Raw genomic sequence first — 114628 nt, forward strand, 5'->3', positions numbered from 1 at the left:
AGACGGTGGCGCAGGGCGCGAGCACGAAGCAGGAGCCTTCCACCGCATAGACGCGCGAAGCCGCGTTGTTGACCTCGGCCCCTAATGCCGGCGCGAAGGGATCGTAGAGCGAGAAGCTCGGCCAGGCCGCGACATGGACCTGCTCGTTCTGAGCGTACATCGCGTATTTCGACAGCGGCTGCAGGTGCTCCCAGCAGCACAGCGCGCCGAGCCGGCCGATGTCGGGCCGCGCATGCACGGCAAGGTCGCTGCCGTCGCCTTCGCCATAGACCGTGCGCTCGGCATGGGTCGGCCGCAGCTTGCGGCGCTTTGCGATGGTCTCGCCATCGGGACCGATCAGCCATTGCGCGAGGTAAAGGCTGCCGCCATCGCGCTCGGACAGGCCGATCACGGCGGTGAGCTTTGCCTTGCGCACGGCCTCGCGCAGGCGCTCGGCCTGTGGGCTGTCATAGGACAGCGAGTTGTCGAAATAGCGCTGCACGAAGCCCCGCCCGATCGCCCAGGCCGGGGAATCCAGCCAGATGTGCCAAGGGTAGCCGGGGATGAAAGCTTCCGGAAAGGCGATCAGCTTGGCGCCCTTTTCCGCGGCCTCCCCGATCAGCGCAATCGACTTGTCGATCGAAGCGTCGAGATCGAGCCAGGCCGGAGCCGCCTGCACCACCGCAACCTTGTATTTCGGATGTTCGATGCCCATTGCCGCCTCCATTGCCGGTTGATCGCAAGCCACGTCCGATGCAGTCTATTTGGCCAAGCCGGGCGGCCAGGCGCTCGACCACGGCGGAACAAAAACTCGACTGGAAGGGATCGCCCGGTACGGAATTTGCCTCCGGTCAGGCTCGATCTGCGCCAACATGCGGTTTTGCAGGATGTGAAAGGGAGGCTGTCCTGATGCCAATCCAGTTCACGACAGACGGCAGTCCCGGCTACCGGCGGCTCGCGCTCTGGCAGGACATCGTCTGCGACGTCTTCGTCGGGCTCGACTGCAAGTCCGACCTCGGCAGCGCCTTTCATGGCTCGGTCACGCAGGCCTCGCTCGGCAAGGCCGTGTGCTCCGAGGTCTGCTCGGACCGCCAGCACGTCTTCCGCACACCGTCGCGCATCGCGCGCTCGGATCAGGACTTCGTCCTCGTCGCGCTCGGCAACCGCGGCAACGGTGGCGTTGCGCAGGACGGCCGCGAGACCGTGATCCACCCTGGCGAGTTCGCGATCTACGACACAACGCGCCCGTACGAGCTGAAGTTCAACGACAGTTTTACGCAGACCATCTTCAAGGTCCCACGCGAGATGCTGCAGCGGCGGCTCGGCGGCACCGAGACGCTGACCGCAATGTCATTTGGCGTCGACGCACCGCTCGAGCGGCTCGCCTATGATTTCATTGTCCGGCTCTGCCAGAATGCGGATAGCTTGGCTCCGGATACGGCCACGGCGCTGTCGGAGCAGGCAGTTGATCTGCTCGCGATGGCGTTGAGCGAGCGGCTCGGCAAGTCACCGCTGCCGTCCTCGACCCACCGCTCGGCCCTGCTCTACCGAGTGAAGGCGCACATCCGCGCGCACCTCGCCGATCCCGATCTCTCGGTCGCTGAGACCGCAGCCGCGCTCGGCATCTCCCCGCGCTATGTCAACGATCTTCTCGCAGACGAGGACACCTCCTTCCAGCGTCATGTCCTTGCCGAACGCCTCGCCCGATGTCGGAGGGATCTCGCCTCGCCTCTGCTCGCCCATCGCCACATCAGCGAAATCGCCTTCGCCTGGGGCTTCAACGACCTCTCGCATTTCGGCCGCGTCTTCCGCGATCATTTCGGGATGTCGCCGCGCGACTTCAGGCAGAGCCAGTTGCGGCATTGACGCTCCTACGGCGCGAGCGTTTCGCTCGGTGAGGCGACGCGGGCCTTCATCGCCTCGCTCATGGGAAGCCGGAGGTTCTGTCCCTTCGGCGGAATCGGCGCCTCGAACCATTTGGCATAGAGCTTGTCGAACGCGCCGGAGGCCATGTTCTCCTTGATCGCGGTGTCGACCAAGGCCTTGAACTCGGGATCTTCCCGACGGGTCATCAATCCGTAGTAGGACGGCGCATAGGTCGCGCCCAGCATCCGGAAGGCCTTCGGATCGGACGCGTTCGCGACGAGCCCGGCGATCAGGATGTCGTCCTCGAACCACGCCGCGGCGCGGCCCGTTCCCAGCATCAGCAGGGACTCGGCGTGATCCTTGGCCTGGATGATCGTCACGTTCAGTTTCTGCTCGCCGAGAACCTGCTTTGCGACCGCAACGTTCAACGAGCCCTGCGTGATGACGACCGTCTGCCCGTCGAGGCCCTTCGGCTCCATCACCCGCGACGCCGCAGACACCAGCCAGCGCGGTGATGCCACATAGGTCGCAACGGAGAACGAAACCTGCTTCTGACGTTCGGCAGTGTTGGTCGTGCTGCCGCACTCGACGTCGATGGTGCCGTTCTGGAGCAGCGGGATGCGATTGGACGCATTCACCGGGACATAGTCGATCCCCAGCTCCGGCCGCTGCAGCACGATCCTGATCTTGTCGGCCACCGCGGAGCAGAGATCGAGCGAGAGCCCGATCGGCTTCTGGTCCGATCCGAGATAGGCGAATGGGATGGAAGCCTCCCGATAGCCGAGGCTGATCTTGCCGACCTCTCTGATCTTGTCGAGGGTTGGGCTGGCCGCTTGCGCCGTCGGAACGTCCAACAGCGCAAGCGAAAGTACGGCCAGGGCAAGCGTCGGCGCGTGTCTGCGGATCATGTCGGCCTCCGGACTGTTGATCATGCGGCGGAATTTCGCGACAACTCGTCGAGGCTTTCCCTCAAGGATCGATCCAGGATCTCGACGGCGCGGTCGATCTCCTCGGTCGAGACGGTCAGCGGCGGGGCGATGCGCCACACCGATCCGCGCTCGGGCCGGCGGCGGATGTTCATGCTCAGCCCATGTTCAAAGCACTTCTTCGTCGTCAGGCCGCCGAGCTGGTGGGCCGCGCGCCGACTGTTGCGGTCGGTGACCAGCTCGACGCCGAGCAGAAGCCCCATGCCCCTGATGTCGCCGATCTGCTCGTATTTCTGCTGAAGACCCTCGAAGTGGTCGCGCAGATAGGCGCCCATGACGTTGGCACGCTCGACCAGCTTCTCCTCCGCGATCACACGCAGCACCGCGAGCCCGACCTCGGCCAGCAGCGGATCGGAGACGTGGCTGGTGTAATAGGTAAAGTGATCCTCGTGCAGCTTGCTCTCGATCGCCTCGGTGGTCGATACAGCCGCGAGCGGCAGCCCGCCGCCGAGCGTTTTCGACATCGTTATGATGTCAGGCACGACACCGAAATGTTCCGATCCCGTCTTCCGGCCGATGCGTCCGAACGCCGTCTGGGCCTCGTCGAAGATCAGCAGCATTCCGCGGTCGTCGGCGGCTCTACGTAGCGCCTCCATGAAGGCCTTTGGCGGCACCAGCACGCCGCCGGCGCTGATCACGGGCTCGGCGATGATCGCCGCGCCCCGCCCGCTCGACTGCATGTCGAACATTTTCAGCGCCAGCTCGAGATTGGCGAGCGCGGATGCTTCCTCACTCCCCTTGTCGATGTAGGGACGATAGGCATTCGGCTCGGGGATGACGAACACGCCGGGCGGCGGCACACCATAGCCCTTGCGGTCGCTCGCCATCGAGACCGAGGCGGCGCCGCCGGTGATGCCGTGCCAGGAGCCGCCGAGGACAAGGACCTCATAGCCGCCGGTGTACATCTTGGCCATCCGGAGCGCGACTTCAGTCGCCTCCGAGCCGGTGTTGATGAAGATCGAGCGCTTGAGATCGCCGGGCAGCCAATCCGTCGCCAGCACCTGGGCGAGCTCGGCCACCACTTCGGGAATCATCCCGCTGAACATATGGAACGCCTTCTTCCCGGCCCGCTCCACCGCCGCGACAATAGCAGCGTGGTTGTGGCCGATCGTCGCGCACATCTGCCCCGAGGTGAAATCGAGATAGTCGCGCCCGTCGCTGTCGGTGACGATGGTCCCCTTCGCGGTCGTAAAAAGGTTCGGGAACACGTCTCCGCCGTACCGCACCAGGAATTCGTCGGCGGCTTGTTTCAGCGCTGAAGTCATGGCGTCTCCTTAAGCAAGCGGCATCTGCCGCGCGCGGGGCACGGGCGGCGATGCGGAGCCTGCTCGCCGGTCTCGGGTCAGGTTGTGGGCACGCAGCTGTTGCGTCGGGGCGTTCGCGGTACGAAACTTGCCAGTGCAATGGAGAAATTCGTAACCGGGCAGACATGATGGGCGCCAGTTCAAAAAACTCAGCAGCCGATGAAGCAAGCTCAACGGGGCGGCCGCGCATGCCGCCGCTGAAAGCGCTGTCGGCGTTCGAAGCTGCTTCCCGCCACGGCAGCTTCAGCCGCGCTGCCGAGGAGCTCGGGGTCACGCCTTCCGCGATCAGCCATCACATCCAGAACCTCGAAGATTTTCTCGGCGTGCGCGTGTTCTCGCGGCAGGCCGGCCGTGCCGTACTTACCAACGCCGGCCGCCTCTATGCCGGCGAGATCGAGCGCGCGTTCGGCACGATCATGGGTGCGACGCGGCTGGTGGCGCCGCAATCGCAGCGTGATCATTTGTTCATCGCCAGCGGACCGAGCTTTGCCGCCAAATGGCTACAACCGCGGATCGGAGATTTCATCGGCCAGCATCCGGAGATCGGGATCAGACTGTCGACCATCGCCGATCTGCGCGATCTCGAAACCATCCGCTTCGACCTCGCGATCGCCTATGGGCGCCCACCAGTCGTGAACGACAGGCAGATTGAGCCGCTCCTCGCCGAGCGCCTGCGCCCGCTCTGCAGCCCGCGGCTGATCGAGCAGCTCGACCTGCGCGAGCCCGGCGATCTCGCGCGCGCCACGCTGATCCATTCCTCGAACGCGCTGACCTGGACCGATTATCTGCGCAAGGTCACAGGCGCGATCATCAAGGCGCGTCACGAATTGTGGTTCGACCGCTCCACCATGGCGATCGATGCAGCCGTCGAGGGGCTTGGCGTGGTGCTGGAGAGCGAGATCCTTGCCGCCGAGGAGCTGGACAAGGGCACGCTCATCGTACCGTTCCGCGAACCCAAATTCGAAGTGGAGACGATCTCCTACTATCTGGTGCGCTCGGCTGAGGCGAAAGGGCGTAGCCATGTCAGCGCGTTCGAGGCTTGGCTGCGCGCGAAGATCTCGGCTGCAAACTTGCAGACCACGAGCGTAGCCTAACAAATACGGACTACCAAGCAGAGCCGCCATGTGAGCGCGTGATAGGACAAGGCACCCGCTTGCGCTAAACTCGGCACCAAGGCCGTACCGATCAACGAGCGGCCAGCCGAGGAGCAGATCGATGGAATACCGACGCTTGGGCCGGTCCGGCCTCATGGTGCCTGCCTTGAGCCTGGGAACGGGCACGTTCGGCGGCGTCGGCCGCCTTGCGGCATGGGGCACGACGGACGCGACCGAGGCGCGGCGTCTTCTGGACATCTGCCTCGAGGCCGGCGTGTCGATGTTCGACACCGCGAATGTCTACTCGCTCGGCGAGTCCGAGCGGGTGCTCGGTGAGGCCATCAAGGGTCGCCGCGACAAGGTCCTGATCTCGACCAAGGCGACCTTCCGCTTTGGCGACGGTCCCAACGATATCGGCTCGTCGCGTGAGCACCTGCTCAAAGCCATCGACGGTTCGCTGAGCCGGCTCGGCACCGATTACATCGATCTGTTCCAGCTCCACGGTTTCGATGCCTTCACGCCGCCCGAAGAGGTGCTCTCGACTCTCGACGTGCTCGTGCGCGCCGGCAAGATCCGCTATGTCGGCGTCTCGAATTTCTCGGGCTGGCACCTGATGAAGTCGCTCGCTGTCGCCGACAAGCACGGTTTTCCGCGTTACGTCGCCAACCAGACCTACTACTCCCTGATCGGGCGCGACTACGAATGGGAGTTGATGCCGCTCGGCCTCGACCAGGGGTTGGGCGCCGTGGTCTGGTCGCCGCTCGGCTGGGGGCGCCTCACCGGAAAGATCCGCCGCGGTCAGCCGAAACCGGAAGTCAGCCGCCTGCCCAAGACGGCCGAATTCGGACCGCCCGTCTCGGACGAGCACGTCTACCGTGTCGTCGATGCGATCGACGAGATCGCAAAGGAGACCGGCAAGAGCGTATCGCAGATCGCGCTGAACTGGCTGCTGCAGCGCCCGACGGTCTCGACGCTGATCATCGGCGCACGCAACGAGACCCAGCTGCGCGAAAATCTCGGCGCGGTCGGCTGGTCCTTGACCAAGGACCAGGTCGCAAAGCTCGATGCCGCGAGCACGGTGACGCTGCCCTATCCCTACTGGCACCAGCGCGTGACCTTCAGCGACCGCAATCCACCGGCGGTGTAGGACAGCTGCATCAAGCGCGCTTGGGTAAGCCGGCGCGCTGGCAGCGCGGTTCCGGAACTATCGCGACCCTGCCCTGTTGGCGCAATACTCGGCATGTGGCCGAGTTCGATTCGCCAACGATACGCCGCTCACGATGTCGACAGTCACCATCGAGCATGCCGACGGCCTGCCGCAGCCGCAACGCAATCAGGCGGTGCTGACCATTGCGTTCGGCATCGTCATGGCGGTGGTCGACAGCACCATCGTCAATGTGGCGCTGCCGACGATCGCGGCCGATCTCGATGCGACCCCGGCCTTGTCGATCTGGATCGTCAGCGGCTACCAGCTCGCGATCACGATCTCGCTGCTGCCGCTGGCTTCGCTCGGCGAGATCGTCGGCTATCGACGCGTCTATCTGGTCGGGCTGGCGCTGTTCACGCTGTCATCGGCCTTCTGTGCGCTGGCCCACACGCTGCCGACGCTGACGATCGCGCGCATCCTCCAGGGCTTTGGCGCGGCCGGCATCATGAGTGTCAACGCGGCGCTGGTGCGTTTCACCTATCCGCGTAGCCTGCTCGGCCGCGGCATCGGGCTCAACGCGCTCGTCGTCGCCTTCTCGGCCGCGATCGGCCCGACGCTCGCCGCCGGCATCCTCGCAGTCGGAAGCTGGCCCTGGCTGTTCGCGATCAACGTGCCGCTCGGCGTGGTGACGCTGGTGCTGGGCCTGCGCAGCCTGCCGCACACCAAGCCCGCGAGCCGCTCCTTCGACTGGCAGAGTGCGGGGCTGTCGGCGATCACGTTCGGCGTCGGCATCGCGGCGGTCGACAGCGTCGGTCATGGCGAGGCCGCGATCACCTGTCTCGTGCAATTCGCCATCGCGATCGCCGCGGGTGCGCTGCTGATCTATCGCGAGACTCACATGACCTCGCCGCTCTTGCCGGTCGACCTGCTGCGTATCCCCGTTTTCGCGCTGTCGATTGCGACCTCGATCGCGTCGTTCTGCGGGCAGATGCTCGCCTTCGTCGCTATCCCCTTCTATCTCCAGAGCCGCTTCGGCTATTCGGCCGTGCATATGGGCCTGTTGATCACGCCATGGCCGATTGCATTGGCGTTTGCGGCCCCCCTCGCCGGCCGCCTGGTCGAGCATTATCCGGCCGGCCTGCTCGGCGGTATTGGGCTCACGCTATTCGCCTGCGGCCTTGGCGCGCTGGCCTTCTTGCCGGCGACGCCAACGCCGCTCGACGTGATCTGGCGGATGGCGCTCGCCGGCGCCGGCTTCGGTCTGTTCCAGACCCCCAATAACCGTACCATGATCGCAGCCGCCCCGCGCGAGCGCGCCGGCGGCGCCAGCGGCATGCTGGGAACGGCGCGCCTGCTCGGCCAGACCACCGGAGCGGCGCTGGTGGCGCTGTTGCTCGGACGGTATCCGGTTGAGGGGACCAGGCTGGCGCTCCTTGTCGGCGTTGGATTTGCGCTCTGCGGCGCGATGCTGAGCATGCTGCGGCTTTCCACAGCCGGCGCGCGCGGTGCCGAGCACGTCCGCGTGCAGGACGATCAGCGCCTCCGGGGCGACTGAAACCGGTTCACTGTACGGATAGCCAACAAAAAAAGGCCGGCTCTCAGCCGGCCTTTTTCGATTTGTCACCTGTGCCGATCAAACCTTGACCAGCGGCCCCTTGGAGGTCGGCCCCTTCGAGCCGCCGGGGCCACCCGGCTTGGATTTGCCCGGCGGGCGCTTGCGGGTGCCGGGCAGCTTCTCCTGCTTCGGCGTGACCGGGCCCTCGACGAATTCGAAGCCGATCTTCTCCTTGGTCTCGTCGGCCTCGTCCTTGACGAGCACGACGCGAACGTGGCCGCCGCCCTTCAGCTTGCCGAACAGCACCTCGTCCGCCAGCGGCTTCTTGATGTGCTCCTGGATCACGCGCGCCATGGGACGTGCGCCCATCTGCTCGTCGTAGCCGTGCTGGACCAGCCAAGCCTTCGCCGGCTCGGACAGCTCGATAGTCACGTCGCGGTCGCCGAGCTGCGCCTCGAGCTGAAGCACGAACTTCTCGACCACGGTGCCGATCACCTCGACGCTGAGATGGCCGAACGAGACGATGGCATCGAGACGGTTGCGGAATTCCGGCGCGAACTGCCGGTTGATCGCCTCGTGGTCGTCGCCTTCCCGCTTCGACCGGGTGAAGCCGAACGCCTGCTTGGCGAGATCCGCCGCACCGGCATTCGTGGTCATGATCAGGATCACGTTGCGGAAGTTGACCTGCTTGCCGTTGTGGTCGGTGAGCCGGCCGTGGTCCATGATCTGGAGGAGCACGTTGTAGAGGTCGGGATGCGCCTTCTCGATTTCGTCGAGCAGCACCACGCAATGCGGATGCTGGTCGACGCCGTCGGTGAGCAGGCCACCTTGGTCGAAGCCGACATAGCCGGGAGGCGCGCCGATCAGGCGCGACACGGTGTGCCGCTCCATGTACTCGGACATGTCGAAGCGCAGCAGCTCGACGCCGAGCGTCGCCGCGAGTTGTTTTGCCACTTCCGTCTTGCCGACGCCGGTGGGGCCCGAGAACAGGTAGCAGCCGATCGGCTTCTCCGGCTCGCGCAGGCCGGCACGCGCCAGCTTGATCGAGGCGGCGAGTGATTCGATCGCCTTGTCCTGCCCGAACACGGTGCGCTTCAAGGTCTGCTCGAGATGCTTGAGCACCTCGGCGTCGTCCTTCGACACGCTCTTCGGCGGGATCCGCGCCATCGAGGCGATCGTGGTCTCGATCTCCTTGATGCCGATGGTCTTCTTGCGCTTGTTCTCGGCGACCAGCATCTGCGCCGCGCCGGACTCGTCGATCACGTCGATCGCCTTGTCGGGCAGCTTGCGGTCGTGGATGTAGCGCGAGGAGAGCTGCACCGCCGCCTCGATCGCCTCATTGGTGTACTTCAGCCGGTGATAGTCCTCGAAGTACGGCTTGAGGCCCTTGAGGATCGCGATGGCGTCCTCGACCGTGGGCTCGTTGATGTCGATCTTCTGGAAGCGCCGCACCAGCGCGCGGTCCTTCTCGAAGTGCTGGCGATATTCCTTGTAGGTGGTCGAGCCCATGCAGCGGATCGTGCCCGAGGCGAGCGCGGGCTTGAGCAGGTTCGAGGCGTCCATCGCCCCGCCCGACGTCGCGCCCGCACCGATCACGGTGTGGATCTCGTCGATGAACAGGATGGCGTTGGGATGCGCCTCGAGCTCCTTGAGCACCTGCTTCAGGCGCTCCTCGAAGTCGCCCCGATAGCGGGTGCCGGCAAGCAGCGTGCCCATGTCCAGCGAGAACACGGTGGCCGCCGCCAGCACCTCCGGCACTTCGCTGTCGACGATGCGCTTGGCGAGCCCTTCTGCGATCGCGGTCTTGCCGACGCCGGCTTCACCGACGAACAGCGGGTTGTTCTTCTGCCGGCGGCACAGCACCTGGATCGCGCGATTGATTTCGGAATTGCGTCCAATCACCGGATCGATCTTGCCGTCGCGCGCCTTCTTGTTGAGGTTGACGCAATAGGTCTCGAGCGCCTCGCCCTTCTTCTTGGCGTCCTCGTTACCCTTGGTCTCGGTCTCCTCGTCGACGCCGCGCACCGGCCGCGCCTCGGAGACGCCCGGCCGCTTGGCAATGCCGTGGCTGATGTAGTTGACAGCGTCGTAACGCGTCATGTCCTGCTCCTGCAGGAAATACGCGGCATGGCTCTCGCGTTCGGCAAAGATCGCGATCAACACGTTGGCGCCGGTCACCTCTTCGCGACCGGACGACTGCACATGGATCACCGCGCGCTGGATCACGCGCTGGAAACCGGCGGTCGGCTTAGCGTCGTCGGCGCCATCCGTCACCAGGTTCTCGAATTCGGTCTCAAGGTAGTTGACGAGGCTCGTACGGAGCTTGTCGAGATCGACGCTACAGGCGCGCATGACCGCGGCTGCATCGGAGTCGTCGATCAAGGAGAGCAAGAGATGCTCGAGCGTCGCGTATTGGTGATGACGCTCATTTGCGATCGCCAGCGCACGATGCAGGGATTGTTCAAGGCTTTGGGAAAAAGTCGGCATTCGCGTCCTCTATGGCCCCCACCATCATGATCGTCATCGCCCGGTCAGGCAACAACAACCTTTGTCACATATAGTTATACAAGACCGCGGCGAAAGACCGGTTCCGCCACTCGGCGGCGACACACTTGCGGCATTTTTCGATGCAAAACCCGTTCCGGTTTGGGCGGGATCGGCGCCGGCGCAGAATTCCGTAGTTTTGCCGGCTGCAGCCCACCGCGCGCAGCCGCTACGCGACAATCACACTGCGGCTTGTACAGGAGCGGGCTTCAAACGCGCCGCAAGCCGTCTTACTTCTTTTCCATCACGCATTGCAGCGGGTGCTGGTGCTTGCGGGCGAAATCCATCACCTGCGTCACCTTGGTCTCCGCGATCTCGTAGGTGAACACGCCGCACTCGCCGATCCCGTGATGATGGACGTGCAGCATGATCTTGGTCGCGGCTTCGATGTCCTTGTTGAAGAACTTCTCCAGCACGTGAACGACGAACTCCATCGGCGTGTAGTCGTCGTTCAGGATCAGCACGCGATACAGGTTCGGCCGCTTGGTCTTGGGCTTGACCTTGGTGATGACCGACGTGCTCGGACCCGAGGGAGTACCCGAACGGTTGTCGTCATTGCTCATGCGAGGCGCGTCGGCAGCGGCTGGCGCGGACAGATCGAGGCTGGAAGTCAATTGCAGCATGGCACAGGCGTTCAAATTCCCCACGGAAGCGAATGGCGGTCACCGCGCGACCCCGCCCTTCGGAGCCTGGCGCAGGCGCGCCGCCTTGGATCGCCGCTCCCGGCAAATGCGGTCGAGGCCGGATCGCTCGCCAGCAATATGGCCCTGCCCCCGGCCCGCCGCAAGCTCGCGGGGGTTCAGCCCAGGCGGTCGCAGCAGTCCCGATTCCCGGTCCGGGCGATCCTGATTAGGTTAATCAATCCGGAGCGATTTGACAAAAACTTCCGCCGGGCACGTTTAGAACGTATTGACCAGGAACCCGGCCGTTAACCCGGCTGCGACGGTTTTCCGCAAAACGCTCCGGTTTTCTACGGTCCAATTTACCTGCCATTCAATGGCATGGCGCGAAATCGGGCAAAATACAGATTTCGGGGATCGTCATGTCTGGTCTGCCCCTCGTCAGCCGCCTTGGTCGACAACTCGCCCGTTTCGCAGCGGCCGAGCAAGGCAACATCGCAGTGATCTTCGCCATTGCGCTCGTTCCAGTGCTGAGCTTCGTCGGCGCGGCGATCGACTATAGCCGTGCGGCCCAGGCGCGTACCGCAATGCAGTCGGCCCTCGATTCCACCGCGCTGATGCTGTCACGGGACCTGTCCGCCGGCACCATCTCGACGTCTCAGATCGCCACCAAGGCCCAATCCTATTTCAACGCCTTGTTCACGGACACCAAGACCCTGCCCTCGGTCAGCGTCGGCGCCACCTACAACGCGAGCACCAGTATCGGCTCGACGATCCAGCTGACCGGAACCGGCACCTACACGACCAGCTTCATGAAGATCGCCGGCTTCCCGACCCTCGACGTCGGCACCTCATCCACCAGCGCCTGGGGCCTGACGCGCATGCGCGTGGCCTTGGTGCTCGACGTTACGGGATCGATGGCGTCCGACGGCAAGATGCCGGCGATGCAGACGGCCGCGAAGAACCTGGTCGACCAGCTCAGCGCGCTCGCGAAGACCAACGGCGACGTCTATATCTCGATCGTGCCGTTCGCCAAGGACGTCAACGTCGGCAGCAGCAACTACACGAAGAGCTGGATCGACTGGTCCGACTGGGAGGCTGTGAACGGGACCTGTAGCAACTCTTCCTACACGAGACAGTGGACCTGCGTTAACAACGGCAAGACTTGGACACCGAGGAACCACAACACGTGGAACGGGTGTGTCACCGATCGTGACCAGGACTATGACACCAAGAACACGACTCCAGTGAGCAGCAATTCGGCTACGCTTTTCCCGGCCGAGCAATATTCCTACTGCAACTCCAGCAATTCGGCCTACATCCAGCCGGTCATGCCGCTCAGCTACGATTGGACCTCGCTCAAATCTCTGATCGACAAGCTGGTTCCGACCGGCAACACCAACCAGGGCATCGGCCTTGCCTGGGGCTGGATGACGCTGTCGGCGGGCGAGCCCATGAATGCCCCGGCCAAGGACACGAACTACACCTACAAGGACGCAATCGTCCTGCTCTCCGACGGTCTCAACACGCAGAACCGCTGGTATAGCGGCGCTTCGCAGATCGACGCCCGGCAGAAGATCCTCTGCGACAACGCCAAGGCCCAGCCCAACAACATCACGATCTATACGGTGCAGGTGAACACCGGCGGCGATCCGACCTCGAGCGTGCTGCAATATTGTGCTAGCGGCAGCGACAAGTTCTATCTGGTCACTTCGGCGAGCCAGACGGTCTCGGTGTTCAAGGATATCGGCACTTCGCTGTCGAAGCTGCGCGTCGCACGCTGACGGTCGCATCGCTCACAACAAAAAGCCCGGCTGGTTCAGCCGGGCTTTTCGATTCCAGGATGTCTCGAGACGTTACTGAGCGGCCGGGGTGAACTTCGACACGATGGTCTCGACCGGCTTGAACGCCTGCTTGGCGAGGTCGCTGTAGAGGCCGGCAATCTTCTGCGATTCCGCGACGAAGGTTTCGTAGGCGGAACGGGCAAAATCGGTCTGCGCTTCCATCGCCTTGTCCAGCGACTTCACGCCGGAAAGCTTCTCGACGAAGGACTTGGTGTCTTCGAACGACTTCTTCGTGTAGTCGCCATAGGCGCTGGCGATCGCCTGGAGGCCGTGCTGCACCGAGGTCGCGGAGGCAACGCACTGCTCGAACTGCTCTTTCCCGTAGCTCTGGAAGTCTTCAACCTTGAACATTTCGGAATCCTTTTCCCTGGCTCGCGTCGGGAAGCCCCGGCTCCCTGACTCCGCCCAAAATTAGTGCAACGCACAAAAAAAGTCAAGAATCTTGTGCGTCGCACAAATCCGGCGCAAATCGCAGAGATTCCCGGGGTTTCCCGCAAGGGTTCCTTAAGCTTTTGGAAACCGGGCCACCCTACCTTGATTCCCTGGACGTGGTCACTTCCGCGAGCGGCCAAAAGCCGTTTGAGAACATCACCTTAGCCAGAACAGCGGCTCGGGTCCAACTTCCCCCGCGGCCAACACCAGCGGAGGGACAGCCTGAGCAGGTAATGATCCCGGGTCGGTCGGGCACAATTTCGCCTCACGAGCCGGTGATCAAGTCAGAAACGGGGACGGGGTTCCATGCTTCGTAAAAACTTGTCTGCCTCGCGCTGGGCGCGGGTTGGCGTTTTCGGGCTTCTTACGGTCACCACCGCAGTCATCTTCACCATCGACGCAGCCGAGGCGCGGCGCCATCGTCGACATTATGCGCACCACCGGGTGCAGCACGACGTGTCCGAGAGCTCCAGCTCGAAATTCGCGTCCATCATCATCGACGGCAATTCCGGCGCAGTGCTCCAGGCGACGAGCCCTGACGCGATCCGCCACCCGGCCTCGCTGACCAAGATCATGACGCTCTATCTGCTGTTCGAGCGCCTCGAATCCGGCAAGATGAAGCTCGACACCGAGATGCCGGTGTCCAAGCACGCCGCCGACCAGGATCCGACCAAGCTGAATCTGCGTGCCGGCCAGACCATCCGCGTCGAGGACGCGATCAAGGGCCTCGTCACCCGTTCGGCCAACGACGCAGCTGTGGTAATCGCGGAAGCGATCGCCGGTGACGAGGACGACTTCGCCCGGATGATGACGCGCAAGGCGCGCTCGCTCGGCATGTCCAGGACGGTTTACCGCAATGCCAACGGCCTGCCCAACGACGAGCAGGTCACGACCGCGCGCGACCAGGCCACGCTGGGTCGCGCCATTCAGGAGCGCTTCCCCCGCTACTATCGCTATTTCGCGACCTCGACGTTCAATTGGCGCGGACAGTCGATCCGCAACCACAATCGCCTGCTCGGCAGTGTCGAAGGCGTGGACGGCATCAAGACGGGCTACACCCGCGCCTCCGGCTTCAACCTCGTCAGCTCGATCCGCCGCGGCAATCGGCACCTGATCGGCGTGGTGCTCGGCGGCCGCAGCGGTGGCTCGCGCGACGCCATCATGCGCAACCTGCTCGCGGAGAACCTCGACAAGGGTGCGACCGTCCGCACCGTCGCCGCGGTCACGGAGCGCAACGGCACTGAAGCCAACACCGATGTCGCCGATGCCTCGGATATGCCGGCACGGCCCGCCCTGCCGGTCCAGGCCGCGGCGGCCCCTGCTCCCGAAGCCGCCCCGTCGCGCCTCGCCGCGCGTCTGTCGACGCTGGCCGCAGCGACTGCGGCGATGCCGCCCGCTCACTCCAAACCCGAAGCTCGGCCGACGGAGTCCAAGGTGGAGCCGGCGCCGCTCACCAATGGCGTGATCTCGAGCCAGCCGCTCTCCATCATCCCCGGCTCGTCCGAGCCGATGAAGCCGGTTCGGGTCAAGACCGTTCAGGTCAAGGCCGGCGCCGTGAAGGTCGCCTCCGCGGCTCCGGCCCAGGGTGGTGTCCAGGTCGTTGCGCCACCGGTCACCAGCACCGTCCCGCACCGCTCCGACGTCGCGGAAACCTCCGGCGCCGTCGTCGCCAGGGCAGATCTCATCAACAAGCCGGAGGCGGTGAGCCAGCCCGAAGCGCCGAAGGCCGAGATGGCCCGCACCGAACTGCCGCGGCAGCCGGCGGGCTTCGGTACCGGCAACGGCATTCTCGGCGTGCTGCCGGCGGCAACCGCCGCCACACCGGCTCCCGCCGCACCCAAGCTCGCCTCGGCCGACCCGACGCCGCAGCCGATCCAGATGAGCGCCACCGCCAAGCCCGCCGTCACCCACAGCGGCTGGATCGTCCAGGTCGGTGCGCTCGAGAGCGAGAACGAAGCTCAGCAGCGCATCGACGCGGCCCGCAACTCGGCCCGCGGCCTGCTCAGCAAGGCGGACCCGTTCACCGAGCCCGTCGTCGCCAAGGACAATCGCAAGCTTTACCGCGCCCGCTTCGCCGGGCTCGAGCGCGATCAGGCCGAAGCCGTCTGCCGCACCTTGAAGCGTGCCGAGATCTCCTGCATCACCGTTCGCAACTGATTTCCTTCTCCGCTCCAGACCAAATGCCCGCGCCTTGCGCGGGCATTTTCGTTTTGGTGCGGCGGTGATGCGCAGGCTGTTCCGGACAAGGCTGTTCCACGACAACCTCTCGTCAAGGATTTACGGTTAAAACTTTGCTCAAGGGGATCGACCACGCCGACAAGGGCGGGCAACGGCAGACAGAGCAAACGGAGCTCACGCGGTACGGGCGTTTGTAGCGTTGGTGCCGGAGTTAGCCGTTATGCGTGCGAAGCAGAGTATCCTTGGCCTCGTTTACCCGGGCAGCGAGATACGTCGAGCCCCCCTGGTCGGGATGGAGTTTCTTCATCAGGGACTTGTGGGCCCGGCTGATGTCGTCGCGCCCCGCTCCCGGCTGCAAGCCAAGGATCTGATAGGCTTCCTCCGCCGTCATTTTGCTGCTCGCCGCCGTGCGGCGCTGCCGCCCTGCCGTATCGCCCTGCGCGTTCTGACGCCAAGCGGGAAACCGGCGGTCCAGATAGCTTTCAAGTAAGGCCACGCTCTCTGCGTCGAACGTCGAGACCATCGCGAGCAAGCCGGCGAGATCGAATTCGTCGAGATTGCGCCCGGCATGAGGCCCCGCAACGATCTGGCCGGAAAGCTGGCCGGAATCGTGGTCGAGCCGCATGTCCAGGAATTGCGAGCGCACCCGCGAGGCCTGCCCGGACGGGCGCGTCGCACCGCCGCCGAACACCCCGCCGACATTGCCGAAGCCGGCTTTCGCGAGTGGTGTCCAGCCGAGCAGGCCCGCGCCGAAAATTCCGAGCGGGATCGCAACCGCCAGCTCGCCGCGCAAGCCGGTGAAGGCCGCAACCACCAGCGCCAGCACGCCGCCGCCGAACTTGAGGGTGCGCGCCAGCACCGCTGGATTGGCGGAGCGGAACATCTGGAGCAGCAGGTACAGCGTGATAACGGCGACAGCGCCGGCGATCAGGGTCATGGCCGGAATATAGTCGTGCTGTTGTCAAAAAGCATGGCGTCCAGCGCCGCAAGCCGCACCGGCCGGGCCGCTATTTCATCTGGCTGATCAGCTTCGCCGCGCCACTCACGCTTCCGGCCAGCTTCAACAGCGCCTCACGTCCACCCGCGGCATAGGCCGCAGCTGCCCGCAACAGCTCGCGCAGCTGCGCCGCCGCACCGGGATCGAACCGGCACCAGGCACCGCCAGTCAGCCGCGTGATCTCGCGGAACGCCTGTTCGGCGACCGCGTCATGGCCTTCCTGAAAGACGAATACGGGCACCTTGAGCATGCCGAGCTCGCCGGCCTTGGCGCAGAGCTCGTCGATGTCTTCCTCCATGGCATCGCCGACGAAGACCACGGCCCGCACGCCGGATGCGACTGCCTCGCGCCTGGCCTCGCTCAGGACCTTGCCGATCTGGGTATCGCCGCCGCGGCAATCGATCTTGCTCATCAGCGTCGCCAGCCTGGCGCTGTCTGAAATCCAAGCCGTGGCGCGGCACTCGTTGAGGCCGCGATAATAGACCAGCCGGATGTCGAGACTGCCGAGCGCTGCGGTCTCGCGAAACATGTCAGCCTGGAGCGCGCAGGCCATGTCCCAGGTCGGCTGCCGGCTCATGGTCGCATCCAGCGCGAAGATCAGCCGCCCCCTCGCGCCCGGGGCATGCGGCGAGAGGGTCCGCGCCTTGGCAACGAACGCGGCGATGTCTTCCGAGGTCGAGGTTTGCGCTTGCGGCAGCACGCTGTCTGCTCGCGCAGTGACGGCATCGCGGCCGCGCGGTTTGATGGGTTCGCCCGACATCGCTGCTACACCTTGCGTCAGCAGCTAATGTGGTCAGCACATGCGGCCCGGTCAATGCGCAAAGCCTCCGCAGGCGGGTACCGGCGGAGGCTTCGAGGATTGGTGCAGTCGAGCGGCGACGTCAGCTCGGCAAGCTCTTGGAAGTTAGCTCTTGGAGGTCAGCGCTTGGAAGTCAGATCTTGGAAGTCAGCTCTTGGCAGGAGCCATCAAGGCAACCGGGCCCGGCTCGAGGATCTTGGGCGGGGCGGACTGCGTGTCGACCGGCGCGATCTCGCTGTCGGTCGCGCTCAGGAACTTGTCGAGCATGCTCTGGATCGAGCTTTTCGCCACATCCGGACCGGTATCACGCATGTCGTTGTGCTGGAACTCGGTCTTCACGACCTGAATGCCCGCCTTCTCGCATTCCTCGTCGGTCGGAATCACGCCGGCATCGGCCTTGAACTGCGGATCCTGGGAGCGGAACGACAGGATCTTGAACTTGCCGGCGGTGACGAAGGGCACGCGCAGATTGTCGAGGGTGACGACCTTCTTGACCTCATCCGGATACTGCTTGGCGAAGTACATGGTGATGTCGCCGCCCATGGAATGGCCGACCATCGTCACCTTGTCGTAGTCGGCGTTGGGCTGAACCTTCTTCATCTCCTGCACGGCGAGATGGATGTTGGCGACACCGCGAAGTATCTGCGGCAGCCGGCCGACATAGAGCTCGCCGGGCTTGGTGACCATCGGAGGATCAGTCGGCAGATCGTGCTGCGGGCTCATGACCATGTAGCCGCGCGCAGCGAAGATGTTGGCGAGGAAGCCATACTCGGTGTTCTTGACGGTGTTGCCGTGATTGATCACTGCGACGGGCAACTTGATCATGCCGGCATTGGCCTGCATTTCCTTGTCGCGGCGCACCGCGATGGACACGGGCACCGGACGGTTGTCGCGCGAGGCATCGTAGAACGTGATGGTCTCGTGCCTGATCGCCCACTTGCTCGCCGTGAAATAGGCGATGCCGCAGAGGGCACTGACCGAAACCAGAACGGCAATTCCACGCTTCATTTTCGTCCTCAGCCTCAGGCCTAAGCGGCCTGAATCCCTGTTGAAAATCGTGTTCTCCGGGGCTCTTCGTCCCCTTGTCGCCTATTCCCTAATATATGTCACAGCAGCGTGACAGGAAGGCTAAATGTTGTGAACCGGCAGCCCTTTCATTGTGCGTTGCACTCGTTCGGTGAGCACCCCATTCTCATACCGCTACGTGAGGGTGCAGGTCCCTATTCGACGCAACCGGTCTTGATCGGGTTCGACTCGCGGTAAACGCAGGGTGAAAACGCACGCGGCGCAGTCCCGGTTCCCGCGCCAGCCGAAGGCCCGGATCGGCCGGGAGTAGCCTTATACCGCGAGGTCAGGCGCCAAGGATATCGTGGACCTCGAGCGGCTTGTCGACCTGGCTGAACCACTCGGCCCGGTTGGCCGCGCGGCGGCGGCCGCGCTCGTCGAGCGGGAGCTTGAGCTGGCGGAGCAGGCTCGTCACCTCCTCCCGCGCGGTGAGATGGCCGAGATTGGGCCGCATGCCCAGCGTGGCCTCGTCGATATCGTCCAGGGCGGTCAGACCCCGCGGGAAGAATTCGCGGTACACGACGCGCTCGGCGAAGCCATCGACGTAGCGGAAGCCGAGCCGCAGCGACAGATCCTTCAGGCCCTCGGCGACGAGCTGCTTGTTGCGCGAGCCGAGCATCGACAGGCGGTTGCGCACGACGATCCAGTCGGTGGTCGCGCCGTCGAGCTGGCGTCGCTTGCGCCTGACATCACGCACCATCTCGGCGTAGTGGCTCTCGCCCGTCACTGCGTAAGTCGCGGGATCGACGGTGCCGAGCACGTCGAAATCGAGGAAGCTGTCGTTGATCGGCGTGACCAGGGTGTCGGCCATCGAATGCGCGAGCCGCATCAGATAGCTGTCGGTGCCGGGCGTATCGATAACGATGAAGTCGAAGCTGCTCTCGACCGCGGAGACGGCTTCCATGAACTGCTGGAACTCGGAATTCTCGTTCTCGGCAATCTGCATGGTCTCGCCGAGCTTGATGCAGCGATGCACCGGAAGCTCGAGGTCGAGCTTGGTACGTTGCGCCCAGGCGGACCGGTTGCCGATGTAGCGCGTGAAGCTCTGCTGGCGGCAGTCGAGGTCGATGGTGGCAACGCGCTGGCCGGCTTTCAGAAGCGCAACGGCGATGTGCAAGGCCGTGGTCGATTTGCCGGAGCCGCCCTTCTCGTTGCCCAGCACGATCACGTGCGCCGAGCCGGATTGGCCTTGGCTAGCCTGCACAAGCATGGCGATCCTCAACACCCCTTGCGAATATCTTCGAGTTGACCGCGTCACCGGTCAAGTGAAATGCGTGACAGGAAATGCAAATTGCAATGCGCCGTTCTTCACGATGTATCGCGGCGCCGTCTTTCGTCTGTGAACCAGTCCACAACGTCGCGACGTTCTACGCCGCCTTGCGCGGGATGCTGTGCCGCATCCGGATGCATGGCGTCCACGATCTCCGCTTGTTAAGGTTAGCCGGCCGGGGGCGACGCCCGCACCTGCGCCCCTTCCCAATCGTCGAGTCCCGATGTCAGCAAGCCCATTGATCGCCCGCACGGTCCCTGCCCTGCGACGCGCCGTCGACAATCTCCGCAAGCGAAAGGCCACGATCGCGCTGGTCCCGACCATGGGGGCGCTCCATGACGGGCATGTGTCGCTGGTTCGCCTCGCCAAGCGGCGCGCCAGCCGCGTCGTGGTGTCGATCTTCGTCAACCCGACCCAGTTCGCTCCGACCGAGGATTTCGGCGCCTATCCGCGCACCTGGAAGGCAGACATCGCCAAGCTCGCGGCCGAGGACGTCGATATCGTCTGGCACCCGGGCGTCGCGGCCATGTATCCGGAGGGGTTTGCCACCCGCATCGTGCCGGAGGGGCCGGCGCTCGCCGGCCTCGAGGACCGCTTCCGCCCGCACTTCTTCGGCGGTGTCGCCACTGTCGTCGGCAAGCTGTTCACGCAAGTCCGGCCGGATGTCGCGATCTTCGGCGAAAAGGATTTCCAGCAATTGCGCGTGGTGACGCAGATGGCGCGCGACCTCGACCTCGGCGTCAAGGTGATCGGCTCCCGCACCGTGCGCGAGCGCGACGGACTCGCGATGTCCTCGCGCAACGTCTACCTCTCGCCCGAGGAGCGCCAGACCGCCATTGTCCTCTACCGCGCCATGAGAGAGAGCGCCGGGCGCATCCGTGCCGGCGATTCGATCGCGCCGGCGATGGCCGGCGGTGCGGAGATGATCAAGGCGGCCGGCTTGGTGCTCGACTATTACGAGGTCCGCCATGCCGAGACGCTGGCACCGGTCACCTCGCGCAAGGACGGCCCCTTGCGGATCCTGGTCGCGGCCAAGCTCGGCACCACCCGGCTGATCGACAATATGGCTGTTTAGAGCAGTCCGAGGTCACGCAGCTCGCGCCGCATCGGCTCCGGCATCGCCGCAATCGAGCCGGCCGCGGACTTGCCGAGATCGGCCGGCACGGAATCGTCGGTCAGATAGCGCCAGCCCTGGAACGGGCGCATCGGCCGCGGCGAGACCGAGATCACTTTCGGCTGCATCACGATCCGGCAGCGCCCGATGCCGTCCTTGTCGCGGAACGGCTCGATGCCGATGATCTTTTCGCGCGCGGCAATCTCGCCCTTGATCACCCAGTAGAGCGAGCCGCCGGCGAGGATCTCGGCGTCGCGCTTGGGCACCATGCGGGTGATGTGGATGTGATGTTGCGGCAGACCCTTCTTCTTGGCGGTCTGCATCCGTTCGGCCACCCACTCCTTCAATTCCTTGACGGAGTCGCAGCCGACGGCGAGCTTGATCAGATGGAGTGGCATGCCCAAGCATTAGCCGGGCAACCCAGCATTTGGAATGCCGATCTACTCGTTATCCGCAGGCGCGGGGGCGGCGGTCGAGGCCGGCGGCGGCGCGAGCGGAACCGGCGCCGCAGGCGCACGCGCAGCCTTTTGGGGCGGCGGCTTCTTCGCAGCCGGCGGGCTCGATGCCGGAGGCGCTGCGGCCTGTGCGGAGGCCGCGGCCGGCGCACGCGGTGCTGCCGCCGCATTTGCGGCCGGCGCGGCCTGGCGGGTCGCCGCCGTGGGCTCCGGATTCATGATGCTCACCGGCGGCGTCGAGGACGCGCTCGGGAACTCGGCATTGGTCGGCCTGCCCGTCGGCATTGACGGCGGCAGTCCGGCGAGCGCGGCGTTGGCGGGCATCGCCGCTGAGGCTGCTGCGGGCGCGTTCCAGGTCGGCGCATAGCGCGCGACCAGGGTCTCGTAGAGATGGGAGTCCATGTTGGCGGCAACCTGCTGCTGGTCGGTCAGCGAGCGGAACGCAGCGCAATCGAACTGCGTGCAGCCGTCGCGCGCCACCAGCACATGTGCAACGAGACCGTAACGATCCCGCTCGAGCGACTTGCGCAGCACCTTCATGTCGAGGGTCAGGCTCTTCTCCGCCGTGGCGACATCGCCGAGCGCGGTCAGGCGGTCGATCCTGGCGGCGGTGTAGGAGACCGCCGCGGCCGCAGCGTCAGGCGCGCCGAACAGCGCCTTCTCGCAGCCGGCGCCAACGGCATCGCCGGCGAGATCGTCGAGACAGGACAGCGCAGGCAGGCTCGCGCTCACCACAGCTTGCGCGCGCGCCTCGGCAGGAGCGGACGGCGCGTCCGGTCCATAGAGACGCACCGTGGCTGCGCCGGCGATCGCGATGGATAGCAGGGTAATGACGGTCAGCGCGCCATTCGCGACCGATCTGTCGGCGCGCAACAGCGTGATCAGCAGAATCAATCCGAAGAATCCGGCAGCCGCCAGGGTCATCCAAATCGGGAAGGCCGGCGAGAGCCAGATTTGGTCGAGCGAAGTGGCCCATGCCCAGTTCATGCGCGACGTCCCCTCACGCGAGCAAAGAGCGGATGGTCAAGCGAGCACCGCGAGTCGGCAACTGCCCCGCCCACCCTTGTGAAGGTGAAGCGGGCCTTTTGACGGCGGCAGAGTACAATTCCCGGAAGGCGCCTATGCACTGACGGCGTCGGCCTTCAGGAGAGCGCGAGCTGGCTTTCCTTGGCGACGCGCTCGAAGGCTTCGGTCGAGCTCTTGATCCGATACTGGCAGTCGTCGCCTTCGGTCGGGAGCAGACGGATGACCTCATACGCGCCGCTCGCAGCCGGACGCGCGACATTGCTGGCCGTGAACAGGACGCGCGTTCCCACGGGGAATTTGTGCTTCAACACCCTCTCCATTACTCAAACAGCGCCCGCCTCGCCCAGTGTCCCACTGCGAGGGCCGGCCGGAAACCCGGGCGGGTGTATAGCACGCGTCCGATGCTTTTGGCCAGCGCCATGCCGGCATGGCCCGCGCACAATTTTTCCAGTTATTTCAGGATGATAACGGGGCAGCCGGTGGGGCGATGATACCGGCGGAGCTGCTTATTCCGCCGACATGTCGCAGGCCTGTCGCACCCTCCTCCCGATCGGCTGGCGTCCCCGCCTCCGGCCGGCGCCGGTCGGACTGCCGCTCAGGCGTCCTCGAACTTGGCTATGACGAGCGTTTCGGCCAGTGCATCCCGGGTCCATTCCTGGAACGCCGGCAGCGCCATCATGGTCTCCATGTAGGCCCTGGTGTCCGGCGCCACCTCGATCGCGTAGGTGCGAAAGCGGTGCACGACGGGGGCATACATGGCGTCCGCCGCACCGAAACGGCCGAACAGGAACGGTCCCTGTGCGCCATAGCGGGTGCGGCACTCGCGCCAGATCTCCTCGATGCGCGCGATGTTCGCTTTGGCATCCGCCGACAGCGCCACGGCGCGGATCGGCCGATGCAGGTTCATGCCGCATTCGTTGCGCAGCGCCACAAAGCCGGAATGCATTTCGGCGCATACCGACCTGGCATGCGCGCGCGCGGCGACGTCGTCAGGCCAGAGCTTCGCTTCCGGATAGCGCTCGGCGACGTACTCGATGATGGCAAGCGAATCCCACACGGTGACGTCGCCGTCGACCAGCACGGGCACCTTGCCGGCGCGGCTGAAGGACAGGATCTGCGCCTTGTCGGCGGGATCGTCGGTGTAGAGCGGGATCAACGTCTCCACGAACGGGATGTCGTTGGCGCGGAGCGCGAGCCAGGGCCGCATCGACCATGACGAATAGTTCTTGTTGCCGATCGCGAGTTTCAGCGCAGCCATGTCACTGGTCCTTCGTTGAGTCCTGCAGTTGCAGCCGCTTTTAGCGCCATCGCCTGCCGCCAATCAATCGTTGCTGCGTCCTCTCCTGCGTGGCAATCGTTGCGATCCTTGCCAAGAGACAGACATGAGACAGACATGAGCAGGCATTGGGTCGACATTACCGCCGTCGGCTTCTTCATCATCGAATGGCTGGCCTATGCCTTGACGCTAGAGCACTCGGCCTATGGCCGCGACAGCCTGTCGGCGCGCATGAACCGTTATCGCGAGGTCTGGGTACGCCGGCTGCTCGAGCGCGAGACGCGGATGGTCGACATGCAGATCATGGCCTCGCTGCAGAGCGGCACCGCCTTCTTCGCCTCCACCAGCCTGTTCGCGCTCGGCGGCGCGCTGGCGCTGCTGCACGCCACCAACGACGCGATCACGATTTTGAGCAAACTGCCGATCGACCTCAGCACCTCGCCCGCTTTGTGGGAGCTGAAATGCGTCGGCCTCGTGCTGATCTGCGTCTACGCCTTCTTCAAATTCGCCTGGGCCTATCGCCTGTTCAACTATGTCGCCATCCTGTTCGGCGGTATGCCGCCGGCCTCGCAGCGCGACACCCCCGAGGCCGAAGCCCACGTCATCCGCACCTCGCGCCTGTTCGAATCCGCCGGCCGCCACTTCAACCGCGGCCAGCGCGCCTTCTTCTTTGCGCTCGGCTATCTCGGCTGGTTCGTCAGCCCCTGGGTGCTGTTCGTGACCACGGCAGCGGTCGTGGTCGTGACCTGGCGCCGGCAGTTCGCGTCCAGCGCCTGGGCCGCGATGGCACCGGAGGCGGTGAATGGTGATGAGGGTATGAAGCGCGATCATTGAGGCACGTGTCCCGGACGCGATGCAGCGCGAAGCGCTGCTTCGCCGAGCCGGGACCCAGCGCCACACGGATTGCTCGGAGACATGGGCCCCGGCTCTGCAGCGCACCGTCGAAGTGACGCTGCGCTGCGTCCGGGGCACGAGAGAGTGTAGCGCTCGCACTCTCCTCCTCGTCGTTGCGAGGAGCCCTTGCGACGAAGCAATCCAGAATCCCGCCGCGGAAAGATTCTGGATTGCTTCGCTGCGCTCGCAATGACGGAGTGTGAGGCGACGCTGCGTTCTCCAAGTAGCACTTGTCATCCCCGCGGAGGCGGGCGATGACAGCGAGGGGCTACAGACGTGCGTACTCGGCCTCGCGGCGCATTTTGCCCGAGCTTTGCTTGGTCACTCCACCCTCTTGTCAGGAGGGCGCAGGGAAGGCCGGGTGCCGGCAGCACCCGCGGTCCGCTGCGCGAAAAGCACACGCAGGAAGAACCGCACAGCAGCATACAGGTGAAGCCCAACACACGGCCTTCCCTGCGCGATGGTCGGACGGCTTATGCCGCGCTCTCCCGGGAGCCGAGTTCCCTCTGGCCTCCCTCGCTCTCGCAAAAGTCGCCGGCACCGCGCCGGTTGACGCCAATGCCGCATTCGCCAGAGCTTGACCGTAGCAACGACGGCCAGGACCACACGGTTTTGCCGTACGCGCGGTTCGTTGGCGCCGCAGGGTTCGAAGGCGTTGTGCACGTTGCCATCGAAATGCCGGCGCGACGAACCTGACAGCGCCGCTCGTCCGTACGAAGCCTCGGGCTCACGGAGAGCAATCCGCCCCGCCCTCAACTCTCGTACACGACGCTGCCGCGTCCACCGCAAGCCCGGCTCGCGACAATGACGACCTCATGATCGCCCCTCGAGATTGAGCCGGGATGGGCGACACATACGTCATTTCCGAATTTCGGTAAAGCGGAATATTTTCGCGTGAATGGATTGACAGAGGACCGAAACAGGCACGATGTCGTTGCCCGGATCGAGCGCGAGCGTAATTCGGGACGGTGCGAGACGCCGGGCGAGCGGCCCCGGATTACGCTTCGCTCCATCCAGGCTACGGCAGCGCTATCCGCCGAAATCCTTCGGGCTGAACGGCAGATCCAGCACCTTCCATTCCCCGTACAGATTGGCCGGCAACATCTTGTAGGGTTGGCAGTTCTGCAGCGCGCTCGTTGCGGACTTGACGATGGCCACGCCCTTGGCGGACGGCGGCGCCTCGATCAGGATGGGCTCGCGCGCCAGCGTGCCGTCGGTGGCGAACACGGTGCGCAGCTTGACATGGACGTTGTCGGTCGGTGCGACGCCGGGCGGCAGCTTGGCGCAGCCGCGCAAGTGACGGCGAAGCTCCGCGATGACCTCGGGCGGAAGCTTCGCAGCGATTGAATCGTTGGCATCCCCGCCGTCGTCCTTGGCGCCTTTCGGCTCGACCGGCAATTCGGGCGGCAGGCCCAGCATGACCCCGTACTTGATGGTGACGTCCGGTTGCGGCGTCTGGTAGGCCGGCGGCGGCGCGGCCTGCGGCATGGGCTGTGGCTGGGCTTGCGCGTTGGCCTCACGCTGCTTCGAGGCCTGCGAAGGTTGCGGCTGCTTCTGCTGCGGCTCGGGCGAGGCCTGCTGTGATGGCGATGGTGCTGCCGCCTGCGGCCTTGCCGCGGGCTTCGATGCCCCCGCCTGGTCGATGATATCCGGCTTCGGCAGCTTCAGATCGGGCAGCGGCTCCGGCGGCATCGCCTCTTCCTTCTTCTCCTCGGCCTTGGTTTCCTCCTGCTTCACCTGCTCCGGCGTGACGATGTCGACCGCGACGGTTTCGGGCGGCTGGCTATGAAACGGACGGACCTCGCTGATCACGATGATCAGCGCCACCAGCGTCAGATGGGCGATTGCCGAGGCGGCAATGTCCGTCCGTATGATCTTCCCCAGTTCCATCGACCGATCTTGGGTTGCCGCCGCGGTCCTAGCATACCCCGGGTCCCTCTCAATCCCATTTCGGGGCGAAGCCAAAGTCGGTCAGGCGTCCCTTCGGATTGGCGAGCGCGGCGATCCGGTCCATCTCGTCTTCCGACAGCTCGAAATCGAAGATCTCGATGTTCTCCGACAGGCGCTCGATGCGCGAGGTGCGCGGGATCGCACCGACATTCTGCTGCACCAGCCAGCGCAGGCAGACCTGCGCCGGTGTCTTGCGGTGGACGCGACCGATCTCGGCCAGCGTCTGGTCGGACTTGATGCGGCCCTTGGCGATCGGGCTGTAGGCGACGAGGGCAAGGCCATGCTGGTCGCAGGCTGCCCTCACCTTCGCCTGATCGAGATAGGGGTGATACTCGACCTGATTGCAGACCAGCGGCTCCGCCGACAGCGCGACCGCCTGCTCGATCAGTGCCACGGTGAAATTGGAGACGCCGATGTGGCGGGTCAGGCCCATCCTCTTCGCATGCGACAGCGCGCCCAGCGTCTCCGCGAGCGGCACATGAGGATTGGGCCAGTGCAGCAACAACAGATCGACCGAGGGAAGCCGCAGACGAGCGAGGCTCTCCTTCACCGAGCGTTCGAGATCATGGGGTGCGAAATGGTTGGTCCAAACCTTGGTGGTGAGGAATACGTCGTCGCGGCGCACGCCGGAGCCGCGCAAGCCGTCGCCGACCTCGCGCTCATTGTCGTAGACCTGCGCGGTGTCGATATGGCGATAGCCGAGCCGTAGCGCCTGCTCGACCACGCGCGCGGCCGGCCTTCCGCTCAGCTCCCAGGTCCCGAGACCGATCGCCGGAATCCTTGCGCCATTGGCCTCGACGAACAGCATGAGGAATCCTCTTCCGTTGCGACAGCCCCGGACGTCATTATGGACCCGGTCGATGATGCTGCCAACGGAAGCCGCGGCAGCCAGGCGGGATATTCGATGCAGGCCTAACGGGAGGTTGTGCGTCAGGCTTTGGCGTCAGGCCTTGGCGTCAGGCCTTGGCGAGCGCCTGGAACACCGTGTCGGGGGCATGCGCGATCACCGTGAGCAGTGCGCGGGCCGGGCCGCGCGGGGCGCGTTTGCCCTGCTCCCAGTTGCGGATGGTCTCGACGGGAACGCCGAGCCTGGCGGCGAACTCCATCTGGGTCAAGCAGGCGCGCCGGCGCAGATCGCGCACCGCGAGCGGGCCGCTGTCAGCCGGCGCCGCATTGGCCGTCGGCTGAACCGCAAGCGGCTGGACCGGAAATTCCTGCCCATCCCGCAATTCGACGATCCGTCCATCCGCCTTCAGCCGCAACCGCATGCCCATTCCCCCAAGCAAAGGCGATGATGCGGCAGGTCGCTTAAAGTCGGATTAAAGATGACGGTCTCATGCCCCGGACGCAGCGCAGTGCGCCGCCTTTGCGGCGTGGTGCGCTGCTGAGCCGGGGCCCATCTTGCCGCAGCCGACCCTGACGCTTTCTGGGTCCCGGTTCTGCGCAGCAGCGCTACGCGCCGCAGCGCGCCCGGGACCCGAGAGCGAGGCAACCCTACTTCAACCCGAACCAGAGCGTCGCAATCCCGAGGAAGGAGAAGAAGCCGACGACGTCGGTCACGGTGGTCACGAACGTGCCCGACGCCACCGCCGGGTCGGCCCGCACGCGATCCAGCGCCATCGGGATCAGGATGCCGCCGAGCGCGCCGGCCACGAGGTTGCAGACGATGGCGAGCCCGATGACGATGCCGAGGCCCGGGATCTTGAACCAGGCCACCGCGGCGATGCCGGTGATCACGGCGAAGGCGAGGCCGTTGACGAGGCCCACCAGGGCCTCGCGCATCACCACGCGCCAGGCGTTGGAGGAACCGAGCTCGCGCGTCGCCAGCGCCCGCACCGCCACCGTCATGGTCTGGGTCGCGGCATTGCCGCCCTGGCTCGCCACGATCGGCGCCAGCACCGCGAGCGCGACCATCTTCTCCAGCTGGCCCTCGAACAGGCCGAGCACGGAGGACGCCAGGAACGCGGTGGCGAGGTTCACCAGCAGCCAGTTGAAGCGGCCGCGGGCGATGGTGAGGAACGTGTCCGATAGCTCTTCGTCGCTGGTGACACCGCCGAGCGCCTTGAGGTCCTCGTCCGCCTCCTCCTCGATGACGTCGACGACGTCGTCGACGGTGATGACGCCGACGAGGCGGTCCTGGGTGTCGAGCACGGGTGCGGCGACGAGATTGTATTTGCCGAACATGCGCGCCACCTCTTCCTGGTCCTCCAGGACGGAGACGCGGCGGCGATCCTCGTCGGTGAGCTCGGTCAGCGCCACCGGCCGGCGCGTGCGCAGGAGCACGTCGAGCGGCACCGCGCCCTGCCAGTGCTGCTCCTTGTCGACGACGTAGATCTCGTAGAAGCGGTCGGGCAGATCCGGCGTCTCGCGCATGTAGTCGATCGCCTGGCCGACCGTGAAATCCTGGGGCACGGCAATGAACTCGGTCTGCATGCGGCGGCCGGCGGAGTTCTCCGGGTATAGCAGGCTGCGCTCGAGTGCGACGCGCTCCTTGAGCGGCAGCTTCTCCAGGATCTCTTCCTGCTCCTCGGCACCGAGGGTTTCCAAGAGCTCGACCGCATCGTCGGATTCGAGCTCACGGACGCCCTCGGCGACCGTCTCCGGCGGCAGCTCCTCGAGGATCTCCTCGCGCACGGTCTCGTCGACTTCGTTCAGCGCCGAGAAGTCGAAATCGCGGCCGGTGAGCTCGACCAGGCGGACGCGGTCGTCGGGCTCGAGGGCGCCGATCAGATCGCCGAGATCGGCCTCGTGCAGCTCCGCGACGCAGGCACGCAGCGCCGCGCTGTCGCCGGCCTCGATCGCACGGGCGACTTCCTCGACGAATTCGTGCCTGATATCGCCGTCTTCATTGCGCATCGGCACGTGGTCGAGTACCGAATCCGCAGCGGGTGTGGCAACGTCCAGATGTTCATCCATGGCGCGCCTCGCCGTTTGACAGGTTGGAACCGGTGGTGTGAGCTGAGGCTTCAGGCAATACCCACAAGGCAAAGCCGAGCGCAATGGCAAAGATGCTGCGACTGAGGTGGACCTCGACCATGGCGGGCGCGCTCGCGGCGACCATCGGCGGCACTGCCGCAACCGTCATCGGCGCCGCCGAGACGAAGGCCGCCGAGTGCCCGCGCAAGGATGCGCTCGGCACCTCGCGCGTCCTCAGCGTCGATCCCAAGACCTATCCGCGCGTGGGCCTGAAGAGCTTTCCGCAGACGCTGCCGCTGGCCGATCGCGAGGTCGTGCTGACCTTCGACGACGGGCCTAACCCGCCGACGACGTCGAAGGTGCTGGCGGCGCTGGCACAGGAATGCGTGCGCGCGACCTTTTTCCTGATCGGCCAGCACGCCTCCGAGCATCCCGACATGGTCAAGCGCATCGCCCGCGAGGGCCACACCGTCGGCCATCACTCCTACTCGCATCCGTTCATGGGGCGTATTCCGTTCGAGAAGGCCATGGCCGACATCGACCGGGGCATTGCCGCAGACGAGATGGCGCTGCGCGGGGCCCCGACGACGACACCCTCGACGCCGTTCTTCCGCTTTCCCTATTTCGAGTCGACCCAAGCGCAGCTCGACCTGCTCCAGTCGCGCGGCATCATTGTGTTCGGGGCCGATTTATGGGCCAGCGACTGGGAGGAGATGACGCCCGAGCAGCAATTGAAGCTCGTCACCGAGCGCCTCGCCGCGAGCGGCAAGGGCATCATCCTCTTCCACGACAACAAGGCGCGCACGGCCGCAATGATGCCGGCGTTTCTCCGGTATCTGAGGGAGAACGACTATCGGGTGGTCCACATCGTCCCGGCGGGCACTTCACAGAAGAGCGCCGATACGCGCTGATGCCGGAATGTCACGCCCGGGCAAAATGGGGTGATTTGGGGCCAATTAACACTCTGTTCATGCTACCCCGTGAAGATGAGAGCGGCTGCGGCTGAACCGTTTTGAGCCATCTCCGACCTATCTAGGGCGCCAAATTGCATGGGGGCAGACGAGGTTCATGATCGGAAGTAGCGTTGTTTTGCGGACGCGATCGTGGATCGTCCTCTGTCTGGGAATGCTCATCGCCGGTTCGCCGGCCGCGCTCGCGGCGGAGTGTCCCGGCCACCCCGACGCCCTCGGCACCTCCCGCACCCTCGTTGTCGATCCGCGCGAACATCCGCTGATCGGCACCATGCAGTACCGCGAGACGCTGCCGCTGAAGGACCATGAGGTCGTCCTGACCTTCGACGACGGTCCGATCCCGAAATATTCCAACCAGGTGCTCAAGATCCTGGCCGACGAATGCATCAAGGCGACCTTCTTCATCGTCGGCAACCAGGCCAAGGCCAATCCGGAAGGCGTGCGCAAGCTGGTCGCGGCGGGCCATACCGTCGGCACGCACAGCATGGACCATCCGCTGACCTTCGACCGGATGCCGATCGAGAAGGCCGAGGCGGAGATCAATGGCGGCATCGAATGGACCGCAGCCGCGATGACCGATCCGTCGCAGCTCGCCCCGTTCTTCCGCATTCCCGGGCTGATGCGCGCCGAGGGCATCGAGAACCATCTGATTGCGCGCGGCCTCCAGGTCTGGAGCGCCGACTTCCCGGCCGACGATTGGCGGCACGTGTCGTCCGACCGCGTCTACCAGCTCGCGATCCAGCGGCTGGAGGCCAAGGGCAAGGGCATCCTGCTGCTGCACGACATTCAGGCTCGCACGGTGGCGGCGCTGCCCAAGATCATCCGCGACCTCAAGGCACGCGGCTATCGCATTGTGCATGTGGTGCCCGCCAGTCCCGAGCGGCCGGCGACGCCGACCACGCCGGTCGAATGGCTGATGCATCCGCCATCCGAGACGACGCCGATCGCGCGCTGGCCGCGCGTGCCGCATTTCGTGTTCACGCAGACCAGGACGCTGCCGGCGCCTGCGCTCGCGAACCTCAATGTGCAGGGCGAGCATCAGTCGCTGCTGCCGCGCCGGAGCAAGGGCCAGATCGACCTCGCATCCACCCTGCCCGTCCCGGGTCGCGATCTGTTCGCGATTCCGGAAGGCTCGGTCGAGGTGCTGATGTCGACGACCTCATCGCGGCGCGCCGCGACCCGGCTCGCCATGGGGGCCGAGAGGCCGCATCCGGCCAAGGACAAGGCAGCACAGGGCAGAGGCGCGAAGGGCAAGACGGCCAAGCTGCATGGGCGGCGTACCGCCCAGGCGGCGCCGGCTGCAGCGGATCATGCCGCGCAGCCCGTCGACATCGTACCCAAGAGTACCGCAGCGAAGAGCGCCGCGGCAAATGGCGCGGCCTCCAAGGGCGTGCCGCCCCGTCCGACCCGCGTCGCCAGCCTGAAAAAGCGCGCCTGAGCTGCTATTGCCGCATGATGGCGGCGACGCAGAGCAGCACGATCAGCGCCAGGAAGAACAGGTCCATGTAGGACTTGAGCTCGCCGTCCCGCCGCAGCCGCGCGACGTCGGTGATCACCTGCTTGCGCGCAGTGGTGCTGCCCGAACCGTCGTTGAGCGGAGCCTGAAGGCGCTTGGTCTCGGCCTCCAGCTTCTCGATCTTCTGGAAGAAGTAGAACGCCCGCAGCGTCGAGGCCGCGCGCATGGCGGCATAGACCAGCACCAGGATCGCCAGGATCGCGCGGTTCGGATACTTTTCCATGAAGTTCAAGCTGAAATAGACCACCGCCATGAAGGCGAAATTGGTGAGGAAGCGGTAGACGAAACTGAGAAAAACCATGCTGGCTCGAAGCTTGAGGGGGTCGCAACCCTATGGTGTTGCGACGCGCGGGATCGGGACCAGACCGGAACGGCGAGCCTGGATACGGCCCGTCTACGCCAAGTTTGTTTCAACAAAGATACTGCCGCCCCCGCAACTAGCTGCCTTTTAGCCTGACGCGGCCATAAGGCAAGCCGGAGCATGGCCCCCTGGCCTCGCGCGCGCGAACGGCCCGCAACGGCTCAATGGCGATTTGGCCGAAGGCGCGGTAAACTGTGACCGCCACCAGATGTGGGGTTCTTCCGATGTCGAAGAAGGGAATCACGGGCCACGACGACTGGGTTCTGACCGAGGCACTCGCGACCGCCCTGGTCGCGCTGGAGCAGCTCGAACCGAAGCACCAGCCGAACGCGCATATGGAGGACATCCGCAAGCTGCTCGCGAACGGCAAGGAGCCGGCTGCGGTGAGCCTGCATCTTGCGCAGGCCAAATGCCGTCTGTTTCCCGAGCTTGACCCGCTGCAGATCTACCGGGAATACGGCATCGGCGAGGAGTATGGCTGAGGCCGCCGGTCGACGATCGAGCTCAAGGCCCGCCGGCGACCGATCCTGCGATCACCATGACAAGCGCGCCGAGGTCGATCTTGCCGTTGACGGTCAGCTCCTCCGAGGCCGCTGCGTCTCCCGCGCCCTGCACCTTCAGCGATTGCGGCCGGTCGGCGGCCTGACGCTGCAATTCGCCGACGATCGCTTCCTTGAGTTTCTCTTCCAGCATGGGCTCTTCCTTCGGATCCGATCAGTCAAGACGGCAGCCCACGCTTCGTTCCCATCACGCAAATCGCGGCGGCAGGCTGTTGTGGATCGTGCAGGCCGCGATGGCCGCGTGGCCGAACGCGACCGAGATCTGGTGCAGGTCGGTGACGACGTCGCCGATGCCGTAGAGCCCGGCGATCGACGTGCGCTGGTGATCGTCGACCTTCAAATGACCGTCCGCAGTGTGGTCGGCGCCCAGCGCCGTCGCGAGCTGGGAGCGAACCTCCGCGCCCATCGCAGGATAGACGATGTCGAATTGCGCGGTACGTCCGTCGGCGAAATCCGCTTCAACGCCGCCGTCTCGCCGCGCCAGGCGCAGCTCGGGCGCGAACACGATTCCGACGCCCGCCTCGGACAGCTCCGACGTTGCGGCCTTCGCGTCGTCCGCGCCGGTCGCAAGCAGCGTCACGTCGCGCGCATAGCCACGCAGGAAGAGCGCCTTTGCGGCGGCACGATCCAGCGGCCCGACGACGCCGATGCGGCGGCCGGTCGCCTCGAAGGCGTCGCAGACCGGGCAATAGCGCAGCAGGCCATCCGCGACGGCGGCGCGCCAATCGTCGAACGGCGGATGGGTATCGACGATCCCGCAGGCGAGAATGACGGTGGCGGCCGCATGCATGCCGCCATTCCAGCTCGCTTCGAAACCGTGTTCGTGACGCTGCAACGCCGTGACCTCGGCCTCCACGCGTGTGACGGCGAGCTCGTTCAGCTGGGCCGACATCCGCTCGATCAGCTCCGCGCCGGACAGGCCGTGGACGAAGCCGGGGACATTGTGGCTGCGCGGGATCAGGGCCGCCCGGCTCGCGCCGGCGTCCACGACGCAGACGCGGCGGCGGAAGCGCGCCAGATAGATCGCGGCCATCAGTCCTGCCGGCCCGCCTCCTACGATCAGGCATTCAAGGGGTGGCGCGCCGGTCATTTGGGGTTCGGGTCCGCAAGACCGGCGCCGGGCTCATCGAGGCGCCCGCTTCGCGCGAGCCGGACGGCATTGCCGAGCGCGCGCGCCGCATTCTGCACTTCCTGCTGGAATTCGCGGTCCTCATCGAGCTCGCGATGGGATGTGGCGTATGGCTCGTCGTAGCCGACATAACCGTCGAGCTCGGCGTAGCGGCCTGCCGAGATCAGCTGCATGTCGGTCAGCCAGTCGGACAAGGCCCGGCGCACGCCCTCGGCGCCGACCGCATCGCCGTGAACGACAAGGCCGAAATGGCGGCCGGCGAGATGGCGCGGATAGGGCCAGCCCTTCATCTCGATGGCCTTCGCCTCCGCGGCGTTCTTGCCGTGGGTCGAGGTCGGATCGGGATTGCCGCCGTCGGCGCAAACCATCCGGTCCATCATCGCCTTGAGCCCGGCGGGCACGTGATACCAGTTCACGGGTGCCACGATCAGAATGCCGTGGGCCGCAACCCAGAGCGGATAGATCTCGTTCATCCAGTCGTGGGTCTGGCCCAGCGAGTAGTTCGGATAGCAGCTGCACGGCCAGTGGCACAGCGGCATGGCGGTGCCGACGCAGGACTTGCAGGGATGAATGGTCTTGCCGAATTCCGAGGCGAGGCGCGACAGATCGAGGATGTCGACAATAAATCCCATCTCGATGAAGACGGGCTCGGCCAGCTTGACCAGTCGCCAGGTCTTGGACATCTCGCCGGGACAGGTGTGCTCGCTGCGGGCCGAGCCGTTGATGATCAGGATGCGCGGCGTCTCGTCGGCATCGTCGTGGCGACGCTGCGCCTCCAGGATTTTTGCGCGCGCATCGAGCCAGTCGACGGCGAGATCGTAGTCCGGGTCGGAAAAGCCTGCGCCGGCCTTCCGCGTCAACGGTGCCTTGCGCGAATGGCTGTAGGCATCCCAGGCCGCCGCAGTGATGGCGTCGAGCTCACGCCCGAGCGGAGCAAAGGCGGGATCGACGAACTGGCGCTTGTAGCGCTGCGCGAACTCTTCGCGCGACAGCTTGACGGGCGGCATCCCCTTGCGAATGTCGGCATCCGTCATGCTGGCTCCTGGCGAGGTCGGTGTCCTCCGACCAACCCAGCGCCGAGCGCACGGTTCCCAAGCTTTACTGGCGAGCAAGCTCCTGCGGTGCATCGAACTTGGCGATCCTTTGATCGAGCCGCCACAGCTCGATACGATGCACGAGCACGAGCGCGGCGGCTTCGCGCTTGGCCTGTTCGTCATTGTCGCAGACGAGGTTGATGCATCCGAACACATGTCCGTCCGGATCGATCTGGAACGCGCGGTAGTGCTTGAAGCTTCCCGTCATGACGGTCCTCGTCGCGGCAACACGGGTGTGCTCAGCCAGTCTGTAAGGTTCGAGGTCATTTCGTTCTGCTTGGCGCGCTGCAGCAGCATCTCGCGCTCCCTACCGGGCGGCAGGCTGCTTGCGCGCTCGCGGGCCTTCTCGGCGAAGGCAGCAAGCCGCTCCTGGAGCGACTGAGTCTGTTTCCTGCGGTTACGTTTGGCGGTCATGGGACTCACGCATGATGCGGGGGAAATTGGCCCCGGCGGGGGATCAGGCGCCGGGGCCCAAGTTCTCTAGTGTCTCAAGTCACTTGCCGGTCGGGGCGGCCCAGCCCGGCAATGCTGGTAGCTTCCGCCGCAATTCGCGGTTCCAGCATTTCAATAAGTTAACGCTGCGCGATTTTGCGCAAAGCACAACCGCAGCGTCCGATCGATCCGGGCTGCGCCGGAACCGAAATGCTGATTCGTATGTTCAAGAACGACTTGAAGGAGATCATCATGGCAAAAGCAGCATGGAAGCGGCCGGGCTCGCCGATTGGCCGCAAAGGACCACGCAAGGCAAATCCCGCTTACAAGCGCCGCGCACGCGAGCCGTGGACGCCTGCGGATGTGAGCAAGTTGAAGCAGCTTGCGAAAGGCAACACGCCAACCGGCGTGATGAGCATCAAGCTTCAGCGCCCTGTCGCGGCCATTCGCAGCAAGGCGCAGCGCGAAGGAATTTCGCTGCGGCCCGCCAATCGCTCGCCCTACAACCGGCGAACCAAAGCCGCGAAGCGGCGTTGATTCCCCGCACCGCCGGGTGACAACCGGACGCAACGGGGAACGATGGACGTGGCGCTCATTTTTCCGGTTTCTGCCCACGATATCAGCGCATCGGTACGCGCCGACATCTAACCCGTTCCCGGCGCGTGCAGCCCTGCCAGGCTGCAGGCGCTGCGCCCGTCAATTCGGCGGCTGCAGGCCCGGTGAGCGCAGCCATTCGCTCATTTGAGACCCCGTTTCCGCCTGTCGCGCCTTGCGCAACATTTCATCGCGCGCCGCGCCGGGCGGCAGCAATTTGGCCTCTTCGCGCAACCGCTCCGCTTCGGCTGCCAGCCGGGTCTCCAAGGTATCCTCGTGTTTGATCCGACGCCGCATCATCGTCATGGGCGTATCCCTGTAGTCAGCGGAACGCGCCACTGCGTTCATATGGTGATAATGCCAGGCAAAGTCGCGCTGACCTGCATCTAACGTTCTGGAACCGAAACGGTTGCCCGCGCTGCCCAAAAAATCTGCTTGGAGCCTTAAGTGACTGAGGAAACATCATTCCTCGGAGACGCCAACTGCGCCAAACGCGGGTTAATTGTCCTCATTCTCGCGGCAAGCCTTGATTTCCGTACGAAGCATGGCGCTCTCAAACACGGCCAGGCGCATCTCGGCCACGATTCGATCGCGATGCTCCATGAGCAGCCGACGCTCCTCCCGCAGAGCGTGGTTGGCATCGATCGCGCAAGAGGCGCGAAGAAAGAGGGCGTCGCGCATGGTCGCATGGTCGCATGGTCGCATGGTCGCATGGTAGCCACGTGTCCAAGCCGCGCATTTACCTAGGTTACTCAAAATGAGTAATTGCGCAGATGTGCACACTTTCATTAGGTCGAAAGTTGCGCGACCTCATGGATCGAAGATGGGTGCACGACCGCTCGCTGGGTCGTGCCTCGCCAAGGACTCGGCAAGCTGCTGTTCCATTTCATAGCGGGCCCACCGGAGCTGCCGCCTGACTTCGGCATTGATAGCCCGCAGGCGAATGCTCTCTTCGATGGCTCGATCGGCACGTGCCAGGAGTTGCCGAGTTTCCAGACCAAGATGATCACCATCCATGGCCGCGCTCCTCATCATGCAGGCGGGAGCGCGCGATCTCTCAGCCACCGGCGCCTACGGACAGGGCCTTGGCCGGTGATACCGGTAGACTAGCTCAGGTAAGTCGCTGTTCCTAGTGTGCAGACGGCCGACGGCGGCTTTTCATCCGCGCTTTCGACCACCGCGATAGACTTGCAGATAACCCGGCGAGAACAGAGCCACATCTTTGAGCGCGTCGAGATTCTTGATGACCAGGGTACGGTCGCGCAGCACGATCAGTCCTGATGCGCGCAGTTCCTGAAGTGTGCGATTGAGATGGACCACCGAGAGGCCGGTGGCGTCGGCAAGATCCGTCTGCGTCACGGGCATTGCGCAGCTGTTGCCGTCGACCATGCCGACGGGACGCAACCGCTCGAAGATCTCGCAGAACAGATGCGCCACGCGCTCGAGCGCGACGCGACGGCCGAGATTGACGGCCCATTCGCGCTGAACCGCGTTGTTGACGAGCGTCTCGCAAAGGAATGCTTCGGCAAGCGAACGGTCGGCCGCCAGCAGGCTATCGAAGCGCGCGCGCTTGACCTCGGCGTAAACGACCGGGGTCAACGTACCGATGGTGTGATCCATGGTCGAGAGCAGGAATACATGAGCGTCGCAGCTTTCGCCGGGAAAGATGAAGTTAACGATCTGGCGCCGGCCATCCTCGAGCATCTTATAGCGGCAGAGCCAGCCCGACAGCACGATGCGGACACTGTCGACGGTGTCTCCCTCGGAGATCAGGTCCTCGTTTGCTCCAGCGTGCTGCACCCCTTCGAGCATCGCATATTCAAGTGACGCGCGAGCCTCCGACGAAAGCGGCCTCAGCGCATTCAACCGGCGAATGGCCGGGTCCAAAACGCTGCGGTCGGCGATCGACAAGGACATCACTCAGCCACAGGGGGAGTGTGGAAGGAGCCCTTGGTCACTGGGATCATGATCGTGCATTGCAGCCCCCCCGAATGGAAGGTCAGCGTGGTCTGGCCCTTCAGCTCGAACGCCAGTGTACGCTCGAGAAGCTCGGTTCCGAAACCTTTCCGCAGCGGCGGCGGCACCTGCGGCCCCCCACGCTCCCGCCATTCGACCGTCAATTGTGCGGGTTCCGTGCTTTCGTCGATGCGCCAGGACACGTCTATGCGGCCTGACGGCTGACTCAGCGCTCCGTATTTCAGCGCGTTGGTCGCGAGTTCGTGAATGGCTAGAGCGAACGTTTCGGCGGCCTTGGGCTGGAAGCGGACCTTCGGGCCCGAAACGCGCATCTGCTCGCCTTCGCGGGCATTGTAGGCGAGCAGTTCCTCCACCACCAGGTATTCGAGATCGACACCGCCCTCGGGATCCCGCGTCACCAGTCCCTGGGTCCGGGCGAAGGCGTTGAGCCGTCCGTCCAGATGGGAGGCGTATTCCTCCACGGTGGTGCTCGTCTCCGCCGAACGGCGGGCGATCGAACGCACGACACCAAGCGTATTGCGGACGCGATGCTGCAATTCGGCCAGTAGCAGGCGCTGCCGCTCCTCGGCGCGGGTAATCTCCGTAACATCGATGAACGTGATGACGACGCCTGCGATGAAATTGTCGACGCTGCGGTACGGCAAGACGCGCGCGATATATCTCTTGCGGTCATCCGGCGAGGTCAGCTCGCGCTCGGCGCTGGCCAGGGTGCGCAGCACGCGGCGGACATCGTCGTAGAGCGCCTCGATCGGAATGCGCGCCTTGATGTGAGATATCGGGCGGCCAGCATCGGTTTCCACCAGGTGCAAGACTTGCGTGATAGCCGGGGTGAAAGTCATCACCCGTAAATCGTTGTCGAGAAACACGGTCGCGATCTGCGTGCTTTCGAGGAAATTCTTCAGATCGCTGGTGGCGCGCGTCAATTCCTGGACGCGGTGCGCCAACTCGCCATTGACCGTCGTCAGCTCTTCGTTGACCGACTGCAACTCTTCGCGTGAAGTCTCGAGCTCCTCGTTGGCGGACTGAAGCTCTTCGTTGAGCGATTGGTATTCCTCGTTGGAGGATTTCAGCTCTTCATTGGTACTTTCGAGCTCCTCGATGGTGGCCTGGAGGCGCTCACGTGTCGCGCGCAGCTCGCTCTCGAGGCGCTCGACATGCTCGGTGCGAATGAGGGCGTTGGACTTGCCCTGGTCGTCCCTGATCGGTTGGGCCGGTCCGTCCTTGAACAAAACGACGAAGTTCCGGTGACCGCCGGCGTCGTCCTGAATGGGCTCCACCGTGATGCTCACAAGGATGCGGTGCCCGTTCACGCCGAGGTGCACCTGCTCGGCATTGACAGGCTCGTTGGTTTCCGCCGCGCGGCCGAGCGCGGTCCGCAGCTCGAGGCGGAGATCGCGATGCACGAGCTGAAGCAGATCGAGGCTAGCGGCGCCGGCGGTTGGCTCGATGTACCGACCGGTACGTCCCGAAAAGTGCAAGATCTGGAAATTCTCGTCGGTGATGACGTAAGCCGGGGCATATCGGTCCGCGATCCGTTGCGCGCGCCGCTCCAGGCCGACGTCAGGGCTGAGCGAGCGCACCGGCGGCACGTCGACCGGCGCCCTGCTCGCAGCGGTCGTGATCGGAAACTCGGGAGGCAGCCGCGTTCCGGTATCGAGTTTCCTGAAGATGCGTGCACGGCGGTCGATTGGCACGAACAGCTTTGGATGCCGCGTCACATTCTCCGAATTTCCGAGGAATAGATAGCGGTCGGGCAACAGCGCAAAGTGAAACAGCGGTATGACGCGGTTCTGAAGCTCCGCGTTGAGATAGATCAGCAGATTGCGGCACGAAACCAGGTCCAGCCTGGAGAACGGCGCGTCCTTGATGACGTTGTGCTGGGAGAAGATGCACATCTCGCGCAGCTCCTTGACCACGCAATAGGTGTCCCCCTCCCGCACGAACCAGCGCGCCAGGCGTTCGCTGGTCATGTCGCCCTCGATCGAGGTGCGATAACGGCCGACCCGCGCGGTGGCCAGCGCCCGTCCGTCGATGTCGGTGGCGAAGATCTGCACCTGCGGCAAGGAGTCCATCCGCGCCATGTGTTCGCGCAGCAGGATGGCGATCGAATAGGCCTCCTCGCCAGTGGCGCAACCGAGCACCCAGACGCGAACCTGCTGAGCGGCCCCCTTGCCCTCGAATATCTTTGGAATGATCTGGGTCTCCAGAACCTCGAATTCGCGCTTGTCGCGGAAGAATTCGGTGACGCCGATCAGGAGATCATTGAAAAGGTGTTGCGCCTCATCCTTGTCGTTGCGCAGGAAATCCACGTAGGCGGGGATGTCCTCGATCTGGACGACCTGCATGCGCCTTTGCACCCGGCGCAGGAAGGTATTTTGCTTGTAGCCGTGAAAATCGTTGCCGGTCTTGTTACGCAGGATGTCGGCTATCCGCGAGAGCGAGGTCGCAGCGGCGGCGAGCACCTCGTCGAACCCCTGCTTTTCCTCCAGACGACGCAGATGGCGAGCATAGACATGGATGTGCTCGGGAATCTCCTCGGCCGGCAACACATAGTCGGCGATCGCCGCCGCCGTGTTGGCATCCTTGAGAGGAGCCGATTTTTCGCTGGCGACCCTTTCAGCGATGGCAAGACCGCCGTGATCTTTCAGCGTCGCAGTACCCAGCGTGCCGTCGCCGCCGGTCCCGCACAAAATCACACCGATGGATTTCTCGGCGTGCTCCTCCGCCAGTGATACCAGGAAGCTGTCAATCGTGGCTCGCTCGCCCGGTGCCTGCTCGGCCTTGCGGATCGCGAAACGGCCGCCCTGGATCGTCGTAATCATCGCCGGCGGGCACAGATAGATGTTCCCGCCTTCGATCGGTTGGCCGTGACGGGGGTCGGACAACCTGCAGCCGTTCGAGCCTTGCACGATCTGACGCAGCTGAGCCTCGTCGAACGCCTCGTGGTGCTGAAGCGCCAGCACGATCGCCTGGTCGTCGCTCAAGGTCATCTTGGCAAAGAAACGCCCGATGCTGTCCAGAGCGGCCGGTGAGGCGCCGACGCCGATCACGAGCGGGGACTTGGTCTGGCGCTCTCCTTCCGCCGCTTGCTCGCCGACTTCAGTCATGGACCTGGTAGCTCTCTCTCACTGGCCGGCACCAACGGGCGCCCGATCCTTGCAGATAGCAGAAATTAGCTCGATCCCAACAGTTGAAAGACAATGATGTCACAGAGCTTCCTTCGATCTCTCGCGAGTCTCGGCCCAGGGGGCTGCGCAGCATCTCGGCCAGCTAGGCGACGAGCGGCGTTGAACGCTGGGATCATCAACCAGCTTCCGGCTGTTCTGCAGCCAACTGCCGTTGCAGATACGTGATGCGCTGCGCGATCAGAACGCGGTGGCGCTCCCACTCGGCAAGGTTCTGCTTGAACACGTCGACCAGCCGTTCCGCCTCGCGGGTATCATGACCGCCGGCGCGAAGTTCGCGCACACGATCCTCCTGCTTGCGGATGCGCTGCGAGCCCTCTTCGATGTCCCGGTCGGCCTTGACCAAAAGGCGCTGCTCGACACCGAGCTGCTGGGCTTGTTCGGAGATGGCCATGGCAGTCCCTTCACGTCTCCCGCTTGCGGCCGGGAGCATCGAGCGATTGTAGCACCACCCGCCGGATCATATCGGCATATTCGCGATATTCGACCGCCCTCGCCTGGTACATCTCGGCGACCGCGGACCGGCCGCTGCGCCGGCCGTCGGCAGCCATGCGCTGGACCAGCTCTGCCCGTTCCTCGATGATGCGCAAGGCGACACGCAAGGCCTCGTCGACGCGTCCCTCCTGCTCCTTGGCGAGCGTATCGACCGAGAATCCATGGCCAACCTGGCAACGGAAGCGCATCGGACGCGACTCCTTCACCTCGGACAGAACGCCGCCGCAGGCCGGACAGGTCAGCGCGACGGGATCGGCGAATGCGAGCAGCTTGTCGCTGCCAATCCGGTCTCCGGCCGCGATCTCGACCTCCAGCCTGATCTCCGGCGGGATCGGCAGCGCCGCGCCGGCCTGCTCCCGGGTGAGCTCGGACAGGACGTCACCCATACTGGCGCCGGGAACGCAGAGGTCGACCGTGGTCTCCTCCATCGCGCGCCGCGGCATCTCGTCGGAGATGGCATCCGTGGGGTCCTGGACCACCGCCATCCCGCCGCAGCGTTTGATGGCGTTGAGACCCGCCGCGCCGTCGGACAACAAGCCGCTCAGGAGCACGCCAATCACCCGCGGCCCGTAAGCGATGGCTGCGGAACGAAACAGGGCGTCGATGGCCGGCCGGACCAGGTTCTCGCGCGGACCGCGCCCGAGCAACACCCGATCCCTGGACAGCAGCAAATGGTGGTCCGGGGCGGCTAAATAGATCTGCCCCGGCTCGATCTCCATGCCGTTTTCGGCCTGGCGGACCGGAAGCGGCCCGGCACTCCTGGCGACCGTTGACAGAATGCCGATGCCCTGCGCGGGAATGTGCAGAACGATGAAGACGGCTGCGGGCAAATCCGGCGGCAAGCGGCTCAGGATCTGCTTCAGTGGCTGGGTCGCTCCTGCCGAGCCACCGATCACGATGATGTCGCGGTTGCTCATGGAACCTGTTTTCGATTTGATCGTTTCGGATCAAGGCGGGGCCCCGTTTTATGTTCCTACGGGGCCGAAGCGAAGGCTGAGGCATCATAACGATGTTGCGCACAACATCCGGTCAGCCTGCGCCTTTCACCGGGCGCAGGGTTTTCGTGGTCGAGGACGAGTATTTCCTCGCCGACGACATCAGCGAGGCATTCCGGGCGCTGGGTGCCGAGGTGGCAGGTCCTGCCGGGCACATCGAGGATGCATTCAAGATCCTGCGTGACGGCAGCACGCTGGATGCGGCGGTCCTGGACGTGAACATTCACAGCGAGAGGATCTTTCCGGTCGCTCGCGAACTAAGGGCGCGCAACGTGCCGTTCGTGTTCACCACGGGGTACGATAGGGTCACCGTCGGACCGGAATTTCAGGATGTACCGCTTTTTGAAAAACCGATCGATCTTGCCAAGATGGCGCGTCAGCTCGCGGCGCTGCTCGTTGAGCCTGGAAGCTGACGACGATCGACTACGATCAGAACAGATGCGCGAATGCGAGCCAGGCGGTCACCGCCAGGCAAAGGATGACTGCCGCATAGGGCAGAGCGATCCGCAAGACTGCCTCCTGCCCCATCAGCTCAGCATCATCCAGACGATCGCGGCCATCATCACCAGGAAACCTGTAATAGCGGTCGCCACAAAGGCTATTTCAACGCGGTCCATCGCCATTACAGCCCCGTCCTGACGAATGCAGTCTGGCCTGGCGGCGAACCCAGCGCATTAGGCTATGTGAATCAGCCGCCGCGCCTTGTCCAGCATTTCGTTGGGCGGCTGTTGGTCGCGGGGCTTGCGGCGAACTTCAGCTCACGACCTTGCCGTACCCGGCTCGGCCAACTTGCGATGCCGCTTGGCCAGCATCTCGTTCGGCGTGACATTGGCGACCGTGGTCTGGATCTTGTTCTTCAGCCCGGTGACGATGTCGGCCTCCCCGCGCAGCATGGCGTCGAAGCCGGCCTTGGCGACGTCGTAGGCGCCATCCTTCTTCTCGGTGCCGACCTTGGTGTCCATCATGTCGGCGCGGCGGAAGAACTCGGTGTCGGTCGCACCCGGCATCAGGCATGTCACCGTGACGCCGCTGTCGCGCAATTCCTCGCGCAGCGCAAACGAGAATGAATCGAGGAACGCCTTGCTGGCGTTGTAGGCGGCCTGGAAACTGCCGGGCATGAAGCCGGCGATCGAGCCGGTGATCAGGATGCGGCCGGCCTTGCGGCGGAGCATCTCGTTGCCGACGCGGTGGATCAGATACAGCGTGCCGGTGATGTTGGTGTCGATGAGGTGTTTCACTCTGGCAAAGTCCTGGTCCAGGAACGCCTTGCCGAGGCCGATTCCGGCATTGGCCAGCAGCGCATCCACCGGCCGGTCACTGATGGCGTCGCAGAGCTTGTCGACGCCCTCGGTGGTGGCGAGATCGGTCTCGACCGGCTCCACGCTGCCGCCATGCCGGCGCAGATCGACGGCCACCCGCTCGATCTGCGGCTCGTCCGCCGCGATGACGAGGTTGAACCCGGCCTGCGCGCAGCACCTTGCGAGTTCCAGGCCGATGCCGGTGGAGGCGCCTGTGACGACGGCGAGTTGATTGGCGGGCATGGCATAGGTCCTTGAGAGGAGGATGATGACGCCCAATCGCGCCGCCGCCATCTCGTTCCTATCGGGTGCGCTTGCGAAGAAATGCACGTCGATTAGCAACCATCGTTCATTCCTGGACTTAAGTGCCAACTGGTTCAGCCGAGAGGACGGAAGATGAAGGCGCTGGTTTGGCACGGCAAGGAAGATATTCGCTGCGACACGGTCACCGACCCCGAGATCCAGGACCCGCGCGACGCCATCATCAAGGTCACGAGCTGCGCCATCTGCGGTTCCGACCTCCATCTCTTCCACAATTTCATTCCGGGCATGCTGCCCGGCGACATCATGGGCCACGAGACCATGGGCGAAGTGGTCGAGGTCGGCTCCGGCGTCGACGGCAAGCTGAAGAAGGGCGACCGGATCGTGGTGCCCTTCACGATCATTTGCGGTGAATGCGACCAGTGCAAGCGCGGCAATTTCTCGGTGTGCGAGACCACCAACCGCAAGCGCCACCTGGCCGACAAGGTGTTCGGACACACCACCGCCGGCCTGTTTGGCTACACGCATCTGACCGGCGGCTATCCGGGCGGCCAGGCCGAATATCTCCGCGTGCCCTTTGCCGATGCCACGCACATCAAGGTGCCTCCGGGCATTCCCGACGAGCAATTGCTGTTCCTCAGCGACATCTTCCCGACCGGCTGGCAGGCGGCCGTGCAATGCGACATCGAGCCGACCGACACTGTCGCGATCTGGGGCTGCGGCCCGGTCGGGCAGATGGCGATCCGCAGCGCCATCCTGCTCGGCGCCAACCAGGTGATCGCGATCGATTGCCTGCCGGAGCGGCTCAGCATGGCCGAGGCCGGCGGCGCCACCACGATCAACTTCGAGACCGAGAGCGTGGTGGAGCGGCTCCAGGAGCTGACCGACGGCAAGGGTCCGGAAAAATGCATCGATTGCGTCGGCATGGAATCGCATGTGATGCCATCGCTGCCTGACACCCTGCTCGACCGCGCCAAGCAGATGGTGATGGCCGAGAGCGACCGGCCCCACGTGCTGCGCGAGATGATCTATGTCTGCCGTCCCGGCGGCATCATCTCGGTCGCAGGCGTGTACAGCGGCCTGTCCGACATGCTCCCGATGGGCGCCTTCATGAACAAGGGCCTGACGATGCGGACCGGCCAGACCCACGTCAACCGCTGGACCGACGACCTGCTCCGCCGCATCGAAGAGGGCGAGATCGATCCGTCCTTCGTCATCACCCATACCGTCCCGCTCGCCCAGGGGCCGGAGATGTACCAGGTGTTTCGCGACAAGCGCGATTCCTGCGTCAAGGTCGTGCTGAAGCCCTGAAGGAGCCAGCTATGTTTCACTTCTCCAACATCGTCCGCACCAAGGGCGACCCCAAGATCGTCGAGGGCGGACCGAGCCTGAAGCAGCCGGCGGACCAGCTCGCGCGCGCACTCGGCTGGTTCAGCATCGGCCTCGGCGTCGTCGAGTTGTTCGCGCCGAGGCGCGTCACGCGCACGCTGGGTATGGAAGGCCATGAGACGCTGGTCCGCGCCTTCGGCGTGCGCGAGATCCTCGCCGGGATCATGTCACTCTCCGTCGACAAGAACGCCGGCCTGTGGGCCCGCGTCGGCGGCGACGGCCTCGATGCCGCCGCGCTGCTGTCCGGACTGACGTCGGACAATCCCAAGAAGGGCAATATCGCGCTGGCGCTGCTGATGGTCGGCGGCATCGCCGTGCTCGACTACCGTGCGGCCCAGGACACCAAGCCGCGCCGTCCGCCGCGCGATGCGCGGCGCAAGCTCTATCCGAACCGCAGCGGCTTTCCCAAGGGCATCGAGAGCGCCCGGACTGCGGCAAGGCAGATCGCGGCCCATGCCAAGACACATGCCGAGACAAACGAGGTGAAGCAAGGTGATGAGCGTCGAGTCCCGTGACGAAGCTGTGTGGTGGGAATCCGCCGTCATCTACGAGATCGCGCTGATCTCATTTCAGGACTCGAACGGCGACGGCAAGGGCGACCTTGCCGGATTGATGTCACGCATCGACTATTTGAAATGGCTCGGCGTCGACGCGGTGTGGCTGACGCCGATCTACAAAAGCCCCTTCCGCGACCTCGGTTACGACATCTCCGACTATTGTTCGATCGATCCCGCCTTCGGCAGCCTCGAGGAGTTCGATCGCGTGCTCGAAGCGCTGCACGCTGCGGGCATCCGGCTTATCCTCGACCTCGTCCCCAATCACACCGCGAACGATCATGCATGGTTCGTCGAGAGCGCAAGCTCGCGCAACAGCGCGAAAGCCGATTGGTACGTCTGGGCTGATCCGGCCGAGAACGGCGGGCCGCCCAACAACTGGCTGAGCCGGTTCGGCGGCAGCGGCTGGGAATGGTGCGAGGCGCGCCGGCAATATTACTATCATTCCTTTCTGGTGGAGCAGCCCGACCTCAACTGGCGCAACCCGCAAGTGCGCGCCGCGGTCGCCGATTCCATGCGGTTCTGGCTCGACCGCGGGGTCGACGGCTTTCGCGTCGACGCCAGTGCGGTCCTGATCAAGGACCGGCTCTTGCGCGACAATCCGTCGAACCCCAACGCAGAGGGCAAGCCGCCGCCGCAGCGGCACACACCCGTGTTCACCGATGACCGGCCCGAGACGATGGATTGCATCGAGTTCATCCGTGAGGTGATCGACGCCTATCCTGGAAGGATGTTGTGCGGCGAGGTCCAGGGTGAGACCGATCGCATCGGCCACTTCTACGGCAATGACCGGCCGCGCCTGCATCTGCCGCTCAACTTCGCCCTGCTCGATTCCAAATGGGACGCCCTCTCGCTGCAGGCCACGATCGACGCCTATTTCAACGCCATCCCCGACGATGGCTGGCCAGTTTGGGTCATCGGCGGCCATGATAAGCAACGGATCGCGAGCAAGATCGGCGAGGCGCAGATGCGCGTGCTGGCGATGCTGCTGATGACGCTGCGGGGAACGCCGTTCTTCTTCATGGGCGACGAGATCGGCCGCAAGCGTGTGCCGATCCCGCCTGGCCGCGTCCGCGATCCCTTCGAGAAGCTCGTGCCCGGCTACGGCCTGTGCCGCGATCCCGAACGCGCACCGATGCGGTGGGATGACAGCCCCGACGGCGGCTTCACGGCGGGCCACCCATGGCTGCCGCTCGAGCCGCCCGATGGTGCGGCCAATGTCGCCGCACAGCAGCGCGGCGAACGCTCGATCCTCGCTCTGTTTCGTGCGCTGATGACGCTGCGGCGCGAGCATGCCGGCCTGCAACGGGGCGGCTACGAACCGTTGCGGTCGCAGAACGATGTCCTGGCGTACAAGCGGAAGGATGGCCGTAACGAAATCCTGGTCGCGCTCAATCTCGCGGCCGAACCGCGGAAATTCCATTGGCAAGGTCGCGGCCGTCTTTTGATGTCGACGCATTTGGATCGGCCTCCCGAGCCGGTGCCGGATGCGTCCATCCTGCTCCGGGGCAACGAAGGCGTGATCATCGCGCTCGAGCCTCGGTGACGTCAGGAGGAACCATCCGCGTCGCGAAGAGTCTGAACAACGCTTCCGGCGTCTCCCCCCGCCGCCGGAAGCAATTTGCAAGACCGCAGCCCCGGCGCCCACGCCCCTTCAGGCGCCGGGGTAGCGGCGTGAGCCACGGCAGGACATATCGGAGGCAGCTCATGGGCAAGACCAAAGGTCTGCAGCAGCGGATCGCCGGCAAGACCAAGCAGGCCGTCGGCGAGATCATCGGCGACCAGGATCTGCACGATGACGGCAAGGCGCAGGCCGAGCGCGGGCGCGACGAACAGGACAAGCCGAGCGAACTCAATCCGCTGAAGAAGCTCAAGCAGCTGACGTGAACGCGGAGCCGCGACCAGCACTCACGAGTGAGGCGCGGCGCACCACTGGCGAGCGGCGGCGTTCGCGCTGGATTGCCGCGGCCGCACTCGGCCTGATCAGCAGCACTTTTTCGACCATCGTCAGCCAGCTCTTCGCTGCCCGCATCGGCCGCGATGCGGCGGTCGACTGGATGACCGTCGCCGCAATTCCTGCGCGCGACTGGGCGATCAGCTCCGAGCCATCCTGGAGCGCGATCCTGGCCGGGATCGCCTTTCACCAATGGGCCGATTTTTCCTGGGCGTTGGTTTTCTTCGGCGTGCTCGGACGCTGGACGGCCGACTTGCGGCCGATGACGATCCTGCTGCTGGCGCTGCCTTGGGCCGTGTTCTCCTCGGGCATGGAATGGTTCGTGCTGGTGCCGCTGTTTCCATTCTGGCAACCGCTGTTCACGCTGCAACAACCCTACTGGATCGGGCTGCTGGTCCACGGCTCCTCGGCCGTGATGTATCCCCTGTTCGCGCGCCTGCGCTGGCGACGCGGGCTTGCGCCGGCGCGCGACGTGCGCTTCACCAACATGTGGACGACCGGCGCGTTGGCCGTGATTGCGCTACTTGGGGCGGTCGCATTGTTCGGCGGTCATGGCTACGAGCTGCCGTGGATGGGCCGCGACAGGGATCAAGACCAGGCCTACATCCGGCACATGACAACGCATCATGCCCAGGGCATCGAGCTGGCGCGGACGGCTGCCGAGCGCGCGCAGGATCCGCATCTGCGCAAGCTCGCAATGCTGATGGTCGCGAGCCAGACCGGAGAGAACCGGATCTTCGAGAATTGGTGGCTGAGCTGGTTCGACACGGAGATGCCCGATTGCAGCACCGAGGAGCGGGCGGCGATGCCGGGCTTCCTGACGCCGGCCGAGATGCGCCAGGTCAAGACCGCGCCACCGGACCAGTTCGACATGCTGTTCGTCGAGGCGATGAGTCGGCATCACCGCGGTGCGGTCAGGATGGCCGACCAGATGTGGCACAGCCGCGGCGACCCTCGGCTGCGCATCATGGCGCACGCCATCCGCCACGAGCAGCAGGGCGAGATCGCGCTGATGCACGGCACGCGCGGCCTCGCCGCCGTGACCACAGGCGTCCGCAACATGCTCGGCGACAACGTCAATTGAACGTGAGGATCTTGTATCGGCAAGCGGCCTGCTGCCTCGCCGATACTCCAGACGAACCTATCAAACGTTAATGCTTTCCGCCGTCGTTATAGGCCACACTTGGAGCCGATGGGGGCCGTCGGAGATCAAATGCAGGCAGGATTTGCTTTCTCGAGGCTGGCCGACCGCCTGACGAGCCTCGTCGAACTGACCCCGGAACATCTCGATCTGCTGGCGGACATGCCGAGCAGCATCGCGCATTTCGGCGGGCATCAGACCATCCTGCGGCACGGCGATGAGGCAACGCAATGCTGCCTGGTGCTCCAGGGATATCTGTCCTGGCAGAATGACGAAAGCGCAGATGGCCAGATCACCGCGATCTGCGTGCCCGGCGACATCGCCAACCTGCAAAGCCTGTATCGCCCACGCATCGAGGGCAATCTGACCGCGCTCGGCTCCGCAATCGTCGCGCTCGTACCGCACCGCTTCTTTCGCGAGCTCGCGGCGCGTTCTCCGGCGATGTCGCACGCCCTGCTGTTGATGCTGCTTGCCGATCACGCCATTCAGCGCAACTGGACGGTCAATCTCGGCAGCCGGGACGCGTTGACGCGCGTGGCGCATCTGCTCTGCGAGATCACGGTGCGGCTGCAAACCGTCGGGCTTGCCCGGGATTTCAGGTTGTCCTCGCCCTTCACCCAGTCCGACCTCGCCGCAGCCTGCAGCATCTCCCCGGTCCATGCCAACCGCACCATCCAGGAGCTGCGCCGCTGCCATCTGCTGCAATGGCAGGGCAAGACCTTGACCATCGCGGACTGGCCGGGGCTGGTCCGGCTCGCCGGCTTCGACCCAACCTACCTGAGCATGCGGTCCGGCGCGGACGATGCTCGGCCGCCGCATGCGAGACCGGTGGCGGCAGACGTCGCGGTTGCTTGATCCGCCTCGTGGGACGCGAGGACCTTGCGCGGCTCAATGACGTCGGGAGCCTACTCCCGCCAGACCTCGGCCAGCTCTTCTGCTGTCACCAGGTCGACCTGGCCGTGGAAGCGGGTGCGGTACATCGTCATGAGCGCATCGTGGCCGACGTCGGACGAGCTGCACAGCGCGTCCTCGATGATGACGATCCTGAAGCCGAGATCGACGGCGCTCAGGACCGTCGAGAGCACGCAGACGTCCGTCTCCGCGCCCGATATCACGACGGTGCCGACGTTCTTCTCGACCAGCAGACTCGCAAGACCGGGATTGCTGAACGCGGAATAGGCCGGCTTGTCGATCATTGCCGCCGGCGGAACGAAACGTGCCAAGGCCGGCACGAGCTCCAGAGCCGATGACGGCAGATGCCTGCGCGTCGCCTGGCGCCAGCGGCGGAAATAACTCTGCCACTGCCCCGGGCGATCCTCGGGATTCTGCGGGGTGATGAAGCGTGTGAAGATCGTTCTCTCCGCATGGCGCGCAACGACCGAGACGATCGTCGGCAGCACCCGCTCCATCCAGGGCGTCGCCCAAAGGCCATCGGGGGCGAAAATGTTCTGCATGTCGATGCACAAGTGAACGGCGCCGCGGATCTCGGCAACATCGGCCATAGCGTCCCTCATCGTCCTCCACCTTCAAGCGCATTCGGCGACCAGTTGCGAATGCGGCGCGAGGGCTTTGGTTCCGAATCGCGGCGTGCAGCGCGAACCCCGCCCAGAAAAGCTACAAAATGAAGGTGGTGCGCTCGGAGGGCGGTCGCATTTTCTGTGATTTCAATGAGTTATCGAGGACTATCAATGCATAAGGGGCATTTCAAGTCTAAGAATATCTTTCAGGAAGGCCACCCAAGGCGCGTCTTGTCGGGTGGCGCTTTTCGAGAGATCGCGCTGTCCCACGGCACGGTTTGGTCCCACGGCCGGCCACTCAAGGATCCAGGCCGCATATCAACCGACCAGTATACGGAGCAAGCTGTTCAACATCGGCCCTGCGTCCTGCTCGCGAGACAATGCAACATTTCAAATCAGCAGGTCATGATGCGCAGCTACAGGGGCGTGATGGGGACCGTTATTGCCATGGTTGGCCGCGGGATCATCCAGTCCGTTGGGCAGGATTTTGACGAGGATATCGAGGTTGGCCGCCTGACCGGGCTTGGCGCGTGGATCGAGCGGAATGTGGACCTCTCTAGGTTCAATCGTGACGATGGGAGTGAAAGGAGTTGCGTCGCTGTCGAAGCGGAACACCCGCTCTCGATCGGCGCCGCCGGCCTCGAACGCAGCTTTAGCCGGCTGTGCGGCCTCCGATGCGATTCCAGCAGGTTGCGCAGCGTGCTGCGAGTTTCCGTTCCCTGCACTATCGCCTTTTGTGGCGCTCGATTCGGCAATCTCGGCTGCTGCTGATGCCTTTGCGGAGGTCGAGTGTGACGAATGTGAATTGTATCCTGAATTACTGTGCTGCAGGTCAGCCAATTTTGCCGTGGCCACTGCTGCCGACGCGCTTGCGTTCGATGCACGATGATTGCCGCCATCGCCGACACTCATCTCGGACATGACAGTTTCAGCCAACTCGGTGGTTGTCGCCTTTACATGCTCCGGCTCCGCGACGTTTTGCGTACTACCGCGATCCGCGCGACCGGCCGTTGCAACACTTTCGTCAGCCTTCGGCCCGTGAGCAGAGGTCGAGTGCCACCATTTGTTGCTGTGCTCCATGCCGCTGGGCTCTGCCATTTTCGCTGGCCCAGGCGCATCGGCCGGAGTCCAGGAATGATGCTCATTGTCATTGCCGACGCCGTTGCCCGGTATGGCCTTAGCTTCGGCCGTCTCGGTGGCCGCCATTGCCGCCCCTCGCTCCGACGCGTGCGAGTTGCTGTGGCCCAGGCCGCCTGGTTCGGCCGTTCTCGCTAACCCCGACGAATCGTCCGAAGCCAGTGGATCATGCGCGTTGTGCTTGTCGGCGCGATTGTCCGGTACGAACTTCGCTTCGGCCGTCTCCGTGGCCGCCTTTGCCGACCCTCGCTCCGACGCGTGCGAGTTGCTGTGGTCCAGGCCGCCTGGTTCGGCCGTTTTTGCTGGCCCTGACCAATCGTCCGAAGCCAGTGGATCATGCGCGTTGTGCTTGTCGGCGCGATTGTCCGGTACGAACTTCGCTTCGGCCGTCTCCGTGGCCGCCTTTGCCGACCCTCGCTCCGACGCGTGCGAGTTGCTGTGGTCCAGGCCGCCTGGTTCGGCCGTTTTTGCTGGCCCTGACCAATCGTCCGAAGCCAGTGGATCATGCGCGTTGTGCTTGTCGGCGCGATTGTCCGGTACGAACTTCGCTTCGGCCGTCTCCGTGGCCGCCTTTGCCGACCCTCGCTCCGACGCGTGCGAGTTGCTGTGGTCCAGGCCGCCTGGTTCGGCCGTTTTTGCTGGCCCTGACCAATCGTCCGATGCCAGTGAATCATGCGCGTTGTCCTTGCCGGCGCGATTGCCCGGTACGGACTTCGCTTCGGCCGTCTCCGTGGCCGCCTTTGCCGACCCTCGCTCCGACGCGTGCGAGTTGCTGTCGTCCAGGCCGCCTGGTTCGGCCGTTTTTGCTGGCCCTGACCAATCGTCCGATGCCAGTGAATCATGCTCGTTGTTCTTGCCGGCGCGATTGCCCGGCATGGACTTCGCTTCGGCCGTCTCCGTGGCCGCCTTTGCCGACCCTCGCTCCGACGCGTGCGAGTTGCTGTCGTCCAGGCCGCCTGGTTCGGCCGTTTTTGCTGGCCCTGACCAATCGTCCGATGCCAGTGAATCATGCTCGTTGTTCTTGCCGGCGCGATTGCCCGGCATGGACTTCGCTTCGGCCGTCTCCGTGGTCGCCTTTGCCGACCCTCGCTCCGACGCGTGCGAGTTGCTGTCGCCCAGGCCGCCCGGTTCGACCGTTTTCGCTAACCCCGACGAATCGTCCGAAGCCAGTGGATCATGCGCGTTGTCCTTGCCGGCGCGATTGCCCGGCATGGACTTCGCTTCGGCCGTCTCCGTGGCCGCCTTTGCCGACCCTCGCTCCGACGCGTGCGAGTTGCTGTCGTCGAGGCCGCCCGGTTCGACCGTTTTCGCTGACCCTGACGAACGGTCCGAAGCCGGTGAATCATGCGCGTTGTCCTTGCCGGCGCGATTGCCCGGTATGGACTTCACGTCGGCCGCATCTCTGGCGGCGGCCATTGCAGACATTTGCTCGGGAGCGTGCCGCGTCCCTTCGCGGTCGTCCCTGTGCGCTGTCGCGAGGCTCGATTCACCAAAATCGGCTGCTTCCGGTGCGCTTTTAGAGGTTGAATGCACCGGCTTGCCATGTTCCGCGCTGCCTGTTTCTGACTTTCCCGAAGGGTCCGAAGCCGGGGATTGATGCTCGTTCTCATCACCGACATCACTCCCAGGTATGAAGCCACCGTCCGTCTGCTCCGCACCTGTTTCCTTTGCAGGCCATGGCTCCAGAACATGCTGTGAGTTACTGCCGCCCGCGCTACCGGCCGCTGCGATGCTGGGGCCGGTGCCTGCATCGTTCCGCTGACTCTTCAATGTAAGACTTTCAACTTCCGTTACCGCTGCAGCATGAGCAAGCACGATCGGTGATATGCGAGCCGACCCCTCGGTCCCATCGACGCTCTCTTCCGTTGTGCGGGCCGGCGCGAATTCAGTCCTCAAGCCGGCATCAGCCAGACTGTCCCAAACTCCAGCGGTCCCGAATGTGCTCTCTCTCGTCCCGATACTTGCATGGGCACTGTCGGTACTCAGAATAGCTTCGATTGCAATTACGGATGTCAGCGCTTCTTCGAGCTGCTCCAAGGTGAGAGCGGCCGCCGCGGCTGTCGGCTGGCCGACGACATCCGATTCTGCGATGGATACAATCCCCTGCAGATGGATTTCCAACAGGTCGCGGTCTCCGATCTCCAGAACACGATCGGTCGCATTCACATAGACGATCGTTTCATTGGTTGTGGAGTTGAAGATCCAAGCGACGGTGTGTGGCGGTATGGACTTGCTTGCTGCTGTCATATGAAGCCTTGCAAGGGCTCCGAAAGCCGCAAGATTGATCCTGCTCGGCCCAGACGCGAAGTTGAAGACAGAGTCGGAAGAGGTAGAACTGGAATCGGTCGGGTCGCGATGAACAACGTTTTCAGCGACGTTGCCGCCCATCAGCTGATCGTGGCTATATCCGCTACTGCCGGCATCGTGACTGAAGTGCACGAGGCCGGCAAGTTTTTGGAGAGTCTCCCCTACGATACCATCACTCGAGTGGCCCCGAGTGCCTTCTCCGGCGGCGCTTTCGTTTTCAGCGGCCACAAACGCCGAAGGCAGGCGAGAAGCCTGCGCAACGAAACCCGGGACTGAATCGTCTACATGATGATCGTCGGCATTGGTGATCGCAGCCAGTTTGGTGGCCGCATTGTATCCGGTAACGTCCACGAAGCTGTCGAGCGGCGCTTTGGCCGGGTCATGCGACAGCGATGCCAAATGGGGATCGCTGAGTGTGTAGATCAACGCACCGGTGAGAGTGGCGAAAGTACCATACCCTCCGTGAATCAACGTCGGATTGGATGTCAGCCGCGAGAATAGATGTTCCGCGGTGGAGTCACCTCCAATCTTCGCGTCGTTCACTCCTCGCAGGGAAGGTGTGGCCAAACCGGGCGTGCTTGATCCAACAGAACTGTAGTCCTTCCACGATTTCGAGCCTGCGGATTGCTCAGCGGTGCGAGGCGCTTCCATTGCCGATGCCGCGGTCGAGATTTGGCTCGCCCCGACAAAAACGCCTCTCTGAGTGAGCGACGGCTTTTCGTCGGAATCCGCGACGATGGCGTGACGGAGGATAGCTCGCTTCCAGAGCTCATATTCGGCATACTCCACCGCGGGGCCGGTGCTGTCGTCATGCGGAAGCATGTCGTTTGCCTCCGACGCCTTGAGTTCGTCCGCAATGGCGACCGCCAGGAGTGCAAGCGAGAACATTCCGAACCCGGACGGGCGTTGCAGCAATGCGAGGGTGGCGAGCACCGTCCTGTTGGTTATTTCAAGCTTCTGAAATATGTTGTGCAGGTGTACTTTAACGGTTCCATCGGAAACGTTTAGCTGGTGCGCGATCTCCTTGTTCGACATTCCTTCTGAAACAAGTCGTACAACTTGACGTTCGCGCGGCGTCAATAGCTCCAGTAGGTTCTCGATTTTGCTGCTGTCGGTTTTCTCGACGGTTGGCGAGAGATCGGACTGCTCCAAAAAGCTACGCTTCGTCATCAGTCGCAGCGATCGGAGCACAGCGTCCGGTGCGACATACTTCGCGATTGCATCACACGCGCCAGCAGCGATGGCTAAGGTTAGATCGTGGTCCGTGTCGGAATCTGTAAAGAACACCAGGCGCGTGGGCAGCCGATCAGCTTTCGCAATGGCGAGGATCTCGGATGCCGTCAGATCTGGCAGGGTGTCAGCAAGAAGTGCAACGTCGGGTGTCAAATTCCGCATCGCTTGGATGCAGCTTGTCCCGTCGCTGCACGACGCGATGACGTCGAAGTCCGGCTGTGCCCCGAGTACCGACTCAAGCCCCCGTAGAACGATCGGCTGTCGATCTACGATCACAAGCCGGACGGGCTTGAGTACCCGCTCTTTCGCAGACGTGTCTAACATGGACTCTGCCTCGACCCGGCCGTCTATGTCCTTCGGCATATAGCCGAGGCCGAGTGAGGTCATTAAAATACAACGAATAGAATAAAGAAAGAGATTTAATCAGATTTAACCATATCTAAAATCGCAAATTTGACGGCAAATGTGCCCATTTGCCGTAAGTTCTAGCCTTTTGCCGAATAGTACGGCGACGCCAAGCCGTTGGGTGGGCTTCGAGTGGGGCACACGAACGGCTCACGGCCGTCATTCCAACGCTTTTGGTCCCGGCGCCCAGAACACCATCTTGGAAATTGGCCGTCCCCGAGACGAGACTTTCAGAGCGCGCTCGCGATGCGCGCCTGCGCGCTTCACTCTCAAGGCCGATCAGCTGTTCGGAGAATGATCGTTGGCTGGGATGCCGTTCAGCCGCAGCGCAGGCTGCCGTCGGCGAGTCGGCGACATCAACTGCAGGTCCGCGACAGGTCCGTATAAGCGCAAGCTGGAGTCGCGGGCGCAGGCCGTCCGTTGAATGGCAGACCAACGCGTGCTGGCTTTCATCGCAGGAACCATATCTGTGGTTGCCAGTTGACTGCTGTTGAGCTGCACGCCGGACAGCAGCTCGACGAGCCGGCATGAGTTCTCGCGCCGAACATCCGTCGGGGGGTTGATCCCATGATGGACCACGCGACTAGGGTTGGTAATCGGTTGTTAGCAGCGTTGCCGCCGGCGGATTTTGCTTTGCTTGCACCTCATCTGCGGAAGATCGGGATCGAGCGCGATACGGTGCTCGTCCGATCAGGCGATCGGATCGAACATCTTCTCTTCCCCCTGAGCGGCGCGATAGCCACTATCATGGAACTGCCGAACGGGCAGACGGTCGCCACGACGATAGTGGGCCATGAAGGGGCTGTGGGTCTGACATCAGCGCTTGGCGCCTCCCACTCGCCCGTGACGGCCATTGCTCGCATCGCCGGGACCGCGCTGCAGATCTCGCCCGCGCAATTCCTGACAGCGCAACATTGCAGCCCCGCCGTCGCAGCGATGGTGCAAGTGTTCACGAGATCGTTGCTGACGCAACTCCAGCACGTGGCTGCCTGCAACGCATTACATTCCGTCGAATCCCGCTTGGCGCGCTGGCTGCTTCACATTCACGATCGGGCAAATGGCAGCGATCTCCTCCCGCTGACCCAGGAAACGTTGTCGGAATTGCTGGGCGTCCGCCGCACCACCGTCACACATGTCGTGAGCACAATGCGGACATCGAGAGCGCTAAGATCCAATCGACGTGGCCAGCTTGAAATCGATCGGCCGCGGCTCGAAGCCATGGCATGCGAATGCTACAAGGTCATGAGCCGCAGAATCGATCGGATCGTCTCGCAGAGCACGGTCGGGCTCGTTCATAGGCCTCCAGCGCGGAGCGCCTCCCGCTCGCCTGGCAGTCGAATAGCCGGGACAGGCTCTTAGAACCAGTTCGTTTTCGCGAACCACCCGCATGTGCCCGCGCCATCCGGCAAACCGCGCGAAGCTCAGTCGCTGCAAACGTCCGATCCTGCGTGGCATTTTTTCGACTTTGCGGCCGGCTCCCGGCCGAAGCGAACAATGACGAAAATTCCTGTCATCCATTCGCCTTGGGACGCTCGTCACAACAGCCCGACTTCTTGCGAATAAGCGGTATGGCCATGAGCTTTGCCTGTGCAAAGCCGGAAGGCTCACCCGCGGTCCGAGCTGGGTTATTGGCGCCGCCCGCCTTGCGCAGCTTGCGCTGAAGATTCTCCTCTCGACCTACCCGCTCTCTGAGCTTTTCAAGTTCCGCAAGCTCTGCGACCAGCGCCTCGAGACGCTCTCGAAGCAGCGCCGCAGGTCTCTCCGCTCGAACGCGGATATTCATGACACGCTCCTGATCGAGGTCTTGAGGAAAGTCGCCTACTGATAAGGTCAGAAAAAGTATGCAGTTCACCACAATCGCATGAACATTTGGCAGTATTTGCACCGCAAATCGCGCTGCTGCGGTGCAACAAGGGACGACTCGGCCGAACGTTTAAGAAAGGTCCAGCCCTGCTAAACCGTACGGCGCCGCAGGCTCACGCATGGGCTGAGAAGACTGCTATCGGCTGGATTCGGCTGCACTCGAAATCCTGGTGTTGGCTCCCGGACACTCGGCCTTGCGCTTTTCCTCATCTTCTTCTGCGCAATCGAGCCCACCTTGTGCGTTTGGAATTCCAGAGCCGCCGCCAGTTGCGAAAGGCCCTTTCGCATTGCCTCCGCCACCACCAGACCCGCCGCTACCGCCGGATCCGCCACCGGCTGCCCCTCCTCCGGCGCGAGATGATTTAGCAGAGCCCCCGCCAGGGGCTCCCCCGCCCCCTGTTGACCCGCCGCTGGAGCTCCCCGGTCCCGATACGGACGACCGGTCGTTATCGAAGAACGACGATTGCCTCCCGTCCTTCTGCGTCACTCGATGCAGCCCCCCCGAGCTTGCAATGGCTCTTGAGGTCAGGGAAGTGGATAGAAGCAGAGTCATCACTGGGGGTGTGACGGCCGCAAATCTTCCGCAGGTTTTCAAGAACGCCCGCCGGTCGTCATCTTCGTTGCCGTCCCGGGTCACAATACGCTCTCCTCGGTTTAAAATATCAATTTATGGTATTATACATTAAATGTATTTTCAACCGATAATTTTCTTTATCCGAGTGGCGTTGCTTGACGTGCGCTGTCAATTGATCGTGGCAATTTCCGTACTCGTTCCTGTACTTCCTGGCCTTTCGGGCGCAGCTTCGGAGTTGCGCTCGCCATTTAATATGATTAATTTACGTTTTAACGGACGTCGAGCGCAGGGCTCGATTGCAACGGATGCAACGGATGATGACGATGCCACTGCAATTCCACCGGTCTGTCCGCGACATGGAGATCTGGAGCGCGACCAGCGAGGGCTTCTCGTTCGTGATCAGCTTCGAAAGCCCGAGAGGCCCCGGCTTTCATGGACGCACCGGCTATTTGGCGAGTTGGCGTCCGCTCCACAGAAACCAAGCCGCAATCAAGATCGGCGGTTCGCCCTTTCAAACGTTAGAAGAGGCCGAAGGGGCCTGCAGCGACATGGCTGGGCATCTGGCGCCACGATAACCCCCCGCGCACGCTCGGGAAGAAGCCAGACGCCCCGGTCATTTCACGCCCGCCGGATCCTGACGCAACAGATCAGGGGAATCCAGCTCACGTGACGGGGCATTCAGCTCGTTTCGCGAAATCGCCAATGCCGCGAGAACCGTGCGATTGCTGATGTCCAGCTTTTGGAAGATATGATGAAGGTGGACCTTGATCGTGCCGTCGGCAAGGTTCAACCGACGTCCAATCTCCTTGTTCGATAGACCCTCCGACACGAGCCGCATGATTTGCCGCTCCCGGTCCGTCAGTTGTGTGAGGGGCTTCTCATCGGGACGGGGCTCGTCATTGGTTTGCCAGGGGCCCGGCGATGCCGCTGCTTGGCCCTGGGCGGCCTTCCGCAGGGTTGAGACCAGCATCTCGGCATCCGAATCCTTGGAGAGGACGATGCAGGCGCCGCTCAAGGCTAGCCTTTGCAACTCACAATCGGCCGCGACACCGGCGAAGAAGACCACCGCGGGAGCTGGGCCTGAAGCGTTCGCAGGAGCGAGGATCTGCTGCCGGCTTACATCGGGCAGTGCAGCATCGACAAGCGCGACGTCCGGCACAAGAAGTCGGATTGCCTCGTTGCAGCTTGCACCATCGCTGCAGGACGCAACGATCGCAAAATCGCGCTGCGCTGCAAGAACGCTCCTGATCCCTTGCAAAACGATCGGATGTCGGTCCGCGATGACAATTCTGGTGCGGTGCATGCTTCCCCTGCCTATCGCTAAAAACCCCCCGTGCAGCCGTTTAATCCAACAATTTCTTCGAAACGCGAGGATGACCAGTCCGCTCGGCCACAACGTCACACTGCCTCAAAACCATGACAGCCCAACATTCGGCGACCGCGCCACCGTAACTTGATGGGCAAGTATGCGCAGCACCGTAAGAATGCGGTCAAGATTCGAGGCCGCAAGCTCGACCAAACCGGCGTTCTTACGACAACGTCTGATAGATTCAATCAGCAAATTCTCCCAAAGAATGTCATCGGCGCGGGGATAGACTGCTGTGTTATGATGGTCAACATTCAATTAACTAGGGTGGCACTGTTATTACCAACGATATATTGGGTCATTCACGATTCAAATCTAACATTCGACGAAATTTCGACGAACGCGAGACCGTTCAACAAGCCGCGCTTCTGAAAGGAGGAAAAGTAATACTATTCACCAAGGCCGAGCTGGGTAAAAACGGCTGCGCCGCGCAGCCAGTGTAGCAGCGATGAAAACCGGTCACCCAAATTGGAGCTGCATCTTCGTAATTCAGCAACTTCAATGAGCGGTCATGGAGGGCATCGTTGGCAATGAGTAGGTGGTCACATGTATTCTTCAGCAGTTTTGCGTCAAACTCATCAGGCTCTCATCGTTCAATTCACTGAATTGCAGAACTTGCGTAACCGCGTGTTGAAGGCCGAGCACCGATTGCTTGCGCCGAAACGACGAGCCCGGGGGCGGGGGAAGCGACCGCTCGTTCGGAGGTACAGCCTCAGCCGGTAACTCCATTACCGCGTTGCACAACTCACGAAGCTGCGCGAGTGGATCGTGCTTGCCGGACCCCGGTTTGACCTGATAATCCCCCTCCTGATTTGGTTCGGAGGTAGTGGGGACGGCTTCCATGGGGAATGAGGACTGGGGATCCATGACCACAGCAGAGCTGTGGCAGCTCTATGATGAGGTCACGGCTGTTCTCAGTCGAAGGATGACCGCGGAAAAAGCCAAGCTTGAAGAGCGGCTTCGCAGGATTGAGGGGAAGGCCGGGGGGCAGAACGAGGGGCGTGCACGTCGCCCCTACCCTCCCGTGCTACCGAAGTATCAGAACCCTAAGAACCCGTCCGAAACCTGGTCCGGCCGTGGTAAGCAGCCTCGATGGCTGAAGGCGCAGCTTCGCGCCGGCAAGAAGCTGAACGATCTCCTGATCGACCGTTCGTCCGCACAACGGCGCCGCAGGGCCGGCTGAACCTCGGGCGGTCAACGCGGCAGCCTTCAGGACTTGGCCGCGGGCGCCACTCTAGCGAGTGCTATCTTCTTTCCCGTTAGGACTGCCGTCGCCACCACGGTTGCCCTTGCCATTGTTGCCCTGCACAAGTTTTCCGCCAGAACTAGCGATGGCGGTTGAGGTCAGAGAGGTCGAAAGCAGCAGCGTCATCACGGGAGGAGTCACGGCGGCAAACTTTCCGCAGCTCCTCAAGAACTCACGACGGTCTTCACTATTGGAGTCGAGTGGATTCATCGGCGCTTTCCCTGCAATGGTCGAGGACAGAAAATAAGCGGATTTGGATGCGCCGCAAGTTAAATATGTTAATCTCGAATTTTAAATCCCCCGCAAACGACACCTCGAGTGCTATTGCATGCCAGCATCCGTCACGACATCGGTGAAGTCCCGCGCAAAGCGAGATCCAGAGGCAGCTTATACCGAACGCATTATATGCACAGGGCGCGTTTGTAACTATTGTAATTTCAACTGCATTAAATGATGCGATATCGCTCTTTAGCCGCCGCTTCGGCACAGAACGGGGCTAGAGCAGTCGCCGCACATGCGCCCAAACGGCCGCTTTCCCAACTGGCGAAAACGAGAGGCGATTCATGATCGGGGCCGAGTCCGGTGCAGCATTCGGCCAATTGCGGTCTCGCCTCGACGCCACCTTCCGACCAGGCTTCTCATTGCCACGTTTGGGCGCCCTGATGAGCCGCGCCCTCACCGAAACTCTCTTAGACCTTTCGGAACTGACGGTTCTCACCGAGGCTGCGACCGGGGCGTATGCCGTGACGGCCGTTCTCGCAGCGATGGCCGGAGCCAGGCACGTCTATGCCTTTACGAAAACTACGCAGCACGGCACCTCAGCTGAAGCCAGGGACCAGACCCTCAAGCTCGCAGATTCCGTCGGCGTGGCCCATCGCATCGAGATCCTGGAGCAGATCACCCTCGATATCATCCATCAGACGGATATCGTAACCAACAGCGGCCATCTTCGGCCTCTTACCGCTTCGCTTATTGATGAGCTACCGAGGGAGGCCGTCATCGCCTTGATGTTCGAGGCCTGGGAATTTCGCTCCGAGGACCTCGACATGGACGCATGCTTGCGGCGCGGAATTCCAATCGTCGGCGTGAACGAACGTCACCCGTCAGTCGATATCTTCTCGTTCCTCGGTCCGCTGTGCGTGAAGCAACTGCACGATAGCGGCTTATCCGCTTACAAGAATCGCATTGCCCTGCTGTGCGACAACGACTTCATTGGCTCGCTTCGCTCCGGTCTCGTGAGCTCCGGAGCGAGCGTGGTCGTCTTCGAGGACGTCCGGACCTTGTATCATGACCAATGGGACGCAATCATCGTTGCGCTGCGACCGGCGGCTGAGCCTCGCATCGGCTCGGCTGAAGCAGCTCACCTCGTTGCGTGCGCGCCCCCTGGCGCCATTGTCGTGCAGTTTTGGGGCGACATGGATCGAACCGCATTGTCAGCAAACGGGTTGGGTGTTTGGCCAACAACGCCTCCGGAACTGGGGCACATGGGCATTCTGCTGTCCGACCTCGGCCCCGAGCCGGTCGTGAGACTGCAGGCCGGCGGCCTGCGCGCTGCTGAATGGGTTCGGCGCAGCGGAGCTGTGTCGTCTGACGGGCTCGCGCAAATCGTTACCTGGCATCCGGATCAATCGCCAACTCGCGCTAGGCCCTCGCCTCGATGAGCTCAACGAGCGTGAGCGTCGCGGAGGCAAGAAACACTATGCGGCGCATGTCGAACGCGACCGCCGGCGCGGGTGACGATACAGGAAGATATTGCTGCGCCCTAAAGCAAGCGATCGCGTCGTCGAAGCGAGCCGCCTCGTAAGCAAGATGATAGAATTTGCTGCCGCGCTTCAAGATACCCGCCACCGGCGATTGTGCGCCGGTCGGCTCAATAAGCTCCAGGCGCGGACCGCCGCCCGACACAAACTGAATCCGAACCTGCTGGATGGGGTCCTCAAACATGGGGCCTTCAGGACTGTAGCCAACGACCGCGAGTTCGGGCAGTTCCGCCGCAATCTTTCGACACGCCATTCCCACGTGATGAAAGTGCAAATCCATGCGCTGCTCCTCCCTTCCCTGGCAGCCTAGGGAGACGGGCGGCGTCGAACGGACTCTGGCGGGTTGCTCCAACAGTTTAACCTTCTCGTGCATCGAGGAGCAGCGCGGACCAGACCTGTTTTAGCCGTGGATAGTCTGCGCGCGACATCCGAAACGTAATCACGTCGTCGCCGTTCCACCAAGCTTTCGGCGAAACCTTTTCAGTTTGGAAGCCGAGGCGAATATGAAAGTTCTTCGCGGCTTTATTCCTGCCTTGAACATTGGCCACGACGGCCGAAAGCCCCAGCTGCTCGAATGCGAATTCAAGTAGAAGGTCGAACATCTCTGCCAGAAAAAGGCGCGCGGCAGGATCAACGATCAACCGCGCAACTTCGCCCTGTCCCGCCGCGAAATCCAGGTTCGCAAGCGCGATGCTGCCAGCCGGCTTCTTCGAGCGTTTGAATTCGGCAATGAAATAGTAATCGTCGACCCTCGCCTGATATTTCCGGAAAAACTCTTCCTGCTGAGCCAAGGTCAGCTTCTCGCGGGTCAGGAACTTGCCGAGAACGGGATCGTTCCGCCAGGCGATGACTTGCGCGGAGTCCTCCAGCCGAAGTTCTCGGAGAAGCAGGTTGTTTCCTGCGGGAAGCCGCTTCAGATTCTCAGCTTTGGTGGAAGGCGTATTTGGGCTCACCGGCTCCGGCCTGTCATGCACCATCATCTATTTATTGTACCTTAATTTAAGCTTTAATTCATTTAATTGACCCAAGCCATATCATCATTTAATGTAGGGGACAATCACGTGATGTCGCTGTCCTGAATGGAGGCTCGCCATTCTAGCTGCAGTACCCGTGCCGGACCGGCCCATCAATGATGCCGAACTCAAGTCCCTGGCGTTGTCAGGCGATGCCACGTTCTGGGGGCATCTTGTCGCCCGCTCGCGGCAAGCGACGAGCTTCTCCGAGCTGTTCTTTCTGTCGACCCTTCGAAAAAAGACGAAGCTTTATGCACCCGGAAGCGTCCAGCCAAGACTCCGCCTCGCCCTGATAGGCGGCTACAACCTTTATCCATTGCACGAACTGGTTGAACATCTCCTGGCCATTCGTGGAATCGAGTGCGAACGTTTCCTCGGCGCGTACGATAATTTCGTCTCGGAGATCCTAGACGGCTCGAGCTCACTGTACGCCTTCAGGCCGGATCTCGCCTTCATACTGCCGAACGCGAGCCACTGCCGGTTTTCCGGCTCGCTCCTCGATGCCGTCGAACATCAGCGCGAAGCCGCAGTCTGCGCCGCTGAGCACCTCCTCAACCTCGCGCGGACTTTCACCGCGCGCTCCGGCGCGGCGGCGATCCTCGCCAACCTTGCGCTGCCCGGCGACCTCGATCTCGGCTCGTTTCGTTCACGCACGCTTGGCACCGACTGGAGTTTCCGAAAGGCGGTCAATCTCGAGCTCGGGCTTCGGGCCCCAGCTGAGGTGCAGATCTGCGACGTCGAGTTCCTCTCGGCGCGGCGAGGGATCTCAGCCGCGGCGGATGCGCGAGCGTGGTATGAATCGAAGCAGCTCGGCTCACCTGACTTTCTCGTCGACATCGCGCAAGAGCTAAGCCACCTGATCGCCTCCCGGAAGCAGAGTCCCAAGAAGGTCCTGGCGATCGACCTCGATCACACGCTATGGGGCGGCGTGATCGCGGAGGACGGTATCGAGGGAATCGAACTTGGCGACTCGTCCCCCCGTGGTGAAGCGTTCAAGGCTTTCCAGAGATACCTGCTTGGACTTTCCCAACGCGGCGTCCTGCTTGCGGTATGCAGCAAGAACGACCATGCACGCGCAATCGAGGTATTCGAGAAGCATCCTGAGATGGTTGTCCGGCTCGAGCATTTCGCGGCCTTCAAAGCCAATTGGGACCCGAAGTCCGACAACCTGCAGAGAATCGCGGAGGAACTCCGCCTTGGCCTGGACAGCTTCGTGTTTGCCGACGACAACCCGGCGGAAATCGAGATCGTGCGCCAGTTTCAACCGTTGGTGACAGGTGTACTCCTCGGGCCGGACCCCGCCGAATTCATCGTTCGCATCCAGGCCGGACGTCATTTCGAGCCACGGACCGTCACCGAGGAGGATCTCGAACGGACTGCGCAGTACAGGCAAGAACGGCGACGCGCAGAACTCGCAGCGAGCGTCACCGACATGCCTGCCTACCTCGCCTCGCTTGAGATGCGAGGCACGATCAAAGAATTCGATTCGCTCGACGTTCCTCGCATCGCCCAGCTGATCGCGCGCAGCAACCAGTTCAACCTGACGACGACGCGTCGGTCCGAGACTGAGATCAAGGCACTGCTGGGAAGGCCGGACTACCGGTGCTTCACGATGCGGCTCGAGGACAAGTTCGGTGATTCCGGGCTCATCTCCGTAGTCATTGCAAAGGTCGATGGCGGCGTCTTCGTTCTCGATACGTGGCTCATGAGTTGCCGCGTGCTGAAGCGCCAGGTCGAGGACGAGATCATGAATGAGATTTTTCGACTCGCAGAGGTGGCCGGTTGCACGACAGTGCGCGGCATTTATCTTCCGACAACCAAGAACGGTATCGTCGCGGAAGTTTACGAGGAGTTTGGTTTCGCGCGCACGGAAGACTCCGCAACCCGAAAAGAGTTCGAGCTGGAGGTGAGGAAGTATCAGGTGCGTTCGACAAAGATAGATGTTGCCCGGAGAGCTTATGAAGCAGGCTGAAATATTGGCGAAGTTGCAGGAAGTATTCGACGGAATCTTCCTCGAGAAGGTCGCGGCCACCCCCGAGCTCTCGGCGGCGGACGTCGATGAGTGGGACTCGCTCATGCAGATCTCGCTCGTCATCGCCGTCGAGCAGAAGTTTCGCGTCCGATTTCGCGTTGGCGAGGTCGAGGCGGCGCGGAATCTGGGTGAGTTCGCCGACCTGATCGCGAAGCGGATGAAACCATAAGAGTTGGACATAGCGAGTGCGTTCGAAGCTGCGTCCCGCTGAGTGCACGAGATCCGCGCGCCGGCTTCTTCAAAGCTCAAGAGAAATTGACGAACGGCGCTACTCCCAAGGCAAAATCCGCTTTTGATTTAATATTTTTAATGGTATTTAATATTATCTGTGAATAACATGACAGCCGCGACCGAAACTACAACCCGCACAGTTGGCGTTGCTACGTTAGATAGCATTTGATCACGCTGACTAGCTGGGGAGTGCAACTGACGTGCCGGTGAAGTCCAATAACCGCCCCGGTGTGGTAAGCGTCAGCGGGACGCCGACGCAGAACCAGACCTTGACCGCGACCGTGAGCGATGCGGATGGAGTGCCGGGCACCGTCTCCTATCAGTGGCAGCAGAGTGCGAACGGCAACTCGTGGAGCAACATCAGTGGCGCGACCGCGAGCACGCTCGTCCTCGGGCAGGCTCAGGTCGGCAGCTTCATACGGGCTACCGCCAGCTACACGGACCTCTCGGGCAGCACCGAGGCCCCGGTGAGCACCGCGACCGCCACGACAGTGGCCAACGTCAACGACCCCGGCGCTGTCACGATCAACGGCACCGCGACCCAGAACCAGACCCTGACAGCCAGCGTCACGGACCCCGACGGCGCGCCCGCCAGCATCACCTATCACTGGCAGAGCAGCCCCGACGGCACCACTTGGACGAACCTGGCCGCCACGACCTCGAGCCTCACCCTCGACAGCAGCCTGGTCGGCAAGCGGATCCGCGTGAATGCCACCTACACCGACCTGCTCGGCGCCAGCGAGAATGTGACCAGCGCGGCCACGGCGACGGTTGCCGCTGCGAGTGCCACCACTACGCTGTTCACCACCCAGACGCCTGTCATCACCAATGCCAACGACGGAGTAGGTTATGAGCTGGGGATGCGCTTCACCAGCGACACCTCCGGCTCGATCCAGGCAATCCGGTACTACAGGGCCCCGGGCGAGACGGGCACGCATATCGGCCACATCTGGTCGGCCACCGGCCAGGAGCTGGCGACGGTCACGTTTACCAACGAAGGCGCATCGGGCTGGCAGCAGCAGGCGCTCGCCACGCCGCTGACCATCCAGGCCGGCACGACCTACATCGTCTCCGTCAACATCAACAGCTCCTACGTCTCCACCACGCAGGGCTTCGCCTCACCCATCAGCAATGGCGGCCTGAACGCCCCGGTCGGTGCCGGCGTCTTCGACCTGTCCAAGGGCGCCTTCCCCACCAACGTCTATCAGAATGCAAACTATTTCCGCGACGTCGTGTTCGCTGCGGGCTCGTCACAGCCCAATAACCGCCCCGGTGCGGTAAGCGTCAGCGGGACGCCGACGCAGAACCAGACCTTGACCGCGACCGTGAGCGATGCGGACGGAGTGCCGGGCACCGTCTCCTATCAGTGGCAGCAGAGTGCGAACGGCAGCTCGTGGAGCAACATCAGTGGCGCGACCGCGAGCACGCTAGTCCTCGGGCAGGCCCAGGTCGGCAGCTTCATACGTGTCACCGCCAGCTACACGGACGTCATGGGCAGCACCGAGGCCCCGGTGAGCACCGCGACCGCCACGACAGTGGCCAACGTCAACGACCCCGGCGCTGTCACGATCAACGGCACCGCCGCCCAGAACCAGACCCTGACGGCCAGCGTCACGGACCCCGACGGCGCGCCCGCCAGCATCACCTATCACTGGCAGAGCAGCCCCGACGGCACCACTTGGACGAACCTGGCCGCCACGACCTCGAGCCTCACCCTCGACAGCAGCCTGGTCGGCAAGCGGATCCGCGTGAATGCCACCTACACCGACCTGCTCGGCGCCAGCGAGAATGTGACCAGCGCGGCCACGGCGACGGTTGCCGCTGCGAGTGCCACCACTACGCTGTTCACCACCCAGACGCCTGTCATCACCAATGCCAACGACGGAGTAGGTTATGAGCTGGGGATGCGCTTCACCAGCGACACCTCCGGCTCGATCCAGGCAATCCGGTACTACAGGGCCCCGGGCGAGACGGGCACGCATATCGGCCACATCTGGTCGGCCACCGGCCAGGAGCTGGCGACGGTCACGTTTACCAACGAAGGCGCATCGGGCTGGCAGCAGCAGGCGCTCGCCACGCCGCTGACCATCCAGGCCGGCACGACCTACATCGTCTCCGTCAACATCAACAGCTCCTACGTCTCCACCACGCAGGGCTTCGCCTCACCCATCAGCAATGGTGGCCTGAACGCCCCGGTCGGTGCCGGCGTCTTCGACCTGTCCAAGGGCGCCTTCCCCACCAACGTCTATCAGAATGCAAACTATTTCCGCGACGTCGTGTTCGCTGCGGGCTCGTCACAGCCCAATAACCGCCCCGGTGCGGTAAGCGTCAGCGGGACGCCGACGCAGAACCAGACCTTGACCGCGACCGTGAGCGATGCGGATGGAGTGCCGGGCACCGTCTCCTATCAGTGGCAGCAGAGTGCGAACGGCAACTCGTGGAGCAACATCAGTGGCGCGACCGCGAGCACGCTAGTCCTCGGGCAGGCCCAGGTCGGCAGCTTCATACGTGTCACCGCCAGCTACACGGACCTCTCGGGCAGCACCGAGGCCCCGGTGAGCACCGCGACCGCCACGACAGTGGCCAACGTCAACGACCCCGGCGCTGTCACGATCAACGGCACCGCCGCCCAGAACCAGACCCTGACGGCCAGCGTCACGGACCCCGACGGCGCGCCCGCCAGCATCACCTATCACTGGCAGAGCAGCCCCGACGGCACCACTTGGACGAACCTGGCCGCCACGACCTCGAGCCTCACCCTCGACAGCAGCCTGGTCGGCAAGCGGATCCGCGTGAATGCCACCTACACCGACCTGCTCGGCGCCAGCGAGAATGTGACCAGCGCGGCCACGGCGACGGTTGCCGCTGCGAGTGCCACCACTACGCTGTTCACCACCCAGACGCCTGTCATCACCAATGCCAACGACGGAGTAGGTTATGAGCTGGGGATGCGCTTCACCAGCGACACCTCCGGCTCGATCCAGGCAATCCGGTACTACAGGGCCCCGGGCGAGACGGGCACGCATATCGGCCACATCTGGTCGGCCACCGGCCAGGAGCTGGCGACGGTCACGTTTACCAACGAAGGCGCATCGGGCTGGCAGCAGCAGGCGCTCGCCACGCCGCTGACCATCCAGGCCGGCACGACCTACATCGTCTCCGTCAACATCAACAGCTCCTACGTCTCCACCACGCAGGGCTTCGCCTCACCCATCAGCAATGGCGGCCTGAACGCCCCGGTCGGTGCCGGCGTCTTCGACCTGTCCAAGGGCGCCTTCCCCACCAACGTCTATCAGAATGCAAACTATTTCCGCGACGTCGTGTTCGCCGCGGGCAACGTCATCTCGCTACTTAGCAGTTCCACTGTCTATGTCAGTGAGACGGGAGGGATGGCTACTATCACCGTCGTACGCTCCGGCGACCTCCAATCTCAAGCGACCGTGGAGTACACGACGAACGAAATCGGCACCGGTGGCACAGCTACGGCGGGCCAGGACTTCATCCAGCCCTCGTTTAATGGCCGGTCGAACACCGGTCAGGTCGTCTTCAACCCCGGGGAGAGCACCAAGAGCTTCACTATCCCAATTGTGAACGATCAGCTCACCGAGGGTAACGAGACGTTCGCGGTCGGGCTTCAGAATCCCGGTTCCGGCTCCCTCGGGACCCCGCGCACAGTGCTCGTGACCATCATCGACAACGACTCGCCCGTCGCGATCTCAATGGCGGACGCGGCGATAAGCGTTACCGAGAATACACAGACGGCAACGATTACGCTGCTGCGCAGCGGCAGCACCAGTCAAACCGCTACTGTCGGCTTCACGACAAGCAACGGCAGCGCCCTCGCGGGTTCCGACTACAGCGCCTCGTCAGGCACGGTGACTTTCGCTGCTGGCCAGGTGACCCGGACGATCACGGTCCCGATCATCAACGATGCGACGCCGGAGAATGACGAGACCTTCACGGTCACCTTGAGCAACCCGACCGGCGCCACTCTCGGCGCCGAGACGACGACGACCGTGAAGATCCTGGATAATGACAACCCCGATCTCGGCAATCTGGCGGGTGAGACGTACGTGACGGGACTGGGCCAGGGGTATGCCGGCGGGCCAACGGCGATCGATTGGACTCCAGACGGCCGCTACATGCTGGTTGCCCAGAAGGACGGCGTGGTGCGGGTGGTGGATAACGGAGAACTTCGATCAACTCCGCTGATCGACATTTCGAGCGAGGTAAATGGCGTCAATGATCGCGGACTGCTGGGTATCGCGGTGAACCCGAATTTCGCAACGAACCACTATGTCTACCTGCTCTATACCTACGATCCACCCGAGACGGCGGGCCAGCCCGGCCTTGCCGGCCCCGATCAGGCCGGCAACCGACCTGCTCGCCTGGTGAGGGTCACCGTTGACCCAACCACAATGATTGCCGATCCGGCGAGCGAGGTAGTGCTGGTCGGAAAGAACAGCATCTGGGCCTATACGAGCCGTCCAGACGTAAACAGCACAGGCGATCCGAGCATCGCCCCTTCCGGTATCGTCAACGGCACCACGATCACAGCTCCGGCGAGCCACATCGAGAGTGGATCGCAGGACAACGATCCGGACCGGACCGGCATCCAGAACCAAAACATTCGTGACTATCTGGCGACTGATAGCGATTCGCACGGCGTAGGCGCTGTTCATTTCGGCCCGGACGGCTATCTCTACCTCACCGTCGGCGATGGCGTGTCGTACAACTTCGTCGACCCCCGGGGAGTGCGCGTCCAAGACATCCACAATCTATCGGGCAAGTTGTTGCGGATCGATCCCGTTACAGGTGAGGGAGTGCCCGGCAATCCGTTCTATCAGGCAAGCGATCCAAACAGCAATGCGTCGAAGGTGTTCTACTACGGTGTTCGCAACGCGTACCGCTTCAGCTTCGATCCAGTTACCAATCTTCCCGTGCTCGGAGATGTGGGCTGGAACAGCTGGGAAGAGCTGAATACGGGGCCAGCCGGCTCGAACTTCGGATGGCCCTATCTCGAAGGCCCCGACAGGACCGGCAGCTACCAAAATCTCGCGCAGGCGATCACCTTCTATAACAATGGCAATCGGAACAATACGTCAGACCCGCCCGCCGTATTTCCGATCCTGTCTCTAAGCCACGGGGCTCCCGACAATGCCCACGTGATTACCGCGGGAGATTTCTACAATCAGAACACCATTTTTTTCGACGATGTCCAAAACGGAACGATCTTCGCTGCGACCTTGAACGCAAGCCGGCAGGTCACCAGCGTCCAGTTGGTGGACAACGTACAAGGCATCGTCGACATGCAGAAGGGTCCCGATGGCTGGATGTACGGGGCCAATTTGATTGATGGCACTATCCGACGTTGGGTCGACCCCTCAGCGGTTACGGCGCTGGGGCTCGCAGCGTCGTCCTAGTAGACGCCGGTCACGGCTTTCGTTCATCGATGACGATCTGCTGGGGCGGCTAGTCGGCGCCGCCCTCAACGACGACTTCGGCCGGTAAGGCGAGTTTTTGCACGATCGCCCGTCAGCGAACTGCCCTGTCGTTTTGACCAATGATCGAGGTTTCGGCGATGGACCTCAGACGGGCGAGCCGGCATCGCGCCACCAATTCCGGACCAATGGTTAAATCGGCCCCACGGTACTCGCGCCCAAGATTGAGATCTTGCGAAACTCCGCTCAAGGTGCCCGCCACATAGCGTTGAACCACTCGTACATACGCTTCGGCACCGACCATCACGGCTCGGCCAAAAATCGTATGCAAGTCGTCCCCTGGTTCGTATCTCGAATGCACTGTCTCAAAGATCGGCCCGCTGTCGACACCGGACGTGCATTCATGAATGGTCGCACCGAGCATGTCCAACTCGTCGTTGACTACAGGCCAAAAGCTGCACGCGGTTCCGCGATACTGGGGGCTAATACCTGTATGCAGGTTGACACACATATCGCTTGCAGAGTCGAGGACCGCATTCTTCACGACCGACGTGCCGTAAATAAGAATCGCATCGGGGCGCCTCTGCCGCAGGACTTCCAAGCTTTCGGCGCCGTTTATGCCTTCGACATAGTCGATTCGATCAGATGCATAGAATGCTTGAGCCTTTTGCCCCAACAGACTTTCAAGTGACCGAGTTCGGGCCTCATCGTCTCGAATCAACTTGAGAAACACAGCACGGGTTGCTTTTCCTAAGAAGTGCACTAACCCTTTCCGTACGGCGCGCCGCAGTCTTGTCCTCCGTGTCGACCGGTCCACAATGATGCGGTCAATGGAGAGTCCAGCGCAAAGCATGTTTGCGACATAGCGATGTTCTGGGCCATCCCGCGTCAGAATCACTATTCTCTTTTGTTCGGGCTGCGCAGCTACCATAGCCAATCTCTCGCACACCGCAGTACAGGCATAATCCGGAGCTTGAAGGGAATCTCTTCTGGGGCGGCGTTCCCCAGGCTAATCCGATAGAAAATGTCAGCCGCCGGTTTAAAGCGGTTGCTTTTCGCATGCACCAGAAAGATCGCCTTGTGATTACGCCGTGCGGCGCGCAGCGCACCTTCGGTCGCGTCCAATGCATTCCCATAAGGAATACTTAGGCATTGAACCGTTTGTCCGGATAATTTCTCCAGAAGCTCTCGGCTTTGCACGATCTCGGTCTCCAACTCGCTCGATGAAAGCGAACGGAAGAACGTGTGGCTCATCGAGTGGTTTCCTACTTCAATCCCTAAGCTCGCAAACCGCTTGATGTCGGTGATATCAAGAAAGAGCTTCGATGTACGCCGGAGCTCCAATTCGTTGGTGCCCATTGCGGTACACAGCTGCTGCTTCGCCTCCGCAATTTGCGCCTGAGTCCATTTTGAAATCACGTTGGCGATGAACCTAGAGACTGATGTTGTTCCGGTTTCGTTGATGTTCAGGAGAGCTATCAGTTGCTGTTTACCGAGCACCACCGCTGCCAACGAAAGGATGTTATCCACTGGCAATCTGCTTCCGAGCAACGTTGTCGGATTGACGAAGAACAGCGAAGGTGCGTTTGCCGCTTTCAAGACAGTACTTGCGGTATCGAGGACCGAGCGATATGCGTCATCGAAGGTGATCAGCAAAGGTTTACGCGGCAGAGCGCCGCTTACAAGGTCCGATCCGCTCACCACGTCAAAATGACGCACGAAATACTTGACGTGCTTCTCAAAAACCTCTGGCCTTGTAACAACTCCAAGCTTGCTGGTTAACGGGTCTTCATAGTCCGCGATATGATGATAGACCACAATGGTAACGTCGCGCCGCATCGGTGGCTATCCCCGGCGCGAGCGGGATAACGCGTCCCCTGACGGACGTTCCACAGCAGCTATCTCCTCTGACAGGTTGTTGCGCGGATTGCCGCGCGCGCTCCTCACGCCGACATTGCTCCAGCCATTCACCCAGCGTTGGCGATGCTGCCAGACATAGCGCCAGTTTCGCGCCTTTTCACGCAAATCACTTCTGCCGGAGACCAGGCCGGCCGTTCCGTACGCAAGCAAGCGCAGGAGGGGAAGCATCATGTACAGTGACTTGCCTGCGAGAATCGTCGCAGCGGAATTGTGACGCCGCAGCAGCGTGATCCGGCCGGCAAGGACCTTGATGCGTTGCTCTGCTTGATCGGGCTCGGAAGACTGGCCGTAGTGAATGATGGTAGCTGCAGGCGTGATGGTCGGGGATGCACCAAGCTTGCGCGCCCGGCGGCACAAGTCCGCTTCTTCACCGTACATGAAAAACTCGGGGTCAAAGCCGTCAAGTTGCTTCCAAAGTTCGCGGTCTATGAGAAGAAAGCAGCCCGTGACAATGTCGACTGCACGAATGCTGTCACGCTTCCAACCACCGTATCCTTCGGGATTGAAAACCGCGCTGCTGCGCTTCAAGCTGGTCAGACCAGTAGTAAAACAGAAGATGCTCCATAAGGTGGCATCTCCCCAACAGGAGCCAGGATTCAAACGGCCGTCAGACAGCACGGTGCGCCCGCCCCAGATCCCAAAGCGCGGATTCGCATCGGCGAACTCATGCAGATGATCGATTGCGTGATCCAAGATCAGGGTGTCCGGGTTGAGCAGCAGAAACCGGCGCCCCCGCGCCCTCATCGCGGCGATGTTGTTGGCGCCGGCAAACCCAAGATTTTCTTGCGACGCGATGAGCTCGAGCTGAGGGAAGTTCGCGCGAATGGCTTCCGGAGATCCGTCTGTTGAAGCGTTGTCGAAAACGATGACTTCGTAGAGTACCGTCGTTGTTTGTGCCAAGATCGTTCGAATACATTCGAGCGTCATGGTGCGCGTGTTGTAGCTCACGATGATGATCGAAATGTCGGGCTCAGCGGCTCGATAAATGGCATCCGGCATGGGATTCAGTCTCGTGCGATACGTCAGGACCCACTCCCGCTCAATGTTCGACCGAACCCATCTTCGACAACCAACTTGCTCGAGCGCGACTTGTCAGCTCGTCCTTCCGAAGGTCGCCAACGCCGCGCGCGACCCCGGATCGCGTACCATTTTACCACGCGCCTCCACTCCAAAAGCCCAGCTCAAATGGAAACGACAGCTCTCCTCGTCTTCTGTATGGCATAACCTACCGGAGCTCACGAATTAAACATTTATATTATTAAATTGGTTTAATTTGCAAGCTGATATTTCATAACGAGCGACCTTAATCCGAGGATGCAAGCCGCGAGCGTCCAAAAGCGCGGGGGCCTGGCAGGAAAATGGATCAGCGGATCCGAGGCTGAGGAAGCAAACTGCCCGGGACGAGCCGGCCATTGACGATGGTTGCACTCCTGACGTTCTCCCATTTGGTGATCGTCATCGTTCCGCCGCCCGCATTGTTGATCAGAAATGCGCCGTATAGGAACGGGCCAACGAAATACACATCCTTCAGGGAGACGGCGACGTTCATGCCATCGGGATGCATTCGCAACCCATACGGTCCACCCCAGAACAAGACGTTCTCAAAGCTAACTGAGCCCCCTAGTCCATCAGCATAGAAGAATCCGGCCGTTGCATTGGTGTTGTTATAGGTCTTGAATGTTGTATTGCGAACCGTGATGGTGTTGGTTTTGCCAGGATCATAACACTGAAGCCCGTCTGCGTGATCGCCCGGCAGACCTTTGGTCTCGATGTAAACGCCATCAATCTTGATGCCGCCAGCACCGTCGGTGCCAATACACCGGAATCCCTCGTTGGATCGAATCCGCGAATTTTTCAGAGTGCAATCGCCGCAAACGACCGAGCTTCCATCGTTGTTGTGATCCCAGGAACGATGCTCGACGACTTCACCGTTGCTGAAGAACTTCCCGTAACGGGTGTATGGCTCGGAGGCATTTCCAGCAAAGCGGGCGTCATCAAATGAGAGTGGAGGAGTCGACGCCGGAGCAGGAAAAGGCGAAGGCGAGGAGGCAGGACCTGGCGCTTGGCTGGTGGAAAGTGATTGATCCGCCAGTGCGGAACCGGCGTAACACAAGCCGGCGATTATCTGCGCCCAGCCAAAGCCTCGCCAACGCGTTACTTTCTTCACGGATTTCCCCTTCAAACGATTGCGACCATGCGGATTGCGCGTGCCACAGACCGCAGGCGATCTTAACCAGAGACATTTCATTGAATGGCTGTCGGGCTCACGCTCCCTTCCCGTCGGTTCTCGCCCAAAGAATGTGCCGTGGCATTTGCACCCGAACCCAGCGATAGCGAACTTGCGACCATGGTTTGATTTCGGGTGAGAGATTGTCGAGGACGAAATCGCCATTTCGCGTGCGCACGAGAAGCACGAGGTGGTGCTCTCCGGAACTGACGACGACTTCGCTCAATAGCAGGACTCGCGCAGGCCAGCCGCGCCGAAGCAATTCGTGGCGCTTGCTCACCGCGTAGTCATTGCAATCGCCGTGCTTGGGGTTGATGACCCATTCCTCGCCGGCAAGGCCGAGCTCGTTGCGCGCCGGCACGATGGCGAGATTGACCGCGCGATTGACCTCCTGCAGAGCCGCCCAGCGGTCCTCGGTCAGCCGGATCGGCCCGCCTCGAAACGAGCGCGGCGGAAGACATTCCGCCTCGTAGCGCAGGCAGAACACGGTGTACGCAAGGGGCGGCAGCGTCGGGTTTCCCAGTTCGATGTGCTGCCCTGCCCGCGGCGTCGCCGGCAAAGACAGGCGCCCCGCTCCTGCCCATTGAACTCCTCCGAGCATGATAGCGACCGCCACGACGGAGCCGAAGGTTCGATACATCTGCCGATCCCCTCGCAAACGCAAAACTGAGGCTCGGATCCGCTGGCCGGGCTGACACCGTCAGTCCCGCGGCAACCACATTATCTTCATTAATTTATCCTATTTAATTGTCAATTAAATATTATAGCCAAACCAAAATAATTCGCTCGCGCATTATCAGTACGGCCACCAGATGGCCCGCATACGCGTCCCGTTGCGACCGCATCGCCGGCCGCTATGAGTTGCTCGGCCGCGCTCAGAATTAAGGCGACAATTTAACGATTCCGGTGAATTAATCGTTGATTCAATGCGCCCCTCGGCACATCGTATTCCGAACAACTTCTCCGCCTCACATCGAGATTGCGCATGCCGGAAGAACTGCTCGTCATTCTGGGGGCTGAAGCTATCCTGCTTGTCTTCGTCACAGCGATGACCCTGCACAGCAAGCGAATGGATGTGCTGAGCGGGCTGCACCGCCGGGCGGTTAGCAGGTCCGCCGGCCAACACAGCAAGCCCGCGCCATACTCGGTCCGTGCGCGCGCAGGGGCTTTGCTGCCGCCGCTGACGACGTGGGTGGGTACGGCCAGACTCACCCCAGCCAATCTCTCGCGGCTGCTCAGACACGCCCAATCAAGCCTGACGAAGGTGCGAAAGCTGTCCACCCTTGTGGCTCGTTCCTGGCGGCCAGAGCCCCCTCAAGCCACGCCGTCCACCTCCAGGCGCATTGCAGGGGCTCGTCGTCAGCTCGGTGCTCGTTGATGCGGCCAACGCATCACCTTTTTTGATCGCGACCTCGGTGGTCGCTGATCTGCAGCCCCGAGTGCGCGTGCACTCGGGGCTGTGTCATTTCACCCAGCAAGGGCTCAGCGCTCTTTGAATGCGCGCTGCGCCTGATCGTGTAGCGGCTTGAGCAGGTAGGACAGCGCGGTCCGCCCTGCCGTCTTGATGAAGACCTCGACGGGCATGCCGGGCAGCAACTTGGCCGAGCCGAGCTTCGCCAGCTCTTCCGTCTTCAGCAAGACGCGGCCTGTGTAGTAACTCGTGCCGGCACGCTGATCCTGCGTGATGTCTGCCGAGACCATGCTGACCTCGCCGTCGATTTCGGGCGTGGTCTTCTGGTTGAATGCTGCGAAGCGCATTGTCGCGGTCTGCCCCACGTAGACCTGGTCGATATCCTTCGGTGCGATCTTGACTTCGACCGCGAGCGAGTCCGCGTCAGGGACAATCAGCATGATTTGCTCGCCCGGAGAGATCACCCCCCCGACCGTATGGACGCTGAGCTCGTGGACCCGACCGGATTGTGGCGCCCGGATATCGACCCGATTCAACTGATCCACCGCCGCAGTCTTGCGCTCGCCCAGCTCGGAGAGTTTCGAGCGGGTTTCGATCAAGTCCTTGCCGACCTCGGTTCGGAGGTCCTGGTCGATCTGAATGATCTGGAGTCCGATTTCGGAGATCTTGCCCTTCGACTGAGCGATCATTCCTGCGAGCTGGCTGCGCTCGCCCTCGATGCGGGCGGAGTCGCGCTCGAGGGAATTGAGCCGGGTGATCGGCACCAGGTTCTTCTGCCAGAGGCTGCGCACGCCCTCCAGCTCCTGTCGGATGAATTCCACTTCCTTCTGCTTGGCCTCCGTCTGCCCCATATAGCCCTTGATTTCGTTCTCCAACTGCGCACTCTTCTCCTGCAACTGCGCTTTTTGGCCGCTCCTCGCCTGACGACGCAGATCGAACAGCTTCCGCTCCGCGGCGATTGCACGGCTCGCCTCGGAGTTGCTTTCTTTGGCCCGGTCGAGCAGTACCTTTGGAAACACGACCTGCTCGGCACCATCGCGCTCGGCCTCGAGACGGGCCTGCCGCGCCAGCAGTTCGTCAATGCTATTCGTGACGATCGTTGCATTCGCGAGCGTCTGCGTCTCGTCGAGGCGGATCAGGATGTCGCCTGCATTCACCCGATCGCCCTGGCGCACCCGCAACTCTCCGACGATTCCACCCGTGGCATGCTGGACCTTCTTGACGCTCGAATCCACCACGACCACGCCCTGCGCGATCACCGCGCCCGACAACTGGGAAGTCGTCGCCCAGCCGCCGACCCCAAAGGTCACCATAGCGAACATGATCATTCCGACGATCATGTAACGTTGGATGGACTGCAACGCCGGCGTTACCTGACCGTTCATCGGCCGCCTCCTTGAGCTTCCGCGACGACCTTCAGCGGCACCGGATTCCGCAGCACCCTCTTGAGAACCTCCTCTCGCTTGCCGAAGGACTGAACTCTGCCTTCGCCGAGGCACAATACGTGGTCCACACCTTCCAGCGCCTTCGGCCGATGAGCGACAACGGCCACAATCCCTCCGCGGCGTCGCACGTTCAGGATCGCCTCGGTCAGGGCCTCCTCGCCCTCCGCATCGAGATTGGAAGAGGGTTCGTCAAGCACGACCAGGAAGGGTTTGCCGTAAAAGGCGCGCGCAAGCCCGATACGCTGCCGCTGCCCCGCCGACAGCGCCAGCCCTCCCTCGCCGATCTTCGTGCTGTACCCGTCCGGCAGTGAGAGCACGAGGTCATGCGCGCCCGCGGCACGGGCGGCTTCCAGAACAGCGGCGGCGGTTGCGTCCGGGTCGAAGCGTGCAATGTTCATCGCAATGCTGCCGTCGAACAATTCTACGTCCTGGGGCAGATAACCGATGTGCTTGCCGAGGTCGTCCGAAGACCAGTGATCGAGGGCGGCGTTGTCGAGCCGGATCCTGCCTCGAATGCACGGCCACACCCCAACCAGCGCACGCGCCAGCGTCGACTTGCCGGATCCGCTCGGACCGATGATTCCGACCGCCTGCCCACTCCGCAGCTGGAATGACACGTCGCTGAGAGTGGGTCTTTCGGAGTTCGGAGCACCGATATAGAGGTTCTCGGCGCTAAGGGTTTCAACAGGCGCAGGCAATGCCAACCGCTCCTCCTCCTGAGGGAGAAGTTTCAGCAAGTAATCAAGCCGTTGTCCCGATTGGCGCGCCGCGACGAACCCCTTCCAGTTCGCAATTGCCATTTCGACAGGCGCAAGGGCCCTCGCGGTGAGGATCGATCCGGCAATGATGATGCCAGCCGTCGATTCCTGGTTGATGACGAGGACGGCGCCAACGGCAAGAACCAGCGATTGCAAGATCGCGCGGAAAATCTTCGAGGCACCACCGAGTCCGTTTGCGACATCGCTGGCCCGTTCATGGGCTGCGAGGTACTTTGCGTTGGCATCCTGCCAACGCAAAGCCGCTTGTTGCCGCATACCCATGGCCTGCAGAACTTCGGCATTGCGCCGTCCCTCGAGCGCGAGGGCCGTTCGCGAAATGGCAAGACGCGAGCTCGCCTTTGCCGGACCTCGGGTACGCGTTTCCGTGAGCATCGTAATGCCGACCAGCACCAACGCACCAGCCAGCGCAGTGATGCCAATCCAGAAGTGAAAGAGGAAGCAGACGCCGAGATAGATCGGCATCCAGGGCAGATCGAAGAGCGCCGTCGGCCCTCCGCTCGACAGGAAGCTGCGGACCTGATCGAGGTCCCGTACCGGCTGCAGGCCGTCGCCATCCGCTCTGGTCTTCAAAGGCAGGCGAACAAGAGCGTCGAAGATGCGAACCCCGAGACTTTCATCGAAATACCGGCCCACCCGGGCGCTGATCCTGCTCCTGACGAAGTCGAGCCCGCCCTGAAACAGGTAGAGCACCGTTGCCAGAGCCAACAGAGCGACAAGAGTCGGTATACTGCGTCCGGGCAGCACCCGATCATAGACTTGCAGCATGAAGAACGAGCCGGTGAGCATGAGTAGGTTGCTCATGCCGCTGAAGGCCGCTAGCGCCCAGAAAATCCGGCGGCAAGACCGCAGGAACGCCGACAATTCTGACTGCGACTCGTCATAGTGATCCACTGGCCGGGGTCGACCAGGGAATATCCGTGGCCGCAGCACTTCGATCAGGCCCTTTGCCCGGCCGATCAGTTGCGACGTCCGCCGTTGAGCGTTTTCCGCCCACTGCCGTCCGGCTGACCAGAGTCCTGATATGTGAAGAAATGGAATTCGATAGAGATTTGCGGGCGGGGGGAATACCCCCCGCCGTCCAAAGTCAATCATGGCTTCTGCCCCTGAAACGCGCCTTTGTTGGAAGATCCCTCAAGAGATCCCCCAAGGCAGTTGTTGAAGATTGCTCTCTGTGGATGCCGTCCCCTACGCGAAGTGGAAGTCGTTGCTGGTCAACGAGCCGAGCTTGGCGTTCTTCAGCGTGAGCGTATCGCTCCCCGTCGCGATCACGACATCGGTGCCGGACTGGGTCGCGTGGGAAAGAACGCTGGCAAAACTGTCGAACACACTCTTGCTGAACTCGATCGTGTCGTGAGCAGGTCCGCGGGCAACGAAGCCCTTGATGACGTCGTTGCCGAAGTTCGCGCCAAACACGAAAGTATCGGCCTGGCTGCTGCCAACGAAGGTGTCATCGCCGGAAGTGCTGGTCAGGGTCGTGTTGCCCGGCGAAGCGATGAACGTACTGCCCGCAATAGCCGCGTTGCTACCGGTTGCAGTGGACGACGTAGCTACGCTGGACGTACCGATCTGCCCGTCACTGTTCAGGTCCTGATGGAAGCTGGTCTCCAGCGTCTTGAGGCCAGAGTCCGTACCCGACACCGAGCCACCGTCTGTGGAGCCGGTCAGGGAGCTGACATGAGACACGTAGTTGCCGTTATTGTCGGTGTTCCACGCCGTGTACTGACCGGTGCTCGTCTCCTTCCAGGCAACTTGATAGCCCGTCGCCGTCTTCTCCGCGCCAATGGGAGTCCAGGTGCCATCGGACCCGCCCACGAAATCCACGCCGTTATCCTTTAGCGTCGGGCCAGTGCCGGTGCTGCCGTTGAGGTAGTATTTGCCGCCACTCTCAACGAGACTTGTCACACCAGCCGATTCGACGACCTTGCCAGTCGTCGGGGTTGGCGACGTCGGGGTGGTCGCAGTGGAAGTACCTACCTGCCCGTCACCGTTCAGATCCTGATGGAAGCTCGTCTCGAGCGACTTAAGGCCAGAGTCCGTACCCGACACCGAGCCACCGTCTGGGGAGCCGGTCAGGGAGCTGACATGGGACACGTAGTTGCCGTTATTGTCGGTGTTCCACGCCGTGTACTGACCCGTGCTCGTCTCCTTCCAGGCAACCACATAGCCCGTCGCCGTCTTCTCCGCACCGATGGGAGTCCAGGTGCCATCCGACCCTTTCACAAACTGCACACCGTTATCTTTCAGCGTGGGGCCCGATCCGGTGCTGCCATTGAGGTAATATTTGCCGCCGCTCTCAACGAGAGTTGTCGCGCCAACTGACTCGACTACCGTGCCGGCAGTCGGCGACGTCGGTGACGTCGGCGAGGTCGGTGTGGCTGGCGCCGAGCTGCCGGTGATGCTGGCGGTGAACGCAGTGGACGCCGGGCCGGCATTGCCTGCTGCATCCGTTGCCGTCGCGGTAAGGCTGTGCGAACCGGCCGCAAGGGCGCTGGTTGTATAGCTCCACCCGCCGGTGCTGTTGGCAGTCGCGGTCCCGATCTGGGTCGTGCCGTCGAACACCTTCACGACGCTGCTCGCTTCGGCACTGCCCGACATCACCACCTGATTGGCGGTGTTCACGGTATGGCTGGCAATGGTCGGCGCAGTCGGAGCCTTGGTATCGACAGTGATTGCCAACGCAGACGACGCCGCGCTGGTCTGACCCGACGAGCTGGTCGCCGTTGCGGTCAGCGTATGTTTGGCGTCGGTCAGGACCTTGGTGATGTAGTCCCAACTGCCGCTCGAGTCCGTAGTCGTCGAACCAATTTGGGTCGTACCGTCGTAGATCTTGACCGTGCTGCCGGCAGCCGCGGTGCCCTTGAGCTCGATGGTATTGTCGTTGGTAATCTTGTCGCCAGCGGTGCCGCTGTCGGTCGAGAACGACGCGATAGTCGGAGCATCCGGCGCGGTCGGCGTGCTGGGTGCGGTCGGTCCTTCTACCGGAAGGGGAGGCGGGATAAGATCGCCGGGGATGAGTTGACCGTCCACGATCGTGGCGTAACGAACATTCTCCCATTGCGTGATGTGTATGTTCGCATTGACCTCCTCCAACCAGAGCGCGCCATACGCAAATGGCCCCACAAAATACACGTCCTTGAGGGCGAGGTAGTCATCGTGACCGGCTCCTGCGTCCGCGGCAATGCGCAGACCAAATGGGCCACCGTCGAACACCACGTTATTGAAAGTGAACGTTCCGCTATAACCATCTGCGATGAACAGCCCAGCAGTGGCATTCTGGTCGTGCGATACAATCGTCGAGTTTGTAATGGTCAGATTCCCGGTGGCGCCGGGAGCATAGGCCTGAATTCCGTCGGCGTGATCGCCCGACAGTCCCGTTGTCTCGATGTACGAATTGTTGATGGTGACATCACCGCTGCCCCCAATGCGCACGCCTTCCCTTGAAGAAATACGGACGTCGTCGATGGTGAACGAGCCGCTCCCTCCGACGGCGACAGTGTCGCTCTGGTCGGAAATGCTCACACCCGAAATCGTCTCTCCATCTTGAAGCCAGACCGTCCCCGAATTGGTCTGGTCGCTAAACATCGGATCATTCCATGTCAGAGGAATGGATGCCATCTAGTTTTCTCCTGTTAATTTCAATCTAGTTTGCCCCTGGTACGCGCCCAATTGTTTCCCCAAGCGACGCGACCCCAAGTGCGACTCTGCTGGCGCAGCGCCGTTGGAGTGCGTCTTCCCGGCGGGTGGAGGCTTTTTTGCGACGACACGACGGCTCACCCAAGGTAATTTCCTGAGCTACCCTAGACACATTCGCATCGCGCGAATTAAATGCCGGAAATTTCTTCAGTCCGATCAACCACTCGTGCACCGCATTGAACGAGTGCCACACGGAGCGATCGAAGATATACAAAAGTATGCCGGAATCGATGTTACGCCTTCGCCACTCGACAACAGCTTACTAGGAGCGTCGTCGACGGCGCCACAGCAGAAAACCAATTAAATAGTTCGATCCACAAGATTATCTGCCGCTAAATACGACATAACTTTTGTCTCGGACAATCAAGAGAGCGACCGTTCAGCAAGGGCATTTGAGCACACATCGCGCTGCGAACAATCCGAACCGTATGGCACGATTCAGGTAATGGCCCATCCAGCGCCATCCGCAAAGCGCCAAGCAAAGCGAATGCCGTTGCGGACACACCACTCAGATCGAGAGTTACGAGCGCGCGCCGATTATCCTGATCGTTGATGTCCCCGAGCCCAGCACACAACCACCTGCTGCCCCGGCAAAGTCGCAACGCGCGGACGTTCGATCAGGTCCCGCCGGCGACTACCGTCGCGTCCGACTGATGCAAAGTCAGGCCACTGTCGCCGGTCTGCACCGATCAGAAGCTCAGATCTCGGAAGCTCGCGTCAAGGAACTCGGCAACGTGCTTTCTCGCCAATAATGCGTTCAAGCCCGCGATCTGCTTCTCATCGATAGCTCGACTGCTGACAGATTTCACGTTTGCCACAACATTCGACGGATTGGACGAGAAAAAGATGACGATCCCGTTTTGATTTGCATTCAGCGCATGAGCCAGCAGTAGATGAGCCAGTTCTGTCGAATCGCGTGGATCTACCTCAGCGAAGCAGTAGATGAGCCAGTTCTGTCGAATCGCGTGGATCTACCTGCGTCAGCGAACGCCATTCAGCTGCAATCCGCTCATCGGACAACAATCTATCGAGCAGTACTTTAAATCGGCTGGTAAGGGACGAATGCGTAATCACGAGGCGGTTGGTTGCCGGAACTTTCCTAACGTTCATATTCCAGATGGCACTTGGAATCTGCACAACGTCGAACAGGGCTGCATTCCTTTGGAGGATGGACATCGTCTCCTCCATGCCTGTCGCTATGCCAACGGCGCGAACCTTCCCTTCACGCTTAAGATCATCGAGAAAACGGATCAGGTCCGTTTCCTCTATGTCGGCAGCGCTGCACTCGTGCAGGAGTAGAATATCGAGATAATCTGTACGCAATTCCTTGAGACTGGTCTCGACACTTTTTCGGAACTCCACGAGACCAAAGGCTCCGAAACGCGGCAGATAGTTGGACGGCACAGGCAGGTAATTCTTTGAACTTGGTGCGACATTGTGCAGAAGCCGAATGCTGCGACCCATTGCGCGGACATGAAGTGCGCGACTTTGTGGGACAATGCCCGCCTTGCTTGCCAGAACCAGGCGCTGCCGCTTTCGCGCCGCCAACTCTCCCAGAATGCTCTCTGCGCGACCGGCACCGTACATTCGCGCAGTATCAAAATATGTGACCCCACAATCCATGGCTGCTTCGAGCAACTTAAGAGCCTCACGGCGGGTTCGTCGCTTGCTCAACAGTGCGCCGGATCCAAAACCTAGGGGAAGCATGTTTCGCGGAAGGATTTCTCGAAACGGCGCGGCAGCAGCAACCGTCATGACGCGCCTCCGGCTAGGCCGAATGCAGCTTCTCGCTTTGGTTGGGCGACGGTGCCCACCGCGTGATGGCATGCGCGCGCGGTTAGAGCGAGAATGGTCAACGTGGGATTTTGCGTGCCCTGGGACGGGAAACAGGCGCCATCCGTAACGTACAATCCCTGTGCGTCCCAGCACTGGTTGTTTGGATCGAGCACGGAGGTCGCGGGGTCGACACCCATCCGGGCGGTCCCGCATTCATGAATCGCGGAGCCAGGCGGGGCCGGCCGTTCATTGACGCGGCTCAACGTCACGCCAGCTGTTGCGGCGATCTCGCGTATGGCAGCTGCCTGATCGCGGGCACGCGCCAAGTCTGCTTCGCTATAGCGGCAGTCGATATGCAATACGGGGATTCCCCATATATCCCGTCGCGTAGGATGTAGCGTTACTCGGTTTTCGGCACGAGGAAGCATTTCACCGAAGCTAACCGCGGTAAAATGGGAGCGCCCGTGCCCTCCTGGAAATTGATACAACTGCACGCCAAAACCTCGCCCGCCGAGGGGCGCGGGCCTGTCGCGCGCATCGAAGCGTGGAAGGTAAATCGCGCATCCATCTTCGAGCACTGGACTAGGCTTCAGCGATGCCCCCCCACCCCACCCAGTTACGACAATATGGTCCATCAAGTAGCGCCCCAGCGCGTCAGATCCTGCACCTAGCCCCTGGTCCCCTTTGGATGAACGTGAAAGCAAGAGTATTCGGGTCGACTCTAACGAGGACGCGCACAGAAAGACCAACGGAGCGGAAGCCCGTACGTCGGCTCCACTTTGCTGATCGAACCAGACTACGCCGCGTACGCGACCTGATCGATCAACATCGATTTGCCGTACGACTGCGCCCTCACGGCATCGAAGGCGCCCTGTAAGAGCAGCAGTTTCCAAGGCATCCAGCGGTGCCGCAAAGCGCGTGAGCATCGGCCGCGAGTGAGGCCACCGTGCGCGAATCGCTGCCATCAGCGCGAACTGATTCAGTGAAGGGGCAAGTTCTCGCGAGAGGTGACTGTCAGGCTGCCATGGTACGCCATCCATGGCACCGGCAAGCGCTAGCCGTCGCTCGACCATCGAATACCAGGGGTCCAACTCACCCGGCTCTAGCGGCCAAGGCTCGCTCAATCCATCGCACGGCGTAAGGTCGGAGGAGTTCAGCCGATAGTATTGCCGGCCGTGCCCTGGAAGGCCCACGCGTCCGCCGAGCGTTCGCGCGCGTATCCAGACAAAAGGTTGGTTCCGTGGCGTCACGTAAGGCAGGTCATGATCGTCTACAAACGAGTCCGGTGCTCGGCCCCAGATGCTGCAGCGAGATTGGACGGGCTGGCGCAACATGCCGAGGCCTCTCAAGGCCATCTTGCCAAAGGGAACGACCGCAGGAGGGAGCAAGCGAAGTGTCGCAGGGTCCGCGAGCCTACGGCTCACGCTGGCTATGGCTCGGCGCATCCCGGTCGTTCGCGGCGAATTCTGCCACCCGGCCTCGAGCACGAGCACGCGCAGGCCAGCCTCGGCGAGTAAGAGCGCCGCCAATCCTCCGGCGGCTCCCCCGCCGATCACGATCGCATCCTGCGCTCCGGCGCGCTGCAACTCCTCAATCGTCGTGGTACCTAATACACCTGAAAGCGCCGGCCCGATCTGCATAACAACTCCCTTCAGGCGAAAATTGGTCGAGGGCTAGCATGCCAAACGGATAGCGATGGGCCACCAGCTGTAAGCAGCGATTTAAGACAAATGCATCGACGAACCCGGTAACCGAGTGCCCCGGGTCTAAGCCTTAGGCGCAACCGCCCCGGCAATGCACGCAATGAAAGGGAAATTATCGCTTGGGCAAGTTCTGCAAAACCACTACTCATGGCTTTGATTTTCTGTGACAAATTGAAAAATACAAATAATGATAGGCGCAGTTAAATACGTCCGTCAACTGTTAATAGGCATTTAATTTCTGCACTGCACAACCCAACCCATTTCTCGGAATATCTGGGGTGTGTAGCTCCTGCCAAAAAGGCACACGGGAAGACCCAATGTGGCAGCGTCCAGCCATTACCTAATGATGCTCGCGCGTTGGCAGCGGGGGCGAGTTACCGGGGACGTGCCGTGATTCTGCGGGGCGTGGTACTTTCGATCCGATCACCGAAGGATAGGAGCCAAGACGTTTGCGGTAATCGTTCCTTGGCGGCCCACGGACAAAGGTTCGAGATGCGCCAGCGAATTGGCTGGGCGAAAGCTCACCTCACAGGTACCATGAAATCCGCAGTTCTCGCCTGCCGTACACTCTTGATCTGTCGATAACTTCACCTGTATTAAACTATCTGACGTCGAATACGCGTTGGCAGGTTGGGAATGCTCGCAGCACTTCACTACCACGCATGGCGCCGGGTGCGCGCCGCGTACTATGCCTTCGGATTGGCCCGGCTGCCTTTTGGCGACGCGCTGGGGCGCGCCGTTAGCGAGTGGGAGACTGCGCAGGGGTTCGGTGACAGCCCAAAAGCAAAATCCACTTGGGACGCCGAGTACAGCGATGGTCTCTGGACCTACATGCAGCGCGAAGTAGCTCGCTACTGGACACTCATTGGTTTCATGGACGCTTTTAGACGTGGCGGCGAGTACCTGGAAATCGGCTGCGGAGACGGCATGCTATTCGAGCGCTTCAAGCAGCTTGGATATGAACGCTATGTCGGAGTGGACATCTCTGACGTGGCAATCGAGAAGCTCCGTCTGTACAACGACGATCGCACTGACTTTTCTCAGGCTGACGGCGACGTGTACGAGCCCGACGGCCGTTTCGATGTCATCGTCTTCAACGAGTCTCTCTTCTATTTGCGCGACCCCGTTCGGTCGCTCGAGCGCTACGCACAATCACTCAAACCGGGGGGCTGCATCATCGTCTCGAACTACACCGCATCGCGGCGATCATTGGCAGTGTTGCGGGAGGCAAAGCGCGCATTCGAGGTGATCGACGAGGCCAAGACGACTCAACGAGCGATGTCCTGGCTTTGCACAGCACTGAAACCGCCCAAATACTAAAGCGCTAGTGATACCGCAAGCGCATCAGTTGGCGATAGAGCCCGAGCCTTGTGCTGATTTTCCAGGAAACGCCGCGCATCGCATCCGGATCGCGCAAGTGGCGGCGCATGTACTCCGCATCCATGTTGTTCGTCAGACAAAGGCGGGAGTACAGAAAAGATTCGAAGCCGCGATGATATCCAAGCTGGATTGTAAAGAGGTGTGTGTAGCCAGCCCTCAACGCCGCCTCCCAGACCCGTCGGGAAAACCGTCCATATGGGAAAGCGAAGAGAGCTACCTGTCGGCCGAGGCGATCCTCGAGCATCGACTTGGACACACCGAGCTCGCGCTCGAGCTCTGCGTCCGAGACAGTCGTCAAATCGACGTGGGCCATGCCATGTGAGCCGATTGCAACACCCCCCTTTGCAAGCTCTTCGATCATCTCCCAACTCATACGTCCCGGCGAGCCTACAAAATCTACCGGGATAAAGGACATGAAACCCGGAATACGACCGGCCGTCATGTAACGGGCGTAGACATGCGTATAGTCCGAAAGAAATCCATCGTCGAAAGTCAACAGGACCGTGCCGGTGCCGTAGGATGTCGGATCGGAGCAGTGCTCCAGAAAACTCCGAGGCGAGACCAGCGCTTCCCCGCAAAGTGCGAGATGCGCTTCGAACGTTTCATGAGTCAGGCACCACGCGTTCGACGGCGAGGCTTCCACCAGCTCATGATAGTTCAAGACGATCATAGAGTTTCTATCAGATCTGAAACCCGCCGGGCCCAAGCCTGCCAGTTCAATCGGGCCTCGAAGGCGTCGCGGCTTGATTGTCTCAGGCGTGCCAGCCGATCCTGGTTAGCAAAGGTCTCGAAGATGACCGCCGCATAGTCCGCCCTCGTCGCTTTCGGTGGCAACAACAAGCCCGTCTCCCCGTTGCGGATAGCACAGGGGACGCCGCCAGTGGCCGGCGCAATGCTCGGTACTCCATGGGCTGCGGCTTCACAGAACACGATTCCATAGCAATCCGCCCGGGTTGGCAGCAGAAATAGATCCGCGTCCCGATACAGTTGATCCAATCGGTCGCGCTGTTCGCGATCACGCTTGTCGAGATAAGGGATGATCGTCAGGCCATCCTGAGCGACTGGCTTCGGCGGAGTACATCCGCAGATCACGAGCTCCGCTTCCATGCCCCTCTTCCTCAGTTCAGCGAGGACGCCGACCGCGATGTCAGCGCCCTTCTCCTCCCAGTTGGCGCCAATGAAGAGGAGACGGCAGGGACCCGGCTTGCGGCAACCTAGCACGGAGGCACGATCCGGCGCTTCTTCGAGGTTGGCGCCCCAAGGAATGACATGCACCCGGCTACGGTCGGCACCGTAGTCCCTGATGGCAGATTCGGCTGCCCATTCCGACGGGTAGAGGATCAGATTCGCACGCGCGATCGTGTCCCGCTCCACGCGTTCAGCGACGTCCCGAGCACCTCGCGACAAGTTTCGATAGTTGGGATGGTAGTTCTCAATGAGCCGAAAGGTCGCGTCGGACGCATAGACGAGCGGAACGCCGTTAGGCACACTCCATGCAAAGGTAGACCCGGCCGGCGCGAAGACGATATCGGGCGACACCGCTCGGATTTTACGCGCTGAGTCCGCGGCATATTGTGCAACGACCGCCCCCGCATGCAAAGGGGAACGACCGCGCCCGCGAAAGGCACGGCAAAGCCTGGAATACGCCTTGTAGAGAGGCAGTATCGGTGCGCTCAAGGGACCGATATGGACCACCTCGTGACCCTCACCTGCGAGCGATCTCGACATGTGAAACGGGGTACCGGACCAGAACCTGACCAGGCGCCCATCCCCGATCGTGGCGAATGCAATCCGCCGTGCCGCCGGCCTGTCGGAAATGTGTTTCTGAGTCATTCTATTCCCGCACACACGGCCATCGACCACTTCGCCGGAAAGATCTCTCATGGAGCGAGCGAGCGATCGCTGGATAGAAGTAGCTTTTTCAAACCCGCAGTAAGCGACAGAGGTATAAGAGCCACGCCGGCTCTCATAACGAGAGGTACGTGCCCCGTTTCGGCAAATCCTCGAGCGTAGGTTGAGATCGATTTCATTCGTCTTCCCGAGTGCAGATAGATCCATCCCAGATCCTTGCAATGCCGAGCGATTGCACGATTTGCCGCCTCGAGTGCTTCGCGATCTCGCCGAAGCCCCTTCTTCTCGCTCACTGCCAGCTGCAGCAAGGACAACTTATCCTCCTCCTGGAGTCTCGATAGGGTTGAATCCTCGAGCACCCGCATAACTGCAAGCTTGCGATCGACGTATCCAAATCCGTAATGCTTCGAGATTCTCAGGTACAGTTCCCAGTCCTCGCCCGAACACCATGATTCATCATAACCTCTAAACTCATCCAGAACAGTACGCCGGATCAATACCGCAGTCGGTTTGATAGGCACTTCTTCCAACAAACACAGATACATCTCACGGCTGCTGAAGAGAACAACATCGAAATCAGAGCGCGCGCGCGATGCGAGCAGTTTCGGAAATGCACGCATGCTTGAAACAATTGACGAGACGGATTTGCCGCGATCGACCTCAACGTCACAGAACACCGCGCCAACCTGACGATGACGCAGCAAAACATCGACGAGACTGCTGAGCATCTCCGGCTTCCACAGGTCATCCGAATCCAGATGAGCAATGATATCGCCGTTGGCGGCCTTTATGCCCGTGTTGCCTGCCGCACTGACCCCGCGATTGCGATCGTGCCGAATGTAACGCACTTTATCGCTTCGAAACTGTTCCACCGCCGCGGCCGTGCCGTCTGTAGATCCATCATCAACGACGATTATTTCAAAATTCCCATACGTCTGATTCAAGGCACTCTCGATCGCTTCGCCGATGATGTACGCACGATTGAAAGTTCGTATGATAATGGAAACTTTCATGCTTTAGTCCTGCGCAGCGAGAAATCCTGATCGGCATCCCTGCCAGCGTAATGACCTCGCGGTCCACCGTCCTCAAATGCCTCCGCTAATGGGGTCGCACCTCGTTTGCGCCGCTGGTGCGGCTCTATCGCGCAATATCGCGGTCTCCGCGAGGTTCGCTCGCATTCCGGTAAACACGGCGATGAGGATCCAACAGATGCCCCAAAAGTGCACAATGAACCCTAGAAAAGCGATCGTCGTTATTACAATTCCGAGCGCCACTGATAGCCGTCGCTCTTCGGAAGTAAGACTAGGCGATTTGTCGATCGAGCCGAGCCAGCATGCGCTGGCAATTGTCAGAAGGATCAACGCGCTCCCCGGAATTCCATACGACATTGCGGTGGCAAGCCAAAAGGCATCCACGCTCGAACTCACGAGCGCGCCATGCGACTGCCAATTCCAGTCGCCGTTCAAACCAATTCCGAAGATCGGCGAACCGAGGACCACAGGCCCTCCCGTGTCCCAAATTGCTTGACGGGCCCAGGCCGCCTCCGGGCTTACTCCGCTGAGTCGCACAAGGGTTGCGACCGGGCTGCCCGAGAAAGTGAAAACAACAAGGAGTAGAGCGGTTACACACAACCCGACTAACTTCCATCGGGCAGTGAAGCGAGGGCTTGCAGCATAGAAACTCGCCAGCGCAAACCCGATCAGATAAGCCAGCAATGGACTGCGCGCCTGCGAAAACCACACACCGATGAGGGCGATGCCCGCCACACCCCAGCCGAGTGCCTGGTGCCTGAACGTAGTGAAGGCCACGACCCCAAACCAAACGCAAACAGCACCGAACAATATGGAATGCTCGAGCGGCCCCATGGCGCGAGCGACACCATCCCGGTAGAACGTGTCAGCCCTGATTGCCAATGGTCCATCGTAACTGAGCTTCGTATAGCCAGTAATACCTTTGATGAACTCATAGGTGAACAGCTTATCACTCAGCGGGTCGAGAAGCGCTATGCCGACGATCAGAATCATCAGCTTGCAGGAGAACCGTGCTATTCGAACGGAACTATCGACCGGACCGAGGAGAAACCGGAACGTCAAGTATGCGCCCACAAACGCAAGCGCCTCGATTCCGGCTCCTTTAAAACCTGCCGGACCATCAGTGACTGTGGCAGCCAACATCATCCAAACGCCCGCAAGCGGGGCCAAGATATCCGATGGGACGCAGACGACGGTTCGCGTGCCTAGACGCTGTCCAAGCTGCTGTAGCGCGGCGATGAAGGAGCAGAAAATTAGAACTCGAGCAACCGAGAGGCGAAAATCGCCGACGAAGAAAGACAACCCTTCGGGCAAAAAAATAGCGACCAACAATAACTTCAGATACAGTTCGGTCCCCCAACGCGACGCCCCCGCCGCGCGAACAACTGGACTCCGCTGCCGACCGTACAGATACGTAAGCTGAGAACCCGGCTCCAATTCTAAGCTTTTGCGAGTCAACGCGAGTACCTCAAATATCTGAGACGTTTCTGCAAACAGCCAACGCGCTCGAAGCCGAGGCGCCGCACAAAGGGACGGTTCCTCGCTACGAGGCGCTTCATTTCGTCGTCTCCAGGGGAGTCGCCAGGAAGTCACGACGCAGGCGGCTCGCTACGCTGGGTGAAATCAAGGCGTAAACCAGCGCCTTATAGTAGTGCGGATCCGCTGGGTGCAAACACGCGCATTGCCAACCCGTCTTTAATGCAGACAACCGACGGTTCGACTTACGCCAATCCAGCACGCTCTTGATGAAATGGGCGGCGATGTTGTTGTCTAGTAAACTGTTGTTAGACCGTCTGTAGCCGCACATCGCATCTGCGCAGCCCTGCTCAAACCGCAAACCGCGCCGCTCGCATGCTCGCTTGAAGACATCGACCTCAAACTGCTTCCGCCAGGTTGGCGCCCGCCGGCTGAGGGAATTGGGAAGAATGCGGTAGGCATAGAGGCACTCCCCCAATACGACCATCGGATGCACCTCCCCGATTCTCCATATGTAATCGCAGGTCTCGGCAACCATTAACGACGGCTCGAACCGGATATCGCCAACCAACGACATTCGAAACATTCCCGTGGGATCGAGAGCCGGCATTTGAAAGGCTCTGATCTCGGACTGGCAGTCGCTCTCGCTTTTCGGCGAAAACACGGGTGCCATGAATCTCTCGTTGATGATGAGCTCGTTACCACAAAATACGGCAGCCAAATGCGGGCTGTTGAGCAGCGCACGAACCTGCTTTTCTATTCTTGTTGGATAGCTGATGTCGTCCGCGTCTTGAATTGCGTAAAACTCGCCACGGATCTGATCGAGCGCTCGATTGACAGCAACAGGCTTGCCTGAGTTCGCTTGATGGATCACGCGAACGCGCTCATCTACCAGCAAATCCTGAACTGAGCTGAAGCAGCCGTCCGAACTACCATCGTCGACGATGAGAATATCGAGATTCCTGTATGTCTGATTAATTATGCTCAATAGCGACGGTCGAAGATACTTGCCGGCGTTGTACACGCACATCACGACCGTAACCAAGGGACCTTCGGCCATTCCTCCAGCCTTGGGCGGATGTGCCTTGGACATCACGAAATGCTCCTGGTCAGTCGAGCCTGACACGCCAGCGCCATCTGCAAGACCTCCCGGTTCGCTGGCCCAGACTTTTGCAATGCTTCAGCGCACAAGCCAAGAATGCCTTTCTCGGGTTCCGCCGGTGACGCAGTCCGCAAGCACATCAAACTTCGCCTACTCACCGCTTTGTCTGCGCTCAAGAATAAACCTCGGCGTCACCTCGGGAGGCATGGCATACCGCCTGTCAGACCCGGAGCCCCTCGGAAGGCCCCCTCGCCGCCCAACATAATTAAATCGATTTTAAATTTCAATCGCCTTCTGATTAAATGCAGCAAAAGCGTCTTTGGTTATATTATAACAGGGGGCTTCGACTGAAGTACCGGCCCCGCACCCCCGATCACGCTCCACATTCACGGGGTGCGGCCGGCGAAGCCCACGCCGGCGCAGCCTGATCCCCCGGCAATGCGGACTTCGGTTGACTACAGAGAGAGTTCCTGGGATTAAAACATGCGGCCGTCAACGATTTAATTTGGACAACATTCAATTTGTTTATTATATTCACGACAAATACAAGAAGCTTCGACCCCGGGCACCAACGGAGTTCCACTTGATTGCCCGCGGGCCGCGACCCGGCGAGAACGACAGGCGGGGCATGCGAAGTGACAGCCCGATCAAAAAGTTGGACAGAGGGATCCGGCCGAAGGCATAGCAAGTTCGTCAGTCTCGCATCATAGTTAGGACACTGCACCTCTACGGCCGCACCGATCGCTGTGCCGGAATTCGATCCGCCGTTGTGGCTAGGTACTCGATATGATTTGTAAAACTTGCTTGTCTGACGGCAAACATCGCCGCCACGTGTTCATTGAAATGATGTTTGGCACAAGAGAGCGGTTTGAATACCAGGAATGTAGTGATTGTGGGACGATCCAGCGCCTATCGGATGTAGCCGATGAGAGCTGCCTTTACCCCGATGGGTATTACTCATTTTCCAAACCTTCGCGAAATTCGCGTATTACCGCCGTCAGGGACGCGCACGCGCTTGGCACCAAAAGCATATTGGGAGCCCTGGCGTCCTTTGTGAGGTACGACCCCATCGTAGCGGTCATCGGATCCTTTGGAATTGATCCCAGTTCTCGGGTGCTGGACGTAGGCTGCGGGTCCGGGAAACTTCTCTACAGAATGTCTGCGGCAGGGTTCAAGAACCTTACAGGGGTCGATCCCTACATCGTCGAACCGACAGCAGGTGCCGTGACGATTCAAAAATCGGATCTTCAGAGTATGTCCGGCGAATTTGACTTCATCATGTTCAATCATTCACTAGAACACGTGCCTGAGCCGGACCACAGTCTTAGCAATGCAAGAAGGCTACTTGCGCCCGGCGGTCGCATTCTGGTTCGCATTCCAACCTCATCCTCGCATGCGTGGAGAGCGTACGGCCCGAACTGGGTGCAACTGGATGCGCCACGCCACGTTGTAATACCCTCTCGCAAGGGAATGAATGCATTGGCGGAGCGCTGCGGTTTGCGCGTAAGGCAATCAATCGACGATTCGACTGCATTTCAGTTCTGGGGGAGCGAAATGTACAGGAGCTCCAAGCCGCTCGCGTCATCCAGACCAAATGACGTGTTCAGCCGGCGGGAAATGAGAGGGTTTGCCAAGAGAGCGGCAAAGCTGAATATTGAACAACAGGGCGACCAGGTCGCTTTCCTGCTGAACGCTGCCTAGGGCTGGATCACCGTAAGTCCGAGCCGAGGCTCAGGCCTGAAGTGCAAGGGCATGAGAGTGATTGCCTGAGGGATCGGCCAGCCTGCGACATGCGGACTGTAGGGGCGCTTGGACCGATGAGAACTCGTAGCTAATTGAAAGCTTCATCGGAAGGTTGCCCTGGGGCGGCGTGAGACCTCGGCGAGGACTCTTTTGCCTTCCTTGCATCGACATATGCAACCACTTTGCTCATTGAAGCAGAAAGAGCGCTGTTCGAATATTCTTCTCGAACCATGCTTTCGGCGTTTGCCACAAGCGCGTCATAGACCGTTTCGTTGCTTAAGGTTCTATACGCCTCGCAAAAGCTACGATCATCACTGAACTCCAAAAAATGGACGCCAGACACCACATCCAGCCCTTCTACACCTTTCCTTGTAGACATAATGGGCCTCTCCAAGAGTGCCGCCTCCAGAACCTTTAACCGCGTCCCACTACCCTCAAGCAACGGCACAATAACCGCTCTACATTTCTTGTAATACTCGATCACATCAGGGACATCGGGATGCAACTCGACTCCCTTTGAGCGAGCGCAAGCTTCGATCACCTCTGGCAATGGCTCACGTCCAACAACCAAAAGAACGGCATCGGGGTACATATTCCTATAGAGCGGATACACGTTCTCCAAAAACCAAAGCAAGCCGCTGACATTAGGCTGATAGTGAAGCGCACCAATGAACAACAGAATGTGTCGCCTGGCGAACCCGCTCCCCATGGGAAGTTTTCCTGAACTTCGCATCCCCAACGTGTTTGGCACAACGAAGATACTTTCAGAGGCCCTTTCACCCCACAGATCTGATTTATCCTTCTCGGAACATACCAAGCAGGCGCCAAAGCCGGTCACACAACGCGTTTGATAGTAGGTCAGAAGCAGCTTGTTTATGGCGCGGAACAGTTTCCTTAGGGCATTATTCGTCGGAGTAAACAGCGTATCATAGAGTGAAAGAGTCAGGACGTCATCAATATCAACTATGACCTTCATTTTCGCCGTCTGTGACAATCCAAAAAAGCCGGCGGTATTCCGGAGGTATCGCACCAGCACAAAATCGTAGCCGCCAAACTCTATTAGCGCGACCAACTTCTCCATCGAGGCTTTGCTATACTCTCTAACGGGATACGGAAAGCCACGAACCGAAATTCCGAACCGTCCCCGCAAGGTTCTAGGGTACTCCAGCTTCTGTAAACAATACTTCCCAGAGAATACGTCATCCTTTTCGAGATGTTCCCCCGCTCCTGCCATCTGTCGCAGACTGGAGGGCAAATCCGAGAGATACGCAATATCGACGGGCCCAAGGCCGGCAAAGTAACGTGCGAGATTCATGGTTCTGATGTCAGCGCCAAACTTCTCAGGCAGAGGAAACCTGTCGCTGATCACTAGGGTCTTCTTCATCGAACTTACAGCAAAAGAGTCGGTTAAACTCGGAAACTGATCCTTCAATCAGCCTCGCACCAAATGCTCTCGAGCGGTTCGCAGCAACTCGCGAACCTGCCGGCCTGGACCACCGAATGAAAGAACAATCAATTTCAAGAACACCGGCAGCATGAAAGGCTTCAGCTTCAATCCCTTCAAATAATATGATCTCGCTGATACAGAATCGCCCTCTGAATAATAGATCTCAGCCAACGCCACCATGATGCGTGAACGGATCCACGCCTTCTCCTGCTCGGTATAAGGGCTGCGATCGAGTGTCGCTTCCACCTGCTGAAGATCTATAGTGGACCAGGATGTCTGCCCCATCCACGAATAGGGTTTTGAGGCACAATGTTTGGCATAGAAGTTGGCGAGCGCACCCAAGCAAGCCTTATATACTGTCAGGGCGCCTTTCTCCTTGGCAGCCTGCGATATCATCGTGATGACGGCCAACTCGGAGTGCCAGCAGATATCGATCTTCTCTTGAGTGATGGCGTTTGTCATACTGAGTTCATGTTCACGGTAACACACCATCGGCTCTGCAAAGTATGCGACGTGATAGTTCAAGGAGAACAATAGCCACATGTACCAATCGCCGCCCCATATGAAATCGACCGGAATTCCGGCCCATACCACGTCGACCGGATAGAGGCTCAGTTTCTCGTAACAGTCACGTCGAACAAGCACCGACGCAGCCAGAATCGCATTTCCTTTTACTTTCAATGAGTGCTTGATGATCTCCTCTCCCCTGACGATCGTATCGACGTCTCCATAGGTCGAGTAATCTATCACTGCACCTTCTTTTCCACGTCTCAGGCTAACCCCGGGGCAGAAGGCAAGGCCGACCTCCGGATGATTTTCCAGGGTTTCGACGTATCTTTGCAGTATGTACGGTCGGCGCAAGCGATCATCGGCCGATATAAGCCAAACGTACTTCCCTCGACTTAAAAGTATTCCCTTGTTGTAATTCCGGAGCGCTCCCAGATTCTGCTCGTTCCTGACATAGGTAACTCGGCTATCTGTGAATGTTCTGGCAACTTCTTCCGTGTTGTCCGGAGAGCAATCATCCATGATGAGGATTTCGAAGTCCTCAAAGGTCTGCGAGAGGATGCTGTCGACACATTCTGGCAGGAAAGCAGCCAGTCGGTAGCAAGGGACGACAAAGCTAACAAGCGGCTTTTGCATTTGGAATAACTCGCCTATTGTGGATCCGCACTTTGAAGAGCCTAAGCCGTAACTTGCTCGATGACGCGCCATGAAGAGCGCACAGGGCGTCTTGGGCCTTGAGGAACGCGGCCTATTACAATGCAGAGGCTTGGAGCTCCCTTCGCAACGCGCAGGCGACCCGCTCCTGATCTTCCTCGTTCATCTGCGCGTAAATTGGCAACAGAATCGAATTGTCCTGCGCGAACTCGGAGTGCCGCAGATCATGGCGGTGCTTGTCCTTGGCGTAGGGCGCTTCCCGGTGCGAGCACATAATGCCGCGTCGAGTCGCGATGCCCTGATCGAGCAGGCTTTGCATGATCTTGAGCTGGTCGACGCGGTCCGGCAGCCCAACGCAATAGCTCTGCCAGTTGGACCGCGCCCATTCGGGCTCGATCGGCAGTCTCAGGCCTCTGAAATTGCCGAGCATTTCTCGATAGCGGGCCGCGATCGCGCGGCGTCGAGATACCAGTGCAGGCAGCCGCTCGAGCTGCTCGCGTCCGACCGCGGCCTGTATATCGGTCATGCGGTAGTTGTAGCCGACTACCAGATAGTCCTCGAAGATCACCTGCTGTGAGCCGTGCCGCACGATGTCCGGAACGCTCATGCCATGCTGGCGCAACAGCCTGAACTTATGGTCGAGCTTCGGATCGGAGGTGGTGAGCATCCCACCCTCGCCGGTCGTGATGACCTTGCGGGGATGAAAGGAGAAGCATGCGATCCGCCCATGCGGCTTGCCGACGCGCTCCCAGCCGCCATCCACTCGGATCTGGCTGCCAGCGGCGCAGGCCGCATCCTCGATCAAGATGATGCCCTGGCGATCGGCCAGCGTGGCGAGGGCTGTCAGATCGCAGGGCATACCCATCTGGTGGACGGCGATCACCGCGCGTGTGCGCCGAGTGATCGCTTCGGCAACCCGCTTAGGGTCGATATTGTATGTACCGGGATCGATGTCGACAAAGACCGGAGTCGCGCCGCAATACCGGATGCAATTGGCCGTGGCGATAAACGAGTGGCTGGCCGTGATGACCTCGTCGCCAGGCCCAATCTCCAGGGCGACGAGCGCCAAATGCAGGGCGGTTGTGCAGTTGGAAACGGCGCAGGCATAAGGCGCACTAACCAGGGCCGCAAAATCGCGCTCGAAGGCTGCCACCTGTGGGCCCTGCGAGACCCAGCCGGAGAGTACAGCTGCGCGAGCTGCGTCGGCCTCCTCCTCAGCAACGAACGGTAATGCGATTGGAATCATGGGATTATCGCCCTCCTGCTGGCGAGCCGCCCAGACCAACCCCCGCCCCCGGACCTGGCGCTACATCGATCTCAGAACTGGCCCGACGATCTTGAGCTTTCAAACCTGACAAGGGCATCAAGGACTATTCCTATCCTGGAGCGCGATGCGGTGTGGCGATTTATTTGTCATAGATTATTATATTAAGTCAATAAACCCAAAGATAATAAATCAATCTAATGTAGATGTCCGCCACTGTCGGGGGCAGCTTCAGGCGCCAACCTGCCTTCCTTGCAGCCGACGCGCACGCACTACGGTCGCCTAGCCGAACGTCACGCGACACCACCGCGTCAGCGCAGATGGTCGCCCGGGGGCAGCCGCGATCCAGTCCCCCTCGAGGAGGCATGACTATCATCCACTTTCAAGCTTGAGGTAATCATGCAAGCAATGCCGTCACGAGAAATCACGGTGCGCGAAGACATGGAGCTGCTGGTCCAGCTGCGACGGCATTCCGACCGCCAGGAAACTCATAGCACCGCGCCTGTGTAATGAGGTCCCTCAGGTCGCGCCAGATGGGGCCACTGCGTCAGCCAGAGGTCGGCGCAATGACCAATACGGTCGCCCGACATCGAAAGCTGCTCGATGTTGGCGATGCTGTCGAGCCAGATAGTGCGCGCACCCATCATTTGTCCAAACCGTAGTGCCAAATATCCCGGAGCGGCACCCGTCGAAACGACAATGTCCGGCCTTTCATTCCAAACGATCCAGGCCATTCTGCGCGCCGCCTTCAACAGCGCGAGTTTGGTCAACCGGTTAGCATCATTGACAAGGTAGAATTTGTGGTCGGGCACCTGCGCTTGATAGGAGTCGTGGACGGTAACGAACGTGACTTCGCAATGCTCGAAGGCGGGTTTGATTCGCAACAGCTGCACCCAATGGCCCCCACCCGAAGAGACCGCCAGCAGTTTCGGCCGAGTGCCGGGTGACCGCGGCGTGTTGTTCTTGAGCAACGGCTTGCGGTGAAAGACCGGGCTGAGAAGCATGGGCTGGCCTCCCTCGAACGCTGCAGGCTCGCAAGCTCCCATGAACGGATCGGGTCCTCGACGCCTGCATTTAATATTTAAATTTAAATTAACAGGCCGCCATTTATAATCAAGTGATTTATATGCCCGCAACGTCCGATTCCCTGCAATGCGGCCACTCAACTACAATCCTATTTGATTGAATCTGGTAGCATCGCGCGGGAAGTTTCGTCGCGCTGCCAAGGATGAGCTCCACGTCGGGAGCCCAGGGTAGCCTTACAGCGAGCAGCAATGTTGACCCCACAATAAATCAAGAGTCCGGCCCATAAGCGAGGTTCCTTGAACAGCGCAATGAGGGCCCGGCCATTCGCCGGTCCTTTGTTGACGCGCAATTCAGGAAAGCGCCGGGCGAGCTCGAATGTTCCCCTGTAGGCACGAGTTCTGACGGCGATAAGCTGCAGCAGAGTGCGTGGGGCGAATACCGTGGACCTAACGCGGGGCAGTGTCTCCCGCTCTTCTGGTCTGAACTGAAGTCGAACAAAGGTGTCATCAGCGGTGATGTCTGGAAATTGGCCGAACCGCTTGCGTCCCGCCTCAGATAAGGCATAGACGCCAGAACCGCCGATACCTTCCCGCGAAGATGGCAGCCGTGACCGGATTCCGAAGTATTTACGGACGAGCCAGGAACACCCTGCCAGATTGATGTCGGCTGTAGGCGCAACCGCCAGAACGTCACCTTCATCGAGGCGTCTTGCCAAAGCCAGAATGGCATCAACGGTAATCAGAATATCGGCATCAACATAAATCCGCGGAAAAGCGTCCGCGATTTGATCGCCAAGGTTCAGAGCGTGGGTCTTCCTTGCGATGTTCGATTCCACAACATTGACGGCTGGGCCGAAACGCCGGGCGACGTTCGCAGTGTCGTCTGAGCACCCGTTGCAGACGACGACCACACGGATCTGGTCCGAAGCTGGGTTGCCAACCCATTGCCTCAACGTCCGTGCGATCACAGAACTCTCATTGTGGGCTGGGACGACGATCGAAATCATGAATGGTCCGGTCGAGATCGATCAAATTTGCGTACCTCTCTGAGGCTGCCACAGGTTCGATCAGCCTCATGGGGTGGTTCAGCCTCACAGGCGATGGCTTTGCGGGGGCGCGGCACAGGCATCGACCGAGCCGACAACAGGGGCGAACCCGTGCTCACCCCCGTCTGCGGACTCTACCTAACCTAGCCGGATGGCAGGGCCGCGCGTTCCGCCTCGCCCTCGAACGCTCCGACGCCCAAGCAGAGAGAACGGCCGGGCGCGCCGCTGCGATCGGAATCACGATGCCGCCGCCTGCCGCTGATGATCCGAAGCGAGCTCGCGCTCGGATCGCCACCATTTCACGAGATCTGCGAGCCCCTGCTCCAGCGATACCGTGGTGCGGAAGCCCAGCAAACGCTCTGCCTTACCCGTCGAGGCCAGCCGTCGCGGTACCGGATTGACCGAGCGCTCCGGCGCGAATTCGGGCGTGAGGCCGCGGTGCCCCATCACCGAGGCAAGCACCTTGGCCAGCTCGGTCAGGCTTGTTTCAGTGCCGCTCCCGACGTTAAAGACCTCATCGGTAATCTTTGCCCTGGCGGCAAGGATGTTGGCACGCGCGACGTCACGGACGTGGACGAAATCCATGGTCTGACGGCCGTCGCCAAAGATAACCGGAGGCAATCCGGCTTCCAGCCGCTCCATCCAGCGGATCAAGACCTCGGTGTACCGTCCGTGGATGTCCATCCGGCTGCCATAGACGTTGAAATACCGGAATGCCACATAGTCGAGGCCGCATGCATCGTTGAAAGCCCGCAGTAGCCCTTCGTTAAACGCCTTGGCGGCCCCATAGAGGGTTCGGTTATTGTAGGCATTCTGCCGCTCTGTCGTCGGAAACTCCTCGGCCATTCCATATACCGATGCCGAAGAGGCCGCGATGATCTTCTCAATATCGTGCTTGATGCACAGCTCCAGCAGGTCGTAGGTGGCATCCACCATGACCTCCTTGGCCAGGCGCGGTTCGGCCGCACAATGAGTGATGCGGAGCGCGGCCTGATGAAAGACGATGTCGGCAGCCTTGACTAACGCTTCCATCAGCTTGCGATCGCGAATGTCGCCGTGAACCAGCCTTACGGGCCCACGCCCGAGCGCCCGCCGGAGATTTTCCGGGCGGCCTCTGATCATGTTGTCGAGGGCAACAATCTCGATGCAGCCCTCGTCGCAGAGCAAATCAACGATGTGGGAGCCGATAAATCCCGCCCCGCCGGTGACCAGAACGCGTTTACCCTTGATATCGATCAAAACGCTCTCCTGTTGTGGGACCATGTGAAGCTTTGTGGATGCTCCGACCGGGTGCTGATGGCCGCGCTAGGCTGCAGCGCCCCACTCCTCAATATTCCGACAACCTCGGCCGTCCGTTCCGGCGGCAGCTCGGGATAGATGGGAAGAGAGAGGAAGTCGTTCGCGAGCATCTCAGTGACGGGGAGATCACCGGCCCGATAGCCGAGTTCTGCATATGCCCTCTGCAGATGCACCGGGACGGGATAGTGAATCCCGGCGCCAATCCCGGCATCACGCAATCGCTTCAGCGCGTCGTCGCGGCGCTCCGATCTGACCGCATAGACGTGATACACGTGGCGGGCGTACTGGGGCGGCTGGGGACGCGCGAATGGAAGACCAGAAAGCAGTGCATTGTATCGCTCAGCCAGCGACCGACGTGCATCCGTCCAATGCTCAATATAGTCCAGCTTGACATTCAGTACCGCACTCTGGATTTCGTCCATGCGATAGTTGTATCCGGCGATGACGTGGTCGTACTTCGCCTCCTGCCCCCAATCCCGCAACAGGGATACGCGGCGTGCGAATTCAGGCCGGTCGGTGACGACCGCCCCACCCTCGCCAAACGCTCCGAGGTTCTTGCCCGGATAAAAGCTGAAACATCCCAGATCGCCGATCGAGCCTGCGCGACGTCCGCGATATTCCGCGCCGTGCGCCTGCGCGGCGTCCTCAATGACCACCAGCCCGTGACGACGCGCTATGGCCATTATCGGATCCATGTCGGCCATCAGCCCGTGGAGGTGAACTGGCAGAATCGCCTTGGTTCGCGGCGTGATCGCAGCTTCGATCAAGCTGGGATCCATCGTCCATGTTACCGGGTCAACGTCGACAAATACCGGCCTGGCGCCGCTGTAGAGAATAGCTGCGGTTGTTGCGACGAACGTCATGGAGACCGTGATGACTTCGTCACCGGATCCGACGCCGGCCGCCAGCAGAGCAAGGTGAAGCGCCGAGGTGCCACTGTTCACCGCGCGACAAGCGGTGGTCCTGCAATAGTCTGCAAAACGTTCCTCGAAGGCTGTGACCTCGGGTCCGAGCACAAAGAGCCCGCTACTGACGACCCTCGCCACTGCGGCGTCGATTTCCGGCTTGATCTGGCTGTACTGCGCTTTCAGGTCCAGGAAGGGTATCAAGATTCAAAGCCTTGATTTGACCGAGATTATATTGGCCATTTAAATCCACCTATTAAATTTAATCAAGCGCTAATTCAAGCGGAATATATATTACCGGTGATAGTCTTTCTGAAGCGACTCTGCTGAGCTACGACCGCTTGGCACCCCGTCTTCAGCAGCGGACAGAATCCGAGCGGGCACGCCGGCCACGACTGCGCCGGGGGGAATGTCCTTTGTCACGACCGCTCCCGCACCTACGGAGGCCCCCTCTCCGATCGTCACGCCGCATAGAATGGTCGCGTTCGAGCCGATGGAGGCTCTCCTGCCGACGTGAGTGCGCTGAAGTGTCCAGTCCGAAGCCAGCTGAGGACGACCATTTGCGGTTGTCGCCTTCGGATATTTGTCGTTCGTGAACATCACGCCGTGACCCACGAAAACTTCGTCTTCGATCGTGACGCCCTCGCAGACGAAGGTATGCGACGAAATCTTACAACGCGCACCTATCTTTGCCCCCGCCTGAATCTCGACGAAGGTTCCAATTTTGCTCTCGTCGCCAACGGTGCAACCATACAGGTTGACCAACTCGGGATGAAATATCCTGACGTCACGGCCGAGCTTTACATCCTTCGTTATGGGCATGGTTGTTCTCCAGATTATGCCGGACGTGATCGACGCAGCCTCGGCGCACTCCGGAGGAGCCCGTCTACAAGGTGGCGAAGCTGATGCAGCAGCGGATGGTCGGTCATTATCAATCCGCACCACCAGCCGAGGCCGGCAATGGGGAACGAGAGTATCAGGCCGGTCAGGGAAGTTAGCATGCCCACTTCGATCAACGCGGCGCAAGCCAGTACACCGGGGGCCATAGTGAACGTCACCAGGCCGCTCTTCAGAGAGGCGCGGAAAAACTCCCCTGAACTGAAGGCCAGATGACGTTTGACGAAATATATCACCACGGCTGCCTGGAACGGCAGTGTTGCGAGGGCCGCGCTTGCGACAGCCTCTACGCCGAAAAACGACGCGCACAGAACCACCAGAAGCGAAGGTGGTAGCGAGATGAGCGAAGACACCAAGGCGTCGCGCACGCTTCCGACCGCGAGGAACACGGGATAGGTAAGGCAAGCCGCGAATAGCGCGAGATTTGCAATGCAGAGAATGCGGACCAAAGGAACTATTTCCAGCCACGTCTGCCCGAGCCAAATCAGAACGATCGGCCGAGCCATGAGCGCGACAAAAATCAAGAACGGCCACTGCACAGCCGAAAGGAGTTCAACGGCCTCGAGATAGACGGCCTTCAGATCCGCCCCTGCCCTGCGTTGTGCGACAATCGCCGGCATGATGACAGGACTTAGAGCCTGCGCGACGAGCCGGTCGAACATTTGTGTCAGATTGGTAGCCCGGGTGTACAGACCGACAGATCCAAAATCCAGGATCTTGGCGAGCAGCAGCTGCGGCGCCAGATTGTAGATGAGATTGATGACGCTGACCGCGCTGGAGTAAAGACCGAAGTTGACTACCTCGCGATGCCCGAGCAGCGATGGACGCAACGCGCCCCAGTCACGATGATTGGCTAGCAGCATCACGGTGAATACAATGCTCCCCGCCAATCCGCCCCAGATCGGCGCCATGTAGCTGAATCCCGCCATCGCAAGCACGATCGATGTGAGCGCAGTCGCCGCCCCGGTTGCCAGGTTGCACACGGCCAGCGTGCCGAATTTCATGTCGCGGCGGAGCAGAGCAGATATGGTTCCGTGAAACGGGACTAGAACGAAATTCAGCGCTGACACCTGTATGCCCTTTCTGAGACTGTCCTGGGCGAAGAGCTCCGAGAGCGGGCTCGCAAGCACGAACAGCAGAAGCGCAATTGCTACCGATATTCCGAGCGTGATGGTGAACGCGGAGCGAACGTCCGCCGTGGATAATTCACGCTTCTGAATCAGGTAGTTTCCGCCCCCGAACTCAAAAAAGGATGCGCCAATCACCGTCGTGATGGCAGTGACGACTGCGTAGACCCCGAATTCTGCCGGCGAAAGCAGACGAGCGAGGATAGCGGTGGCAACGAAGACCAGGATAAGGCTGCCATAGCGATCGGCCGCTGAAAACAGGATGGAACGTTCTACCGAATTCATCGCGAGACCGTCGCGCTGTTCGCGGATAGCGTGTCGCCTGCCAATGCTTCAGACCGTCGCCGTCGCACGATCCGGACTCCTGTACTCCTGCCGCTTCAGTAGGACTGGCTTGCCGTGTTCGGCGATCGACCGAGATGCAGCCTCCAGGACCTCGATCACCCGCAGTCCGGACATGCCGCTCGAGATCGATGGCGTCCCATTGCGCACACAAGCGACGAAATGCTCGACCTCGACCTGCAGCGCTTCCTTAGGGGCGACGTGGGGGGCCCACATATCGCCAGCCCGATAACCGATCCGGAATTGATGGGCGTGGTCGGAGGGGCCGTCCACGGTGATACCCTTGTCATACACCTTGATCTTTTCCGTCGGTTCAAGGTCGTCATAGACGATCATCTTCTTGCTGCCTCCAATGAACGTCTGGCGGACCTTGATTGGCGAGAGCCAGTTGACGCTGATATGGGCAACGCATGCGCTATCGAAGAACAATGTGATATGGGCCATGTTTTCCGGCGAGCCGGCCACATGGCACGATCCCGTCGCCGAAACTGCAACAGGCTTCTCATCCAAGATATGGTGGATAATCGAAATGTCGTGCACCGCTAAGTCCCAGATCACATTGACGTCGCTCTGGAACAGGCCAAGGCTGGCCCGCGTGCTGTCGTAGTAATAGACTTCACCGAGCTCTTTCTTAAGCAAGAGCTCGCGGATTTTCCGCACGGCTGGCGTATAGACGAAAGTGTGATCCACGCTCAATATCAGACCGCGCCGAGCCGCCTCATCGATCAGGCGTCGGGCCAAATCTGAATTCTGTGCCAGCGGCTTTTCAACCAGAACGTGCTTTCCTGCCTTGAGCGCGGATAGCGCCAATTCATAATGTGTATGAACCGGCGTAGCGATGGCCACGGCATCGATGGCCGGGTTCTTGAACAGTTCGTCGTAACAGGACGTCGTTATCGCTCCCGGATAGAGACGCTTGCTGGTCGCGAGCTTCTCCGGATCAAGGTCGCTTATGCCGATTAGACGTACCGAAGGATGAGCAGCGAAATTGCGGACCAGGTTCGGTCCCCAATAGCCGTATCCGATAACCCCAATTCCAACTGTATCGCTCGACATAATTGCACCAGTGATCAAAACTCGCGTGAGGTTTTCAACTTGCTTGGTTAGTTCGATAGTCCTGGCGATGGCCACACCGGTGGCCTACGCGGCCAAATGAACGCGGACAGACGCTCAGTGTGTCTAGGACATTCCAGCTCACGGTTGCCATGGCGACGCCGAGCATGGCTGTGCGCTTTTTCTGGCAATCTTCGTTGCTGGCTTAGGCGGAGGTCTCCGTCATCGTTACGGCACGACTGGAGAGGAGAAGAAGCTCGGCCGTATTGTAACTTCATATCCACCGCCTAAGCTGAAGCGCTGTTAGGTCCGGAACGAACATGTCCCGTTTCGATGAAAGTCCGAATTGCCATGATCAGCTGCGGCGATGCTTCACCACCGAGGCGTTCGCATCGATTGACGATGTCCAATTGATCCAATTTCTCCGTTAATTCCCGTTCTTCGAAAGCGACTTCGATACGGCCTTGCGCAGCGAACTGTTTTGCCGTTGCGATCTGATGATCGTTTCGGTGTTCACCCAGGCACGCACGACGTGGCATGACAATGATTCGTTTTCCGAGCTCGAGGGCGGTGATAATGGAGCCCATGCCTGCATGAGCGATCACCACGCTTGCCGCCTCGACGCAACTTTTGAATCGACTTGGGTCAATGAATCGTTCGGTACGGATGTGCCTGAATGGATAGTTTGATGGCCCGATCTGAGCGAAAACATCGCTTCCTGCGTGTGCACCGGCCCATTCGTCGACCGTTCGGATCAGACGGTCGAATTGCACTTGCGTACCGACTGTTACGAAGATCATAACGCGGATCCTTCATAGATGCGTTTGACATGCGAACGAGGAGACGTACCTCCACCACACGCGCCTTGGCTCCTGACAAATGCGGTCCCGCCATTCGCGGTCGAACTACATACGAGGCGACGCCCTCTGCGCCTGCGAAGATGTCGTACGCCGGCCAGCCCACAACCGCGCTCGCGAGATCGACCGTGCCGGCCATACCTTGAGTATCGAAGGACCATCGCACCATCCACGCACGCACCGCAGCCTCGCAGAAAACTGTTTCATTCAATTGAATTTCAGTTTAATTATTATTTTATAGTACCGCGCGAGAGGCTATTTTCAAGAAGATAAATAATAATAATTTTAAATCTAGCCTGGACAGCGTGCGGCGCTCTTGCCGCAGCCGCCGCGACTCGCTCCGTCGGTTCGATGCAAGTTCCGACCACGCGCTCCCGACGCGCGCGCAGCATTCTTCGACAATTGCCTGTAACGCCACCCCGAAGGCATGCTTCGACTCCTGAAGTGGAGTCCAGCTGAGGGACGTTGGACGAAGTATTGCTAAGGCCGGTGCTCTCAGGCGGCGGGTAGACAGACAAGCAACACATTGAGCGTTTGGAGATCACGCTTCTGTGCGAGGGATTTTATTGGGCGAGGAACATCCATCCAGACGATGGACGTGCGACCGGCGGCCGGCATCTACGCTGAATTGCCTAGTATTCCCGGATGCTTTCATCCAATCCGCGCAGCAATGGGTAGAGGAAGTAAGAGATCACGGTGCGCTTGCCGACTTTCAGTTCGGCCGTCACCGCCATACCCGGAATCAGTTGAATGCGTTCAGCCGGCAGCCGAAGGTGCGTGTCCGACAAATCGACCAGTACGCGGTAATAGGGAGCTGGCGCGCGGCGCGCACCTTCGGCCTTCGTATCCGGCGAGAACGTATCCTGACTGATGACGCGGACTTCTCCCGTTGCGGTTCCATACTTCTGGAACGGAAACGCTTCGAACTTGATCCGAACCGACTGTCCGAGCGCCACCTGACCGATATCCCGCCCCTCGACGTTGACCTCCGCCTGAAACGGCACGTCGCGCGGAACCAGCACAAACAGCGTTTCGGCTTCGCGAACAACCGAGCCGACTGTCCGGTTCGCGATATCCAGCACCACGGCATCTGCCGGCGCCTGCAGTACGATCAACTGTCGACGGAGCTCGGCCTTCTTCAACTCCTCTGCTGCGCTATTGCGCTTCGGCAACGTCTCCACCAGTTCCTGATAAGTGGTGCGACGCAACTCCTCGGCGAATACTTTTCGGTCGGCGCGGGCCTTCTCCAGCCGATGGGTACTATCGGCGATACTGCCGCGAACACGCGCCAGATTGCTTTCGACCTCGAGTCGTGCATCGCGAGACAGTAGGAAGTTCAGCCTCGAACCGACCTCCTTATCCATCAGCGTGGTTCGCATCGCTTCAATCGAACGCATCGTGTCGAGCCGCTGAAGGAGAACCGCCTCTTCATTCTGTGCTGTCTTGAGATTGGCTTGCGCGGAAGCGATCTGTGCGTCGTAGTTCTGGATCTGCGCCTCGTAGGCGACTCTCCTCTGCAGGAACAACTTGCCTTGCAGGATCTGATCCGCATTCGTCAGCTCTTTGGCGGTATACTCGATTCCATTCAATTCAGCGCTCAGACGATCGATCGACGCATCGAATCCAGCCACTCTGCCGCGCAGTTGGTCGAAATCCGCCTGCGAGAACGTCGGATCGAGGGTCGCCAGAACGTCGCCGCGGTTGACGCGATCACCGGCCTTGACGTGGATCTCGCGTATGACCGACGTTTCCAACGGCTGCACGACCAGGTTGGGACGCGTCGTGGTGAGTTTTCCCTGCGCCGTGACGATCATCTCCACCTGCGAAACGGAAGCCCAGATGACCGCGAAAGCAATCAGTGCAAGTACGCTGTAGAGGGTGAAACGCGCGAGCCGCGGTGGCGCTTGCTGCTCGAGTTCGGTCGCATCGGACTGGAATTCGGCGATGACTGGCGCTCGCCTCGGTCCTGGCCTGAATAGCTTGCGGCGGCGCTCGACAGATCTGGCCGGAACAAGTCCGTTCGGCTTCACATCCGCGCGTGATGGCCCTGTCTCCCTCATGCAATCTGCTTCATCTGTTGATTCCACAAATGCCTGTAGATGGTGCATTTCGATAGCAGGTGGTCGTGGCGATCCAAATCGACGATTCGGCCGCGGTCCATCACCAGGATCTGGCTTGCTTCGGTCAGCATCGACAACCGATGCGAAACGACGATAACGGTACGTCCTGCCGCCAAACGGCGGAGATTGCGCCTGATGATCATTTCGCTTTCGGCATCGAGGGCACTCGTCGCTTCATCGAAGATCAATATCCTTGGATTGACGATCAGAGCTCTCGCGATCGCGAGCCGCTGCTTCTGCCCGCCGGACAGGTTCGAGGCATCCTCCTCAAGCGTGGTGTCGAAGCCACGCGGCAACCGTTCGATGAACTCGTCGGCGCCTGCGAGCTGCGCTGCAGCGACGACCTCGGCAAAGGTGGCATCACGTTTCACGCAGGCGATATTGTCGCGAATCGTCCCACGAAAAAGGAAATTGTCTTGCAAGACAATCCCAAGGTTTCGGCGCAGATGCGCGAGGTCGAGCTCCCGCGAGTCATATCCGTCGATGCGCAGCAGTCCCTGCTGCACCGGATACATGCCCGAAATCAGCCTGGTGAGAGTCGTCTTGCCTGAGCCGCTCCGTCCCACGATCCCGAAGATCGATCCTGGCTCGACAGTGAAGGAGACATCATCAAGCGCCGGCGATCCCTCGGATCCGTAGCGAAAAGAGACACCTTCGAACTCGATTTTGCCGGCAAGGTCGGGCCGCAGCCCATCTTTCCGACCGTCGCGCTCAGGCTTCTGATTCATCACCTCGCCGAGCATTTTGACGGCAAGAGCCACTTCCTGGTATTCGTGCACCATGGTCACGAGCTGAACCAGGGGTCCGGAGACCCTGCCGGCCAGCATATTGAAGGCGACCAACGCGCCGATTGTCATTTCGCCGGCGAAGACATCGAGTGCCCCGACGGAGATGATTCCGAGCGTCATGATCTTCTCGAGAAGCCCGGTAAGTGCCTGAGCGCCTGCGGAGATCTTCTCGACACCGAATCGCATGGTCACGGACTGCGCGCAGCGGCTATCCCAAACTCTGCTCTGCGCTGGCTCCATCCCCAGCGATTTCACGGTGCGCATGCCGTGAACTGTTTCGACGAGGAGAGCCTGCCGCGCACCTTCCGCTTGGTACAGATCGTACAGTCGTCGCCGAAATGGACCCATAAGCAAGCCGACGACGGCGCCGCTCATGGCGGTGAAGGCCAGGACCATCAAAGTCAGTTTGACGCTATAAAGCGCAAGGACTGGCAGGAAGACGAATAGCGAAAGCGCATCGAGGATCGTCAGAAACAAGCGCCCAGTCAGAAACTCACGGATCCTCGCCGCCTGCTGCATGTGCTTGACCAGGACCCCGGCGGCCATGTGCTCGAAAAACGTGACCGGCAGCCCGAGGAGATGACCGAACGTCTTCGTAGCAACGCGAATGTCGACCCTGTTGGTCGCATATAGCAACAAGTAGCGCCGCAGAAAGCCGAATATCGCGTCAAAGACGAGCGCTACGGCCGCTCCTGCCGCGAGTACGTACAGAGTGGTGAAGCTCTCGTGAACCAAAACCTTGTCGATGACGAGCTGGAAAAATATCGGGATGACGAGGCCCAACGCATAGAGCAGGATGGCGGCAATGGCGACGTCCCTGAACAGCCGCCATTGAAGAAGCAGTTCCGGCACAAACCACCGGAGGCCGAAACTTCCTCGGCCATCCTGTGTCAATTGCTCGCGCTTGATCAGGATCGCGTCACCGATCCACTGCGCACAGAATCGATCGCGCTCGACAACCAAGACCTCGTGCTTGCGGTCGGCGAGCGGGTCGAAGATGCTGACGACCTCGGTGCCATCAGTTCGCTGTCCTGCACCAAGGACAGCGATCCAGTTGCCATTGGCGAGCCTCGCGAGCGCCGGATAGGCCTCTCCAAGACGAATCAGCGCGCCCCAATCCAGCTTCGTGCTCCTCGCGCGCAGGCCTGCATCCTTCGCCATGCGCAGCAGGAGATTCAACGAGAGCGGGCCGGCTACCGCATACGCATGCTTCAAGCGTTCGACCGGCAGATCTATGCCATGGTGACTGGAAACCTTGGACAGGCATTCCAACGCCGTCTGGGTCGACAATTCGGGCGCGGGCGCGTCCGCAACATGATCCTTCGCGCCGCCAGCGGCATCGATGTCAGCGGAAGTTCGAAGAGACATTCAAAGACCGTGTGTTGGGCGCCAGCGTATCACGTACTCCCGACGCACCGTTGTGCGATTGAGCTGGCTGGTTCCGCCGGACCACGCCCGCATCAACCAGGCCTTGAAGCGCCTTCTGCATCACGTCGACCGAGTTGGCGAAGGATTCGACCGAGAAGATCAGCCGCTGAGAAAATACGCGCTTCGGGGCGTTGTTGGCGTCACGCTCTGTCGGTGAAAGACTGACCAGATCGACGCGGACGATGGTTCCGCTGACGGTGATTTCTTCGATTCCATCGGTATAAAGTTCGGCGTGCATCTTACGTCTCCTATGCTGCTAGCTGGGGTCTGAATAGGACGTCCACGGCGTAACTCGTCGCGTTGAAACTGCTCGTCGGGAACAAACTATCGGTCCCATACGCGTAGACGCCGTTGCCGCCGCTCGACGACGACGACGGAGCCGTTAGCGGTCCGCTCGTGAAGGAGCTGGCGAAGAGGTTTGGATCCGCAGAATAGCCTCCCGCACTGTGGTAAGACGCAATATACGTGGTCCCCGCCGCGATCGTCACCGGAGTGCTGAAGTTGACCTGCTGCCAGCCGCTCGCCGTTTCGTTGGTGAACGTGGCCGTCGCCAGAAGCGTGCCGGTACTGCTCCACAGATCGGCAACGTGCGTCCCCGTGTTGGACGGTCCCTTGTAGAAACGTAGCCCCATGATATCACCTGGGGTGGAGGCCTGGAATTTCATACCAACCTCGATCGCCTGGCCATCATTGGCCGATACAACACTCGGCGTGGGATTGGAGCTGAACAGGCTAACGACGTTGGACGATGGGGCATGCACCGTCACGTTGACGGAGGCGCTTGCGGTGCCGCCCCGGCCGTCTGAGATGGAGTAGTCGAAAGAAGTCGGCCCGGTAAAGCCGCTCGCTGACGTAAACGTTACCGAATTGTTCTGGGCGTTGAAGCTGGCGGTCCCATTGGCGGCACCGCTCACGCCAGTGATCGTCAGAGCGTCTGCGTTCGGATCGGTATCGTTGGCAAGCAGTGCCGCCCCGTCGATAGTAAAAGGGACGCCTTGAGTGGCGTGGAAGCCGCTGTCAGTCGTAGCCACCGGCTGCTGGTTGCTGCCGCTGGTTCCGTTGAAGACGACGTCGACCCAGTAATTGCTGGCGTTGTACGTGCTGGTCGGGAACAGATTGCCGGCGCCGTAGGTGTAGACGCCGTTGATGCTCGCAGGAGCCGTGAGCGGACCGCTGGTGCGCGCGGTGGTAAAGTAGTTGGTGGTGGACGCATAATGGCCATTGCTGTGAAAGCTCGCCACGTAGGTCGTGCCAGCCGAGATGGACACGGGATTGTTGAATGTGACGGTCTGCCAGCCACTGCTGCCCTCGTTGGTGAACGTCGCGCTCGCCAGCAGCGTGCCGGTACTGCTCCACAACGAGCCCGTATGAGTTCCGGGATCGTTTGCACTCTTGTAGTACTTGACGCCAGTGATCGTGCCGGCCACGGAGGACGTGAATCTCACGCCAAGATTGACTTGCGACGCATCGGAATCCGACAGGATGGCCGGCGTGTCCGAGCTCGAGAACAGGCTCACGGTTGAGGGCGTTGTCGTCACCGTGAGATTGAACGTCTCGCTGGCTGACAGGCCGCCGAGATCGGTGACCGAGGCCTTGATGCTGAGGGTGCCAACATTGCTGGACGTTGGTGTACCGCTGAAGGTCCGCGTCGAGGCATTGAAGGTCAGCCATGCGGGAAGTGCCGTGCCGTCGGCGGCTGTCGCCGTGTAGGCGAGCGAATCCCCGGAATCGACGTCGGTGAAGGTACCCGCAGGCAGCGTCAAGGAGAATGGCGTACCGACCGTTGCGGTCTGATTGCCGGTCTGGGCGGCCAGCACCGGCGCGTCGTTGGCGCCATGGATTGTGACGGTGAGCGTGGTCGATGACGTAGCGCCGGCGGCATCGCGCATCGTATAATTGAAGATATCGCTGAGCGTGTCGCTCGATTGCCGCAAGGCCTGCACGGCCGCATTGGTCTCGTTGACCGTATATGTGAAGCCGCCCGAGGCATTGAGCACAAGGCTGCCGTGGGCTCCAGACAGCGCTGAACCGAGTGTGCCGCCGGTCGAGCCGAAGCTGACGGCGGTGACCGTCTTGGTATCGCCCGCGTCGGGATCGGTATCGTTGGCCAGCACGTTGCCAGTCGCCGCCGTGCCACCGACGCTGTTGCTCACGCCGCCCTTTTCGGTGGCATCACCGCTGTCGGCGACCGCGGTTGGCGCCGTATTGTTGGGACTGGAGGAGCCGTTGAAGACGACGTCGACCCAGTAATTGCTGGCGTTGTACGTGCTGGTCGGGAACAGATTGCCGGCGCCGTAGGTGTAGACGCCGTTGATGCTCGCAGGAGCCGTGAGCGGACCGCTGGTGCGCGCGGTGGTAAAGTAGTTGGTGGTGGACGCATAATGGCCATTGCTGTGAAAGCTCGCCACGTAGGTCGTGCCAGCCGAGATGGACACGGGATTGTTGAATGTGACGGTCTGCCAGCCACTGCTGCCCTCGTTGATGAACGTCGCGCTCGCCAGCAGCGTGCCGGTACCGCTCCACAACGAGCCCGTATGGGTTCCGGGATCGTTTGCACTCTTGTAGTACTTGACGCCAGTGATCGTGCCGGCCACGGAGGACGTGAATCTCACGCCGAGATTGACTTGCGACGCATCGGAATCCGACAGGATGGCCGGCGTGTCCGAGCTCGAGAACAGGCTCACGGTTGAGGGCGTTGTCGTCACCGTGAGATTGAACGTCTCGCTGGCTGACAGGCCGCCGAGATCGGTGACCGAGGTCTTGATGCTGAGGGTGCCAACATTGCTGGACGTTGGGGTACCGCTGAAGGTCCGCGTCGAGGCATTGAAGGTCAGCCATGCGGGAAGCGCCGTGCCGTCGGCGGCTGTCGCCGTGTAGGCGAGCGAATCCCCGGAATCGACGTCGGTGAAGGTACCCGCAGGCAGCGTCAAGGAGAATGACGTACCGACCGTTGCGGTCTGATTGCCGGTCTGGGCGGCCAGCACCGGCGC

At 61.4% G+C, this 114628-nt stretch carries 97 protein-coding genes and 1 pseudogene (2 of these 98 cut by a window edge); 28 read left to right on the forward strand and 70 right to left on the reverse strand.

Translation table 11 applies throughout. From position 1 onward, the window contains the following. Positions 1–694: the 5' portion of a carbon-nitrogen hydrolase family protein gene (locus tag ACVWYQ_RS07370; RefSeq protein ID WP_456725552.1), read on the reverse strand. The gene continues 323 nt to the left of window position 1, outside the view; 694 of the gene's 1017 nt are visible here — the first part of the coding sequence; it begins with the start codon at positions 692–694; its stop codon lies off the left edge, out of view. A gap of 194 nt (positions 695–888) precedes the next feature. Between ACVWYQ_RS07370 and ACVWYQ_RS07375 the strand changes: the two genes are divergently transcribed. After that, complete coding sequence (locus ACVWYQ_RS07375) at positions 889–1845, forward strand: AraC-like ligand-binding domain-containing protein (RefSeq protein WP_404540630.1); 957 nt, start codon at positions 889–891, stop codon at positions 1843–1845. Between the two features lie 5 nt (positions 1846–1850). On the opposite strand, the gene ACVWYQ_RS07380 is transcribed toward ACVWYQ_RS07375, so the two are convergent. Both ACVWYQ_RS07380 and ACVWYQ_RS07385 read right to left on the reverse strand, forming a co-directional pair. After that, positions 1851–2753 (reverse strand): amino acid ABC transporter substrate-binding protein, encoded by a 903-nt coding sequence (locus ACVWYQ_RS07380; protein WP_271538203.1) that lies wholly within the window; start codon positions 2751–2753, stop codon positions 1851–1853. Positions 2754–2773: 20 nt separating this feature from the next. After that, a complete protein-coding gene (locus ACVWYQ_RS07385) occupies positions 2774–4096 on the reverse strand; it encodes an aspartate aminotransferase family protein (RefSeq protein WP_271538205.1) in 1323 nt (440 codons plus the stop codon). 227 nt (positions 4097–4323) lie between these two features. On the opposite strand from ACVWYQ_RS07385, the gene ACVWYQ_RS07390 reads away from it, so the two are divergent. From ACVWYQ_RS07390 to ACVWYQ_RS07400, 3 genes are all read left to right on the forward strand, one after another. Continuing rightward, entirely contained in the window at positions 4324–5229 is a 906-nt protein-coding gene (locus ACVWYQ_RS07390; protein ID WP_271538207.1) for a LysR substrate-binding domain-containing protein, read from the forward strand. Between the two features lie 121 nt (positions 5230–5350). Continuing rightward, positions 5351–6376: an aldo/keto reductase gene (locus ACVWYQ_RS07395; protein WP_157286657.1), complete on the forward strand. Its 1026-nt coding sequence runs from the start codon at positions 5351–5353 to the stop codon at positions 6374–6376. Positions 6377–6509: 133 nt separating this feature from the next. Beyond that, positions 6510–7931: an MFS transporter gene (locus ACVWYQ_RS07400; protein ID WP_271538209.1), complete on the forward strand. Its 1422-nt coding sequence runs from the start codon at positions 6510–6512 to the stop codon at positions 7929–7931. Between the two features lie 78 nt (positions 7932–8009). Here ACVWYQ_RS07400 and clpA read toward each other — a convergent pair whose 3' ends face one another. Further along, the gene (clpA, locus tag ACVWYQ_RS07405) at positions 8010–10418 is read right to left on the reverse strand and encodes an ATP-dependent Clp protease ATP-binding subunit ClpA (RefSeq protein WP_036015184.1); all 2409 of its coding nucleotides are present in this window, start codon (positions 10416–10418) and stop codon (positions 8010–8012) included. Positions 10419–10705: 287 nt separating this feature from the next. Then, positions 10706–11038, reverse strand: a complete 333-nt coding sequence (gene clpS, locus ACVWYQ_RS07410; protein WP_036015195.1) for an ATP-dependent Clp protease adapter ClpS — start codon at positions 11036–11038, stop codon at positions 10706–10708. Positions 11039–11517: 479 nt separating this feature from the next. Here clpS and ACVWYQ_RS07415 point away from each other — a divergent pair, with 479 nt between their 5' ends. Then, entirely contained in the window at positions 11518–12879 is a 1362-nt protein-coding gene (locus tag ACVWYQ_RS07415; protein WP_275510167.1) for a TadE/TadG family type IV pilus assembly protein, read from the forward strand. 72 nt (positions 12880–12951) lie between these two features. Here ACVWYQ_RS07415 and ACVWYQ_RS07420 read toward each other — a convergent pair whose 3' ends face one another. Continuing rightward, complete coding sequence (locus ACVWYQ_RS07420; RefSeq protein ID WP_028135884.1) at positions 12952–13290, reverse strand: phasin family protein; 339 nt, start codon at positions 13288–13290, stop codon at positions 12952–12954. A 387-nt stretch (positions 13291–13677) separates the two neighbouring features. Here ACVWYQ_RS07420 and ACVWYQ_RS07425 point away from each other — a divergent pair, with 387 nt between their 5' ends. Next, a complete protein-coding gene (locus ACVWYQ_RS07425; RefSeq protein WP_404540619.1) occupies positions 13678–15528 on the forward strand; it encodes a serine hydrolase in 1851 nt (616 codons plus the stop codon). Between the two features lie 232 nt (positions 15529–15760). Here the strand turns inward: ACVWYQ_RS07425 and ACVWYQ_RS07430 are convergent, their stop codons facing one another. The 4 genes from ACVWYQ_RS07430 to ACVWYQ_RS07445 all read right to left on the reverse strand — a co-directional run bounded on the left by ACVWYQ_RS07430 (position 15761) and on the right by ACVWYQ_RS07445 (position 19620). Further along, complete coding sequence (locus ACVWYQ_RS07430) at positions 15761–16486, reverse strand: DnaJ domain-containing protein (protein ID WP_404540616.1); 726 nt, start codon at positions 16484–16486, stop codon at positions 15761–15763. A gap of 70 nt (positions 16487–16556) precedes the next feature. Beyond that, on the reverse strand, positions 16557–17306 hold the full coding sequence (locus tag ACVWYQ_RS07435) for a vWA domain-containing protein (protein WP_404540613.1): 750 nt from the start codon (positions 17304–17306) through the stop codon (positions 16557–16559). Positions 17307–17492: 186 nt separating this feature from the next. Further along, complete coding sequence (locus ACVWYQ_RS07440) at positions 17493–18353, reverse strand: alpha/beta fold hydrolase (protein WP_157286663.1); 861 nt, start codon at positions 18351–18353, stop codon at positions 17493–17495. Between the two features lie 343 nt (positions 18354–18696). After that, positions 18697–19620: a division plane positioning ATPase MipZ gene (locus ACVWYQ_RS07445; protein WP_225125063.1), complete on the reverse strand. Its 924-nt coding sequence runs from the start codon at positions 19618–19620 to the stop codon at positions 18697–18699. 283 nt (positions 19621–19903) lie between these two features. Between ACVWYQ_RS07445 and panC the strand changes: the two genes are divergently transcribed. Beyond that, a complete protein-coding gene (gene panC / locus ACVWYQ_RS07450; RefSeq protein ID WP_404540609.1) occupies positions 19904–20755 on the forward strand; it encodes a pantoate--beta-alanine ligase in 852 nt (283 codons plus the stop codon). On the opposite strand, the gene ACVWYQ_RS07455 is transcribed toward panC, so the two are convergent. The 4 genes from ACVWYQ_RS07455 to ACVWYQ_RS07470 form a co-directional block, all read right to left on the reverse strand. Continuing rightward, positions 20752–21192 (reverse strand): DUF1489 family protein, encoded by a 441-nt coding sequence (locus tag ACVWYQ_RS07455; protein WP_036015220.1) that lies wholly within the window; start codon positions 21190–21192, stop codon positions 20752–20754. The two genes, panC and ACVWYQ_RS07455, sit on opposite strands and share 4 nt — an antisense overlap. 42 nt (positions 21193–21234) lie before the next feature. Further along, on the reverse strand, positions 21235–22236 hold the full coding sequence (locus tag ACVWYQ_RS07460) for a hypothetical protein (protein WP_404540606.1): 1002 nt from the start codon (positions 22234–22236) through the stop codon (positions 21235–21237). Between the two features lie 155 nt (positions 22237–22391). After that, entirely contained in the window at positions 22392–22595 is a 204-nt protein-coding gene (locus tag ACVWYQ_RS07465; protein ID WP_085969273.1) for a hypothetical protein, read from the reverse strand. Between the two features lie 275 nt (positions 22596–22870). Further along, positions 22871–23533, reverse strand: coding sequence for a glutathione S-transferase family protein (locus ACVWYQ_RS07470; RefSeq protein ID WP_157286667.1), 663 nt, complete (start codon positions 23531–23533; stop codon positions 22871–22873). 135 nt (positions 23534–23668) lie between these two features. Between ACVWYQ_RS07470 and ACVWYQ_RS07475 the strand changes: the two genes are divergently transcribed. Next, positions 23669–24385: a DUF599 domain-containing protein gene (locus tag ACVWYQ_RS07475; RefSeq protein WP_404540603.1), complete on the forward strand. Its 717-nt coding sequence runs from the start codon at positions 23669–23671 to the stop codon at positions 24383–24385. Between the two features lie 1089 nt (positions 24386–25474). On the opposite strand, the gene ACVWYQ_RS07480 is transcribed toward ACVWYQ_RS07475, so the two are convergent. The 4 genes from ACVWYQ_RS07480 to mgtE all read right to left on the reverse strand — a co-directional run bounded on the left by ACVWYQ_RS07480 (position 25475) and on the right by mgtE (position 29311). Continuing rightward, entirely contained in the window at positions 25475–26335 is an 861-nt protein-coding gene (locus ACVWYQ_RS07480; RefSeq protein ID WP_456725553.1) for a hypothetical protein, read from the reverse strand. A 49-nt stretch (positions 26336–26384) separates the two neighbouring features. Next, on the reverse strand, positions 26385–27203 hold the full coding sequence (locus ACVWYQ_RS07485) for an aldo/keto reductase (protein WP_157286670.1): 819 nt from the start codon (positions 27201–27203) through the stop codon (positions 26385–26387). A gap of 148 nt (positions 27204–27351) precedes the next feature. Beyond that, the gene (locus tag ACVWYQ_RS07490; RefSeq protein WP_404540597.1) at positions 27352–27669 is read right to left on the reverse strand and encodes a helix-turn-helix domain-containing protein; all 318 of its coding nucleotides are present in this window, start codon (positions 27667–27669) and stop codon (positions 27352–27354) included. A gap of 220 nt (positions 27670–27889) precedes the next feature. Beyond that, complete coding sequence (gene mgtE, locus ACVWYQ_RS07495; RefSeq protein WP_128265350.1) at positions 27890–29311, reverse strand: magnesium transporter; 1422 nt, start codon at positions 29309–29311, stop codon at positions 27890–27892. Between the two features lie 83 nt (positions 29312–29394). Here mgtE and ACVWYQ_RS07500 point away from each other — a divergent pair, with 83 nt between their 5' ends. Then, entirely contained in the window at positions 29395–30222 is an 828-nt protein-coding gene (locus tag ACVWYQ_RS07500) for a polysaccharide deacetylase family protein (protein WP_404540593.1), read from the forward strand. Positions 30223–30379: 157 nt separating this feature from the next. Further along, positions 30380–31720, forward strand: a complete 1341-nt coding sequence (locus tag ACVWYQ_RS07505) for a polysaccharide deacetylase family protein (RefSeq protein WP_404540590.1) — start codon at positions 30380–30382, stop codon at positions 31718–31720. Between the two features lie 4 nt (positions 31721–31724). Here ACVWYQ_RS07505 and ACVWYQ_RS07510 read toward each other — a convergent pair whose 3' ends face one another. Further along, positions 31725–32099, reverse strand: coding sequence for a hypothetical protein (locus ACVWYQ_RS07510; RefSeq protein ID WP_404540588.1), 375 nt, complete (start codon positions 32097–32099; stop codon positions 31725–31727). Between the two features lie 284 nt (positions 32100–32383). Between ACVWYQ_RS07510 and ACVWYQ_RS07515 the strand changes: the two genes are divergently transcribed. Further along, positions 32384–32641 (forward strand): hypothetical protein, encoded by a 258-nt coding sequence (locus tag ACVWYQ_RS07515; RefSeq protein WP_036013744.1) that lies wholly within the window; start codon positions 32384–32386, stop codon positions 32639–32641. A 22-nt stretch (positions 32642–32663) separates the two neighbouring features. On the opposite strand, the gene ACVWYQ_RS07520 is transcribed toward ACVWYQ_RS07515, so the two are convergent. From ACVWYQ_RS07520 to ACVWYQ_RS07540, 5 genes are all read right to left on the reverse strand, one after another. Next, positions 32664–32852, reverse strand: coding sequence for a hypothetical protein (locus ACVWYQ_RS07520; RefSeq protein WP_036013742.1), 189 nt, complete (start codon positions 32850–32852; stop codon positions 32664–32666). A gap of 54 nt (positions 32853–32906) precedes the next feature. Continuing rightward, complete coding sequence (locus ACVWYQ_RS07525; RefSeq protein ID WP_404540585.1) at positions 32907–33809, reverse strand: NAD(P)/FAD-dependent oxidoreductase; 903 nt, start codon at positions 33807–33809, stop codon at positions 32907–32909. After that, on the reverse strand, positions 33806–34882 hold the full coding sequence (locus ACVWYQ_RS07530; RefSeq protein WP_404540582.1) for a flavodoxin family protein: 1077 nt from the start codon (positions 34880–34882) through the stop codon (positions 33806–33808). The genes ACVWYQ_RS07525 and ACVWYQ_RS07530 overlap by 4 nt, the downstream gene beginning before the upstream one ends. 64 nt (positions 34883–34946) lie before the next feature. Next, complete coding sequence (locus ACVWYQ_RS07535) at positions 34947–35150, reverse strand: hypothetical protein (RefSeq protein ID WP_404540579.1); 204 nt, start codon at positions 35148–35150, stop codon at positions 34947–34949. Next, the gene (locus tag ACVWYQ_RS07540) at positions 35147–35356 is read right to left on the reverse strand and encodes a hypothetical protein (RefSeq protein ID WP_271540081.1); all 210 of its coding nucleotides are present in this window, start codon (positions 35354–35356) and stop codon (positions 35147–35149) included. The genes ACVWYQ_RS07535 and ACVWYQ_RS07540 overlap by 4 nt, the downstream gene beginning before the upstream one ends. Positions 35357–35626: 270 nt before the next feature. Here ACVWYQ_RS07540 and ACVWYQ_RS07545 point away from each other — a divergent pair, with 270 nt between their 5' ends. Beyond that, positions 35627–35911 carry a hypothetical protein gene (locus ACVWYQ_RS07545; RefSeq protein WP_271540078.1) on the forward strand — a complete coding sequence of 95 codons (285 nt, stop codon included), beginning with the start codon at positions 35627–35629 and terminating at the stop codon, positions 35909–35911. Positions 35912–36070: 159 nt separating this feature from the next. On the opposite strand, the gene ACVWYQ_RS07550 is transcribed toward ACVWYQ_RS07545, so the two are convergent. From ACVWYQ_RS07550 to ACVWYQ_RS07580, 7 genes are all read right to left on the reverse strand, one after another. Beyond that, positions 36071–36268 carry a hypothetical protein gene (locus tag ACVWYQ_RS07550; RefSeq protein WP_271540103.1) on the reverse strand — a complete coding sequence of 66 codons (198 nt, stop codon included), beginning with the start codon at positions 36266–36268 and terminating at the stop codon, positions 36071–36073. A 198-nt stretch (positions 36269–36466) separates the two neighbouring features. Continuing rightward, a complete protein-coding gene (locus tag ACVWYQ_RS07555; RefSeq protein WP_271540076.1) occupies positions 36467–36649 on the reverse strand; it encodes a hypothetical protein in 183 nt (60 codons plus the stop codon). 129 nt (positions 36650–36778) lie between these two features. Beyond that, positions 36779–36985, reverse strand: coding sequence for a hypothetical protein (locus ACVWYQ_RS07560; RefSeq protein WP_271540075.1), 207 nt, complete (start codon positions 36983–36985; stop codon positions 36779–36781). 141 nt (positions 36986–37126) lie between these two features. Beyond that, entirely contained in the window at positions 37127–37885 is a 759-nt protein-coding gene (locus ACVWYQ_RS07565; protein WP_404540576.1) for a Crp/Fnr family transcriptional regulator, read from the reverse strand. Continuing rightward, entirely contained in the window at positions 37885–41052 is a 3168-nt protein-coding gene (locus ACVWYQ_RS07570) for a CheR family methyltransferase (RefSeq protein WP_456725554.1), read from the reverse strand. Before ACVWYQ_RS07570 ends, ACVWYQ_RS07565 begins: the two co-directional genes overlap by 1 nt. 196 nt (positions 41053–41248) lie before the next feature. Then, positions 41249–41524, reverse strand: a complete 276-nt coding sequence (locus ACVWYQ_RS07575; RefSeq protein WP_404540573.1) for a hypothetical protein — start codon at positions 41522–41524, stop codon at positions 41249–41251. 10 nt (positions 41525–41534) lie between these two features. Beyond that, positions 41535–42542, reverse strand: coding sequence for a chemotaxis protein CheB (locus ACVWYQ_RS07580; protein WP_404540571.1), 1008 nt, complete (start codon positions 42540–42542; stop codon positions 41535–41537). Between the two features lie 92 nt (positions 42543–42634). On the opposite strand from ACVWYQ_RS07580, the gene ACVWYQ_RS07585 reads away from it, so the two are divergent. Next, positions 42635–43033, forward strand: coding sequence for a response regulator (locus tag ACVWYQ_RS07585; protein WP_404540568.1), 399 nt, complete (start codon positions 42635–42637; stop codon positions 43031–43033). Positions 43034–43378: 345 nt separating this feature from the next. Here the strand turns inward: ACVWYQ_RS07585 and ACVWYQ_RS07590 are convergent, their stop codons facing one another. Continuing rightward, entirely contained in the window at positions 43379–44161 is a 783-nt protein-coding gene (locus ACVWYQ_RS07590; RefSeq protein ID WP_404540565.1) for an SDR family NAD(P)-dependent oxidoreductase, read from the reverse strand. Positions 44162–44314: 153 nt separating this feature from the next. On the opposite strand from ACVWYQ_RS07590, the gene ACVWYQ_RS07595 reads away from it, so the two are divergent. The 6 genes from ACVWYQ_RS07595 to ACVWYQ_RS07620 all read left to right on the forward strand — a co-directional run bounded on the left by ACVWYQ_RS07595 (position 44315) and on the right by ACVWYQ_RS07620 (position 50072). After that, positions 44315–45490: a zinc-dependent alcohol dehydrogenase gene (locus ACVWYQ_RS07595; protein ID WP_404540562.1), complete on the forward strand. Its 1176-nt coding sequence runs from the start codon at positions 44315–44317 to the stop codon at positions 45488–45490. Between the two features lie 11 nt (positions 45491–45501). Continuing rightward, positions 45502–46083 (forward strand): hypothetical protein, encoded by a 582-nt coding sequence (locus tag ACVWYQ_RS07600; RefSeq protein ID WP_128265364.1) that lies wholly within the window; start codon positions 45502–45504, stop codon positions 46081–46083. Continuing rightward, on the forward strand, positions 46064–47668 hold the full coding sequence (locus ACVWYQ_RS07605) for an alpha-amylase family glycosyl hydrolase (protein WP_456725555.1): 1605 nt from the start codon (positions 46064–46066) through the stop codon (positions 47666–47668). Before ACVWYQ_RS07600 ends, ACVWYQ_RS07605 begins: the two co-directional genes overlap by 20 nt. Positions 47669–47829: 161 nt before the next feature. After that, positions 47830–48009 carry a hypothetical protein gene (locus tag ACVWYQ_RS07610; RefSeq protein WP_027575113.1) on the forward strand — a complete coding sequence of 60 codons (180 nt, stop codon included), beginning with the start codon at positions 47830–47832 and terminating at the stop codon, positions 48007–48009. Further along, a complete protein-coding gene (locus ACVWYQ_RS07615; protein WP_271540055.1) occupies positions 48006–49160 on the forward strand; it encodes a DUF305 domain-containing protein in 1155 nt (384 codons plus the stop codon). Before ACVWYQ_RS07610 ends, ACVWYQ_RS07615 begins: the two co-directional genes overlap by 4 nt. A gap of 129 nt (positions 49161–49289) precedes the next feature. After that, positions 49290–50072 carry a Crp/Fnr family transcriptional regulator gene (locus ACVWYQ_RS07620; protein WP_271540053.1) on the forward strand — a complete coding sequence of 261 codons (783 nt, stop codon included), beginning with the start codon at positions 49290–49292 and terminating at the stop codon, positions 50070–50072. Positions 50073–50122: 50 nt separating this feature from the next. On the opposite strand, the gene ACVWYQ_RS07625 is transcribed toward ACVWYQ_RS07620, so the two are convergent. Next, positions 50123–50731: a cysteine hydrolase family protein gene (locus tag ACVWYQ_RS07625; protein WP_157286682.1), complete on the reverse strand. Its 609-nt coding sequence runs from the start codon at positions 50729–50731 to the stop codon at positions 50123–50125. A gap of 393 nt (positions 50732–51124) precedes the next feature. Beyond that, the gene (locus ACVWYQ_RS07630) at positions 51125–55798 is read right to left on the reverse strand and encodes a response regulator transcription factor (RefSeq protein WP_456725556.1); all 4674 of its coding nucleotides are present in this window, start codon (positions 55796–55798) and stop codon (positions 51125–51127) included. A 585-nt stretch (positions 55799–56383) separates the two neighbouring features. Here ACVWYQ_RS07630 and ACVWYQ_RS07635 point away from each other — a divergent pair. Then, entirely contained in the window at positions 56384–57175 is a 792-nt protein-coding gene (locus ACVWYQ_RS07635; protein ID WP_404540553.1) for a Crp/Fnr family transcriptional regulator, read from the forward strand. A gap of 151 nt (positions 57176–57326) precedes the next feature. Here the strand turns inward: ACVWYQ_RS07635 and ACVWYQ_RS07640 are convergent, their stop codons facing one another. Both ACVWYQ_RS07640 and ACVWYQ_RS07645 read right to left on the reverse strand, forming a co-directional pair. Continuing rightward, positions 57327–57599, reverse strand: coding sequence for a hypothetical protein (locus ACVWYQ_RS07640; protein ID WP_404540550.1), 273 nt, complete (start codon positions 57597–57599; stop codon positions 57327–57329). 372 nt (positions 57600–57971) lie between these two features. Beyond that, positions 57972–58232: pseudogene (locus tag ACVWYQ_RS07645) on the reverse strand (hypothetical protein); the annotation flags it as partial. A 335-nt stretch (positions 58233–58567) separates the two neighbouring features. On the opposite strand from ACVWYQ_RS07645, the gene ACVWYQ_RS07650 reads away from it, so the two are divergent. Then, on the forward strand, positions 58568–58828 hold the full coding sequence (locus ACVWYQ_RS07650; protein WP_456725557.1) for a hypothetical protein: 261 nt from the start codon (positions 58568–58570) through the stop codon (positions 58826–58828). 38 nt (positions 58829–58866) lie between these two features. On the opposite strand, the gene ACVWYQ_RS07655 is transcribed toward ACVWYQ_RS07650, so the two are convergent. Beyond that, positions 58867–59556: a response regulator transcription factor gene (locus tag ACVWYQ_RS07655; protein WP_271540845.1), complete on the reverse strand. Its 690-nt coding sequence runs from the start codon at positions 59554–59556 to the stop codon at positions 58867–58869. A 928-nt stretch (positions 59557–60484) separates the two neighbouring features. Between ACVWYQ_RS07655 and ACVWYQ_RS07660 the strand changes: the two genes are divergently transcribed. Next, complete coding sequence (locus tag ACVWYQ_RS07660; protein WP_404540547.1) at positions 60485–60802, forward strand: H-NS histone family protein; 318 nt, start codon at positions 60485–60487, stop codon at positions 60800–60802. 51 nt (positions 60803–60853) lie between these two features. Here the strand turns inward: ACVWYQ_RS07660 and ACVWYQ_RS07665 are convergent, their stop codons facing one another. Next, the gene (locus tag ACVWYQ_RS07665) at positions 60854–61075 is read right to left on the reverse strand and encodes a hypothetical protein (protein WP_271540841.1); all 222 of its coding nucleotides are present in this window, start codon (positions 61073–61075) and stop codon (positions 60854–60856) included. 353 nt (positions 61076–61428) lie between these two features. Here ACVWYQ_RS07665 and ACVWYQ_RS07670 point away from each other — a divergent pair, with 353 nt between their 5' ends. Next, positions 61429–62526 (forward strand): hypothetical protein, encoded by a 1098-nt coding sequence (locus ACVWYQ_RS07670; protein WP_404540545.1) that lies wholly within the window; start codon positions 61429–61431, stop codon positions 62524–62526. Here the strand turns inward: ACVWYQ_RS07670 and ACVWYQ_RS07675 are convergent. Both ACVWYQ_RS07675 and ACVWYQ_RS07680 read right to left on the reverse strand, forming a co-directional pair. After that, the gene (locus ACVWYQ_RS07675) at positions 62507–62905 is read right to left on the reverse strand and encodes a VOC family protein (RefSeq protein WP_404540542.1); all 399 of its coding nucleotides are present in this window, start codon (positions 62903–62905) and stop codon (positions 62507–62509) included. The two genes, ACVWYQ_RS07670 and ACVWYQ_RS07675, sit on opposite strands and share 20 nt — an antisense overlap. A 76-nt stretch (positions 62906–62981) precedes the next feature. Further along, positions 62982–63605, reverse strand: coding sequence for a GNAT family N-acetyltransferase (locus ACVWYQ_RS07680; RefSeq protein WP_404540540.1), 624 nt, complete (start codon positions 63603–63605; stop codon positions 62982–62984). A gap of 130 nt (positions 63606–63735) precedes the next feature. Here ACVWYQ_RS07680 and ACVWYQ_RS07685 point away from each other — a divergent pair, with 130 nt between their 5' ends. The 3 genes from ACVWYQ_RS07685 to ACVWYQ_RS07695 all read left to right on the forward strand — a co-directional run bounded on the left by ACVWYQ_RS07685 (position 63736) and on the right by ACVWYQ_RS07695 (position 71324). Continuing rightward, entirely contained in the window at positions 63736–65610 is a 1875-nt protein-coding gene (locus ACVWYQ_RS07685) for an HAD-IIIC family phosphatase (RefSeq protein WP_404540537.1), read from the forward strand. After that, on the forward strand, positions 65597–65839 hold the full coding sequence (locus tag ACVWYQ_RS07690; RefSeq protein ID WP_271540833.1) for an acyl carrier protein: 243 nt from the start codon (positions 65597–65599) through the stop codon (positions 65837–65839). Before ACVWYQ_RS07685 ends, ACVWYQ_RS07690 begins: the two co-directional genes overlap by 14 nt. Before the next feature lie 262 nt (positions 65840–66101). Beyond that, positions 66102–71324 (forward strand): DUF4082 domain-containing protein, encoded by a 5223-nt coding sequence (locus ACVWYQ_RS07695; RefSeq protein ID WP_456725558.1) that lies wholly within the window; start codon positions 66102–66104, stop codon positions 71322–71324. 112 nt (positions 71325–71436) lie between these two features. On the opposite strand, the gene ACVWYQ_RS07700 is transcribed toward ACVWYQ_RS07695, so the two are convergent. The 10 genes from ACVWYQ_RS07700 to ACVWYQ_RS07745 all read right to left on the reverse strand — a co-directional run bounded on the left by ACVWYQ_RS07700 (position 71437) and on the right by ACVWYQ_RS07745 (position 86233). After that, on the reverse strand, positions 71437–72273 hold the full coding sequence (locus tag ACVWYQ_RS07700; protein WP_157287849.1) for a formyl transferase: 837 nt from the start codon (positions 72271–72273) through the stop codon (positions 71437–71439). Beyond that, the gene (locus ACVWYQ_RS07705; RefSeq protein ID WP_456725559.1) at positions 72267–73181 is read right to left on the reverse strand and encodes a polysaccharide deacetylase family protein; all 915 of its coding nucleotides are present in this window, start codon (positions 73179–73181) and stop codon (positions 72267–72269) included. Before ACVWYQ_RS07705 ends, ACVWYQ_RS07700 begins: the two co-directional genes overlap by 7 nt. Before the next feature lie 6 nt (positions 73182–73187). Continuing rightward, entirely contained in the window at positions 73188–74261 is a 1074-nt protein-coding gene (locus ACVWYQ_RS07710; protein WP_456725560.1) for a glycosyltransferase family 2 protein, read from the reverse strand. 364 nt (positions 74262–74625) lie between these two features. Further along, a complete protein-coding gene (locus ACVWYQ_RS07715) occupies positions 74626–75429 on the reverse strand; it encodes a hypothetical protein (RefSeq protein ID WP_157287843.1) in 804 nt (267 codons plus the stop codon). A 97-nt stretch (positions 75430–75526) separates the two neighbouring features. Beyond that, a complete protein-coding gene (locus tag ACVWYQ_RS07720) occupies positions 75527–76129 on the reverse strand; it encodes a transglutaminase-like cysteine peptidase (RefSeq protein ID WP_456725561.1) in 603 nt (200 codons plus the stop codon). Between the two features lie 842 nt (positions 76130–76971). After that, complete coding sequence (locus ACVWYQ_RS07725; protein WP_456725562.1) at positions 76972–78285, reverse strand: HlyD family type I secretion periplasmic adaptor subunit; 1314 nt, start codon at positions 78283–78285, stop codon at positions 76972–76974. After that, positions 78282–80216, reverse strand: a complete 1935-nt coding sequence (locus tag ACVWYQ_RS07730) for a type I secretion system permease/ATPase (protein ID WP_456725563.1) — start codon at positions 80214–80216, stop codon at positions 78282–78284. The genes ACVWYQ_RS07725 and ACVWYQ_RS07730 overlap by 4 nt, the downstream gene beginning before the upstream one ends. 93 nt (positions 80217–80309) lie before the next feature. Beyond that, positions 80310–82739, reverse strand: a complete 2430-nt coding sequence (locus ACVWYQ_RS07735) for an Ig-like domain-containing protein (RefSeq protein ID WP_271540819.1) — start codon at positions 82737–82739, stop codon at positions 80310–80312. 1005 nt (positions 82740–83744) lie between these two features. Continuing rightward, entirely contained in the window at positions 83745–84572 is an 828-nt protein-coding gene (locus tag ACVWYQ_RS07740; protein WP_456725564.1) for an aldo/keto reductase, read from the reverse strand. Beyond that, a complete protein-coding gene (locus ACVWYQ_RS07745; RefSeq protein WP_404540516.1) occupies positions 84569–86233 on the reverse strand; it encodes an FAD-dependent oxidoreductase in 1665 nt (554 codons plus the stop codon). The genes ACVWYQ_RS07740 and ACVWYQ_RS07745 overlap by 4 nt, the downstream gene beginning before the upstream one ends. Positions 86234–86932: 699 nt before the next feature. Between ACVWYQ_RS07745 and ACVWYQ_RS07750 the strand changes: the two genes are divergently transcribed. After that, a complete protein-coding gene (locus ACVWYQ_RS07750) occupies positions 86933–87616 on the forward strand; it encodes a class I SAM-dependent methyltransferase (RefSeq protein WP_057029397.1) in 684 nt (227 codons plus the stop codon). Positions 87617–87620: 4 nt separating this feature from the next. Here the strand turns inward: ACVWYQ_RS07750 and ACVWYQ_RS07755 are convergent, their stop codons facing one another. From ACVWYQ_RS07755 to ACVWYQ_RS07775, 5 genes are all read right to left on the reverse strand, one after another. Further along, entirely contained in the window at positions 87621–88346 is a 726-nt protein-coding gene (locus ACVWYQ_RS07755) for a polysaccharide deacetylase family protein (protein WP_271540815.1), read from the reverse strand. Continuing rightward, entirely contained in the window at positions 88343–89509 is a 1167-nt protein-coding gene (locus ACVWYQ_RS07760; RefSeq protein ID WP_271540813.1) for a glycosyltransferase family 4 protein, read from the reverse strand. The genes ACVWYQ_RS07755 and ACVWYQ_RS07760 overlap by 4 nt, the downstream gene beginning before the upstream one ends. A gap of 47 nt (positions 89510–89556) precedes the next feature. Further along, entirely contained in the window at positions 89557–90540 is a 984-nt protein-coding gene (locus tag ACVWYQ_RS07765) for a glycosyltransferase family 2 protein (protein WP_271540811.1), read from the reverse strand. 72 nt (positions 90541–90612) lie between these two features. Continuing rightward, positions 90613–91887 carry an O-antigen ligase family protein gene (locus tag ACVWYQ_RS07770; protein WP_271540809.1) on the reverse strand — a complete coding sequence of 425 codons (1275 nt, stop codon included), beginning with the start codon at positions 91885–91887 and terminating at the stop codon, positions 90613–90615. 226 nt (positions 91888–92113) lie between these two features. Beyond that, positions 92114–93127 (reverse strand): glycosyltransferase family 2 protein, encoded by a 1014-nt coding sequence (locus ACVWYQ_RS07775; RefSeq protein ID WP_271540807.1) that lies wholly within the window; start codon positions 93125–93127, stop codon positions 92114–92116. Positions 93128–93940: 813 nt separating this feature from the next. Here ACVWYQ_RS07775 and ACVWYQ_RS07780 point away from each other — a divergent pair. Then, a complete protein-coding gene (locus tag ACVWYQ_RS07780) occupies positions 93941–94837 on the forward strand; it encodes a class I SAM-dependent methyltransferase (RefSeq protein ID WP_271540805.1) in 897 nt (298 codons plus the stop codon). Between the two features lie 130 nt (positions 94838–94967). Here ACVWYQ_RS07780 and ACVWYQ_RS07785 read toward each other — a convergent pair whose 3' ends face one another. The 15 genes from ACVWYQ_RS07785 to ACVWYQ_RS07855 form a co-directional block, all read right to left on the reverse strand. Continuing rightward, positions 94968–96311 (reverse strand): glycosyltransferase, encoded by a 1344-nt coding sequence (locus ACVWYQ_RS07785; RefSeq protein ID WP_271540803.1) that lies wholly within the window; start codon positions 96309–96311, stop codon positions 94968–94970. Continuing rightward, the gene (locus tag ACVWYQ_RS07790) at positions 96312–97469 is read right to left on the reverse strand and encodes a glycosyltransferase family 2 protein (protein ID WP_109143417.1); all 1158 of its coding nucleotides are present in this window, start codon (positions 97467–97469) and stop codon (positions 96312–96314) included. 115 nt (positions 97470–97584) lie between these two features. Beyond that, entirely contained in the window at positions 97585–98733 is a 1149-nt protein-coding gene (locus tag ACVWYQ_RS07795) for a DegT/DnrJ/EryC1/StrS family aminotransferase (protein WP_271540800.1), read from the reverse strand. A 506-nt stretch (positions 98734–99239) separates the two neighbouring features. Beyond that, complete coding sequence (locus ACVWYQ_RS07800; protein ID WP_404540507.1) at positions 99240–99755, reverse strand: UDP-N-acetylglucosamine--LPS N-acetylglucosamine transferase; 516 nt, start codon at positions 99753–99755, stop codon at positions 99240–99242. Positions 99756–99925: 170 nt separating this feature from the next. Then, complete coding sequence (locus ACVWYQ_RS07805; RefSeq protein ID WP_271540797.1) at positions 99926–100783, reverse strand: glycosyltransferase; 858 nt, start codon at positions 100781–100783, stop codon at positions 99926–99928. A gap of 276 nt (positions 100784–101059) precedes the next feature. After that, entirely contained in the window at positions 101060–102052 is a 993-nt protein-coding gene (locus ACVWYQ_RS07810; RefSeq protein ID WP_271540856.1) for an NAD-dependent epimerase/dehydratase family protein, read from the reverse strand. Positions 102053–102057: 5 nt separating this feature from the next. Further along, positions 102058–103230: a DegT/DnrJ/EryC1/StrS family aminotransferase gene (locus tag ACVWYQ_RS07815; protein WP_456725565.1), complete on the reverse strand. Its 1173-nt coding sequence runs from the start codon at positions 103228–103230 to the stop codon at positions 102058–102060. 90 nt (positions 103231–103320) lie between these two features. After that, the gene (locus ACVWYQ_RS07820) at positions 103321–103848 is read right to left on the reverse strand and encodes an acyltransferase (RefSeq protein ID WP_271540795.1); all 528 of its coding nucleotides are present in this window, start codon (positions 103846–103848) and stop codon (positions 103321–103323) included. 14 nt (positions 103849–103862) lie between these two features. Continuing rightward, positions 103863–105335, reverse strand: coding sequence for a lipopolysaccharide biosynthesis protein (locus ACVWYQ_RS07825; protein WP_404540503.1), 1473 nt, complete (start codon positions 105333–105335; stop codon positions 103863–103865). A gap of 48 nt (positions 105336–105383) precedes the next feature. After that, positions 105384–106448 (reverse strand): Gfo/Idh/MocA family protein, encoded by a 1065-nt coding sequence (locus tag ACVWYQ_RS07830; protein WP_271540854.1) that lies wholly within the window; start codon positions 106446–106448, stop codon positions 105384–105386. A 284-nt stretch (positions 106449–106732) separates the two neighbouring features. Then, a complete protein-coding gene (locus ACVWYQ_RS07835; protein WP_271540793.1) occupies positions 106733–107245 on the reverse strand; it encodes a glycosyltransferase in 513 nt (170 codons plus the stop codon). Positions 107246–107934: 689 nt separating this feature from the next. Beyond that, entirely contained in the window at positions 107935–109362 is a 1428-nt protein-coding gene (locus tag ACVWYQ_RS07840; protein WP_404540500.1) for an HlyD family type I secretion periplasmic adaptor subunit, read from the reverse strand. Beyond that, complete coding sequence (locus tag ACVWYQ_RS07845; RefSeq protein ID WP_404540497.1) at positions 109359–111578, reverse strand: peptidase domain-containing ABC transporter; 2220 nt, start codon at positions 111576–111578, stop codon at positions 109359–109361. Before ACVWYQ_RS07845 ends, ACVWYQ_RS07840 begins: the two co-directional genes overlap by 4 nt. Then, entirely contained in the window at positions 111556–111876 is a 321-nt protein-coding gene (locus ACVWYQ_RS07850) for a hypothetical protein (RefSeq protein ID WP_404540495.1), read from the reverse strand. Before ACVWYQ_RS07850 ends, ACVWYQ_RS07845 begins: the two co-directional genes overlap by 23 nt. A gap of 10 nt (positions 111877–111886) precedes the next feature. Beyond that, positions 111887–114628, reverse strand: partial view of a DUF4082 domain-containing protein gene (locus ACVWYQ_RS07855; RefSeq protein ID WP_456727130.1) — the final stretch only. The gene runs 3783 nt beyond the window's last position; 2742 of the gene's 6525 nt are visible here — the last part of the coding sequence; the start codon falls outside the window, past its right edge; the stop codon is at positions 111887–111889.

Source organism: Bradyrhizobium sp. USDA 3397 (genome assembly GCF_054060965.1).

Excerpts from the sequence above, each read along its gene's own strand:
- ACVWYQ_RS07620 (WP_271540053.1), top strand. The coding sequence starts at position 49,290 with ATGCAGGCAGGATTTGCTTTCTCGAGGCTGGCCGACCGCCTGACGAGC.
- ACVWYQ_RS07500 (WP_404540593.1), top strand. The coding sequence starts at position 29,395 with ATGGCAAAGATGCTGCGACTGAGGTGGACCTCGACCATGGCGGGCGCG.
- ACVWYQ_RS07655 (WP_271540845.1), bottom strand. The coding sequence starts at position 59,556 with ATGCACCGCACCAGAATTGTCATCGCGGACCGACATCCGATCGTTTTG.
- ACVWYQ_RS07460 (WP_404540606.1), bottom strand. The coding sequence starts at position 22,236 with ATGAACTGGGCATGGGCCACTTCGCTCGACCAAATCTGGCTCTCGCCG.
- ACVWYQ_RS07670 (WP_404540545.1), top strand. The coding sequence starts at position 61,429 with ATGATCGGGGCCGAGTCCGGTGCAGCATTCGGCCAATTGCGGTCTCGC.
- ACVWYQ_RS07425 (WP_404540619.1), top strand. The coding sequence starts at position 13,678 with ATGCTTCGTAAAAACTTGTCTGCCTCGCGCTGGGCGCGGGTTGGCGTT.
- ACVWYQ_RS07505 (WP_404540590.1), top strand. The coding sequence starts at position 30,380 with ATGATCGGAAGTAGCGTTGTTTTGCGGACGCGATCGTGGATCGTCCTC.
- ACVWYQ_RS07525 (WP_404540585.1), bottom strand. The coding sequence starts at position 33,809 with ATGACCGGCGCGCCACCCCTTGAATGCCTGATCGTAGGAGGCGGGCCG.
- ACVWYQ_RS07550 (WP_271540103.1), bottom strand. The coding sequence starts at position 36,268 with ATGATGCGGCGTCGGATCAAACACGAGGATACCTTGGAGACCCGGCTG.
- ACVWYQ_RS07555 (WP_271540076.1), bottom strand. The coding sequence starts at position 36,649 with ATGCGCGACGCCCTCTTTCTTCGCGCCTCTTGCGCGATCGATGCCAAC.
- ACVWYQ_RS07475 (WP_404540603.1), top strand. The coding sequence starts at position 23,669 with ATGAGCAGGCATTGGGTCGACATTACCGCCGTCGGCTTCTTCATCATC.
- ACVWYQ_RS07800 (WP_404540507.1), bottom strand. The coding sequence starts at position 99,755 with ATGCTTCTCAGCCCGGTCTTTCACCGCAAGCCGTTGCTCAAGAACAAC.
- ACVWYQ_RS07580 (WP_404540571.1), bottom strand. The coding sequence starts at position 42,542 with ATGAGCAACCGCGACATCATCGTGATCGGTGGCTCGGCAGGAGCGACC.
- ACVWYQ_RS07650 (WP_456725557.1), top strand. The coding sequence starts at position 58,568 with ATGATGACGATGCCACTGCAATTCCACCGGTCTGTCCGCGACATGGAG.
- ACVWYQ_RS07725 (WP_456725562.1), bottom strand. The coding sequence starts at position 78,285 with ATGAACGGTCAGGTAACGCCGGCGTTGCAGTCCATCCAACGTTACATG.
- ACVWYQ_RS07625 (WP_157286682.1), bottom strand. The coding sequence starts at position 50,731 with ATGAGGGACGCTATGGCCGATGTTGCCGAGATCCGCGGCGCCGTTCAC.
- ACVWYQ_RS07640 (WP_404540550.1), bottom strand. The coding sequence starts at position 57,599 with ATGAATATCCGCGTTCGAGCGGAGAGACCTGCGGCGCTGCTTCGAGAG.
- ACVWYQ_RS07515 (WP_036013744.1), top strand. The coding sequence starts at position 32,384 with ATGTCGAAGAAGGGAATCACGGGCCACGACGACTGGGTTCTGACCGAG.
- ACVWYQ_RS07540 (WP_271540081.1), bottom strand. The coding sequence starts at position 35,356 with ATGACCGCCAAACGTAACCGCAGGAAACAGACTCAGTCGCTCCAGGAG.
- ACVWYQ_RS07765 (WP_271540811.1), bottom strand. The coding sequence starts at position 90,540 with ATGAAAGTTTCCATTATCATACGAACTTTCAATCGTGCGTACATCATC.
- ACVWYQ_RS07610 (WP_027575113.1), top strand. The coding sequence starts at position 47,830 with ATGGGCAAGACCAAAGGTCTGCAGCAGCGGATCGCCGGCAAGACCAAG.
- ACVWYQ_RS07385 (WP_271538205.1), bottom strand. The coding sequence starts at position 4,096 with ATGACTTCAGCGCTGAAACAAGCCGCCGACGAATTCCTGGTGCGGTAC.
- ACVWYQ_RS07570 (WP_456725554.1), bottom strand. The coding sequence starts at position 41,052 with ATGACTGAAGTCGGCGAGCAAGCGGCGGAAGGAGAGCGCCAGACCAAG.
- ACVWYQ_RS07530 (WP_404540582.1), bottom strand. The coding sequence starts at position 34,882 with ATGACGGATGCCGACATTCGCAAGGGGATGCCGCCCGTCAAGCTGTCG.
- ACVWYQ_RS07575 (WP_404540573.1), bottom strand. The coding sequence starts at position 41,524 with ATGGCCATCTCCGAACAAGCCCAGCAGCTCGGTGTCGAGCAGCGCCTT.
- ACVWYQ_RS07805 (WP_271540797.1), bottom strand. The coding sequence starts at position 100,783 with ATGATTTCGATCGTCGTCCCAGCCCACAATGAGAGTTCTGTGATCGCA.
- ACVWYQ_RS07700 (WP_157287849.1), bottom strand. The coding sequence starts at position 72,273 with ATGGTAGCTGCGCAGCCCGAACAAAAGAGAATAGTGATTCTGACGCGG.
- ACVWYQ_RS07465 (WP_085969273.1), bottom strand. The coding sequence starts at position 22,595 with ATGGAGAGGGTGTTGAAGCACAAATTCCCCGTGGGAACGCGCGTCCTG.
- ACVWYQ_RS07520 (WP_036013742.1), bottom strand. The coding sequence starts at position 32,852 with ATGCTGGAAGAGAAACTCAAGGAAGCGATCGTCGGCGAATTGCAGCGT.
- ACVWYQ_RS07480 (WP_456725553.1), bottom strand. The coding sequence starts at position 26,335 with ATGGAACTGGGGAAGATCATACGGACGGACATTGCCGCCTCGGCAATC.
- ACVWYQ_RS07490 (WP_404540597.1), bottom strand. The coding sequence starts at position 27,669 with ATGGGCATGCGGTTGCGGCTGAAGGCGGATGGACGGATCGTCGAATTG.
- clpS (WP_036015195.1), bottom strand. The coding sequence starts at position 11,038 with ATGAGCAATGACGACAACCGTTCGGGTACTCCCTCGGGTCCGAGCACG.
- ACVWYQ_RS07755 (WP_271540815.1), bottom strand. The coding sequence starts at position 88,346 with ATGATCGTCTTGAACTATCATGAGCTGGTGGAAGCCTCGCCGTCGAAC.
- ACVWYQ_RS07790 (WP_109143417.1), bottom strand. The coding sequence starts at position 97,469 with ATGCAAAAGCCGCTTGTTAGCTTTGTCGTCCCTTGCTACCGACTGGCT.
- ACVWYQ_RS07740 (WP_456725564.1), bottom strand. The coding sequence starts at position 84,572 with ATGACGGTTGCTGCTGCCGCGCCGTTTCGAGAAATCCTTCCGCGAAAC.
- ACVWYQ_RS07795 (WP_271540800.1), bottom strand. The coding sequence starts at position 98,733 with ATGATTCCAATCGCATTACCGTTCGTTGCTGAGGAGGAGGCCGACGCA.
- ACVWYQ_RS07630 (WP_456725556.1), bottom strand. The coding sequence starts at position 55,798 with ATGACCTCACTCGGCCTCGGCTATATGCCGAAGGACATAGACGGCCGG.
- ACVWYQ_RS07660 (WP_404540547.1), top strand. The coding sequence starts at position 60,485 with ATGACCACAGCAGAGCTGTGGCAGCTCTATGATGAGGTCACGGCTGTT.
- ACVWYQ_RS07400 (WP_271538209.1), top strand. The coding sequence starts at position 6,510 with ATGTCGACAGTCACCATCGAGCATGCCGACGGCCTGCCGCAGCCGCAA.
- ACVWYQ_RS07830 (WP_271540854.1), bottom strand. The coding sequence starts at position 106,448 with ATGTCGAGCGATACAGTTGGAATTGGGGTTATCGGATACGGCTATTGG.
- ACVWYQ_RS07420 (WP_028135884.1), bottom strand. The coding sequence starts at position 13,290 with ATGTTCAAGGTTGAAGACTTCCAGAGCTACGGGAAAGAGCAGTTCGAG.
- ACVWYQ_RS07665 (WP_271540841.1), bottom strand. The coding sequence starts at position 61,075 with ATGAATCCACTCGACTCCAATAGTGAAGACCGTCGTGAGTTCTTGAGG.
- ACVWYQ_RS07825 (WP_404540503.1), bottom strand. The coding sequence starts at position 105,335 with ATGAATTCGGTAGAACGTTCCATCCTGTTTTCAGCGGCCGATCGCTAT.
- ACVWYQ_RS07485 (WP_157286670.1), bottom strand. The coding sequence starts at position 27,203 with ATGCTGTTCGTCGAGGCCAATGGCGCAAGGATTCCGGCGATCGGTCTC.
- ACVWYQ_RS07720 (WP_456725561.1), bottom strand. The coding sequence starts at position 76,129 with ATGTATCGAACCTTCGGCTCCGTCGTGGCGGTCGCTATCATGCTCGGA.
- ACVWYQ_RS07470 (WP_157286667.1), bottom strand. The coding sequence starts at position 23,533 with ATGGCTGCGCTGAAACTCGCGATCGGCAACAAGAACTATTCGTCATGG.
- ACVWYQ_RS07430 (WP_404540616.1), bottom strand. The coding sequence starts at position 16,486 with ATGACCCTGATCGCCGGCGCTGTCGCCGTTATCACGCTGTACCTGCTG.
- ACVWYQ_RS07760 (WP_271540813.1), bottom strand. The coding sequence starts at position 89,509 with ATGACTCAGAAACACATTTCCGACAGGCCGGCGGCACGGCGGATTGCA.
- ACVWYQ_RS07750 (WP_057029397.1), top strand. The coding sequence starts at position 86,933 with ATGCTCGCAGCACTTCACTACCACGCATGGCGCCGGGTGCGCGCCGCG.
- ACVWYQ_RS07775 (WP_271540807.1), bottom strand. The coding sequence starts at position 93,127 with ATGTCCAAGGCACATCCGCCCAAGGCTGGAGGAATGGCCGAAGGTCCC.
- mgtE (WP_128265350.1), bottom strand. The coding sequence starts at position 29,311 with ATGGATGAACATCTGGACGTTGCCACACCCGCTGCGGATTCGGTACTC.
- ACVWYQ_RS07600 (WP_128265364.1), top strand. The coding sequence starts at position 45,502 with ATGTTTCACTTCTCCAACATCGTCCGCACCAAGGGCGACCCCAAGATC.
- ACVWYQ_RS07605 (WP_456725555.1), top strand. The coding sequence starts at position 46,064 with ATGAGCGTCGAGTCCCGTGACGAAGCTGTGTGGTGGGAATCCGCCGTC.
- ACVWYQ_RS07415 (WP_275510167.1), top strand. The coding sequence starts at position 11,518 with ATGTCTGGTCTGCCCCTCGTCAGCCGCCTTGGTCGACAACTCGCCCGT.
- ACVWYQ_RS07705 (WP_456725559.1), bottom strand. The coding sequence starts at position 73,181 with ATGCGGCGCGACGTTACCATTGTGGTCTATCATCATATCGCGGACTAT.
- ACVWYQ_RS07375 (WP_404540630.1), top strand. The coding sequence starts at position 889 with ATGCCAATCCAGTTCACGACAGACGGCAGTCCCGGCTACCGGCGGCTC.
- ACVWYQ_RS07565 (WP_404540576.1), bottom strand. The coding sequence starts at position 37,885 with ATGTCCTTGTCGATCGCCGACCGCAGCGTTTTGGACCCGGCCATTCGC.
- ACVWYQ_RS07710 (WP_456725560.1), bottom strand. The coding sequence starts at position 74,261 with ATGCCGGATGCCATTTATCGAGCCGCTGAGCCCGACATTTCGATCATC.
- ACVWYQ_RS07390 (WP_271538207.1), top strand. The coding sequence starts at position 4,324 with ATGCCGCCGCTGAAAGCGCTGTCGGCGTTCGAAGCTGCTTCCCGCCAC.
- ACVWYQ_RS07680 (WP_404540540.1), bottom strand. The coding sequence starts at position 63,605 with ATGATGGTGCATGACAGGCCGGAGCCGGTGAGCCCAAATACGCCTTCC.
- ACVWYQ_RS07595 (WP_404540562.1), top strand. The coding sequence starts at position 44,315 with ATGAAGGCGCTGGTTTGGCACGGCAAGGAAGATATTCGCTGCGACACG.
- ACVWYQ_RS07675 (WP_404540542.1), bottom strand. The coding sequence starts at position 62,905 with ATGGATTTGCACTTTCATCACGTGGGAATGGCGTGTCGAAAGATTGCG.
- clpA (WP_036015184.1), bottom strand. The coding sequence starts at position 10,418 with ATGCCGACTTTTTCCCAAAGCCTTGAACAATCCCTGCATCGTGCGCTG.
- ACVWYQ_RS07445 (WP_225125063.1), bottom strand. The coding sequence starts at position 19,620 with ATGCTTGTGCAGGCTAGCCAAGGCCAATCCGGCTCGGCGCACGTGATC.
- panC (WP_404540609.1), top strand. The coding sequence starts at position 19,904 with ATGTCAGCAAGCCCATTGATCGCCCGCACGGTCCCTGCCCTGCGACGC.
- ACVWYQ_RS07835 (WP_271540793.1), bottom strand. The coding sequence starts at position 107,245 with ATGATCTTCGTAACAGTCGGTACGCAAGTGCAATTCGACCGTCTGATC.
- ACVWYQ_RS07545 (WP_271540078.1), top strand. The coding sequence starts at position 35,627 with ATGGCAAAAGCAGCATGGAAGCGGCCGGGCTCGCCGATTGGCCGCAAA.
- ACVWYQ_RS07840 (WP_404540500.1), bottom strand. The coding sequence starts at position 109,362 with ATGAGGGAGACAGGGCCATCACGCGCGGATGTGAAGCCGAACGGACTT.
- ACVWYQ_RS07635 (WP_404540553.1), top strand. The coding sequence starts at position 56,384 with ATGATGGACCACGCGACTAGGGTTGGTAATCGGTTGTTAGCAGCGTTG.
- ACVWYQ_RS07850 (WP_404540495.1), bottom strand. The coding sequence starts at position 111,876 with ATGCACGCCGAACTTTATACCGATGGAATCGAAGAAATCACCGTCAGC.
- ACVWYQ_RS07845 (WP_404540497.1), bottom strand. The coding sequence starts at position 111,578 with ATGTCTCTTCGAACTTCCGCTGACATCGATGCCGCTGGCGGCGCGAAG.
- ACVWYQ_RS07745 (WP_404540516.1), bottom strand. The coding sequence starts at position 86,233 with ATGCAGATCGGGCCGGCGCTTTCAGGTGTATTAGGTACCACGACGATT.
- ACVWYQ_RS07735 (WP_271540819.1), bottom strand. The coding sequence starts at position 82,739 with ATGGCATCCATTCCTCTGACATGGAATGATCCGATGTTTAGCGACCAG.
- ACVWYQ_RS07395 (WP_157286657.1), top strand. The coding sequence starts at position 5,351 with ATGGAATACCGACGCTTGGGCCGGTCCGGCCTCATGGTGCCTGCCTTG.
- ACVWYQ_RS07690 (WP_271540833.1), top strand. The coding sequence starts at position 65,597 with ATGAAGCAGGCTGAAATATTGGCGAAGTTGCAGGAAGTATTCGACGGA.
- ACVWYQ_RS07435 (WP_404540613.1), bottom strand. The coding sequence starts at position 17,306 with ATGTCGGGCGAACCCATCAAACCGCGCGGCCGCGATGCCGTCACTGCG.
- ACVWYQ_RS07560 (WP_271540075.1), bottom strand. The coding sequence starts at position 36,985 with ATGGATGGTGATCATCTTGGTCTGGAAACTCGGCAACTCCTGGCACGT.
- ACVWYQ_RS07585 (WP_404540568.1), top strand. The coding sequence starts at position 42,635 with ATGTTGCGCACAACATCCGGTCAGCCTGCGCCTTTCACCGGGCGCAGG.
- ACVWYQ_RS07510 (WP_404540588.1), bottom strand. The coding sequence starts at position 32,099 with ATGGTTTTTCTCAGTTTCGTCTACCGCTTCCTCACCAATTTCGCCTTC.
- ACVWYQ_RS07440 (WP_157286663.1), bottom strand. The coding sequence starts at position 18,353 with ATGAAGCGTGGAATTGCCGTTCTGGTTTCGGTCAGTGCCCTCTGCGGC.
- ACVWYQ_RS07535 (WP_404540579.1), bottom strand. The coding sequence starts at position 35,150 with ATGACGGGAAGCTTCAAGCACTACCGCGCGTTCCAGATCGATCCGGAC.
- ACVWYQ_RS07380 (WP_271538203.1), bottom strand. The coding sequence starts at position 2,753 with ATGATCCGCAGACACGCGCCGACGCTTGCCCTGGCCGTACTTTCGCTT.
- ACVWYQ_RS07455 (WP_036015220.1), bottom strand. The coding sequence starts at position 21,192 with ATGCCACTCCATCTGATCAAGCTCGCCGTCGGCTGCGACTCCGTCAAG.
- ACVWYQ_RS07590 (WP_404540565.1), bottom strand. The coding sequence starts at position 44,161 with ATGCCCGCCAATCAACTCGCCGTCGTCACAGGCGCCTCCACCGGCATC.
- ACVWYQ_RS07820 (WP_271540795.1), bottom strand. The coding sequence starts at position 103,848 with ATGCCCATAACGAAGGATGTAAAGCTCGGCCGTGACGTCAGGATATTT.
- ACVWYQ_RS07730 (WP_456725563.1), bottom strand. The coding sequence starts at position 80,216 with ATGATTGACTTTGGACGGCGGGGGGTATTCCCCCCGCCCGCAAATCTC.